The organism is Solibacillus sp. R5-41, from assembly GCF_002736105.1.
Classification (GTDB): domain Bacteria; phylum Bacillota; class Bacilli; order Bacillales_A; family Planococcaceae; genus Solibacillus.
Genome location: NZ_CP024123.1, coordinates 1912473 through 2027815, shown reverse-complemented (window position 1 = coordinate 2027815; position 115343 = coordinate 1912473). Strand labels below are relative to the sequence as shown.

The window sequence follows — 115343 nt, the reverse complement described above, 5'->3', positions numbered from 1 at the left end:
TATCTGAAATCGAAATAGGCAATCGTGCAAAGCGCGGTGTAGTGACGTTAAAAGAATTAAAGGCCAATCCGCATCGTATATTTGCCGTTTTAGTTGTCCACTTTAGCGATACGATTGTTTTAGAAACAGAAAAAGCCGTACAAGAAGCCATTCAAGTAACAAATCTGACACGAGCTGACCGCTATTCAAACGGTTCATTGCGTGTAGATCCAGTTTCAGACGGCAAGCTTGTACGAGCTTATATCGAAAAGAAAAAATAACTGCTTCAGCATTCATTCTTCACTTCAATACGTGGGGCATGAATATCGAAATTCAATGGGTTTCTAACCCAAGCTGAATCAAGTTCGAGCAAGCTTGAAAAAATTCTGGACACAATAACGCTGAGGCGATATTGATTTTAAAAAAAGGACATCACCATGCAACACGCATTCGGTGATGTCCTTTTATTTTCATTCAGTCGGCGTTTTGTCGCCAACTAAATGAAAATAAAGCCCCCTGCGGATGTCAAGAATTTTGAAACGAGTCAATATTAGGATGTTAACCTAAGATCGTCGCATCCATTCGACAACGGCTAACTGACCTGCACAATTCAAAATCCCGACGCCATTACACAGAAGCGTAATTGACCGCATGAAAAAACCGCTCTCCCTTCAACTGTGAAGGGGAGCGGTTCCTTTACTTAGTGTGATACGTCTTGTACAGAAATACCAGTTTGTGCTTTTACTTCTACTTCACGGTATTTCGCTTCGTCTTTCTCTTTAGAAAGTAACGTTCCGATGAAACCACCTAAGAAGCCAAGTGGTACAGAGATAATCGCTGGGTTTGTTAACATAATTAATGGCTCACCAACGAAAATGGCTTTACCTGCAACCGGATTCCAAACGTTTGGAGAAATCGCAACTAAAATTAATGCAGAGATTAATCCAGTTAACATTGCCATAACTGCACCATTTGTATTGAAACGTTTCCAGTAAATTGTGTAAATGATTACTGGTAAGTTAGCAGATGCTGCAATACAGAAGGCTAATGATACTAAGAATGCTACGTTTAACGTTTGTGCACCTAATGCTAATAAGATTGAAACAACCGAAATGATGATTGAACCGATACGAGCAGCCTTAACTGCTTCTTTTTCAGTAACTTTACCTTTTTTAATAATTTGACCGTAAATATCATGTGATAGGGCAGATGCACCTGAAAGTACAAGACCTGCTACTACCGCTAAAATTGTTGCGAATGCTACTGCACATACGAATGAGAATAAAATTTCTCCACCAAGTGCTTTTGCTAATAATGGAGCCGCCATGTTACCAGCTGGGTTAGCAGCCACAATTACATCTTTACCTACGAATGCCGCAGCACCGAAGCCTAAGAAAATTGTTAATACGTAGAATCCACCAACGATCCACGTAGCCCAAATAACAGAAGAACGAGCTGTTTGTGCATCCTTTACAGTGAAGAAGCGCATTAAAATATGTGGAAGACCGGCTGTACCAAGTACTAACGCGATTAACATTGAAATCGTATCAATACCATTTGTATAACGTAAACCTGGGTTTAAGTAAGCAGAACCATGCTCTGTTACCGTTGCCATTTCAGCAAACATTGTAATAATACTAAAGTTGAATTTCGCTAATACTAAGAAAGAAATAATGATTGTACCTAACATTAGTAGGACAGCTTTAATAATTTGTACCCAAGAAGTTGCTGTCATACCACCGAATAATACGTAAATTGTCATCATAACACCTACGATTAATACAGCAGCCCAATACTCGATACCTAATAATAATTGGATAAGACCACCCGCACCAACAAGTTGTGCGATCATGTAAAATAATACGATTGTAATTGTTGATAAAGCAGCTGTTCCACGAACTTTTGCTTTGTCAAAACGAGCTGTAATCATGTCCGCTAGTGTAAAGCGTCCTAAGTTACGTAATGGCTCAGCTACGATATAAAGTACCACTAAGTAAGCAACTAAATAGCCTAGAGAGAAGAAGAAGCCGTCAAATCCGAATAAAGCAATCGAACCGGCGATCCCTAAGAATGAAGCAGCTGATAAATAGTCCCCTGCGATTGCAAGTCCATTTTGCCAGCCAGTTAACCCGCCACCTGCTGTATAGAAGTCACTTGCACTTGAAGTACGTTTAGATGCCCACCAAGTAATGACTAATGTTAAACCTACAATAGCAACGAAGAAGAATATCGCCGTGAAGCTTAAATCGTTCATAATTAGCGACCTCCTTCATATTCTGCGATAATTGCTTTCGCATCTTTGTCAAAACGGTTTGCTTTTGCTACATAGAAGTGCGCTAAGCTCCACGTCATAATGAACAGTCCTGCAGCATAAACCCAAACCCAAGTAATTGCCCCGATAGCTGGTTGATGCAAAATCTTTGTGTACGACGATAGGACTGGTAACATCATATACGCTGTTAAGAAAATAGCTGTCAACGTCCAAAGGAAAGCATTTTTGCGTTTAGAAAGCGCTTTAAAAGATTCTTGTGAAGCAATTTTGTCATAATCAATTTTTCGTAGTTGATTTTTCCCCATAAACATTCCCCCAATTGTGATAAAATTTACTGCTCTATGTTTGTAAAATTCTATTTACAAGCATTTTACATTTTTATTCTATTTTAGCCGACACAAAATTGCAATACTTTTCTGACAAATTATATAAATAAATTTTCCAGAAAAATAAGTTTAAGAGAGAAAATAATAGAAATTTCAAGCGAAATTTTAATATTTTCCAATTCAACATTACGCAATAACGTTGAATTACCAACGTTTACAAATTGATTGACGAATGAAACAAGAGTTTTTTCGAGAAAATATTTGCCTTAAAAAAGAAATTGAATTTTTCTAAATTGTAATATTCAAAAAGTTATTTGTATATTAAAACTATCCTTATTTAAACATTACATAATCAATAATTTTGAGCTTTTTATGCAAGAATTCGAATAATTTTTCTATAAAAAACATAAAATTGCTTATTTAATTCCCACAAAAAAAAAGAAAAAATAGGGGAGTGAACCCTATCTTTTCCTGTCAATTTTTTAATGTGATACATCTTGTACAGCAACGCCTGTATGCGCTTTCACACGAATTTCTTTATAAATACGTTCTGCTTTCTCTTTTTCTACTTTATCGGCCGTTAATACCGAACCTAAATAACCTACCAAAAAGCTCAGTGGAATTGTAATAATGGCTGGAACCGATAAGTTTACCAGTGGTTCACCAACGAAAATGGCATTACCTGTTGTGCTCCAAACATTCGGTCCCATTGCACCTAACACTAGGCAAGATACAAGGCCTGTCACCATTGCAGCAACCGCACCGTTTGAGTTAAACTTCTTCCAATAGATTGTATATATAATAACCGGTAAGTTCGCAGATGCTCCGATACAGAACGCAAATGACACTAAAAACGATACATTTAAGTTTTGCGCGAATAAAGCCAATATAATAGAAATAACTGCAATTGAAATTGATCCAATACGCGCGGCTAATACTTGCTGCTTCTCTGTTAATTTACCATCATTTAAAATTTCTCCATAAATGTCATGTGAAATAGCAGAAGCACCTGTTAAAACTAATCCTGAAACAACTGCTAAAATTGTCGCAAAAGCAACCGCACAAATAAATGATAATAAAATATTGCCACCTAAAAACTCAGCTAAAAGTGGGGCAGCTGTATTTCCAGCAGCATTTTCTGCGATAATTGCATCAATGCCAACGAAATGCATTGCACCAAACCCTAAGAAAATTGTTAAAGAGAAGAAAATCGCCGTAATCCAAGTTGTCCATGAAATAGAAGAACGAGCTGTTTTTGCATCTTTAACTGTGAAGAAACGCATTAAAATATGTGGTAATCCTGAAGTACCTAATACTAAAGCCATCATCATTGATACCGAGTCAAGACTTGAACTATATTTCATCCCCGGCACTAAATATTCATTACCATATTCCTGACTAATTGTATTAAACATATTCATTAAATTGAAATCGAACTTTTGGAATACTAAAAACGCTAATAATGTCGTTCCGAATAATAGTAAACCAGCTTTAATGATTTGCACCCAAGAAGTTGCTGTCATTCCGCCAAATAATACGTAAGTTGTCATCATGACACCTACTATTAAAACGGCCATCCAATATTCGATTCCAAATAGAAGTTTAATTAACGCACCTGCACCAACAAGCTGTGCGATCATATATAAAATAACAATAATAATCGTTCCTGTTGCCGCAACCCCACGAATACGCTTTTCGTTGAAGCGAGCCGTTAACATATCCGCTAATGTGAATCGACCTAAGTTACGCATCGGCTCTGCAATCATATAAAGTAACACTAAGTTTGCTACTACATACCCAACAGAGAAGAAGAATCCATCAAAACCTGTTAAGGCAATCGCACCGGATACCCCTAAAAACGCGGCTGCTGATAAATAATCGCCCGCAATGGCAAATCCATTTTGCCAACCTTTTAATCCACCACCAGCTGTATAGAAGTCACTCGCTGAAGAAGTACGTTTTGCCGCTATATACGTTACGATTAAAGTTAAACCTACAATTCCAAGGAAAAATCCTGCTGATACTAAATTCATCGTGACACACCTGCCTTTTTATACTCTTCTAAAACTGCGGCTGCTTCTTTATCGAACTTTCCAGCCATTTTAACGTAAGTCATGCAAAGTGCAATCGTCATAATAAATAGAGCAAGAGAATAAACCCAAACCCATGTAATTGTGCCAATTGCTTGCTGTTGTAATACAGAAGTAAACGCTAATACAGGTAATAAAATGTAAAATGTCAAAAAAGTTGCAGTAATCCCAAACAATAACGTGTTCTTCTTCCTTACAAATGCATTAAAACTATCCATACGATCTATTACATCATAGTTAATAATATCGTTCTTTTTGGATTTTCTGTGTTTTTCATCCACCATGTAAATTTCCCCCTTAAGGATTATTATTCTGTTCTAAACGGAATATTACTCGAATATAACGTCAACAAACCATATTGTAATGGGGAATTCTCTATTATGCAATAATATTTTTTCAGAAAACTCAAAATCAATAGACTAATCAATACATAGAATTAACATGCATTTTTCAGAAAATTTATACGTAAATTTACTTTTTTTTGCTATTTAAATATTATTAAAAACAACCTTTTTCATTAGATTTCATTTTTTTCAAGTAAATCGAATACATAAAGCAGTATATATTATTTAGTCACTCTAAAATAATGAAAATGGTCCATTTTGGCGATGTAGGTCCTTTTGTTATATAACAAAAGGTAAAATGATATTTTTTTGCTACTAAACTTTAATAAATTTTTTATACTTTTACGAAGAATAGGGGATTTTTTTACGTTTCATTTTATTCTTGGTTAATAACGAAGCGGAATTAACAAGATAATTAAATATAAAAATGATAATAATTTGACCACATTCAAATAAAACCCCGAGATTTTAAAGACTTTAAATCAAAAACATACTAAAAAACCAGAGGGAACTTGTTCACACAACAACTTCAATTGGAATGCTATCCTCGCGCGGGTGAGGCAGGGAAGGGCTTTGCTGTCGTTGCAGATGAGGTACGTAAACTCGCAGACGTTTCCAATGTGGCGGCAACTGAAATCGAGCAGATCGTGGCCAATATTTTAGAAAGCACACGCGTCATTGAAGAAGATATTGTTCACAATGATCAATCAGTTGAGACTGGCAAAGAAAAAGTGGCCATTACACGCGAAACTTTCCTACAAATTGATACCGCAATTAATCATGTGCAGGAACAAACTTCAAACGTAACCCAGGCAATCCGAGTAATCGCTGATGATGTGAAAAAATTGGTTCATGAAATTAATGATATTAATGAAATTGCTGTTCATTCAAACGATCATATTCAAAGTGTCGCTGCCGCATCAGAAGAGCAAAATGCAGCAAGGGAAGAAGTCGCTGCAGCATCAACTCATTTATCACAAATGGCGATTGAATTACAGGAATCGATTCAGAGCTTTAGATACTAACGAAAAAACAGAGTGAAAGGGAAAAAATCACTCTGTTTTTTAGATTCAGTACTTTGTATAGAACAATAGCCTATGATATATTACTAAATATTGAATAGTAGTGAAGGTGGTGAAATTTTTGAACCCTCAATTTAAAAAAGGTGTGTTAAATTTATGTGTCCTCGCCTTGCTCGAACAAAAAGATATGTACGGGTATGAATTAGTTCAGGCGATTTCCAAGCAAATTGAAATTTCAGAAGGGTCAGTTTACCCATTATTGCGTCGTTTAACGAACGAAGGCTACTTTACGACTTACTTACAAGAATCAAACGAAGGTCCACCTCGTAAATATTATCAAATTACGAAACTAGGGAAGGAAGAGCTTGCAAAACTTCAAATCGAGTGGGTTCATTTCATCTCAGGCGTCAATAATTTAATCCAAGGAGTGAATTAAACAATGGAAAAGCGTTATTTAGAAATTCTTGAAAATAAATTAGCCCAACTGAATGAGCAGGAGCGACGTGATATCATCCGTGACTTCCAGGAATATTTTGAAAATGGACGTTCAGAAGGAAAAAGTACCGACGAAATCATTAAAGCACTAGGCTCAGCAGAACAGATTGCAGAAGAATTGTTAACTGCTTATTCTCCAGATGATTTCAATCAGCCTATTAAGATTAGCCATACATTAACGTCAACAGTTCCATACAATAAAATTAATATTAGAGCGACCAATGCGCGGATTATTTTAAAATCAGCACCGATTGATCAGGCTAAAATAGTAGTTAAAAATGATGATGAGTTATCAGATACTTCGATGAATATAGAAGGTGACACACTCATCATTAAAATTAAGCGTAAACAGACACAAAGACGAATTCTATTTTTTATTAATATCAGTTATGATTCAGAAGCGAAAGTGGTCATCTATGTTCCGGAGCAACAATATGAATTATTGAAAGTTGTGAATGATAATGGTTCCATTATTGCATCCAATTTACGAGTTAATGAAACCGATATTGAAACAGATAATGGACGCATCGAAATAAATGACATCAATGGTGACACATTTAAAGCAAGAACAGACAACGGCAAAATATTATTATCCAATGGTGAAATGGAATTTGTCGATGCCTATACAGATAATGGGCGCATCGTCATTGAAGAAATGAAAGCACAGCAATTCAAATTAAAAACTGATTTCGGACGGATTGAATTAATGGACGTACATGGTGCAATTAAAGCAAAGACAGATTACGGTTCAATCAAAGGGAAATTTACAAAAGTAGAAAACCCATTATCTTTAAAATCGGATTTTGGCAGCGTAACGCTTAGTACGAAAGAAAAAATTCAAAATGCAACGATTAAATGTAAATCAAATTCCGGTTCAGTGAAAATGTATAATCAATCGACAAAACATTATGTAGATGGAGCTGGCGAGTTATTCATTGGTTTAAAAACGGATTATGGGCGAATTGTTGTAGATACAAATTATGAAGAGTAGCTTGAACTTAAACGAGATCTGCGCGGTGCAAGTTTTAGACCAGTAATTGGTGAACATTATGAATTTGCAAAGCATTGTGACAGACCAATCGAAGAGGAATTCATTGAGATGCAAATACTGGCGGTTGGGCCGTATAATCGTGATAAAGGGTATGAAATGGCTAATAAGCGTCCTGAAGCATTTTCACAGAATTTGATTAGCAACATATAGATACCTAAAAACTTTGGAACAGTTTTAACCAAAGTTTTTTATTTTGTTGAAATTTAATCCCAACCCCTAAAATTTCTCGTTTCATCTCACTATTTCAAGTATACTTATCCAATGAGACGTAACTTCCTATAATATATATTATGACCGTGTCCCTAATTTGTATTTGTAGTAAGGGCACAAATGACTTCCCAAGCTTTCCATAAGTGTACATGGACAAGACTTTCTTGTCTTTTGTACAAATGTATATGGACTAGAAGTTCAAAATTTTAATGTATTTCAAGAAACATAGTAACAAAATTTACTGTGTTTCTTGAATTCGATTAAATATTCTGGTGTACAAAATAAGCTTCCATCAGGAATTGATTCAAAGGAAATATTAGCATGATAATCAAGATTAAATGTATTAATTAAGGTGTATTCCCTATGTTCCTCGCTATTGTAAACTTGCTGACAGTCGTTGCAGCGGTAAAACCATTAATTTTTACCTTTTTTCATGGGCTTTGTTTCAATTATATGTTTTAAAACTTCTTTAGTTAATTCATTCATAAATATAACCTCTCTTTCAAATAACGCATGAAAACAATCTGGTACTTCGCCTCAATTATACGGTGCTAAAATCCATGCCAACTGTTTAAATTTTGCTGAATATCATTCCTTAAGATGTTTCAATAGTTTTTTCACAACAAACTGTGCATCTGATCCAACTCCCCTTAATGTAGCCGAAGCAAAGGAACGCTGCCCTTCCAGCCCCACATAATAAAGCCCTGTAACCTTGCTAATTCCAGCTTTATGTACCGGCAAGCCTTCGTCATCTAATGCACCAATCGTCTGAAGATAAGGAAGTTTAGGTCTAAAACCTGTCGCAAAAATTACGGTATCCACGTGTTCTTTATCTCCGTTTGGCCAAATAACGCCACTTTCATAAAAGGATGTAAACATTGGTTGTTGATTTGGATTTCCTGCAGTTATTCGCTCTTTGAATCGATTTGAATCAATTACCGCATTTGAAATCGGAGCGGTTTTTCCGAATCGCCAATATGGAAAATTATCAAAACCAATTAGTTTGATCCAAAAATGTAAATCTAGTTTCCCAATCTGTTGTTTCACAAACTGAATCGATTGGCGTACAGCTAAAGTTGTTCGACTTACTTCAGACATTTCAACTGCAATTTGCACAGCAGAATTCCCACCACCTACAATGATTACTCTTTGGTTATGAAATGGTTGCGAATTTCGATATTGTGAAGAATGGAGTGTATTTCCCTGAAAATCCCCCATCCCTGCTATTTTTGGTATAAATGGACTGCTAAATGAGCCCGTAGCATTAATAATCGTTCTAGCCTTAAATAATTCTCCTGTATTCGTTCGAATCACAAATCCTTCTTCGTTTTTTTCAATCAAATCTACTCGTTGATTCATTAGAACCGGCAAATCAAATTTCAATTTATAGTCCTGTAGATATCGAATGACTTCATCTCGGTCTGGATACCTCTTTTGATCTCCAGGAAACTTCATACCTGGCATCGAGGAATAGCCTGCTGGAGAAAACAAATTAAGACTGTCATAATAACGTGGCCAAGACCCACCTATCTGATCACTAGCCTCCAAAATTAAAAAATGAAGTCCCTTCTTCTGTAAGTGATAACCCGAAGCAAGCCCAGCCTGCCCCCCTCCAATTACAATTGTATCTAGTATCTTTTTCATATTATTCTCCCTCGTATTTCACAAATTTGTTTTTCATTCTTTAATTGGTTAACAATAAAATGATACTTGCCATTACCCTTCTTCATAAATACGCTTTACAACAAACCTATATTGACTTATAATAATTCGAATTTAAATTGTTATCGTTTAATCCCCAATAAATTATTTAAATTGTAAACATAATAGTTGTATTATGCAAGTATATCTGTTTTACTTATAATTAGAGGTGATCAAATGGAAAACAAACGCGAGATTTTTCACATACTCACACGAAGGTTTGGCTTATTAAACAAAAATTGTTGCTCTATAGGCTCTTTTGAAATTTCTACAATCCAAAGCCATATTCTATATGAAATCGATAAGCAACACGCGCCTTCTATGCAACAAATTGCCGAAGCACTTGCAATGGATATTACAACGTTCAGTAGACAAATCCAAACACTCATTAAAATGGACTTAGTAAAAAAAACACCGTCTTCACAAGACAAACGCGTTTCCATTTTAAACTTAACAACACCAGGGAAATTTGTTGCGACAACAATCGAGGAATCAATGAATGCATACTTAGAGGAAGTCTTCTCTCATATGAATGATTCCGAAAAAGAAACAGTTCTTCGCTCAATCCAATTGTTAAACGTTGCAATGTCGAAGTCCACTGTATGTTGCACCCCAATTTTTTAAGCAGGAGCAATCTTGCTTTTCATTTTGATTATTACTTGCAAAATACAACTAAACTTATTTTATGGAGGATTTTTAAATGCAAATCAAATTAAATGTAATATCACAAACATCAAGCTGTTGTACACCGAGTCCAGAGCCTGCTCCTTCTTGCTGTGAGCCAACTGTACAATCGAATAAAGAAACGCCTTCTCAATTAAATAAGGCATATCCTGTTGCAATTCTAGGTGCTGGTCCTGTTGGTCTAGCTGCAGCTGCACATTTAGCCATTGCTGGTGAATCGTTCATCATCTTAGAAAAAGGCGCTGAAGTCGCTGAAAATATTAAGTCTTGGCAGCACGTTCGCCTATTTTCACCATGGCAGTATAATATCGATAAAGCTGCAAAACAACTTTTACTAGCAGCTGGATGGGTAATGCCACAAGAAGATCGATTACCAACAGGGCAAGAAATTCGCGAAGCTTACTTACAACCACTAGCGAATGTACCTGAAATCAAGCCATTCATTTCATTTAATACAACTGTGGTTGGCATAAGTAAAAAAAATCACGATAAAATGAAATCTGCTCGTCGTAATGAAGCACCATTTGTTATTTATACGGAACAAAATGGTGAATCAAAACGAATACTAGCAAGTGCCGTAATTGATGCGACTGGTACGTGGGCAAGTCCGAATCCTGTTCTCGCTGACAACGTATGGACATCTGCTGAACAAAAACTTGCTCATAAAATCTTTTATGGCATCCCAAATGTGGATTCATTAAAAGAGCGTTATACAGGCAAACGTATCGCTGTTGTTGGTGGCGGTCACTCTGCGATTAATACCATTTTAGAATTAGAAAAACTTGAAGATGTTGAAATTACATGGATTTTACGTAAAAAGCGTGTAGCAGATGCTTACGGTGGTGAAGAAAAAGATGCCCTTGCTGCTCGTGGCGAATTAGGAAGTCGCATTCATGCGTTAGTTGATGAAGGAAAAGTAAAAGTCTTTACCCCATTTTATATCGAGGAACTTTCACAAACATCTGCTGGTATCATCATTAAAGGCGAAAGTCCGGATGGTGAACATCAACTTCCTCCTGTTGATGAAATCATTGCCAATACAGGTAGTCGTCCTGATTTCTCGTTCTTAAAAGAAATCCGATTATCGATTGACGCTGCTATTGAGAGTGTCGAAGCATTAGCAACTTTAATTGATCCAAATGAACATAGCTGTGGAACCGTTCGTCCACACGGTGAGTTAGAATTACGTCATCCTGAAACCGGCTTCTACGTTGTTGGTATGAAGAGCTACGGCCGCGCCCCTACATTCTTAATGGCAACTGGTTATGAGCAAGTACGTTCCATTGTAGCGTATTTAACAGGCGACTTAGAGGCGGCTCTTAAAGTGGAATTAGACTTACCCGAAACAGGTGTATGTAGCTTAGATTTAAGTAACAATAATAACAAAACAAATTGCTGTTAAAGAAGTATCTGTAGCTTTTGAATAAAGTTCGATAAAAAGTAAGTTGAAAACGCTGATTTTATACAGAAAGAAACCAACTGTTTTGAAACAAATTTTGATCAAAACAGTTGGTTTTTTATTTATCTAGTTTGGTTTTTATAATAAAGATTGATTATTCCGAAATGCGAATATTCAACTAAAGCCCCCGTTAGTTAATAAAGAAGAGAGTTGCTTTTATTTGGCTTAATTAATTACTTTTTTGGTAAACCTATTTTAAAACCCAACATAGGCCATCGTTTATTGAACGGGTGGAATGACAAGCGTAACTAGCAAAATAAAGAAAATTAATCCGATGCCAAAGAAAACAACGGAAGCGAAAAACACAGGACCTCTTTTAAAAACAAAGTCTTCTCTTTTTTGAATGATTCCTGTCATGCCTGCGTTTCTTCCTGTAAAGAAATTCGAAAAAGACCCTCCTCCGCTTGTTAAAAAAACAAGCAATACGCTACATATTGCCCCGATAATTCCCATTACCTCAATAAATCGAACTGAGAATTTCTGTGCGACAAAATAGGTGATAACTGCTTCAATACATAGGGTTAAGAAAAAAAGTAAAACATTTTTTTTGTTCATGTTCTTCAACTCCCCTTACTTATATTTCTAATTATTAAATAAATTATCTTTTCAACACTTCTACATACTAAACTAATTTTACCATAAAAATACAATGATTCTTTTTCTTATTCAACTAAACTCCCTCTATAAACATTGAGATATCAACGGTTTCCATCACTTCGTGATTTAAGAAAAATATTTTTCTCCCCTCTGATAAACAGAGTCTTGAATTTATAGATTATATTACCAAGTAAAGCGTACGCTTCGCTAAAACTAATGGAAATCATTAGCTTTTTTATCCATTATTTTGATGCACAATGGATCTCTGCGATGCTTATGACGACGTACCCTCCCATGTCTCTTAGCGTCAACGCGCTTACATTCCTTCGTTCGGTCTATTCATAAGGCAGAGGCCTGCTAAGCTGCCCCGGGGACTCATAGTCTAAGTTTAGTGATATTGCCGGCTTCTCCGTATCATCCTTTTTGCTATAGCTCTTTGATCGAAATGCTTACGCTGCCTCTCCGAGAGAGTAGAGATCTTTCATCATAAGTTGCTCGTTAAAATACACTTTCTTTTTACAAATACCATGTAATATTTTCAGTAATTTACCACAGAGAACTACCATCGATTGCTTACCCCGTAAGGGATTCTGATTCCTTGTTGTGTAGTATTCGTGAAGTTGTTTGAATGCTAGGTTATGCCGAATCAAAGGAACAATCACTTTGAAAAGGATATGTCTAAGTCTCTTACGTCCACGTTTTGATATATGTTTTTGACCCTTATGTTGACCAGAAGAGTTTTCACGTAATGTTAGTCCCGCTAGTTTAATGAGTTGGCGTGGATTTTCGTAAAGTGAAAAACTCCCTACTTCGGAAAGTAGATCAACAATTGTCGCATCTCCTAAACCTGGTACTGACGCGAGTAGGTCATATTCCATCGTTGTCTTTGCCAATTCAGTTAATTGGTCATTCACTGCTTCGATTTCAGTTTCTAATAAGCGAAACTGACGTAGGAGTGTGGCGATTTCATGTTTGGCCATCTTTTGTCCTTCTGTCAGTCCTATAGAGTTTGAAGCTTTTTCAATGAGTAGCTTAGCTTTTGGTAGTTGTGGAGCTCTCATACCCCCTACCTGACGGTAGAAAAATACAAGTTCTTCCGCGGTTTTCCCTTGAATGTCCTGTGGCATTGGTGTTCTTTCTAATGCAGTAAGTGCCATTTTTCCGAAAGTAGGAAAGACTTGAGTGAATTCAGGAAAATATCGATCGAGCCAACGAATGATTCGATTTTTAATACTTGCTAGATCTTCCGTTAACTTTAATCTAAGAGTAGAACCAATCCGTAGTTCAGCTTCTACTTCTTTTAATATTCGTGGATAGCTAAAGCGTCCATCTTTCAATAACCGTGCGATGACTAATGCATCTTTTTTATCATTCTTAGTCGGCAAATTATCATCAAGTTCTTTCGAACGTTTGACGTGCATTGGATTCACCATGACAAGTGGGATTCCGTATTGATCTAAGAAATAGGCTAAGTTCATCCAGTAGTGGCCTGTAGGCTCAATCCCTATTATTACTTCAGTTTTCTTAGCTTCCTTCATCATTTGACGGATCTTTTCATACAAATTTTCGAAGCCTTCTTTCGATTGATGTACCGCAAAAGCTTTTTCTATTACTCGCCCGCGTTCATCGACAAAACATGCGTAATGAATACGCTTAGCAATATCCATGCCGACAACCAGTGTATTTTCAGTAACTTGATTAATTTTGTTATTCCATTTAGAATGCATAAAGGAGTCCTCCTTGTTTGATGATGGGTCAATGGTCGTTGACACTCATGCATCATACTAGAGGGCTCCTTTTCTTTCAAGACCTCGAACATCCTTCAAACAGGAATGCTGCCCCGTTAGTTTAAGTACATTTCTTCACAATCCCCATACATAAATTTCCAATAAAAAAACTCACCTCTAAAAATCTATAGAGGTGAGATGTTTTTAATCAAACTTTATTATAAATGATCAAACTTTTTTATAAAGCTACAGCCTCTCAATAAACAAGCGGATCTCCTTTAAAGAAAAACTCTTCCATAAACTGTTTTGTTTCTTCTACGGATAGTTCTCGGCTATTCATCGCAAGTTGTGCATAACTTAAGAAGTATTCAACAGTTAATGTACTAGAATAATGTAGTCGCATATTAGCAACTTGATTGCTCGTAGCCAAGTAAAACTAAGCCGGGCTGACCATTTTCTTCTTCAGCATGAATTGTTACATCTGTTAACTGCTGTGCAATTTGTGGATCTACAGCGATTTCAATCCCCTCAATCGTTTGCACTGTATCTTCTTCTTTCGCATGTGCTATTTCTGCAATTAAATTCATTCCGCAGCAACCGGCTACACCATAAAAACGTAATGTTGCACCCTCTGCTTGCGCTAATACTTGCTCGACAAATTGTTTACCTTCTGGACTCATCTTCACTTTTTGCTCTCTCCTTTTAATGCATGTAATCCGTTTCTACCCACTGGTGCTTCCTTAACCCAGCGAATCGAGACAAAACGATTATTGCTAATATTTTTTACGTTCTCTAACCATTTCCGTTCAGCTTGTTGTTTTTGAATCAGTGTAGGGCTTGTTAGTTTCAAATTGGCAAATGATTGATTGACAACCCACCAATTCACGTTTAATCCAGCACGTTCTAAGTCCTCTTGCAGACGTGTTGCCTCGTAAACCGGGGTTGCCTCTGGTAACGTCACAATTGCCACACTTGTATATTCATTATCACGTAAACGAGGCAATAAATTCGAAACCGCCACTGGCACTTCCCCTTCTGAGCGGGAAATTTCCTTATGATAGCTTTCGGTTGCATCCAGTAGCAGTAACGTATGCCCTGTTGGTGCTGTATCAATGATAATCACTTCATCTTGATGTGTTTCCACAAGGTTCGCAAACGCTCTAAAAACCGCAATTTCCTCTGTACAAGGAGAAGCTAAATCTTCTTTCACAAATGCTAATCCGTCTTCATTCATTATCTCACTAGCCTTAGCAAGCACTTCTTCTTTATAGTTCGAAATTTCAACTTTCGGATCAATCCGACTAACTGTGAGACCTGCAATTGTTTCCTGGCCAAATGTCCAATTTAAATGAGCTGCAGGGTCTGTCGTTGTTAAATGCACACGCATACCTTCTTCAGCTAATCGAAGGGCAATATACGAAGCAACCGTTGTTTTCCCTACGCCACCTTTACCCATCGTGAAAATAATTTTTGGCTTACGCTCCACGTAATCAGAAATCATATCTTCAAGGTCAGGGATTTTTAAAAAGGTAGTGCTTGATGAATCGGATGTAAGTCTTTCATCATTCATCCACGCTTTCATTCGTTCGATACTTGATAAAGAATACGGAACAAACGGTAAATAATAGTGGTCAAACACCTTTAGTTTTTCAGGCATATGCGCTAAAGCTAGATTTTGCCGTTCATAATAAGCCTGTTCAATTGGATCATCACTTTCCGACTGTAAGTACCCATTAATGATTAATTGCTGATTACGCAGCCCAATATCATATAATTCTTCTGATGCACGCTCTGCTTCCTTTAACGGATTTGCATCAGGTCGTGTCACGAGTATTAACGTTGTTTGTGTAGGATTTGTTAGCTGGGCAACCGCTTGTTTATACACTTCACGTTGTGGTTCAAGCCCTTTTAATGGACCAAGACAAGACGTACCAGTCGTATTTTCATCTAAAAATGTTGACCACGCTGACGGTAATTGAAGTAACCGCAGTGTATGCCCTGTTGGTGCTGTATCAAAAACAATCGTATCGAACTGCTTCGTATACACTTCATTCGTTAATAACATCGCAAATTCGTTGAAGGCAGCAATTTCTACCGTACATGCACCCGATAATTGCTCCTCCATATTTTGAATCACAACTTCCGGCAATTTGCCCCTATATGGACCAACCATTTGTTCCTTGTAACTTGCAGCTGCTTGCTCAGGATCTAGGTTTAGTGCATAAAGATTTTCTGTACCGTTTATTTTTGTCGGTTCATTGTTTAATTTTTGGTCGAAAATATCCTGTAAATTCGAAGCAGGGTCTGTGCTAATTAGAAGGACTTTCTTTCCTTCTGTTGCTAATGCAATCGAAAGACTACTTGCAGTCGATGTTTTACCGACACCACCTTTACCTGTAAAGAATAAAAATGGTGTTGTTGGAAAATGCTCACTTGTGAAACGTTCCATTACTCCTGCACTCCAAGAGATAGACGTACTTTCGGCTTTTTCACAAGCTCTTCTTCGCTTAGTCCTGACCACTCAGCAAACTGTGCAGTAGTTGGGTAACTTCCCTTTAAAACAAGCTCGCCACCGACGAATGTTGCAGGTAAACAGTCCATACCTTCTGTCATTAGCAAGTCATTCACTGCCTTATTTGCGACAAAAACATCTGGATTATTTGTTAAATTAAATCGTTCTGCTGTAATTTGCGTATTTTTTAAGTTATTTAATACGAAAGACATGCGCAGTAACTCCGGATCAATGGCTGGTCCACATACGCCTGTTGGACAGCACATCGCTTGTTCAAAAATTTCAATTTTCTTCATGACGGTCCCCCTCCGAACATCTATTTTTTTAGTTCTTCATTCACGAACTGCTCAATGCGTAATCCGATTGCATCACGCACTTCTTGGAAAACAGTCCATTTTTCTTCGTCTGTACCTTTAGCTTTTGCTGGGTCTTCAAAGCCCCAATGTTCACGACGAACCCCTGGAGGTGTCATCGGGCATTTATCTGCTGCATCGCCACAAAGCGTCACCACTAAAGTTGCTTTATTTAAAATTTCTTGGCTAATTAAATCCGATGTATGGTGTGAAATATCAATGTCTACTTCATTCATTACTTTGATGGCATTTGGGTTAACACCATGCGTTTCAATACCAGCTGAATATACTTCCCAATCTTCTGGTAATAATTTTTGCGCCCAACCATCAGCCATTTGTGAACGACATGAGTTTCCTGTACATAAGAAATAAAGTGTATTTTTTGTCATATAAATAAACTCCCTTAACTAAAAAATATTAATGTAATGTAAAGCCCAATTAACGTTAAGATTAAGATTGGCACCGTTAACACAATCCCTGTTTTAAAGTACGTTCCCCATGAGATTTTCACACCTTTTTGTGACAGTACATATAACCAAACAAGTGTTGCGAGTGACCCGATTGGTGTAATTTTCGGTCCTAGGTCCGAACCGATGACGTTCGCATAAATGAGTGCTTCACGTAATGTGCCATTTGTAGATGTTTCGGCAATCGCTAATGCGTTGACCATCACAGTTGGCATATTGTTCATAATCGATGAAAGAAAGGCTGCAATAAAGCCCATACCGACTGTAGCCACAAATAGTCCTTGCTCTGCTGTCCATTCAATGACACTTGCAAGCATTGGCGTTAACCCCGCATTGCCGAGTCCATATACGACGACATACATCCCAATCGAGAAGAACACGATGTTCCAAGGTGCGCCCTTCACTACCGCTTTTGTGTCAACGACCGCGCTTTGACGTGCCATTAATAAGAAGAAAATCGCTACTAGTCCTGCAACAATTGAGACAGGCACACCGATCAACTCACTTGAGAAATACCCAACAACTAAAATAGATAACACGAACCAAGACAACTTAAACATTTTCATGTCTTTAATCGCAAGACGAGGCACCTTTAGCATCGATTCATTGTACTCACGTGGAATCGATTTGTTGAAGTAAATGAGTAACACGGCAATTGTCGCCACGAGTGAGAATAAATTCGGAATGACCATGCGTGAAGCATATTCAACGAACCCAATGTCAAAAAAGTCCGCTGATACGATGTTTACTAAGTTACTCACTACAAACGGTAAACTCGTCGTATCGGCAATAAAACCACTTGCCATAATAAACGGAAAAATCATTTTTTCGCTAAATTGCAAATTACGTACCATCGCCAGGACAATTGGTGTTAAAATCAAGGCTGCCCCGTCATTGGCGAATAAGGCTGCAACACCCGCGCCAAGCAAGCTGACATAGACAAACATTTTAATACCGCTTCCCTTTGCAGCACGTGCCATATGTAATGCTGCCCATTCAAACAAACCAATTTCATCTAAAACAAGTGAAATTAAAATTATCGCAATAAACGATAACGTAGCATTCCACGTAATATCTATTACTGTACCGACATCTCCAAAATCAACAACACCTACTAAAAGTGCTATCACAGCTCCTGTCATTGCAGACCAGCCAATGTTAAGGCCCTTTGGCTGCCAAATAACAAAAATCAGTGTCACGATAAAAATGAGTGCCGCAATGAAAAACATATTCAATTATTAACCCTCCACACATACACAATCAATTTTACAACCACAAGTCCAATCTCCATCGATGGAAGCCAGTATGCTTTGCATTAACGTAGTTTGATTCTCATGAATACGATAATGCTTCCATGTTCCAACTTTACGCTCTGCAATGATGCCAGCCTCTTTTAACTTCCTTAAATGCTGACTAACCGCTGGCTGTGATATACCTAATACATTCGTAAAATCACAAACACATACCTCTCCTTTTTTTAAACAAGCAAGGATTTTCAATCGGTTCGCATCTGCGACAGCTTTTAATTGTTTCTCAATTAGTTCAATTTCCATTTTCACACCTCCATAATTATATAACGATATACTTATATTATGTGGTAGTGATGATTTTTGCAACCACTAATACGCAAAGTAATATTGTAAAGATGTCACATTATTTTCAAAATCAACTTCTTCTCCTTTGTTAAGATATAGTAACAACAAACTAAGTTTGTCACTCTTGTGAATAATTTTATGAATATTGGATAAATCTACATTAAACGATAATTAGCATTATTTATACGAATAATCCACTTTTGAACGATAAATTATAGGAAGCATCCGATAATTAGAAAGTTGTGACCAAGGTATATATATATTACGACCGTGTTCCTAATTTGTAATTGAAGTAAGGGCACAAATGACTTAGCAAGCTTCCCTAATGTACATGGACAAGGACTTGGAGTCATTATAAAAAATAAATGCTTAATACTCTTAACTTTAGGCAAAAGTAACAAGACTCGATGTCCTTGTCCTTTTACAGTATGGACAAGAATGTCCATACAACTAAAATTACTATTGAGGAGAGAATAAAAGAAATCAATAAATATAAAAAAGCATAAGCTTTTTACGCCTACGCTTTTTCAAAAATTAAGACATCGTTATTCTTTTACAAGCTATTTTTGCTGCTGGAACTCCAACACCAGCACCAAGTGCTGCATCTACTGATTCTCCCCAAGAACCACTGCTAGCCTTAATTTCTTTCCCTGCTGTCAAAACTCCCTCTGCTACAATTTTAACACAATCATAATAGTCTGGATTAGGATTACTTTCAAGATACTGTGCAGCTAAGTCGTCTGCTTTCTTTTGTATTGAAAGTCGACCTGGTTCAGCCAATGAACTAAAAACACTCTCAGCTTGCCCACCAAAATGTACTATTTCGTCGTTAATGTCTCGACCAGTACGATGTATTTCTCCCATTTCAGATGACATATTTAGTCCTCCCAATCCTTGAAATTTGAACTTTTTAAGTTCACAAATATTTTATCCAACTGAGATTGTTCTTATCCATCAACAACTATTTCTTATTGGTTTAAATAAAAAATTTAACATGTCAATTACTTTATGGCGATACAAGCTCATGGTGCTGCCCTTTCAGTTCGATTCTATAATGTCCAAACGTTTTTTTTCTTTCATCAGAACTTAGATCTCCAGAGCGTTGATAGCCAAATGTAGAGATACCGTTATCATTAATTTTCCAATCATAGACCTTACCTAATGTGTCAAAGCCGTAATAAAATCCAGGCTTACCTAAATAATCGGAAAACCATTGTCCATTGTTAAACGTTGCAGATTTTAAATTACTTGTTTCATGAGCATCAAGTATACCACGCTCATATCTCGTCAAATAATAGACATCGTTTAAATATGTTTTTACTGCCTTTATCGGTGCTTTTTCAATTGCTACCCTTGTAATCACTTCTCCATCCACACGGTATAATATAGATTCCCGCGTTGTGTTATAGGCATAATTCAAATAAAAATGGCCCATATCTGTATTAAACCAAATATCTCCAAGTCGAACCGAGTTTTTATCCTCAATCAATTCCTGATAAACAAAAGGCTCAAAATAATAGAAATCATTGCTAACTAATAAGTGACCGTTTTCTTTAATGATTGCCATAAAACGATCACTATAGACAATAGATTTCCCTTCGAATAGTAATTTAACGGCGCGGATAATATTAAAGTTTTCGATTGCTGAGGCGTTAATATCTCTAATTATAATCAAACTATATGGTTGAATTTCTGCTTTTTTTAAATAGACTACTTTTTTATTAAATGCCTCACCAATATCCCTTAAAGGAATATACGTTGTATTGTTGTAAATGCTTGCAGCCACATCCATTTCGCTTGATTTCTCATTTATAGAAATATTATTCTCCCCTATTTTCAGTGATATGGTTTTATTAGCGTGTTTAATAGTAATGACCTGATTTTTTGTATTATACTCTACCTTTGCACCAAATCCTTCAGAAATAAAACGAAGGGGTACTAATGTTCTGCCATCTTTAACAATCGGCTGAACGGCTGATACCTTCTGCCCATTAATAAATGCCATGGAACTTTCAGAAGAAAGAATCATACTATTTTTCAAGTCAAATTCTGTTACATCTTTATAAGAGTCATAAAGATTTTCTGCGTGTGCCGTGTAACCAAAAGCTAGGAACAATGTAAAAGTAAAAAATGTGAGAATAACTTTCACTTTCATTACTACACCTCTCAATAATGAATTTTTTTAAGATGCAAATATCCCAAAATTACCAATATATGTCTTATCCACAGTGTACACTTTTCCGTCAGAGGTTGCTACCTCCTAATGGCCATTCTTCTGTCGTTACTTTACTACCTGATGTAATGGTAACCAAATTTTCTTAGCGATTTTTATATTTCATTCCACAAGCCCTCACTTGATGATATTTAATATTCCATAGTTGTAGTGTTGGAGTTGTACCCTGTTGCTTGTAAAGCAGCCATGATTAGACGTCAAGGAGCACATGAAAGTAACTAGCGATTTCTTGATTGCATTAAGAAGCCCAATTTCTCAACGGTTGTACGTGAGAAATTGGGCTTTATGCAAATGCTCTATTGGGCACTCTAGCGTTACTGCAGGACGCGTTGTTCTTAGCTAGATCACCCTATTTTATGTAATGCTGCCCATTCAAACAAACCGATTTCATCTAAAACAAGTGAAATTAAAATAATCGCTATAAACGATAATGTCGCATTCCACGTAATATCAATAACTGTGCCGACATCTCCTAAATCAACAACACCTACAAATAACGCAATAACAGCACCTGCCATTGCAGACCAACCAATGTTCAGTCCCTTTGGCTGCCAAATTACAAAAATCAGTGTCACGATAAAAATAAGTGCCGCTAATAAAAACATATTCAATTTTTAACCCTCCACACATTCACTATCAATTTTACAGCCACATGTACACTCTTCATTAATGGAAGCAAGTACATTTTGCATTAACGTTGTTTGCTTTTCTTGGATCCGGTAATGCTTCTACGTGCCAACTTTACGCTCTGTAATAATCCCTGCTTCCTTTAATTTGCGTAAATGCTGACTCACTGCAGGTTGAGAAATACCAAGTATATCCGTGAAATTACAAACACATACCTCACCCTTCTTTAAACAAGCCAATATTTTTAATCGATTTGCATCCGCCACAGCCTTTAATTGTTTTTCGATTTATTCAATTTCCATTTCCACAACCTCCATCACTATATAACGATATACTTATATTATAACTAAGTAAAAATGGATGCAATCTCATTCTCATATTTTTCAACTAGCAAGCTCATTGTTTCTCCGCGTACATGTATTTTTCACAACTGTATCTGCCATCAAAACAGCTTTCCCTAATTCAAATAACGTAACTGTTGAACCGTACCTGTGTGATTGCTATCACCTTTACAATGGAAATAAATATTTTGACCTTCATGATAAGCATTCGCTATTTGATTAAATCGAATAAAATATAACAAGTTAGCACATAACTAATTTCAGTTATCTTTTTTATTTGTAAAACAATTCAATAATAGAGAAAATAAAGGAGGATTCTTGTAGTGGATATTTCAGAAAATGATAACCTATCGAAAGAAACGACAGCTCAATTTCTTTCTACATCTCTCCTGAAAAATATACAAACCATAAAAGATTCACTAGGTAATAGTAATGATATTATTATCCGTGAATTTATGATTGGAAAACCTATTGAGATACCAATAGCTATTATCTTTACGGATGGTCTTGCCGATAATACTTCGATTACAGATTTTATACTAGAAAATATTATTAAAAATTTTGAGATACAATCTGAAACAACCTTACAAGATATTGAATTGCGATTAAAAACTCAGTGTTTATCTGTGGGGAGTATAAAAGATATAGTTGATTTCCCATCATTGTTTAACGCAATTTTAAACGGGGATACCGTAATATTACTAGATGGTAGCTCAAAAGGCATCTCAACAAGTACAAAAAATGCCAAAGACAGAGCCATATCAGAGCCTGCAACCGAGTCTGTAATTAGAGGACCTAGAGAATCCTTTACGGAAACTTTAAGAACCAATACCGCCTTAATTAGACGTAAAATTAAAAGCCCCAACCTTTGGATAAAATCTAGAGTTATTGGTAAAGTTACGCAAACGGAAGTAGCTGTAATGTATATAAATGGCATAGCAAATGAAGAAATAATTCAGGAAGTACTTGATAGATTAGATCAAATAGACATTGATAGTATATTAGAGAGTGGTTATATTGAACAATTAATTCAAGATTCTAAGTTCAGCTTATTTCCTACTGTTTTTAATTCAGAACGCCCAGATGTAATTGCTGGAGACTTACTTGAAGGAAAAATAGCCATTTTAGTAGATGGTACACCATTTGTGTTAATTGTACCTGCATTATTCACGTCTTTTTTGCAATCTGCAGAAGATTATTCTCAAAATGCATTTGTCAGTTCGTTTATTCGTCTTATTAGATTTTTAGGAATTAGCCTTGCATTAGTTGCTCCTGCTCTCTATATTTCTCTAACGACTTTTCATCATGAAATGATTCCAACACCCTTACTCATTAGTATATACGCACAAAGAGAAGGTGTTCCATTCCCTGCATTTGTTGAGGCAATAATTATGGAAATTGCATTTGAAGTTTTAAGGGAAGCAGGTTTAAGGATGCCTAGGATGATTGGACCCGCAATCTCTATAGTAGGAACATTAATCATTGGTCAAGCAGCCGTCGAGGCAGGAATTGTTTCAGCAGCTATGGTTATTATTGTAGCTCTAACGGCAATAAGTAGTTTCCTTTTTCCAGCATACGGCCTATCTAATTCTATACGTATGTTACGCTTCCCTTTAATGGTCTTAGCAGCTATGTTTGGACTTTTTGGAATCTTTATAGGACTAATGTTACTAATTATTCATTTATGTAGTTTACGTTCATTTGGCGTCCCATACATGAGCCCGTTTGCACCTTTAATTCCTAAAGATCAAAAGGATGCATTAATAATACTCCCTCGTAGTTCATTACTTACTCGTCCTAGATTGATTAGTCAAACTAATAATGTGAGAGGTCGTAAAAATAAGTGAGAATTAAATGATAAATGAGGTAACTCAATGAAAAATAAACTATTCATTTTAACAATCATCTCTCTACTTTTAATTTTAAGTGGTTGTTGGAGTAAACGTGAATTAAATGAATTAGCTCTTGTTGCCGCGCTCGGTATTGATTATATAGATGGTGAATACGCCATTTCTGTACAAGTAATTAACCCAGGACAAGTTTCCTCCAATAAACCTGGAGAGGGACAAGCACCAGTGGTCACCTACCACGGTAAAGGAAAAACAGTATTTGAAGCGATTAGAAAATTATTAGCAGCTTCCCCGAGAAAATTGTATTTTGCACATATGCAAATGGTTATTTTCGGGGATGAATTGGCAAGTACTGGATTAAGGGATGCCGTTGATTTTCTAGCTAGAGATCAAGAGATACGGAACGATTATTCTGTCATCATATCTAAACAAGCCACTGCAAAAGATGTATTAAATGTACTAACGCCTATTGAAAAAGTTCCTGCCAATAAAATGTCAAATTCATTAAAAGGTGCGGAAGATGCATGGGGCTCAACATTGGAAGTTGATATTGATGATTTAATGTCAGCTTTAGGAGGAAAGAACCCCTCTTTTGTAATATCAGCCATTGAAGTTCATGGGGATAAAAACTTAGGAATAGACAAAACAAATGTAGAGAGAGTTGAAACTCCCGTACTTCTTAAATTTACTGGCCTCGCAATTTTTAAAGAGGATAAATTATTAGGTTATATTGATGAGTATGAAAGTAAAAGTTTTAATTATTTAAACGATAATATTAAATCAACAATTGAAATTATCTCTTGTCCTTCAGGTGGCGAGTTAACAACCGAAATTACTCAATCTAAAACGAAAACGAAAGGGATAATTAAGAACAGCCAGCCTACAATCAATATTAGCATTGATATTGTTCAAAATGTCGCCGAGGTCAAATGTGATATTGATTTATCAGAAATAAAAATGATGGATTGGATTAATAATCAAACTGAGAAGTACATTAAAAAAAATATTACTCACGTGCTGGAAATTCTCCAAGAAAATTATCAAGCAGATGTACTTGGTTTTGGTGAAGCGATTCGTCGTGCAGACCCGAAAGAATGGAAAAAAATTAGTGACAACTGGCAAACGATTTATCCTGAGGTAGAAGTAAATGTTAAGGTTAATGTCAATACACACGGGTTTGGGACTATTAAAAACACAAAATTAAAGGAGTAAATATTGAGATGTTAATCACCTTAGGCATATCAATAGTATCTATTGCTATTATTTTTTTCGAACTTCCAAAATTAAAAAAAGGCAGTACTAAACTAATTTGGACATTCTCTATTTTGTTAGTTATGGGGACGTCATTAAACATTGCTATAAATTTAAATGCCATTAATAGCAGCCCATTGGACCCAATTATGTATATTTTTCAACCAATCAGTGACTTTTTAAAAGATACATTGTTAAATAAAAATAATTCATAAGAGGAATATTATGGAAAAACAATTAATAAGCTCACGACAATTCACAATAATTGTTATTCTCTATACAGTTGGAACAGGAATATTAATTATTCCAGCAAGCTTAGCTCTAGAAGTACATCAAGATGCTTGGATTGTAGGAATAATAGGTACTCTACTTAGCTTACTTTTAATAAAGCTATATATCATTTTTTCAAATATATTGGCGACCCATTCTTTTGTAGAAGCAACTGAAAAAATTTTAGGTAGCTTTGTTGGAAAATTAGTTTCTCTAAGTTTTGTGCTGTTAACACTTTTATCATCAGGAGAGTTAATCTACTTTATTGGTTATTTCCTACAAACAGAGGTGATGCCCGAAACTCCGCCAGTAGTATTTTCTATACTTTTTATGATTATTATTCTTTATGCGGCCTATCAAGGTATAGAAGTTTTTGCTCGTACTTTAGAAATACTGTTTCCAGTTTTTTTGTTCATATTTATTATTTTTTTGTTCTCCGTTTCTCCACAAATTGATATTAAAAATGTGCAGCCGTTTTTTGATGTACCCATTCAACCATTCATATATAGTGTTTTACATTTCATGGGTTTGTTTTCATTTCCATTAATTGTTCTATTAATGATTTTTCCTTCTGCTATTAATAATCTTCAATCTGGTAGAAAGGGTTTTTACATTGGCACATTAATTGGTGGTTTAATTGTAACAGCCTTTATCGCTTTATCGATATTAGTATTGGGCGTAACCAATACATCTTTAAGAACTTTTCCAAGTTATACATTAGCACAAAGAATTTCGATTGGAGACTTTTTACAACGCATTGAAATTATTATGGCTTTTATGTGGATGGTCACAATATTTGTACGAGCTTTTATGTATTTTTACGCTTCTTTATTCGGTATAAGTCAAATTCTTAAAATAAAGGATCCTAGACCGTTAATATTACCACTTGGAATGCTAGCTGTGGCTCTTTCTCAAATTATTCATTCAAATATCATTCATTCCGATAAATACAACCAGGAGACTTGGCCACTAGCTATAGGTATTTTCTCTATTATTTTGCCATTAACATTGCTTTTAATCGCTAAATTAAGAAAAATCAAGACGAAACAAAGCTAATCAAAATAAAGCACTTCCCTATACGTCTATCGTATGTGGAAGTGCTTTCGTTTATTGTTTTAAAATACGCTTACATGCCCTATTTATTGTGCATAATCCCCTGTATAGTTGACAAGTGAACAAGAATGCACGCCTTCAATGCTGTTTAATCTATTCATAAAGCCTGTATTATCATCTACTAATCGAATTTCTACAGTCATTTCAATAAATCCATTGCGGATTGTTTTTGATTTTAACTTCGTATTTAATTTTTGCAATGTTTTACGAACATCTTCCATAGCATCCTCATTATGTTGGAGAATTAATAAATACGTTTCACCACGCACTTTTTTCTTCGATAACCAGGCTAATGTTGCACCGAATGCAAGCGAGCCCATAATTGCCAACGGATACATTTGCGCACCGATCGCAATTCCTGCAGCAATCGACCAAAACATGTACACGATATCTAATGGATCCTTCACAGCTGTACGGAAACGAACAATACTTAGTGCACCAACCATCCCTAGAGATAGGACGATATTTGTGCTGATTGTCATAATAATGAGCGTCGTAATCATCGTCATCAAAACGAATGATACATTATAGTTGTAGCTATAGACAACACCACGGAAACAACGCTTATACACCCAGTAAATAAACATCCCGATACCGAACGAGCAAAGTAAACCAAGAGTAATTTCTATATAAGAAAAACTAGCAAAAGAATCGAGCGCGAGTACACTTTTTTTAATGATATTTTGAAAATTTAATTGATCATTCATTATAAAACTCCTTTAATAGCTGCTTTGTGGAAAAATTGAATCCTGTCATTTATACTTTGAAATATTGAATCGTTCTTTCTCGACAAAGGACATATTTTGAAATGGCAGATCGAGTTAAACGCTCTGGCTGTAATAATTGTCGAATGACATCTGGTAAGAAATCATCATATTTTACTTCTAAAATAACTTGTTCTGGATAAAGAATTTCTTGATACACAATGTTTTTATCAAATAAGTCGATACCATTACTGCCTGCACGCAATTCTTTATCGAAAGTGATACGGATATTCCCTAGCTCATAAACATAGGCCTCACGCGTATAATCAACAATCACGCGAGGTTGAAACTGCCGGAACTCTAGGGCACGGTAAAAGTCCTGAATCAGCGCTTCTGTCCGCTCTTTTAAACAACCATATTCGCCGCGCAAAATAGCATCATAGTCCTCCCGAGTTAATGGCGCCGCCTCTTTATTAATATAATCACCGTATTTACTCTTTCTTTCTAATTTGATAATCGCATCATTCTCGTTATAAATACGAATTCGATATTTTTCTCGCCCAAAAATCCCATCATTTTTATCGTAAATACTGTGATCATGCATCCCATCAAAGTACAAACTACGAATATTATAGCCTTCTGGACTCGTTGCATGCTTATCTAGTGATAAAAAGCTAGAAACCTTTTTTCGGAGCGCAATCATTTCAAAATACGTAATATAATATTTTAGTTCGTGCCGAAAATTTTTATTTTCAATCGCCATTACTCCACCTCAAATCGTAAAACACCAAAATGATAAATGTTTGTTTCTTCATCGTCATACAGCTCGAAGGAACTTTGTGTATTTCCCTGTGAGTCTGTCACTGTGACTTTCCAATAATAAACACCATTTTCTAGTTTTGGTGTTCGATATTCATTCATACGTAAGCCCTTTTCTGAATAGAGCACTTGCTGCATTTCAGGATCTCGTGCAATCGCCACATCATAATAAAGATCGTCCCCTTGTAAATCAAATGATACTTCCCACCTAAAGACATGTTGATTGTCTTCTACTGGAATCTCTTGTGACATAAAGAATGGTTTTGGTTTTTCGAGATCCTCATAGTACCGTTCTAAAGAATTTTTAGGTGTATCAATAATACTTCCTAAAATTTGATCATAGTTTTTACCGACGATCGGTAAATATTGATTGTCTGGGAAGCGTTGGACATATGGTTTTACTAAAGGTACGTATAAATCCAATTGTTTTTTTACAGTTGCCTCATTAATATACGTTGCGTTTAATTCTTCTAATTTGGCTGTTAATTTATCTACGTTTTCTTGTACTCGGAAATAACGATTAAATAAACGATTTCCCCAGAAATTGCTTATACCTGCTTGATATTCCTTCAAGAAATCTTGGCTACGTCCTGCATCCCACCCATCATCATAATCCCAAGGTAAGATGAGCCATGTGTCTAAATTTAAAGGTGAATAGATGAAGAAGTTATTGGCATCTGTATCCATATTGTCCATTAAGATGTTAATAGCTGCCCACGTAAGGATGTTTTCTTCATCAAAATGACGTTCTATTACTTCGTCAATCGGTATACTGTAATTATTTACATCATCCAGCATCGTAATTAACTTATCATGCTCTTCCCGCCCTTTAATTTCTAAAACGGATTCAAATGCTTTTTTATCATATTTTTCATCTGTATGCGCGCGTATTTGATCTGGATATCGGTTAAATTCGAATAATGTTACTTTATACAGATAGCCATTTGGATCAAAAAGATGGTTACGTAAAAACTGTTTGTTTGGTTGTTCAATATGTGTATACAAACCATAATCCTCATAGCTCGTTGACCCAGCAGTTGTATCTTTCACATAAAGATGAACGAATTGTGTGCGTAAACTTGAAATATTCGGGATTGGTTCCATTAAATCGAAGCTTAATTTATTTAATAATCTACTTCCATCTGAAACATGTTTATTTAAATTAATTGTTCTCTGATCATTCCAAGTACCCGCGCTGTCCATCAATTTAATTTTGTATGATTTTTGTGGTTGTTTACGCGCTGAGTTTCCTCGGATGCTAATTTTACCATTAGCTTTTGTTTCATTTGCCCCAAACATGCCGGCTTTTGGCCCAGCACCATTTGTTTCACCTTCTGATACGATAATATCTAATTTTTCTTCGCTATATCGTTCTGAAATTCGATTTAACCCGTACCAATCAAGTTCAGGATTGTTTTCATTTGGTAAAACCGTTACATATAGTGTTTTGATTGAGTCATCTTGATCTCGTTCGTAAAGTCTTTTATCGTCAATTTGAATGCTGTTCGTCAAGGGTGCCGTTACCTGCCCTGGATCCTTTAACGTCTCATCCGTTTCTGTTTTTTCAACACAACCAGCTAAAGTTAATGTCAGTAATAAAAGTAATGTTAGTGCTGAAGAATTTTTTTTCAAAGTTTCACCCAATTTCATTTTAGATCCGATCGTCATTAAAGGCTGTGGACAGAAGGTATAGTAATCAATATTTTCTGCTATGTAAAGCAAGCGGAAAAATGTGAGACACAGCCCGATAAACGAAGCCATAAACATACCCATACCATGCAAGTTTAATCCCATTGTGATATATGTTAAAATAGCGTTCAAAACAATAAAGGTCGCACTGATTGCTAATATACCTTTTCGATCGTCGAAGTACATAAGAATATGAAGTAATAAAAACATCATTATAAAGAAAAAGTACGCAATACATAAAATAATAAATAAATCTAATTGTTCCATAGAGAATCCAATTTTCGGCAGAAATAAGATGCCGAGCGCGATTGATAATGTAGTAAAGAGCAATTGAATTTCTGCTAAAAAACCTGTTTTATGAACAATCACTTTTTGCATGCGCTGTTTAGCTTGCTGTATACTCTCATATGTTCCCCCATCAAGAATATTTTTATAGTAATTTAAAAACTTTTCATAAAAATCAGTTTCTATTATTACAACAAAGAATATTAGGGAGGGCAAAACTGATAAATACGCATAGAAAACGGATACATCATAGAGCGGCATAAGTAAAAACTGATCTGAAACTTGTGTGTTATTGTCTGCAAATAACCAATAAACAATATTGTGAATATACACACCAGAATAAATGAATACCCCTGTAATCATAGCTCCAGGATATGTTTTTAAAGTCCGCAAAAATTGAAAATAATCACGTTGTTCATTGCGTGGAAAAACATGTTCAAAATGGAAGGCCGACAAAATAATAATACTTGCAAAACCGATATTCATGCCAAGCAGTGCAATAACAACAGGATCCCATGACGTAAAATTAAACAACAGATAGCTCGTCACGACGGAAAGAATCATTGCAATTGCAAACCCTCTGAAGATGCGCTTATAATCCTTTAATGCAGATAAGAAAACATTTTGCATCCAAATGACAATAAGTTCAATAAAATAAATATACGCTACAATTTTATAGACAATATGCTCATTAACGCCCCATAAAAACAAGGCAGCAATAATGGCACCAATCGGTACAATTACAACTAAACTACCATAATATGCTGTAATAATTTGCTCGTATTTGCGTTCATATATTTTATCCGCGATGAATCTTGTTACGAGCATCGACAAACCAGAAGTAACGATGATCGAAAACACAAAGCTATAAGCGATTGTCGCTATAAATAATTCATTTTGTAGGAAGGAACTATTATTTTCACGCATCATTAATTGCTGGGCGAATACAAGTATTAAACAGAGAATCATAGGACCGACTGTCGTCATCGTTGAATAGCTATACGCCTTAATATTTTGAACTAGCCCCTGTTGTCTATACAACTTTCGTAGTTCAAAACCGATTCCAGCCATTTATATCACCGTCCCTAACTCTTTATAAATTTCTTTGTAACTCGTAATAAATGCTCGGCGTGTGTAATTACTAGCAACACGGTTAAAACCATTTCTCCCCATCTCGAGGCGTAGCGGTTCATCTAAACAGAGCTTCATTATGAAATTCGCCATCTCTTCATAGTGCATCACAGGTACGATAAATCCTGCTGGACCGAAAGAATCATTTGAGTCGCCTTCAATTAATTCTCGACAGCTCCCAACATTAGTTGAAATAAAAGGCTTACTACAAGCAAAGCCTTCTAAAATGGCTAAAGGTTGTCCTTCACTAATACTTGACAGTAAAAGAAAATCAAGGTTGCCTATATGCTCTTTAATATTGACCATTCCTGTAAATGTAATTTTTTGTATGTTTAGTAGTTCTACGAGATGCATACATTCCTCATAGTATTCCTCGTTTTCTTCAGCAGGTCCCATAATAAACAATTCAACATTTGATAATTGTTTTTCAACTAATGAAAAAGCTTGGATCATCATTTTAATATCCTTAATCGGAACAATTCGCACAATTGCACCAATACGTATTGTGTTGTCCTGGACCGTCCGAACAACTTGATTGTAATCATTAATATCAATTCCATTCGGTATGATTCGTATGCGCTCTGGTTCACAACCGAGTTCAATTTGAATCTCCTTATTCCGTCCGAATAAAGTAATAATTTCGTCTGCTAATGAATATATAGAATTAGATAATGTGTAAAAGTAATTAATCCATAGATCTTTGAAATAACCCTTAACCCAATTGGCTTTAATAATTTCTTCTTCCCGTTCTCGCGAATAGATACCATGTTCAGTTAAGATGAGTGGCTTATTGTAAATAACTTTCGCTAAGGCACCAACTACTCCAGCGTAGCCCGTGGAAACGGTATGATAAATATCAGCTTTTGGTAAATCATCGCGCATTAACATGAATAAAGGTAAAATCATCGAGCCTACTGTCCAAAATAGCTCTGTAAATGGGACATGCGTATACTTCGTTTTTGCTAAATGTTCTACTAATTCATAATAGTCCTTGCTCGATAAAAATTCCCCAACATTAGTAAAATTATCACTTCTAATAAGAAAAAATAATGCTTCCCAGTCCACATTATTAGAACCACTTACTAATGAAATTAAACTGTTTCTCTGAACATCATTTAAATGATAGCGTTTCCCCCACTTTGCTTCTTCACTTAAATGCGCGTCTAAAAAAAATTCGTGCACTTCAATTAAATTTGGGGGTAGTGTATATTTAAATTGCCCTTGCTGCTTACGGTCAGCAGCAATAGCATAAATGATGAATTCATGTTCTGGCATAGCATTCATCAAACTATGAATCCAGCTAGAAACGCCACCCGTTACATAAGGGTAAGAGCCTTCTGCGATTAAACAAATTCTCATATGCATTTACTCCTTTAATGTCACTTCAAATTGAGCTGCTAATGCCTTGATTAAATAAGTACCGTCGTCAATTTTAGTAACCTCACAATTTTCTAGCCTTCCAATTTTTTTATCAGTTCGTAAAATAAAATGTTGTTCATCCAAATAGTTTTCAATGTTCCCTTTAACGACATTATTACTTTTTTCTATTGTACTCGTCGTTTGCAAAGTAGAAGCAATGCCCATCGCAGCTTCCGATGCCTTCATTGCACGTAGCCAAGGATAGGTTTCGTGAACATCTTTCATAAATGCATCGAATTCTTTATACATTTCATTCCAACTACCTCCGGATCGGTCCGTACTAATAATATCATCCGGGTGAATAAAGTGAGAAAATACACCAATTCCCGTTAACGTATTGGCAATGGCCCAATCATCCGAATCATTGCGTACATAGCCGGAAGAAATACGCGGCATTTCAATAATACCGTCTTCTGCAACTTCGAACTCTTGAACGTAAGATCTATTGGTAAGATCCTCTAAATACAAGGAAGAAATGGTCGTTAATTCAGGCCAGCTATTTTTTAAAGCTTGGCGCCCTACTTCTGACAACACATTTGAAGGCGGAACATAGGTCGTTACTTTATAAGATGGGAAGGCTTGTTTAGTATAGCTTTGTAACTCGCGAATTGATTTCTCCATATCCTCGCTACTTGTCCATGCATTATAACCAAACGAAGAAGCAATATTTTGATCCATCGTAAGAGATTGGTGATTATATCCATGGAAGCCTATTTCCCCACCACTTTGAATCAATACTCGACCAAAGGAAATTAAATACACATACTCCTTGTCCTCTACATTATCGAATGGTGGTGTTACATTATCTAAATAAGACTCAATGATGGCACCGGTATATCGAATATCTTCATTTGCTGCTGATTTCAACATATTTGGCCACCAAACCGATTGATAGAAGGACGCAAGACTTTTCTTGTATTCTTTATAAATCAGATCATTTCGCTCTTTTGCTATAGGGGATGGGAAGTCATCTATGAAAAAGACTTTTGTATTAAATATAGGATAAACATAGTCTGGTTCCATTAAACTAACCGCGCCCGTAATCAATCCACGAGAAGATTTTTCAGATAATAAACCGCCGTTAAATACCATGAATGTCCCTTCTCCGTATTCCGCTTTCCATAGCAATGGATTTTTCGTTGTACTTTCCATAAAAATGGTCGCCTCACTAGTTAACGCAACCCCTAAACTGACATCATTTAATGATTCTTCTAAATATGTTTCCCCAGTTGTACCAATAAGAAGATTCGATACCATATGCAGACCATTTGTCATAACGAAATCATCAAAATCTAATATGCCCAATTTACGATACAAAATATCGAAATGTGCATCCATTTCGAGTACATTCATTAAAAAGAGCTGTCCGCCAGCTGATACATAGTTTTCAATATCCTCTACTGTCCCGAGATCCTTTAAATAAGGAGTACTTAACAAAATAGTAGGACAACGATCATAATCTACCTGACCTTTTGCTACATCGTAAGCCCGCGTGCTTTTTTGCATATATTCAAGGGCCTTTTCTGCATTATTTTTAATAGCGACGGATGTTTCATCATATACAATACAATACGATGGATTGTTCATATCACTCGTTTGCTCTTTATTCATATTAGCCGAAACTACTAATTCCTTCATTTCCAAAATGTCTTCATTATCTACCATTTTTAATACCATTTGAGTTCTTGTTATTTGCAAAATAATCCCACATAAAAAAAGCAATACGGCAATAAAGATAACCTTTTGATTAGTCCATAGCCATTTCATCTGTAATATTCACCCCAGTCGACCAATAGCGCACCGTTACCAACGCTTCATTTGTTAATGTAATGGGTGCATTTTTCAAATTATTTAATACGCTTCTAAATTTAGAAGCTGATTTTAGTTCACAATAGATTGCTAACAATTGTAAATATGGCTTTTCAGAAAGTGGATAGTGCTCTTTAAATAAAAGCGCCGTTTGCTCAGCAGCCTGTAGCTCGCCAAGTGTCAATTCCATATCTATTTTTTCGTTAAATAACGCTTCCGTTGCCTTATTATTTTCAATGATTGACTGTATGACTTGAATATAAGTCATACGATAATTTTTTGTGGATTGCTTATCCAAGAAACCACTTTGTAAGTATTCTCTGATTACTTGAACATATGTTAATGCCACATGCTGGTCCTGTGGGTTTTGACTAAATTCCACCGATAATTTTTGCAATAACAGTGATAGTTCGCGTTTTACTTCTATTACTGCAGTTACGGCATAGTGAGACGTTTCAGTATCATCATTCGTAACCGCTGTTTGTAAAATATCTAAATACTTCATAGCATCTTGTTTTAATAGGTCCAACATGACGCGACGACGAGTCGTAAAATCACTAATAATTAGAGCCTCTTCAATCGAAACAACCGCTAATTCACGATCTTTTTCGATGGTCAATTTTGAGGAACGTAACTCTATGGCGATATCATCGGTTTGGGCATTCATATATGCTTCGAATTGTTCGCCTTCATTTCTAAGAAGTTTTTTTGGCCAAAGACTCGGAATAAACCAACCAATAACCGGTAAAAAAAGGACAAGTGTACATCTAAATACCCAATCCTGCAAATTACCGAGTGAAAAGAACCATAACACAAAGGCGGAAATGACAATATAGAGGAAAATAATAAACATTATGGTCATATTGGTCATAAGAGCACCCCATCATGAACTTCAGTTTCAATTCCTACATTGTTAAAACGCTTTAAAATAAACGGAATATCTTCTTGTGTTGTATTTGAAAGTAAAATATAAAGTGTGTCTTCGAAATAACTGATATAATCCGTTTCCCTTAATAATTGGTTCGCTTTTTCCGCAACTTGCTGTGATACACTAGCATCAACTTGGATTTTTAATAGTGTAAATGGCATATTGTATTTTTCTTTAGCGAGTATTTTGCTACTCAATATTTCCTGGAATACATCTGGTTGTAAGATAATAGATTGACCAATATAACGACTCTCTTCAGTAAATTGAATATACTCAAAGGCGCGGCTTAATGACGTTTCGATTAATCCTGCAATAACCTTGAATAGGTTTTCATGATAGTTCGAAAAGCTAGAGAATGGTAAATTATCAATCATGAGCACCGCTTTAATTTTATTATCGTGGAAAATTGGTGCAGCCATTACCGGCACATTTGAAAGTAAATTTCGATTTGCAAAAATTGCATTAGTGCTAATAATTTGTTGGATATAATTCGTATCCGCTACTTTTAATGAGCTCATATGAGGTTTTCCATCTAACAAATTAGAACTTGCCACGAGTCGAAGGTACGTTTTGTCCACATTTAATAAATAAATAGAGACATTTTCACATCGCATAGTCTTTTGTACAACCTCTATCGTACGCGTAAAAATCTTTTCGGGTTCGACCTCATTCAGCTCTTTCGTAATTGAATAAATTTTTCCGAAGCTATCTTCGTTATTTAAGACGCGCAATTGCAGCTCATCTTTTACATCGCGCAGTTCTTCATGAATCATTTCTAAAAAGTCATAGCGCGTTTGAAGATCATTAAGCTTTTCTTGTTGTTCCGTTATTTTAATATTTTTCCGTTGTACAGAGTAACCAACAACTAAACCAATGAATAAAAAGATGGAGATTTGGAAAAAGAACGTCGTATCATACAGCAACGAAACGATTTCTCGACCTTGACGGAAGTAATCAATAAGCAACAAGCTAATGGATAAACAAACAGCAAAGAACGCTTGTTTATTACCATAAATCGCACCTACCGTAATAATATAGAAAATCCCAACCTCAAAAACTGAGAAAATAGGAATATCCACGCTCAAAACAAACGCACTTAAAATGAAGAATAATACGGCATTTTCCAAATATGGCTTGAGAATCTTATACCAATTAGGAACTACTTTCTTTTCTTTGACAACCACTTGTTCCGATGGTTTAAGAAATGTACCCCACTCATATGTTTTTTGAAGCCCTTCTTCAAGCGAATACATCGGGACCCAGTCCAAATCTTGAATGATGCGGGTATTATTTAAAATTGAGCGCTGTATATCACCCTCACGTGACGCCACTTGAGCCGTTTCAATAGCTCCATGGAAACTTTCATAATGGTGAATAAGATCAATTACACTTGCCTCTGTATTCGTTGACAAATTATAAATACCTGTAAGCGTACTTTGTGAGGCACGGTAAATCGCAAATGCTACATCTTCTACATAAATAAAATCCCTCGTTTGGTTGCCGTCCCCATGAATAGTGAGCTTGTTATTCGTTAATAGGTTATTCAAAAATATGGAAACGACACCTCCTTCACCTTCATGCGTTTGGCGTGGTCCATACACATTCGAAAAACGGAAACAAATGGACGACAATCCTTGACTTGCTGCCCAATTACTGCAATATTTTTCCCCTAAAAGCTTACTTATGCCATAAGGTGAAATCGGGTCTGTGTTCATGTCCTCTGTTATAGGGAGTTGTGACTGCTCACCATAAACCGCTGCCGAAGAAGCAAAGATGAATTTCTTTACCTTATATTCCGTCGCAAATTTTAGCATTTGAACGAGGCCAACTACATTGCTCTGTGCATCATAGGTTGGATTATGCATCGATGTCGCAACACTTGCTTGGGCAGCTAGGTGAACGACAATATCGAAGTCATAATCCGCAAATACATCACGACATTTTGGATCATCTATAGAAAGATGATAAAATTTATGTTTAAATGGAATATTTTCGGCTTTCCCCGTTACGAGGTTATCAATAATATGCACTTCGTAACCTTCCTTATAAAATCTGTCCGCTACATGTGAACCGATAAAACCATAGCCACCAGTTATTAATACCTTCATAAGAACCCTCTCTTTCTTACTTTTTACACATAGCCCGTGGATATACGGATTCATCTATGAAACGATTATCAGCAATTACTTTTTTCGAAATATTGACGTACTCTTTTGAGCCGCAAATAAAATAAAAATTGTTTGAAAATTCATTACCGCGCGTATGATGCTGAATCGTAATTTCCCTAAATCCTTCTTTAGAACGATCGTTAAACGAAAACAAATTATTTGTAATGGAGCTATTCTCAACGCCACCGTTATCATCACCCGAACCGCCTATGACCAAACCAGCCTTTGTATTCTTTGCAATAAAGTTATCTTTTATCGTAATATTTTTGGCGGAAAAGCCCTCTTGTTCACTTGATACCGAAATTCCGTAGTCACTTTTACCGACATAATTGTTTTTCACTACGACGTTTTGTGCGCCATCGACATATATACCTGCTGCGGATTTATCCCCTTCATAAGCAGGATTGTCACCAGAAGAAATATAGGAAACGATATTATTTGAAACAACACCATCTCGAGCATAATCCGTGCACCCATCACTTCTACAAGCACCGTAACGACCCGCTACATCAATACCAATATTATTGTTGCGTGAAACAATATTCCCGTCGATCGTGAAGTGTTCAACATTGCCACTTAACGTTAAGGATTCACTGCTACCTAACGTTAAATCATGCAAGCGATTTTTCGAAATTTTAATATTTTGAATCGGCTGAGTATTATCCCCATATACAAGAATTCCATGTGCGTTCCCATTGCTTGAGTAGTTGGCAATGTGATGAATGTCATTTTCTACTATTTCAATATTTTTATTACTTCCTCGTACTAAAATACCAGCAGGATAAGACTTTCGGGAATCAGCTTTCATATTACGTATTTCTAAGCCCTTAATTCGAATCCCTTTAGAGTTTATAATTTCAATACCTGCACGATTTGATGACGTAATTTCTATACCTTCTGCATCAATTATCGGTTTTTCATAGGGATAATTTTGGATTGTAATCCATTGGTCGTCTACTGCCTGTTTTTCTGAGATTACGACCATTTCTTTGTAAATACCGCCTCGAACATTGATAACATCACCCGACTCCACCTGATTTACAGCGTGTTGAATGGATTGCCAAGGTGAATCTATCGTACCTTCTGATTCGTCACTACCATTCGGTGCAACATAATAAGCGCCATGTGCAGTTTCTGTTGCTATAAAAAATAGCGGTATTGTAAATGTATAACAAAATAGAACAACTTTAACTAAATTTTCCATCAAATAAATGCACCCTTCTCACTGAAATAGGTAATTAGGATTACAAAAATAATAAACCCCCATAAAAAATCAATCGGAATCATTACCTTTTAATTACTCCCTATTTTATAATAGCATATTTTTTACATTAAAAATAGGTAATTTGGAATCACTATGTAACAATACCATAATATGGATATTGTTTTTTATTTATTTTTTATTTTGATTGTGAAAATTAATAGAATCTTAATTGTGAAGTTTTTCATTTGAAATACATACTCCGTCCTATATGAATCCCATTCATGAACTACCACTATATTCTGTGGCTTTCTTTCAAATATTTAATTATTTGATCAAAACAAACTGCTAATTTTGCTCTAGGTATCCTTTCAAACGAATACACCAGAAAAAAATAATCATGCTTTTCTTCCTATGTAATAAACAATTATTTAACAAGCGAGCATTTTTAACTTCCTCAAAACAAATTGTAAATAGGAAAGGTTAAAATTAGGTTAAAAAAGTAAAATAAATTACTTAATACTATTAAAAATAGGGTGAGTTTTCAATTTATTCTCAAATAATTGAGCATTTCACTTGAGTGAATCGCGATTAGAGTCCGATAAACGGAAACAAATAGTACTAAATTAATTGAACAATAATATAAATGGACAAAAATTCTTCATGTATATATATCACGTCCTATCTAGCATTTATAATGCGTTCAGAAAGTTATCAAACATGCATAGAACATATAAACAATTACATTTCATTACCCTACTCTTGGTCATTTCCCCCGCGGGTAATCAAAATAAAGCACTTCCTTATACGTCACTATTGTACAAGGAAGTGCTTTATTTTATTTTTTATGAACTGCCCTTACGTTCCTTTAACATGATAGAAAGTGCTAATCCAGAAATACTTAACAACGTCGCAATGATAAAGGCAATGCGAATCCCTATAAGCATTGCATCCGCTGAATAGTCATCTAAACAACTCATTGTACCCGACATCGCCGTTACAAGTAGTGCTGTGACGATTGCACCACCGACCGACCATACGTAATGTACTGTTAACAGAATGATTCCCGTTTCTAACGCCGTAAGCTCACGCACATTTTGTACATAAAACGTAAGTAAAATTTGTGTGCCAATCATGAGTGCGTACACTAACACAGATAACAGTGTTGATATTGTAAATAGTTTTGATTGGAACACACGGAATTCTAAAATCGGCGTTGGCATCTTGAATTGATGACGAATAAATACGAATAACGAAACGATACCAACCGCTAATGATATCAGGACATACCAAGATGTAAATCCAGCTGAACCTACCATACTAAATCCATATAATAAGCCTCCCCAGCCAAATGTTGAATAAATAATTGTAAGCATATCAAATTGTCTTTCTTGTCTCTTTGCAACATTTATCATAAATGCGAAAACAAGTAGCATAGCGACAAGCGCTACAGGCAATATTGTGTAAAATAAATGACGCCACGTAAAGTAAGTGAGCAACCAGCCAGCCAATGTTGGACCAACTGCTGGTGCGAAGCCGGTTACAAGACCTGCAATGCCCATTACAGAACCGCGTTTTTCTTTTGGATAAAGTGTTAAAATAATTGTTTGCATTAGGCATAATGATTCCTGCTCCAGCTGCTTGAATAACACGTGCTCCGAGTAAAACAGGATAGCTTGGTGCAAATGCCCCGATGATTGTACCAAGCGTAAACAAACTTAACGCAGCTAATAACAATACCCTATTTGAAAAGCGCCCAATCAAATACGCAGTAATAGGAATTAATATCCCGTTCGTCAATAAATAAATCGTGGTTAGCCATTGTGCGGCACTTGCTTTTTTTAAAATCAGCCATAATTGGAGGCATCGCAATCATGAGTAATGTTTGATTCAAAATCGAAACAAACGGTGCGGATAAAACAATTGCTACAATGATTGTCCTTTTTGAATTTGTAATAGTTTGTTCCATATAAATAATCCCTCACATGTACGTTAGTAATAACTAACATTTGAGTATAAATAAAATGATGTTACATTGTAACACCATAAAAAAAGAGTCAACATAATTGTTAATAAACATAGTTTGTTGATTTTTCAAAAAGTGATTCTCAAAAATTACCGTTGTTGCAAAAAAACCAAACAATGTTGTTAAAAAAATAATGGCCTGTGATTCTGATTGAAACGGTTTTAAAATACCCTTTTCAATCAATTGATCAAAATACGCTGCTAGCAATGATTGGAGCTGGTTCGTCTTGGCTTCAGTAATGAGACCTGATAGTTCAGGTAAATTCCCTCGCTATTGAATACTTATGAGGAAGATAACTTTATTTTTGTTCATATTCAGTAAATATTGATGCGCAATATCTGTTAAGTCTTTTTTCACATCAAATGTTAAGGACGATTTAAAATACTGTTCAAAGTAGGTAAAATATGATTGCTGCTGAATAAGCGCCTCCAAAATACCCATCTTTGTTTCGAAGTGACGGAATATAGTCATTTCACTGACACCTGCAAGCTCCGCTATTTCTTTTTACAGCTCTACCCGATAGCGCCAGCTTGCATTTTTCACTTCATCAAACTGAATGTATTTTACGCTTTCCTCAATGACATCATTTAAGTTCAATTGCTGTTGCTTGGCAAAGTCTTTCAAATGGGCAAGTAATTGTTCATCACATGTTGTCCTGAATTCTACGCGATCTTTTGGGCGATTTTTTTTATTATAGGAAATCGTTTCACCTTGCAAAAGATTTAGATATCCATTTTCTAGCAAATAACCAATATGTGTGTTATGTTCGGCTGCTAATTCCTTCAACTGTTCAATCAGTGCCGCGCTTATACGTGTTTTATAGCGTGTACGTGATTCATCTGTTGTTTGAACCAATTTATGATTGATGATTTTCCACATGTGATTCCCCACCTTTGCCTTCTATTATAATGAATTTGCTCAAATAAAAAAACTCTTTAAAAGTTTGAAAATTCATCTTTCACATATTGAAATGAAGGACTTCTTCTAAGGTAAGTTAAAATATTTTATTTCAAGACTTATACCTAGTCGAATTTTGTAAAACGTATATAATAACTAAAGGGGGTGTACGATGCTAAAAATAAAAAAAATTGAATTCATCAAAGTTCACTATGATGAATCACTTACTCAAAATTTCTTTTCCGTTGCGAATATTACATTTTCAAACTATAAACCCATCTCTGGTGCACTTCTCTATTGGCAAAAAAATACGTCCGATGCACCTTTTACAAAAGATGGTGATTATAAGTTTTTTTATGATATGGCAAAAGTACAATTTTTTGCATCCGTAAAATTTCCAAAGGATGTAAAGCTGACACGTGATCAGCGCCAAGAGCTAGCTTATATCTTATTAGAGGAACGTGGTGCAATTGGCTCTTACAGCTTTGTAACGAATCGATCAAAAAAAACATTTCCGATTCAACAAGCGTTTCAAAATATTAAATTTCCGGAACATTTCAACTTGCAAGACTTCAATTCTATCGAGCAGTTAAAACAGTTTCAAAATCAAGATGAAGCGCTCTTTGTAAATTTAGCGCAATATGACCGCGCGTTTATACATGCCTATATGCATTGGTGCCAAAATGCTGTTACAGAGCATCATAGTAAACTACAAAACTACTTTAGTTACTTACCGTTTTCTTATATTTGCTATGCCAACCCGTTTCTTTCAGAGCAATTTTTAATTGATTTCATCGAGCAAGTTGATTTCGATGCGCTGCAATATAATATACCAGTCCTAGCTCGTCTAACTGCGTCGTTTAAAGCCCATCTTGTTAAAACATTACAAATGCAGCAAAAAACAATAAACGAAGAATTTAAAGACCAATTAGAAGAATTCATTGAGAGTATTGTTTATTTATCCTCACATGATATCATCTATTTGCCTGAAGTAGACGAATTTCCAGAGATAGAACTGTTATTTTTCGAATATGATTGCGGTACTAATAAGTGGCCAGGTGGCGAGCATTTAGTAGAAGGTATTCCCTCTTTATATTGCCAACAATATGATCGTTATGGGGATAAAAAATTAACAAATAGCGAGATGGATAAAAAAATCGAGCACTATAATGCACTTCAACTGCAGCTTTTCAGTGCATCTGCTAATTTGCACTGGCTTAGTCGTTATCAAAATCAATTGGATTGGCATGCCATTTGCCAGTACAATGAAAATTTAACAGAAGCCTTTTTGACTGCCCATTTGGATAATGTCGAGTTTCAGTCACTTGGCTTAAACATTTATTGTATACTGGATGAATCGTTTTTATCGAAGCATATGGATAAATTCAATCACCAGCAGCCCGTTCCACTGATTATTTGTCATTTGACGGAGTCTTTTTACTTAAAACATAAAAATCAAATAAAAGTAGATTTAGATACTTTATACAAATATATGGATTGTATTGATTACGAAGAGTTTGAACGCCTAGAAACATATTTTTAGAGATTATTAAGAATCCATAAAAAAAATGCACCATTCCTCTCAACATTGGAATGGTGCATTTTTTTTGAGATTGTCACTAGTTGAGCTGGTGTCATTTCGTTTGCTCTGAAATTTTATGAACGACTGCAAGGGAGTTTGAAATATCTATTCCTTCTATATTAAAATCGTCCACGAAAGAGAAAAAAATCCCCCATTATAATTGGAAGATTTTTTACATTGTCTTATGAAGTTGCAAGCACATAGTTCCCTCGATTCTCCGTTGCGCGGCAATTATAGGCATCTAATTGTTCTTGCGATAAATTTAAAATATAGTAATGAAAGTTAATTGGCTCCAGACCAAAATTCTCACACGCTCGCTTATAATATTCATAGCCACTTCGATAATCGTTCATCTTATTCCACACCTGCTTGCTGCAGTGCTTGATTGTTGAATTCATTTAATTGCTTTGGTGATAATTGAATTACATAATAGCGAAAGTTAATTGGCTCTAGTCCAAACTGCTCGCATTTTTTCACGTATACTTCATAGCCTTGTCGATAAATTGTCATTTTAACCGCTCCCCTTTGTACTATAACAGATTTTATTTGTTGAATTAAATATAGTACAGATATAGTACAGTTGTCAACGATATTTTCAGAAATTTTATGATGTTTTCGTATTTTATCTGGAGTAATATCAATAACCCTTTCAAATTAAGAAAGGGTTGCCGCGCATCTAATATCAATTGTCCTGCATTACTGCTTTTACTTGTTGAGGTATCATTACAACTTCCGTTTTTAAATCTACGGGCTTGAACGATTTATCGATACAATCTTCCCAAAACATTAAATGCTCTTTATCAATCCAATGTTCAGATTTCTCTACCTCTTGACCGCCTTCTCCACGAACGGAATACCAATAGAGGTACTCATGTCCATTAAGTTGCTCTCGGAAAATCGTCTCAACATACATTTTTTCACCTTCAAGTGTAACAAGCACATCATCCATATGAATATTTAAAAACTTAATCCATTCATCCACACGCTTTGATTTTCCTGCTTTTACTTTATATCTCGTCAATTCAATTTCCACTGTAATCCTCCTCGCATCCAAAATAGTCGATTTAGTTTTCCTTCACCCAATAAAACGCGCAATCATCCGTACGTTCCATGAATCCATATTGAATTAAATAACGTCGAATCGTTACATAATCACTATATATAGGCTTTAAAATATCGTTTAATTCTTTTTCCAAATACTTTTTCCCAGCTTCAAAATTCGTCATAATTTGTTGCAATAAGATAATTTTACGCTTCTCTTTACTTGGAAACGTACTAATCGCCCCTTCTAAACCTTCTTTATAATACGTTTCTAGCACTTTTTTCTTTTCATCGGCTGTAATCGCAAAACGTTCATCCACTTGTTTTGCCCCCTTATGTATCGGTTCGTAATGTTCGATCTCATCAAATACTTGCATAATCGCCAGAAAAACTTTCGCCTGTTTCTCTTTTTCCTTCAATTTAAATCGATGCTGGCGAATGGTTGACACACTATTCGCGGAAGTATGTTGTACAATTTCTTTATCTGGCAACCCCTGTGCAAATAGCGTAAGTAATTCGATTTGAATATCCGATAAACCTGTATGCTTCTTATCGAGCTGAATAAGTGCATCAAACACCGAGCCATGCTCTTCTTTGTGATGCTGATAGATCATTTTTTGCGCCGTGAAAAAGCGTCCATCTACTGGATAAACTTCGAACTTATCATACTGTTTCTCACAAAATAAACAGCTATACACCTCGTCGGTTTCCACATATCCATTTACGAGTTGCTCAATAGATAATGTTTCAATATCCACAAACAAAACCTCCATTTGTTTATTATTTCATAAACAATATACCATTGTTTATTTTTAAGTAAACAAAAAAAGCAGATAATTTAGTATTATCTGCTTTTAAGGCACCACGATATTGGTCACAAAGGCGTTGGCACAGGATATGCCGTTAGTTAAAAAAGAAGTATTATGTATTTCGAATTACTACCTTACCCTCTTGATTTTTTTCATGATTCCATTCAACTTGAATTTCAAATGTGCCATCTTTAAAAAATAAAGGAAATCTTCTACGAATCGAATTTTGCATCGGTAGATTATATGCATCCTCGATATTTACCCAAACTGCTTTCCCTTCAGGAGCATCTTCAAGTAGTTCCCCTTCGAAATCCTTTGTAATATAATTAAATATCATATATCGATCCTTAGCGATTGGATTAACGTATTCATAAAGTCCTTTAAATATAAGGTTGCTAACTTCTAAACCCGTTTCTTCTCTTACTTCTCTTATAGCAGCTTCAATAATACTTTCCGGAAATTCTACTTTACCACCTGGTGGAATAAATCCTTTGAAATTGTCATGTTGTCTATCAAGAAGTAATACCTTATCTTCGTTTTGGATCATACATACAGTCCAGATTTTATAATTTATGGAACCACTCATAACTTCCCCCTGTTTCTTTTATATAAAAATTACCATTTACATGTATACTAATGCAAAAGCCTAGAACTATTTCACTGTAATTATATTTGGAAATTATTTTAGTTTACATAATCATTTTATGGATTTAACAGGGTTTATTCTCAGAACATCTTGTTTTTGCTCTTCTTAGCTATCTTTTTTTCTTCCAACATATAGTAAGTGGGAGGAAATTCCTAAAATAGAAGGATCATTTGCTTTTTCAATTAGTAATTCTATAATTTTCTCAAATTCCTTTTCGCCTTTATCTCTCCAGTAGCTCCAATTTTCAGCGTTTAATATTGCACCTACATTTGAACCTATTAATTCCAAAGTTTCAAACCCTTGCTCTTCCATAAATGGTTTTATTTCTTCAATATTAAAGTAATAAGCACCTGTAAATCGTCCTTCATCCTGATGATTAAAACAACCTGTTTCAGAAAAATGTTGGATGTTTTCGATATCATTATTTGGTTTCCAATTTTCAGGATGTAATAGGGACGTCAATATATGCCTGATTCTAGGCATGAACGCAACAAAAACGATTCCATCCTTCTTCGTCACCCTATATAACTCTTGTATTGCTTTTATTCGGTCGGTTTCCTTTTGCAAATGATACATAGGACCAAGCATTAATGAAGCATCGAACTGTGCATCTTTTATCACATGAAGTTCGGTAGCATCAGCAACAAAAAAACCACTAAAGTATGCTTCTAACTGAAGTTCCCGTGCTTTATTTTTAGCAATTTCAACAAGTTTTGGTGTTAAATCGGTCAATGTTACATGATAACCTTCAGTAGCGAGTTTCATAGAATACTTCCCTGGACCCGCACCATTATCTAGCACCGATCCAGATAAAGGCATATATTTTTTTATATAATGCCAATTTACTTGGAATTCAATAGGCTCTCTTTCAAGACGTCCCCATTCATCAAAATTATTATAGTAATTAATAATATTACTCATAAAATCACCTAATTTCTTTTAATTTTCTAAGTAATTCGACATTTAGGTATATAACTCCTTCTTCAAGAAACTTGCGCATTTAATCTTAGTTTACATAATCATTTTATGGTGTTAAACGGATTATTTTTCAGTACGTCTTGAATTTGCTCGTCTTCGATATGTGTGTAAATTTGCGTCGTCGCAACGCTTGAGTGTCCTAAAATATGTTGCAAACTTCGAATGTCCGCGCCAGCTTTATACATCATTGTCGCTGAAGTATGGCGTAGCTTATGAGGTGTTAATTTTTCTTTCTTAATCGACTGCGCATTGATTTTCTTCACCATTTTCGCAACTGTTTGGCGAGCAAAACGCGTCCCTTTCTGTGAAACGAATAAAGGCTCTGGACCCGTCCCCTTATATGTATGGCGCTCTTCTACATATCGATCTAACGCAGCAACACAAGCATCATTTATATAAACAGTGCGTTCCTTATTTCCCTTACCAATTACCGTCAACTGGCGCCCATGAATGGATTCGACATTTAGCGAACACAGCTCGGATACACGTATGCCCAGATTTAAGAAAAATACCATCATGCAGTAGTCCCGAGCGGAATAATACTGCTCATCTATTGCTTTTAAAAACGTTTGGGCCTCATCCATATTCAAATAAATGGGTTTTCTTCGACCAATTTTCGGTGATTCAAGCTCCTCAGCCGGATTTTCTTCAATGAGTCTTCGCTTGCCTTTCAAGTATTTAAAAAAGGCTTTCAATGTTGCCACCTTGCGCGCTCGTGCCGCCGCTGAATTTCCACGCTGCACCTCACAATATTCCATAAAGTAATACAAATCCTCCAAAGATAATTCCTTAATCCAGTCAGCAGTAACATCTGAAATATCAATCGTATGTATAAGATCCGGTGTCATGTCTTTCTCCACACTTTTTAAAAATCGAAAAAACAGTACGAGATCATATTCGTATTCTTTCCGAGTGCGTGGTGATTTTCCGGTAATCGTCGTTAAGTAAACTAAAAAATCTCTCAAAACTTTTGGCAAAGCCGTTTTTGTCAATTCCCTCACCTCTAGCACTATTATAGCATGAAATAAAGTTCCCAAATTCATATTTGGGAACTTTATTTGGATTTACAAGCATTATCCTTCACTTTTTGTAATAAAATGGATAAAAATTACGGATTCCAACCTCTAAACAGAACATATATTCTACCTTTGTAATTTCGCATTCAGACGAAGTGAAATTAACTTTTGTGGGTGTAGGTATAGGTCAAATCGTCTCAGAGCGATTTTTAAAAAGAGTGTTTTATGGATAAATTTGGGATTATTTTTACAATTTAGAGAAAAACTATTGTTTATCAAACCACCGTTTAATATGTAACATAAAAAGCCCTCTCAGATTAATAATTGAGCAGGCTTGATTCATCATGCTATGAGATTAGTGAATCTAATTTTAAAATTATGTTTATATCAATCAATTACACCTCGGCATAATTGCGTCAATTTTTTGAATTATGCTTGCCGAATTAATCATTTCAAAATCTGTGACAGCCACTGATGGAGGCTATATCTTTACTTTTCTCCATCAGCAACATCCTCTCGCCTCAATTCTTCACTTACTTTTGGTGCAAATACAGCTAACAATTCCCTTCATAAGGGTGGTTTTTTTTCAAAATGGTATTGAAACTGACAAGCGATTTGAATGAAATTGTGAACCTTTCCATGACAGGAGGTTTTCAACGTATCCTAACGTATCTACATTTGTTGGGCCAATAATACGCTGTAGAGCTACTAAGTCAAAATTATAGCTTTTGTTAGTTGTAATGATCGGATAAACAGCTCCTAAGGCTAGAACCCCGCCTTCTATCGGTTTTTTAAGTAGTCCATTGGCGTCGTAATACTCTGATAAGTAATCAGGTCCTTTGGTGCTAATGTCTATAATGAACAACCTATTAGGTGAGTGACTTTCAACACGAACCTTATAAAAATCGGCGTAATTTAATTGGAATTTGTATTCTTCATTATATTTATCAAAGTTAAACAGCTCAGTTAAATTGTTGTTTTTGAAGGAATAGATATAAAAGATGCCATATCCGCCACTCCCGCCCGTATCAATACTTACCATAATGTCTGGTATATGATTCTTATTAAAGTCGCCAAGAAACAACCTAGCATTATATCCCGCGTTGTTTTTAAAATGAACGATTGTACTTTTATTTGACCACCCATCACGAATCACCAGCGTAATGTTGTCGGCAAAGATACTTGGTGATCCATCGACATTACCATATAAATAGACGGTATCTAAAATACCGTCTCCGTTTACATCCCCTGTCTTCCAGTCCAACAATGTATGATTTCCGTTAAAATCGACCCCTCCTATTCAAATTCAATCGTTGTTCATTGCAATATATGCTAATAGTAGCTCTGTTAATTGCTCGTCGCGCAGATGCTTACCGTTTACACATGTAAAAAACGGCGCTATCCCATACAGGAAGCACCGCGATTTTCAATTATTAAGTTTTCCGAGACCAAATAACTACCGGTATTAAAAGTAAAGCTAGTAATCCACCAGCTAAAGCTAACACATCATAGCTTGAACTCGCTACGACCATTCCCGACAGTGCTCCACCAGATGCGCCTGCTAATGCGATTAACACATCCAATTTACCTTGCGTTTTTGCTCGTGTTGAAGGCTCTGTCGAATCGACTACTTGAGCTGTTCCACTAATTAAACCGAAGTTCCATCCGAGTCCAAGTAAGGATAGTGCAACAATTAGTAAAAGTAAGGAATCATTCGGTGCGAACGCCGCAAATAACCCCGCTAGTAACAATATAACGCCCGCAGCAATACTCATAGCTGTTCGACCTATTTTATCAACAAGAATCCCTGTGAATAAGGATGGTAAATACATCGCCGCGACATGGAAACCAATGACCAATCCTACATCAGCCATATCATAGCCATGGTGTTGCATATGAACCGGTGTCATCGTCATGACCGCTACCATTACAATTTGTGTAAGCACCATAACAGTCGCACCAACTGCTAACCCTTTTTTATTATTCACCTTTTGTACATCAATATTTGTAAACTGTCCATTTTGCTGTTGATACGTTGCGATTTTATTCGCTATATGTAGTGGATCTGGACGAAGCATAATAAATAATACAATACCCGCTAAAATAAAGGCTGCTGCCGATAAAATGAACGGACCAGCAAGTGAAGGGATACCAACGAATGTCGCAAAATCCCCCATTACGCCGACTAAATTCGGACCAGCAACTGCACCAAATGTCGTCATCATCATCGTCGTACTAATGGCCGTTGCTCTTTGTTTCGTATTAGCTAAATCTGTCCCTGCATAACGGGCTTGTAAATTCGTCGCCGTCCCCGCACCATAAAATAATAGCGAGACAAAAAGTAACAGCACACTATTCATCATTGCCGCGATGACTACACCAATCGCACCAAGACCACCTACGATAAATCCGGTCGAAAGTCCGATACGGCGCCCACGATTTTGTGACAGTTTCCCAACGAGAAAAGCCGCGCATGCTGAACCTAAAGTCAATAAAGCAACAGGTAGCCCAGCATAAGCATCCGTCCCAAGCATTTGTTGGGCTAATAATGCACCGACCGTAACACCCGCAGCGAGCCCTGCACCACCAAAAATTTGTGACAGACTAACAACGAAAAGCACACGTTTATAGAGCTTTTTTAACTTCTCTGGTGATTCAATGTACGTTTCAATAGAATCTTGCTCTTGTATTTTAGCAAACACTAAAAACACCTTCTTCCTTCCCATTGACTCGTTAACCGACCGCTATAAAATTTGTATAAAGATAATAGAGAATAATGGCAATGATCACCCATTTAAAAAGCTTGCCTAAAACCTTAAAAAACAACGGAATAATTACTATAGCGACAATCAACAATATTAGTAAATTCATTGACATCTCCTATGCTGAAATCGTAATGGTATTCCCTTCACGAGTGACATTCCAATTGGACGAGAGCATAAAGCGAATCGCTTCCTCTACTTCTGCGTTCACTTCTATGCCAGATACACTTGTTTCATGCTTAGTAAAACCATCCACAATGCCAAATCTCATGCGTAAAAGTCCTATTAACCCATTGATTGTTACGTACTTTACCGTATAACGCTCTGTGTAAGCGGCTTTAAACTCGGTCTCATCCGTAGTATATAGTTTTTGCAATAACGTAAAATCATAATCATAGTCTTTCGAAAAAATTTCCAAATCCCCATGCTGTAAATACCCGACTACTTCCTTATATGTATAAGGATGCACCTTTAATGTTTCGATAATATAAGCTTCCATTAATGAAATAGCCATTTGAATTTCCCCCTTTTACTTTTATTTAATTATTGTATCATATTGTGAATCTTCCATCATTATACACTCGCACTAATTAGTAGTTTACAATAAGCAAGATCATTCTTTTACTTGTTTTGTCATGCGCTGCTGTCGTTCTGTAAAAACACCTTTTCGTGCATAGCCAAATTGTTCATATAACTCAGTTAGTTTATTAAAATCGGCAAGCTCATTTTGCATGGCGCGGTATCGCAAATTGGTCGTAGTAACTTTAAAACTAACCTGTTGTGAAATCGTAAAAAAGATACGTTCAACCGTTTTGACCGTGATGGATTGCCCTTTTTTATTACCAAGTCCTAGCCAAACGACGGACACTTCACTAGCAATCGGCATCCATTTGAGCGTTTCTTCTTGATAATATAAAAGCTGCTTCATTAGCGCGTTGGAGAGCGGTAATTTCCGAGACTTTTTCGCCGCAATGACCGTCCATTGCTGGGAAGCTTCATGAAAATGTTTCCACTCCATTCGAACAACTTCCGCGGATTTAATCCCAAGTTCCGCAATGACTGCTACGATGGTCGCATTGCGTAATGCAAGCCACGCATCTTCATCTGTTTTTGCCTGCTCATACTTTTGAAACCATACGGCCAGCGCTTTTTTTGCTTGATGCTGTTCTAATGTTTTGATTACAGCCTGTTCTTTATTTAACGGCTGAAGGTATTTCGGCGAGTAATTTTTTATGACATCTCTTAGTTGTAAAAAGCTTAAAAAATGACGTGTTGACGCATATTTTCGATTGATTGAATTAACCGAATGATACTGCTTTGTAATCGTTTCCTCATACATTTGTAGCGCATCTTCAATGGTTGTTTGCACTGCAACAATTTCGGCAAATTGCTTTGCATCTAACGTATATTGTTTTACCGTGTAGGGAGACTTATTGACTGAACGTAAATATGCCTCAAATGCCTTTACGTATGGCATAATTTGCTCCATGGTCATTCCCCCTTTTTTTACTATTGTAACACGGAAAGCACCTACTTTCGAAAGAGTATCTACCTAAACATTCTGTATATTACGTCATTTTACTTGAAAGTTCTATATGCCATGTTAAACCATAGGAGATAGGCTATAATAGTCGCAATAAAGGTTTAGGAGGAAATAAGGTTATGCAAGTACGTACCACAAGGCTTGAGGCGGAAGACGCAAAAATCATTTATCAAGAAACGGCTGGATTAGCCATCATTACCATCCATCGTCCCCAATTAAAAAATGCATTAACGGCAAATATGTGGGATCAATTAGCGAAAATTGCCCTACGCACATTAGAAAATCCTAAAAATAAAGTATTACTTTTACGCGGTTCAGGAGAAAATTTTACAGCGGGCTCTGATATTAAAGAATTTAATTCTATTTCACTTGAAAAAGCCGAAGAAGCATTCATCCATATGGAGAAAACCATTTCTATTATCGAAAATTTACCGATTCCAGTCATTGGTGTTATTAATGGACCAGCAATGGGTGCGGGGCTTGAACTCGCGCTTGCTTGTGATATTCGCATTGGCTCTGAAAAAACAAAAATGGGCATTCCAGTTGGGAAATTAGGCATTACGTTAAATAATAAATTTGCGAAGCGCTTAGTTGATTTAGTCGGTCCATCTGCAACGAAAGATTTCGTCTTTACAGGCCGTATGTACAAAGCCGAAGAAGCGTTTAAAGCGGGTATGCTCAACTATTTAGTCGCAGAAAAGGATTTAAATCGTTTCGCAATCCGCATGGGTAAGCTGGTAGCAGGTATGTCACCGGATTCCTTATTGGCGGTAAAACGCTCTGTGAAGGAATGTGTCGATTCAACACCTGCGCTTTGGGAAGGTTCCACACCATTCGTCTCTCCAACTGATTTCACAGAAGGTGTTCGCGCATTCGTGGAAAAACGCCAGCCGCTATTCTCACGGAAATTATAAAAATGCCAATCAGATATTTACGAATTAAATCAAGAGCAAACTACCATCATTCAGTTTGGAGTTTGCTCTTGTTTCGAATTCCATTCTTTTATCATTTCATAATCATTTAATTTTAGCGCATCCCCTGCTCTAATACCTTTTATTCCTTCTATTATTCTTTGTACAATCAATCTCTTTCACAACATCCTTATTTTCATACTTCCAACGAATTCCGCCAAAACTTCAACTATTAGCTTACCTAATGGTATGGTAATAGGTAATGAGAATAATGCACACATGAAACCCCAAAGAATCTGCCCGAAAAGATTTGCACCTTCGAAGCCATGAGAAATGACCTCGCTAATAGCCATACCAACAGTTCCACTAAACATTGCCATAGCAATGACGCTTATTGCAGTGATTTCCCACATTTGTTGGTTGCTTCGATTTGGATGGTTGTAAAGATATAAGCCCAACACGCCAAACCCAATAGCGAAAGCAGGTGCGAATATTATGTACATCCAAATATCTTCTCTGAAATTCATTACGCCTCCCGCAAAAAACCTAGATAAAAAAAGAAGAGCAGAAGATACAATACCCGAAAGAATTAATCCAAAAAACATGCTTTGTGAAAAAACGCGTTCTTTTTTCATAAGTTTCACCTCCAACGGACTATACATATGAAACACCGCCATCACAACGTTCACTTATGATGAATTTGTTTGTGAGTTGTTAATAATAAAATCATTTGAGATTATTGAATATACTGAGAGATATACTACTAATAATTCAGTATTCCCTACTAGTAAATGGAATGTGCACGATGTCCTTCGTTATCTGTGAAGGGTTATGAAAAATTAAGATTGAGTGAATAAGAATAAACTGGTCTTTCTTATCACAGATATTTTTTATAAATAAAACACTCATAGTAAATCCATCATCAGTTGAAATGATGGTGGACTTACTACATCCCCCGCCCTTAATGCGATTTTTTCGACTCGGTATTCGATAATGTAATATGAATATCCTCTGGCTCCACCTGAAAATGAAATAAAAAGCTTTGCGCAATTTCTCGTTGCAATTGCTTTAAGATGTCAGGCACATAATAATTGACCGGTGCTAAAGTGGATACATCCATTCGCATCGTTGGAACAGATGCTATAGAGAAATGTAAATGATTCAGACGAGTCACATACGGATTATTTGCTACGACATGCTTGATAATATCCGTATAAACCGCATGGGAAATCGTTATTGTTTGATGATGAAAATCCGGCCGCACAATCGTCGTTTCCCCTAACTTTTCTCGATTCGGTGAAAATATTTCTTTCCCTTTTTGCACGAGCCGTTTGAAGAAATTTTGTTCCACTTGCTTATACGGAACTGGCATGACATGTTTTCCCTGGATTTCACGAACAAAGCGTGCCATTTGAATTTCCTTCGTTGAACGGACATCCTCTACATAAAAATAGTGCTGAATATCACCGAGTTCCAAGCGTTTAGCGATTCTCTTCGTCATCTTATCAGAAGTTCCGATAATGAGGATGGATTGGATTTGCACATTGCGTAGTGCTTGAATCACCTCGGCTTGATGCCACTCCTCATCAAAAATGGCGCGGCGAACAGCTGTAACAACATGTTTTTCGAATTTTGCAGAAGTACCTGCCACTTTTTCACCATTCACAATTAATAAACCATCATCAATAATGGCTTGAATTTGATGATCATGTGCAAATTGCAGTGCACTCGTACTTTTTCCCGTTCCACTTGGACCACTTAAAGAATAAATATCCATCATTTTCTCCTTTTTATCAATTATAATTCGGTAAATTTATGCGACGACTGCTGATTAAAGTTACAATAATTCTGATTTCTGATTTACTTTCCATTATAAGCGATGAGTATGCTAAAATGGGGCTTACATTTTAAAAGTTAACGAGGAGTGATACATATGAAGATCCAACCGTCCAACAAAATGACTTTATTTGCACCCGCCATTTTTGGAGACTTAAAAAATCACGCAATTCTACAGCAACAAAAGGGTATGGAACTAATCGATTTAAGCTTAGGTAGCCCCGATATTGCACCATCAGAAAAATTACGCCATAAAATGTCAGAATTGTCTGCCCTTTCTTCTTCTTATGGTTATACTTTAACAGGTATTCAAATGTTTAACGAAGCCGTATGTCGCTATTATGAACGAATCAACCATGTGAAGCTCCATCCAGCTACTGAAGTTGTCCAAACAATAGGGTCACAAGAAGGGTTAGTACACTTACCTGTCGCATTTTGCGATCCAGGTGATATCGTCTTAACAACAAATCCTGCTTATGTTGCCTATGATGCTGGTATTCATTTAGCCGGTGCGGAGCCGTACTATATGCCATTAACGAAAGAAAACAATTATTTACCTGATTTACAAGCCGTGCCTGAAGAAATCGCTCAAAAAGCAAAACTACTTATTTTAAATTTACCTGGGAATCCCGTTCCTGCAATGCCTACCATCCAATATTTCGAGGAAGTTGTTGCATTTGCTAAAAAGTATAACATCATTGTGTTGCATGACGCAGCCTATTCAGAGTTTTACTTTAAAGGAGATGCACCTATTAGCTTTTTAGCGACACCTGGTGCAATGGAAGTAGGACTTGAAATAAACTCGCTTTCCAAAAGTTTTAGCTTAGCTGGAACGCGGATTGCCTATATTGTTGGAAATGCTGAAATGATCACCATTATGAAGCAATTAAAATCAAATTTAGACTTTGGTATTTTCGAGCCGATCCAACAAGTGGCAGCCCTTGCGTTAGATAATTCGGAAGAAGTAACTGCTAATCTCCGTAAAACCTTTTCCGACCGCCACAAAACATTAATGGAAGGCTTAACATCCATTGGCTGGGAAGTCGCTCCAAGTGATGGCGGCATGTTCGTTTGGGCAAAATATCCGAGCAACTTAAACAGTGTTGATTTTGCCTTTAAAGCCATTGAAAAAACAGGTGTTATCATGGTACCTGGTACAGCTTTTGGTACAGCAGGAGAGGGATTTGTGCGACTAGCTTTAGTTCAGCCTGTAGAACAACTTCAAAAAGCGGTGAATCGGTTAAAAACATTAACAGATTAAGCGTTCTATTGAAAAAACGACAATTGATTTCGATATCAATTGTCGTTTTTTTATTAAAATCAATTTGCTTTTTTCTCATACAAATTCGCTTCGTCTGTTTGGAATTCGTTATAACGTTTTTTAAATAATCGATATGCATGTGTAATCAAAACTTTTAATAAGGCATATCCTGGAAGTCCTAAAATAACCCCTGGTACACCGAATAACGAACCTGCTGTTAACAAAACAAATATAATCGTAATTGGATGGATACTTAACGATTTACCCATAATTTGAGGTGAAATAAACTTTCCTTCAATTAACTGAACGATTGTCCAAACAACAGCTAATTTGACAATCATGTATCCCGGATTCACAATTGCAATAATTGCTGCTGGTGTAGCCGCAATTGCAGGCCCTAAGTACGGAACAACACTCGTAATCATCGCCAGGAACCCTAAAAGTAGTGCGTATTCAAGACCAATAATTTGGAAGCCAATGGTCATCATCACACCGATACAAAAGGACACTAAAATTTGACCTTGAATATACGAGCTAATTTGCTTGTCCATATCATGGAAAACTTCGCCGATCCCGTCACGCATACGTGGAGGGAAAATCTTCAAAATAAATTTCGGCAACTTTTCGCCTTCGTATAATAAATAAAACGTAATAAATGGCACGATTACAAGTGATAACAAAATCCCCGTAACGGCGGAAAGAAATCCCGTAATCCCTGATGCAACACCGCTCGCAATATTGGCCATTGTATCTTTTACAGTAATAACAAGGTCATCTTGGAAATCCGTTAAAAATTCATCATAGTTAAAGTTAACGGTTTGGAAATATTCATTAATGCGAGAATTATTTAAAAATGACACAACGCTCTCGGCAGCAGACATAAAGTAAACTGGGAATTCCTGTACTAAACTCGTGAATTGGTCACGTAAAAACGGAAATACGAGTAGCGCAAGTAATGTGATAAAGCCAGCTACTAAAATATATAAAATGAGTATGCCTAATGCGCGCGGCACCTTCCATCGAACAAGTAATTTCAAAGGTGGGCGTAATAAATAATATAAAATAACGCCTAATACACCTGGTAAGATAATGACTTTAAACAGGACTTGAAGCGGTACAAAAATAAAAGAGATTTTATCGTAAACAAAGATGATGACACCTAATAACAGCGTAATCAATAGGAAAAATAATAAATTTTTCCCACCTAAAAATCGGATGAAGCTTGTGGAGAAAAACGTCGATTTTTCTTGTGATGGACGCTTATTTTCATTTCTCTCATAGTCGTTTCCCAAAATACCACCCCAACATATTACCAAATTTTCATATTTCCTTTATCTTATCATGGATTTTGTAGAAAGGTACTATGCTCACTCCTGCAATTGTAAAAAATCATGAAGCAATTGTTTATTTTTTTCGACATCAATTTCGAGTACGGATCCCGCATGACGATAATTCGCAAATTTATACATCCCCTCTGCTGGAATCGTCATTTTTTCAATAGCTAATTCGCCGTTCCCTGCTATTGCTTTAAAAATCGTCGACAATTGATCAGTGCTCGTTAAATCGGTTGTAATATATCCTTGCGCTGCCCCGACAAGTTTCGGGAAATTTTTCACATTCGTTGGAGAAAGCATTTCGTCTTTTAATGCTTCAATCACTTTTTGTTGACGATTTACACGACCAAAATCGCCTTCTGCATCCGAACGAAATCGTGCATAACCTAATAATTCCTTACCATTTAACTGTTGTAGCCCTTTTTTAAGCTCAACATCAATCTCGCCGCCCATATTTTTTTCGACATCCATTTCAATTCCGTTTGGCGCCAAAATATCAATTAATGTTTCAAAACTTTTAAAATCAATTAAGGCATAGTGATGAACTGGGAGGTCAAACATTTCATTTAATGTCGCCTTGAGTAAAGGTACGCCCCCTAAATAATAGGCGGTATTGAGCTTATATGATTGGTATCCAGGTATATCCGCATAAATATCACGCATAAATGAAACGAGCTTCATATCATTCGTGTCATGATTCCACGCTAGCAACATCATTGTATCTGAACGAGATTTTTCTGTCCCCCGTGCATCTACGCCAATAATGAGATACGTTTCAACGCGCTCCTTAAATTCGTCTGGTTGAAAGTCCTCCACAGGTATTTTCGTATCACTGGCCATTTCTAAACCACTTTTATATTGCGCATACACATAAATACTAGTAGCTATAACAGCTAATAGGAGTATGGTAATAATGAAACGACCTTTACGAAGCTTTTTCTTTTTTTGGTTGCGCGTTTGGCGCGTATTTTCTTCCATTTCATAACACCCCTTTTTAGGTAAATCAATAGAACTTAATAAAAAATATCTTAATTCTTTTTTTATTATACCATTCACCTATTTATTACAATTGTATACTAAGTAAAGGAAATTTGATTGAATTTTCTTTCCATGTTAGAATTCAACATATTTATATACTTATTAAATATGAAAAAAGGATACATAATTGGAGGGGTATGAAATGGAAAAAGCAACATTTGCGGGAGGCTGTTTTTGGTGTATGGTCAAGCCGTTTGATCAATGGGAAGGAATTCAAAAAGTGACAAGTGGTTATATGGGTGGCCATCTTGAAAATCCTACATATGAAGACGTTAAGCGCGGTGATTCTGGTCATGTGGAGGTTGTTGAAATAATTTTTGACGAAGAAAAGTTTAGCTACGAGCAATTACTTGAAATTTACTGGATGCAAATTGACCCAACAGATGCAGGTGGTCAATTCCAAGACCGCGGCGAATCGTATAAAACGGGCATTTACACACATAACGAAAAACAAGAAAAGATGGCGCAGCAATCGAAAGCACAACTCGCATCAAGTGGCCGTTTTAAAAAGCCGATTGTTACGGAAATTACAGTAGCTAAAACGTTTTGGCCAGCAGAAGCATATCACCAAGACTATTATAAAAAAGAAGAAGCTCATTATAAAGAAGATCGAGCAAAGTCGGGCCGTGATGAATTTATTACGGACCACTGGAAATAAGTAAACTTTTCTAACGTTGCACTAATTTAAAGTTTGGTAATATGCATTCTGAATAGGTAAATTATGTAACATCACTGTGTTATACTCTAAATTCAGATAAAAAAAACTTTAGATTATTTTCGGAGGAGACGTTATGAAAAGTAGGTACATGAAAAAATATTTCAACGTGATTTATGAGCAGCGAGAAGAATTTGCTAATGAGCTAAAAAATTATAATAATAAAGAATGGGAACGTCCACTTGAAGACAAGTGGTCTTTTGGAGAAACATATTACCATTTATACTTAATGGTTAGACTATTTAGACAGTTAAACAAACCGTTTTTACCGATTGCTATGCCCATTGCTACAATAAGAAGAGGAAAGTCATACAAATTTCATAGTGAAGATATATACACTGAATATAAAGAAAAACACAACAAACCTATGAAAGCACCATTTGTTATCGTGCCTCCAAAAGATATTAAAGAGAAAATTTCATTTAAATGGTTAGTTAACGAGCTAGATATTGAAACTAGGTATTTAGAAAAAATGCTTTCTAATATTAACGATAACGTAGCTGGACATATACGTTACCCGGATCCAATAGCTCATTATCCAAATTTAATACAATGTATTGATTTACTAGGTATACATGAAAAACAGCATTTTTTATTGTGCAAAAAATATTATGGAATACATAATAATTGACTTGTAAAATCAGTACTTCATTTGAAATTCACCTTTTTTTATCCGGGGATTGAACCCCGGATAAATTTAGTCCATGGCTAAAAAATAAACGCGCACGAACGTCCCGATGCTACATCGACGTTCGTGCGCTTTTATTTATCCTCTATTCATACGCTTTAATCGCGTCAACAAATGTTTTTCCGTATTTCTCTAACTTACTTTCGCCAACACCGCTTACTTCTAAAAATTGTGTGCTCGTTTTCGGACGACGTACACACATATCCTTTAGTGATTTATCTGAAAAGACAACGAATGGTGGCACCTTTTCTTGATCGGCAATTTCCTTACGAATTTTTCGTAACACTTCAAATAGCGGATCATTTTCCTCAAAGACCGTTTTAATTGGCAACATTGCCTTGCGCAGCACCTGTTGCTTACCCATTAACACCGTTTTCCCCTCATCGGAAATATACAAGATTGGAAATTGCCCATTACTCACTTGAATGAGCTTTTCAGCGATTAAAAACTCAATAAAGCTGGCAATTTCCTTAGCATTCATATGTCGTAAAATTCCATACGTCGGCAACTTTTCAAAGCTAAACTCTAATACCTTTTTACTTCGAGAGCCTGCCAATACAGAGGCTGTTATTTGCTTACCAAATTTTTGTCCCATGCGCACGATACAGGACAAAACTTTTTGTGCATCCTCAGTGACATCCTGCTTTGGGCGTTCATCCAAGCAATTCGCACAACGACCACAGTCCGAATGACTTTGCTCATCATCAAAATAGTCTACAATATAGCGCTGTGAGCATTGCTCTGTATGACAATAGTCAATCATTTTATGCAGCTTAGTGAGCTCCATTGGAATTCTCGATCGATCCTGTGCTTGGTCTATTAAAAAACGCTGTGTTTGCTCATCCGCTGACGCATACAGTAAAATACATTCACTCGGTAGCCCGTCACGTCCTGCCCGCCCCGCTTCCTGATAATAGCTTTCGATATTGCGCGGCATATTGTAATGAAGGACAAAGCGCACATTCGTCTTATTAATCCCCATTCCAAAAGCGTTTGTCGCAATCATAATTTGCACTTCATCATTTAAGAAGCGGTTTTGCTCATATGTTCGGTCCTCTTCAGCCATCCCACCATGATATTTAGCGACCTTCACCCCAGCTCTTGCCAGCAGCTCATAGACCGCCTCGACTGATTTACGTGTTGAGGCATAAATAATTCCTGCTTCATTCGCGTTATTTTTAATGAAACTTTTAATAAATGATTCTTTATTTTCGCCAAGCAATACCGAAAACTTTAAATTATCGCGTTCGAAGCCGGTAATAAATGTGCTCTGCTGTTCAATGCTTAATAATTCACGAATATCTTGGCCAACTTCCTTTGTAGCTGTTGCAGTTAACGCAAGGATTGTCGGCTTATTTTCCCACAAAGTAAGTAGTTTTTGAATTGTTCGGTAGCTCGGACGGAAATCATGTCCCCATTGCGAAATACAATGTGCCTCGTCAATCGCAAGGATTGGCACTTGAATTTGAGCAAGTTCCTGGCAAAATCGTTCATTTTCTAAACGCTCTGGCGCTATGTATAACAGCTTAATTTGCCCACTTCTCACGCGGTACATCACATTTTGTACTTCCTCAAAGCTTAATGAGCTATTAATAAACGCCGCCTCAATTCCACTGGACACAAGCATATCCACCTGGTCTTTCATCAGTGAAATAAGTGGTGAAATAACGATTGTAGTCCCATCCAAACAAAGTGCTGGAATTTGATAACAAAGTGATTTCCCGCCACCTGTTGGCATAATCACCAGCGTGTCATTGCGATTTAAAACATTTTCGATCACATTGGATTGTCCTGGACGAAATGCATCATAGCCAAAATACGTTTTCAATTGTTGCAATGCAAGATTTAACATAATACCTCCAGTAAAAAACATAGTACTTTTTATTATACTATGTTTTTCAATAGGATACGAACTAATTTAGTTTACATAACATGATTATGTAAACTAAATGTTTATTTATGCTTTTTTAGCTATAGAAACATTGTTTGAACATATGCACTTGCTTGCCCTAAGCATTGTTCATCTATACCCGTTTCAATGCCCATTTGATGCAGCATCGAAACCACTTTTTCTGTTGCGACATTGCCTGTTGCTCCTGGTGAAAATGGACAACCTCCTAAACCGCCGATCGACGTATCAAATTTTTCAATCCCAGCTTGCATGGCAGCTAAAATATTTGCTAGGGCTAATCCATTTGTATCATGAAAATGCCCGACGAAAACAGTCTGTGGAAAATCTTCTGTTAATTTCTTAAAACGCTCATAAACAATTTTTGGATTGGCTTGCCCATTTGTATCACCTATCGAAATTTCATCTACCCCATGCTGGACAAAATAACGTACAACTTTTTCAACCTGTTCATACGCAATCGCCCCTTCATACGGGCAGCTAAAGCACATGGACACATAACCTCGAATAAATAATTTCTCCTCTTTTGCCCGAGCAAACATTTCCGCGCATTCAACTAAAGATTCATCAATCGTTCGTCGAATATTTTTTTGATTGAACGTTTCCGAGGCACCTACAAAAACTGCAATTTGTGTCACGTTATTTTGAATGGCCAGTTCAAGTGCTTTTTGATTTGGTGTTAATGTTAGAAAAGACAGTCCTTGTCCTAAACTAAAACGCGCCATTTCCGCTGCATCCGCCATTTGTGGTACTGCCTTTGGATGAACAAATGAAGCTGTTTCAATTCGTTTTACCCCTGTTGTTGCTAATAGTTTTACAAGTATTTGTTTTTTTTCTGTCGCTACAAAAGTCGGTTCATTTTGTAGCCCGTCACGTGGACCGACTTCGATGAGTTCAATTTGCTTTGGAAAATACATTGTTTCTCTCCTTAGATGAATGAGTAAATTTTTTTAAAAATAATGTTCGCTTTACTTGTTTATTACACACTTATTTGGTAAATCCCTTTTTTCTTGATGGCTAAAAAGGTTTTAATTTTTTACTAAATAGTGTCGTATAATATGCAATCCAATTATTCAATATATTATATAGCCGATTCATTTTCATTTATAATTAGGATCCAATTATAAAATCCCTACGTTTTATAGCGAAATTTCAGCTGAATATCATTTACATATCCGAAAATAGGAAAAAATGGGACGCGTGTTGTGAAATATATCTTCGGACGTAGACTTACTCGTTTCGCTTTGTGGTTACAAGGAAATAAAATCGCTGCACAAACCCACCATCCTGCACCATTGGGTTTGAACTGCAAACTAGAGAGAAACCTTATGGCATTATTTTGAATTATGATTGGTTAGAGTCGGAACAAAATTATAAAAAAACTGCTATTTATAACTCCACATATTTATTTGCTTTAGTTCAAAATGTAGACTGGATAACATTTATTTTCGGTAACCAGCAATACAAAATAACAAAAGAAGATTTGCAAAATTGGTATGGAGAAGATTTTAGCGGGTTGCAAAGTGAAGATGAATTAAAAACATTCATACAAAAACAGTTGGATGATGCAGATAAAGTAAACTTATTATTCAGTTAAAAATAAAGAAATAAAAACAGGACTTTTAAGTATGACCGATACTTAAAAGTCCTGTTTTCCTGGCCTATTCTACGAAAAAACCGTTTTACTCATAATCCCATACATATTGATCCTGTTTTCCACCCGTACATCCTATTATTTGAACCTTTTTTTGTGCGTCATTTGCGACAAGCTCCTCACAATAGAAAGGCTCTTTTGTCCCCTCTTCCCCTTCAATATTTACACTTATTTTTTTATCTTGATGCTTCAAATAAAATACCGTTTGATCCGAGGGGGATTTTAATTTAATCGCGGGTAAATGCTTCTGTAAAAACAGGTGCAAAGCCGGTCGCTGTTCTTCAATGGCCTCTTTTTGCAGCGTAATAACAGGTGTTTTTTCGTCCTCTATTTTCGATTTTTCTATTAAATTCGTACCGATCACTTGAAATTGCTGTTGCTGCTTAATAATCGTAAGGCGCACTTCATTTTTTTCTTCATCAATCCCATTGACGAAATAATAAACCCCTTCTTTCTTAGCCTCTTTTACTTTAAATTTTTTAATCGGCTTCTTTACATATTCTAGGTTTATTAAAACATCATCTGACGCAACAAAAGGTTCTAGACTCGTTAAATTATGTGCTTCAATTCCAGCATTCAATTGTGTAATGAATGTCATCGCAAAATTTTTCAACTGATCTGGATTATAGGTGAATATATTTTTATCGTATAAATTTGTAATCGAATTTTTTGAACTTTCGATTTCTGCTGTTTGCAGCTGGGCATTTTTCTTAAAACGCTCTTGCCATTTTATTGGTTTATCCATTGTTTCTTTTAATAAAATTTCAATTATATCTTTTGGAGCTTGAATAGGTTCACCATCCGCTGCAACCGTTGTAAAATACTGCATTTCATTCGTATCAGCATTTATTCCTCCAACAACTGGCGTATCTACTAGCTTCATCACATTGAAATCATGGCTATTTCGCATATGAATGATGGCCATATTGTGCTGCACATCGATTCCTTGCACCTCTCCAAAAAGCATCAACTCCTCATGAATAAGCACATTCGGATGATTGGATACGTTACTTGCATTCGTTAAAATCCACTTACTTCGTTCCTCCTCAGCAATGACAAAACCCGTTGTTACCCCATTTAGTGTGTAAATTTCCACTTGTGAATTATAAGTTGGGGGTGTTTCCTTTTCCTTACTCGGAAGTATCTGTGCAACCGATTTATTTTCTTCTGGCTCTGAGCAGGCCGATAGTAAGACCATTACGCAAAGCAATAGTAATTTTTTCATTTCATTTTCCTTTACAATAAAAGTATTATGTAAACTAAATCTCATTTAATAAGTAAACATAAATCCACTACATTAACTTGCTTCAGAAGAAGCAAGTTAATATCTCTGGCGAATGTCGCAGATTTTTAGATGAGTTTTACGAGCGTGTTCAAAATAAAAATCTGGACAAAAGCTAGCCGAGGCGTAATTGATTTATACTTACTTCTTCACTTTTTGCATGATAAAAATCGTAATGGACATCACAGTAAACAGCAGAACGATGTCGATTTTTATCATCAAATGATTTCCTATCACGTCGAAAATGACACCAATAATGGAATATTGGCACTCATCATAAAGCCTCCCGAAAAAACTATCGAGCTCCAATCAGGAGTAGAAATTTAATACAATCGTAGTTCCCCTTCCTGATTTGCTATATGCGAATATTTCCCCACCATGGGCTATTGTTAGCTGTTTAGCTATGCTCATACCTAAACCTGAACCACTTGTATTTTCCTCTGAGTTAGTTCCTCGATAGTATCGTTCAAATAACTTATCTAAAGTTGATTGATCCATCCCATTACCACTATCATTTATACGAACTGTGAAGAGATTATCGCTTTCTTTTTGAACAATAATATCAATTTTCGTTCTGGGTGGATTATGCTTAATAGCATTAGAAATCATATTATCAATTATACGGGTAAACCATTTCATATCGAGTAGGTACAATATCGGCTCTTCAGAAGCATAAAAAGAAATATCGTAAGTCGTAAATTGAGGATCATTAATAAAATGTATAACGGCCCTTCGAATGATTTCGTTCACTTCTTGGATTTGTCGATTCATGGGTAATGCATTGTTTTTCAGGCGATACGTTAAACTTAAATCATCAATTAAGTCAGACATAAATGTTGATTTCTCTCGTATTGTTTTTCCTATACGTTGAAATTCTTCTTGTGACCAATTGTAAGGTGCTGATTCAAGGACATGTGCATAGCCATTTATAGAAGATAACGGTGTTTTTAGATCATGAGAGACACCAACAATCCATTCTTCGCGAGTTTGTTCAATTTGTTTACGAAGCGTTTCGTTTTGCTCTAGTTTCTGTTTTAAATCATTCAGAGAATTATTAATTTCTCTAAATAAATGATAGGAACGCTTCATTTTTCCACGACGATTTAGTGTAATACCATTTTTGTTAGCATCTTGTTCGTGATATTTACCATCCGCCAACGTTTGTATTAAACTAACAATATAAAGAAATGGTTGCCCAAATCGTTTGCCATACCAAAATGCTGTGGCTACTATGAATAAAATAAGGGCTACTCCATATATAAGAAGTGCTTTCCCAATATAGTATGATGTCTTATCACCATCTTCTGCCATCATCACAGCTCCTGACGCAAACTCAACAACCCATGTCTGCTGTTTCTCAGCATCATAATATACATATTGACCACCATTATTTCTAAGATTATCAGCCTCATCACCGAGTAAATCATCAAGAATGAGTGTCTCCTTAGGCTTTTTTACTTTACCAAACTTTTGGATTACTTCCCCACTTGATGAATAAATTTGTAATGCTCCATTTGCTTCTTTCAATAGCTGTTCTCCTCGCTGAGAAAATTGATAGCCATCCCATTCTAATGCTAGTTTTTCTGCAAGCTGTCTCGCATCATGTTTTTGACCAACTAAAACAAAATAAGTATGTCCACTTTTCTCCTCCTGACTAATAGTGAGCTCGTAAGGAAAAGGAATGCTTTGCTGCCAAAAAGCTACCAATTGGCCAGGTGTATATTGCGAAGGAACATCCGATGGAAGTTTGGAAGATGCCAACACTTTCCCGTGTGTATCTACTATTTGTAACCATTCTCCCCTTTTTTCTAACTCAGAAATTTTGTTTGAATCTAATAACACCTTGCCATTCTCTATCGAAAATGTTTGCCTTAGTGTACTATTGCTGCTACTCGATAATTGCTGTAATTCGGGTTCACTTTCTAATTGCATACCAACATACACTAAAAAAAAAATTGTGCCAATTGCTAAAGCCACCAATACAAAAACAATTTGCGAGATAAAAGTAAAGGTAAGTCGACGACTAATTCGGTTCATTACATAACCTCTTTTTGGATTAATTTATATCCAAGTCCTCTTATAGTTAACAAAAACTGAGGGGTCTTTGGGTCTTTTTCAATCCTCTCCCGAATACGGCCAATGTGGACTGTAACCGTATTATCATCACCAAAGCTATGATCACCCCAGACAGCTTCATATAACTGACTTTTTGTAAATATTTGATTTGGATGCTTACAAAAAAATAACAGTAATTGATACACTTGAGCTGGACAGGAAACTACATGTCCCGCAACTGTTAATTCCCCTGCGCGCTCATTAACTTGAAATCGTCCAAAATCATAAACAAATGAATTTAAAAATATGTTCTGTGTTCTTTCATCGTCATATAATTTAACACGGCGTAGTTGTGCTTTCATTCTCGCTACTACTTCTAATGGGTTAAAAGGTTTTGTAATGTAATCATCACCTCCCATTGCAAAGCCCGTTAATTTTTCGAGATCTGAATTTTTAGCTGTTATAAATAAAATCGGGGCATCTGTCGTCTCTCTAATAAATGGGCATATGTCAAAGCCACTCTTATCTGGCAGCATAACATCCAAAAGAATCATGTCGTATCGTTTCCTTTCGCATGCCATTAACGCTTCTTGTGCAGTACTTGCACTATCAATTTGTCTAAAACCTTCTTTATTTAATACCATCTGTAACATATCCAGAATGGCTGGTTCATCATCAACCAGTAAAATGGTAACTTCATGTAAATTCATACTAAATCTGTCCTTTCCCGTCTATCATGGAATTAATTTTAACATGTTATTATGTCGAATGAATAACATCGATATTTTTGTCCCAACTACATTGAAAATAAACAGAACATAAACGACTTTAATAATAGTTTATTTAAACGTAATGTCCCGTTTCGGCTTACGTTAAACCCACCATATATACTCTAAAAGAAGTTTAAAAAAATTTACTACTACGGAGGAACAACTATGGTTGCTATTTGGAAAAAGGAGTTTATTCAATCATTTCGCAGTGTCTTTTCACTCATTACGATTGGAATTTTTATTGCCGTTTCATATTACCTATCTGATTTTGTCTCAAAAAGCAGTCTCATTACTGGTATTGAATTTGCAGAAACTGGATACGTAAGTGGACTGGTATTTCTAATATATATAATGGGCTTTTTATTTATCTTTTCTTTATTTCACGACACAATTAATCGAGAAACGGAAAGCAGGACAATTCGATTCCTGGTAACAAAAACATCTAGACCATCTATTATTTTAGGCAAGTTATTAGGGATTTTTTCATTCTGGTTTGTTTGCTTACTAGCATCATTTAGTATCATCGCATTCTTTTCGCACCAGTTCTATTTCAAAACGTTCGGTAGCTTATTTGTTATGCTAGCGTACATTGTGGCTTTATGTGTGCTAATGTCTTGTCTCATTCCTAAGAGATCGATGTCTATGTTTGCAGGATTACTGATAAGTATTGCAATTCCTACTTTCGGTTTATGGAGCCTTTTCTCAGAAAAATTATGGTTAAAAGTCATAAAATTTATTACTCCATATCATTACATGATCGAAGGTGGGACATGGGGATGGCTTATTGTTCTGCTGTTTGCAGCAATTATGGTAGTTTTTTCGATACTCAGTCTTCATAGGAGGGATTTATAATGTCTGTTATTGAAACAATGGATTTAAAAAAATCCTATCACAAAAATTTAGTTGTACGTGGCATTAATCTACAAGTACAAGAAGGAGAAATCTTTGGCTTTTTAGGCAGAAATGGTGCAGGAAAAACAACTTTCATCAATATGCTTACAGGGATTGTTCTTCCAACTAGTGGGCAATTTCGAATATTAGGTGTAGCAAATAATCAACTCGATCGTGTCAAACACAAAGTAGGTGTTCTTCCAGACTACACAGAATTTTATGCAAACGATACAGCTCTTGAGCATCTTCAATTTTTTGCAAGCATACAAAAACACAAAGTTACACGACAACAATGTATGGATCTATTAGAGCAGGTTGGATTAAAGGACGCTATTCATGTCCAAACAAAAAAATTCTCTTTTGGAATGAAAAAAAAGCTAGGAGTAGCACAAGCTGTCATTGGAAATCCGGATTTAATTTTCCTTGATGAACCTACTTCTGGAATGGACCCAGAATCTGCCTTAGAGATGCAAAAATTCATTCGTACATTAGCAAGTCAAAATAAGACTATTTTTATGACATCTCATAATCTAAATGAAGTTGAAAAGCTATGCAACCGTATTGCTATTATGAAAAAAGGTATCATTTCAGGTTTAGGAACCATCGAACAATTGCAACAGCAATTTCAAACAACTATTGAAACAACTATCAAGTTAATACCAAAAAATGATACCTTGTATCGTCATGCACGCGACGAAATCGAAGCTTGGACTACAGTAAAATACTGGGATAATCAACATTTTACCGCTGAGATACGAGATGAATCGGATATTGCTAGAATCGTACATTCCTTCTGTAAGGTTGATACGGATATACTTGATATTCAAACTAATCGTCCTTCCCTAGAAGATATATTTATGAATGATTAAGGTCGAATAAACAATATGGCCGTCTAATAAGTCTCAATAATAAAACAGGTGTAGAAAACGAGTAGTTTTTCTACACCTCAATATAAAGTAATGCCACACAAAAAAACGAATCTATTAGCCTTTTGTTTGAATTCTTACTTTTCATTATATCCCCTCCAATTATTCCCCATTAGCTATTTTACTTGCTAAATACAAATTGAAGAATCATTAAACGTAGTTTGAAACTTTCGATTTGGCCATGGCAAAATGTAATATAGAATGGATCTAGATTACTTCGTTTACTCAGCAAGCTTGTCACCTCTTCACCAACATTTGGAAATATGGTACACTTTATCAAACGATTTATTATTCTGTCATTTAGTTAACAGTGCAGGTTCATTAAACAAGGGATTATTTATATTAATTGTAAAACTTATTACTTAATATTTTTTTCTGAAAGGAGTACATATAATGAGACAAATAATCGCGCTTGGTGGTGGAGGGTTTTCAATGGAACCAGATAATCCATTGTTAGATTTATATATATTGAAACAAGTTAAGAAATCTAAGCCTCAAATTTGCTTTATCCCTACTGCAAGCGGAGATTCTGATAATTACATATCAAAGTTTTATAATTTTTTTAATCAACTAAATTGTACTCCATCTCATCTTTCATTATTTAATCCTCCAACCAGGGATCTTGAAAGTTTTATTTTAGAGAAAGACATTATTTATGTAGGTGGTGGAAATACTAAAAATCTTTTAGCATTGTGGAAAGAATGGGGTTTAGATGATATTTTAAGAAAAGCCTGGAATCAAGGTGTTATTTTAGCTGGGTTGAGTGCAGGCTCCATTTGTTGGTTTGAAGAAGGCGTTACTGATTCATTTGGAGATGGACTTGAACCAATACAATGTCTAGGTTTCCTAAAAGGAAGTAATTGTCCGCATTACGATAGTGAGCTAGAGAGAAAACCTGCATATCACAATCTGATTGAATCAAAAAAAATACAATCAGGGATTGCGACAGATGATGGGGTTGCTATTCATTACAAGGAACACGAAATTAGTAAAATAGTTAGCTCAAGGCCTAATGCTAAGGCGTATAGCGTTTCTTTCGAACAGGAAGTTATAGAGTCAGAACTTCAAACAGTATTTTTAGGTTCTTATTAATCTATCTGTGTTTTTGTTTAAAAAAATAGGACTGGCGTGTATGATGTATTTTCATATAGGCAAGTCCTTTTATTTTTCTTCTTCAATCAGCTCCATACTTCAATTTAAACCATCAAAGTAAATGGTTTCTCTGCTCAACTTACATACCTCACCAATATTAACAAAGTAATAATCAGGGAAAATTTATTACATTTACATACTTATTAACTTTCCTTTTATATGATTTCATCTTTATACTTAATTTTACTCACCCTATGTGGTATAATTAAAAGCATTGTGTAAAAAGATTTTATTCATTAACAAACCACAAAATAATAATCAAAATCTCAAGGAGGTACTTGCATGATTCAAGTATCAGGTGTAGGTCTTCGCTATGGCGACCGTAAATTATTTGACGATGTAAATATTAAATTCACACCAGGAAACTGTTACGGCCTAATCGGTGCAAACGGTGCTGGTAAATCAACATTTATTAAAATTTTATCTGGTGATATCGAGGCGCAAGAAGGTCACGTATCAATGGGTAAAGATGAGCGTTTATCTGTCCTAAAACAAAACCACTTCGAATACGATGAGTTTAACGTATTAGATACAGTTGTTATGGGTAACAAACGTTTATGGGAAGTAAAAGCAGAAAAAGACGCTATCTATGCGAAAGAGGAATTTTCTGATGAAGATGGTATGCGTGCTGCTGAGCTTGAAGGCGAATTCGCAGACTTAAACGGTTGGGAAGCAGAATCTGAAGCCGCAACATTACTTGGCGGTTTAGGTATTGGCGATGAGCTACATTACATGATGATGGCTGACCTTGAAGGTTCGGACAAAGTGAAAGTATTACTTGCACAAGCATTATTCGGCAAACCAGACGTTTTACTTCTAGATGAGCCTACCAACCACTTAGACATTAAAGCAATTAAATGGTTGGAAGAATTCTTAATGAACTTCGAAAACACAGTAATCGTTGTTTCACATGACCGTCACTTCTTAAACAAAGTATGTACTCATATCGCTGACTTAGACTTCGGGAAAATCCAAGTTTATGTGGGTAACTATGATTTCTGGTATGAATCTTCACAGCTTGCACAAAAAATGGCTGCGGATCAAAACAAGAAAAAAGAAGAGAAAATTAAAGAGTTGCAAGCATTCGTTGCCCGTTTCTCTGCGAACGCTTCTAAATCAAGCCAAGCAACTTCTCGTAAAAAAATGTTGGATAAAATCGAGTTAGATGACATCAAGCCATCAAGCCGTAAATATCCATTCATCAACTTCCAAATTGGTCGTGAAATCGGGAATGATGTGTTAACAGTAGATGGTTTAACAGCTTCTCATGAGGGACAAAATGTATTCAAAGACATTCGCTTCAACATGAACAAAGAGGACAAAATCATTTTATTAGGTAGCCCTATTGCGAAATCTGCGTTAATGGACATTTTAATGGAACGCAAAGAAGCAGATGCGGGTACATTCAAATGGGGTGTTACGACATCTCAAAGCTATTTCGAAATGGATCATGACCAATATTTCGGCGGCGCTGAAAGATCACTAGTTGAATGGTTACGTCCTTACTCACCAGAAGACGAAACAGAAAGCTTCTTACGTGGCTTCCTAGGTCGTATGTTATTCTCTGGTGAAGAAGTTAAAAAATCTCCTGGCGTTCTTTCTGGGGGAGAAAAAGTACGTTGTATGTTATCGAAAATGATGTTAAACAATGCCAACGTATTATTACTAGATGAACCAACAAACCACTTAGACCTTGAGTCAATTCAAGCGCTAAATGAAGGTTTAATCCGCTTCAAAGGTGCTATGTTATTCACATCTCATGACCACCAATTCATCCAAACAATTGCAAATCGCGTAATTGAAATCCGTGAAGACGGTTCAATCCTTGATAAGCAATTAACGTATGATGAATTCCTTGAGTGGAAAGATAAAGAAAAGATTAAATAATCCGTACAACTTGCAAAGTGTTGATTTATTAACGTTTTGAATAGTGACGAACCTTTAATTTTACCATATCCCCCAGTTCTCCCCTACTTATTTGGGAAGAATTTGGGGGATTTTTTATTTGGAAAAAACTTTTAATGACATCTTAACAATAGAATCTATACCTGGACATGCCCTTTCAACGTAATTTTATTGTAAAATTTATACATTTATGTTATATGTATTATTTGTGTATATAAATTTACACACTATCAAACTCACTATTATCATAAGGAGATGTATTTATGAAAAAGCTAGCAATGACATTTATTACAAGCGCTCTACTTATTGGAGGTACTCTTGCTGCCCCTATCTCAACAGAGGCAGCTGCAAAAAAATATGCAAATTGCACAGACTTAAACAAAGATTATAAAGGTGGCATTGCAAAAGACAATAAAGTTACAAATAAAGGCGGCAAAACAAAATTTGCACCAACTGTTTCAGCTGAATTATACAAAGTAAACGCATCTAAAGATCGTGATAAAGATGGGATTGCTTGTGAAAAGTAGAAAACCGAATATATATTGAATTTTGCTTTTTCTTCGGACAAACTACCAAACCTTATCCACTTACTCTCACTAATCTCTCACAGTTTATGGTTCAACTTTCTCAATTCGTGGAATATTACCTATACATCCGCTCATATATTATAAATTACGGGGAATTGAAACTTGAAAGTGAGTGATTGGTGATGAGAAAAAGATATTATTTTTTACTCGTTTTACTTTTAACAGGTTGCACGCAAACTGAAAATCTTTCAACTAATAATGAACATGCAAAAATGAATACGGGTACGGATACCGCATTTACGTCTATGGATGTTGCCTCAGAATATAGTAGTTCGTTTGAAGATGCGATTCAAATGCAATTATTTATGTATGAAGATCTATCCATCGTTAAGTTTGAAGGCTATGGGAACGAATATGCCAGCTATCAGGTGAAAACAAACTGGCTATCAAAAAATTTAGTGCGACAAGTCGTGGACAACGGTGGCTCCATCATGACGCGCTATTATCGTATAGGTGAGCATGGTATTACTTTAATAAAAGAAGTTGAAAGTGAAAATACGCCATTAACCGCTGAACAATTGAAAGGCCTCCCATCTATTTCAACATTAATCGGTACGCCATTAGAAGTTGGTCAGAAATTTGATAATTGGACAATTGAAAAAATGAACATGCCCTATGAAACACCGTATAAAGCTTTTGAGCACGTCATTGTCACGATGAAAAAAGAAGATAATCAAACAACGCGAAACTTTTTTGTAGCAGGAATTGGCTTAGTAGCCACTGAATTCGAAATTTTGAATGAGGATGGAACAACGGATATTATTTCATCTAAACTTTCAGCCATTGAATTTCAATAAAAAAAGGTTGTGCTGTAAGTAATCCCCTTACAGTACAACCTTTTTTTTCGTAAAGCTCAGTCCTTATTGATAAAACGGCACAACTTTATAGCCATCTTTCTCTAAGTGGTAGCGAATATTTTTGTCCACTAAGAAGTGACCTGCCCCTACTACTAAGAAATAAGTTCCCTCATCCTCTTCTAAAACTGTTGCAATTTTTTGGGCCATGTCTTCATCGCGCTTACCAAATAGCATCGCATTAAACTCTGATTGATCGCCTGTCGTTGCGTTAAAGCTTTTTGCAAAGCGTTCCGCATCGCCTGTTTTCCAGCTCGTAAACCATTCTTTCAATAATGCATTGCTTTCACCCATTTTTTCTTTAGAAGGATTTATTAGACCATCCAGCACATCCGATAAAGTCTGCTCCTGTGCTTCTGCTGATATTGAATCAAACATATTAACTTGCGCTTGCATGCCTTCAAGTTCGTAAATCGGTTTTTGTTGTAGCATCGCACTTAATAAAAACTGCATATCAATTCCATGCATCGCCATTTCTTGAGATGATAATCCAAATGTATCATCCTCCGTCAAAAGTGCTAATGAATTTGAAATTAACCATGGTTTTTGATACTTAAGTTCGTCCATTGGTATCTCAAATTCCTGCGCCACTTTTTCTAGTTTCTGATACGTTTCTTCACTTATAGCATCTTGAATCGTTTTCCCATCTGTAAACATTGCTTTTTCAGAATAATATTCTGCGCCTTTAGGATCCAACAGATTCGCTTCTACAAAAAGTCCTTGAGACTCATTAAATGCATCTGTTAATCGAGGATGCATTGGGTACAAATCAGGAACACCTACATGAATTGAACCTAATAAATAAATTTTCGTATCCTCATCTTCCACAATCCACGCAAGACCTTTTGCACCTTTTTCATATTGTGCATACGTATTTTTAATTAAACGACTGGCAAATAAAGCCGCTTGTTGTGTTGTCGCTTTTTGATCGAGCATTAAGCCCTTTTCTCCACCTTGTAATACTTGGAGCGCTTGTAAATAAGCGACTGGGTCATTGCTCGCATTGACATCATATTGCGCACTAATATTATATAAGCGATTAATAATATCTCCACGTGTAGTATTCCCTTTTACAACAGCAGGCTTAAACTTTTTGTTTTTCGGTAAATTTAATTCTGCAATCTTTTTTTCCGTTAATGTGAGTAAGCTATTTAAGCGCTCCTCTGTAATCGTCGAGCGAAACCCGTCATAATACCATTCCATTGGGAAAATTCCATACTTTTCCCCTTCATGGAGTGTTTCAACAGCCCATGGACTTATGTCTGGCACAGCTTGCTCTGCTTGAATTGCTGGTACTACGGAAGTAAAGATTAACGTAGTCCCTAATGCTGTGGCTAACACATGTTTCTTCATTTTTCTCATCTTATTTGCCCCCAAAAATCATAAATATTTTTAATATCTCTTACATCGGTTATTATACTATTAACGATACAAATAATTCCAGTTGATATGCAATATTTATGTATTTTTAGTAGATTTTACGAAATATTGGTTAATATTCATTTAAAATGCTATTACAAAAAAAGAAAAAGCGATACGATGAATGATTTTGCATTCATCGTATCGCAATAAAATCGAATGATTTCTTTTGAAAGAAGTTAAATTTTAGTTAAGTTCGCTGCTTGTGGACCACGGTTGCCGTCCACAACTTCGAATTCTACTTTTTGACCTTCGTCTAGTGTTTTAAAGCCGTCACCTTGAATAGATGAGAAGTGTACGAATACGTCGTTTTCTCCTTCTACTTCGATGAAACCAAAACCTTTTTCTGAGTTAAACCATTTTACTGTACCTTGTTTCATTAGAAAAAACCTCCAAAAATTAAAAGTAAACAATTAAAAAAGTCTTTCAAATCAATTACGCCTCGGCTAACTTTTGTCCAGATTTTTTTCAAGATTGCTTGAAAACTCCTCTAAAAATCTGTGTCATCCGCCGGGGGCTTTAACTTGATTCAGCCGGGGATTGAACCCCCAATGATATAAAGGCATATTCGGCATTCATTACCCACTTATAGAAGTAGAGAACTTCTGCTGAAGCAAGTTAAAAATTCACATATTATAAAAAGTACCGAAAACTAGCATCGATCACCTTTATAATATGTGAATCCATTGTTTCGAGTAGAGCGATTTAATTGTTAAGCTTAGTATACGAATCCTCACAATATATGTCAATCCTAATCGTCAAAATAATGGAAATATTTACTCGACTCTGTTTATTTGGAAATGGCCTCCGGTGAATGAATAATAATTCCATGATAAATTTGTGCATCTTCATCACACGCCTCGCAAAATTCACTTTCATCTTCTGACCAAAAGGCGAAGTAGCGGTCATGCTTACACGCTTCATTTTCATACTTTTCACGAAAATTACTGATGAGTTCGGTAAAGCTATGTTTAAATTGTTGCTCACATTCAAATATATGTGTTGAAACAATATGCTCTTCCCACCCATCAAATTGCCACCATGGCTCATAATCCGCTTTTATATAAATAATTTTATACATATTCATTTCCTTTCCAATTCCCTATCATTTTAAACTTTTCGCATAGTTATGTCTATTATTGCTAACTTCCCTATGATAAACTATGGAAAAATGCATAATTTATGGGGGAACTATTTCATGTTTTCTAAATTTAAACCGAAAGCAGAATTACAAGATCTTTTCGAAAGAGGGACTGATATTAATGCATCCGCGCGCTTTTTACAAACACTGACTTTCAATAATTTCAAACAGCGTGACCAAGAGAATCTTGTGAAAATATATGAGCGTATTCAAACATTAACACCTACAATGAATGTCATTTTTAATACATATCTAAAAGAAATAGCCCCTAATGGACAAAATCCTATTTCAGAAGCACAAATTGAACGGTATTTAAAGCAATTCTTTTTATGTGAGCGCAATGATGATTATGCAGATCAGTCCCTTCATTTTTTCAATTTATTACGTGAAAATCATTTTGAGCCAGGTAAACTTATTGTCGTATTTAACCAATTCTCATTCTATGTCACAACATTAATTTTACATCATTTTGCATTAAAGCCACATGTCGCTTTCAATTATATGAAATCTTTATCTGCGGCTGTAAATATTGACCAGGAATTATTAGTAGAAGTAATGACAGAGCGTTTAATTGAAAATGTCATTGAAGAACTTTCTACTTTAACCGATGCGAATGCCAATATTATGTATATGAAAGATTTAATCCAAAGCTTAGATACACAATCCGATGATATTGCAAGCTCTACGGCAGCTTCTCAGGAACTCGCGGCTTCTATCGCTGAAATTGCTCGTTCTTCATCTGCTATTGCAGAAAAAACAAACGAATCGGTTGAAAATGCGGTGAAAGGAAAGCAATCCATTGAACATGCATTAACTGAAATCTTTACAACAGAAGAAACTTTCACAGAAATCGTTCATAGTTTTAAGGAACTACAAAAGCATGTGAATGACATTGAAAGTGTTGTTACATTAATCAATCAAATTGCCGATCAAACGAATTTACTTGCGTTAAATGCATCAATTGAGGCGGCACGTGCTGGTGAGCATGGAAAAGGATTTGCCGTTGTCGCACAGGAAGTTCGAAAATTAGCAGAAAATACAGTATCAGCTCTTGGCGAAGTTTCAACTAATGTTCAATCGTTAAAAAGCTATTCAAATAATGTCGCTTCCTCGATTACAGAAACAACGACGATCATTCGTGAAGCAACAGACGAAGCAAAGGAATCATTACCTTTATTAAATTCCATCGTTGATATTATCGAAAGTATTAATACAGATGTGACAATAACGGCTGCCGCATCAGAGGAACAAGCGGCATCTATTGATGAAATTTCTGTACGAATGGTTCAAATTTCAAACTTACAAGAAGATATACGTGCATTTGGGAATGATACATCACGAGATATTCATAAACTAGGCTTGGAAATTACACGCTTTAGAAATGAAATCACAGCGAATAATAATGTTCAACTTTCAAGTATTTCTTTACTTCAGCTATCAAAAGCGGATCATATCTTATGGAAATGGCGTGTGTACAATATGTTCCTTGGTTTAGAAAAGTTATCACCAAATGACGTATCCTCTCACTTCGATTGCCGTCTAGGGAAATGGTATACATCCGATAAGACGATTGCTCGATTTAGCAAGCATGATTCTTATAAACAATTGGACCGTTATCATATGCAAGTGCATAGTTCTGCAAAATCGGCCGTTGAGCAATTTAACGCTGGGAATACAATGAATGCAGAAACACACTTACTTGAAATTGAGGCAGCATCACGAAAAGTAATTAGCTATATAAATGACTTAATCGAGGTTATTAATAAAGAACGCATTATGCAATAATCGTGGGAAGCAAAACAATTAAACGTTTTGCTTTTCTTTTTAAGTAGGTCGCTTATACAAAAAAAGGAGACGAACGATGAAGGTACACGCAATCATTTGCATCTACACACCAATCCAGGTCCCCTACCACTATGTTCATACAAAGGCTTTAGAGCTGTCGTTAAAAGGCACAATTAACGTAAATAGCGAACAGTGGCTCATTCAAGTAGAAGGCAAAAGAGCGGCAATCAATGAATTCGTTAAAATTATGTTAGACAGCGCGGAATTTTCGGAAATTAAAATTGCAGTCAATCAAACATTGAAGCATTTTAAATCACTAACCATTAATATCGTATAAAATTCAATTCATTTTACTTTCTACTAACTCGAAAAAAATGTAGTATAAGGGTAGGCAAAATGAAACTTATTTGACGCACAAACGTAGAAATAGTATCGAGTAAAGGAGGTACGAATAATGCTTGGTCCTATCAATTATTTAACACGCCATTTCATTAATGTACTAGCAGGTTCTACAGCATTCATCGTATCGGTAGTAAACATTTCAGGAATTGCTATGATTTTGTCACTACCGCTTGCAATGGGTGCCTATTATTTATCCAATAAAATCACATTCGCCGTGCAAAATGCGAATCAGCGCAAGAAAATTGGTCTATCCAAATCGGAATATCAATTAATCGACGCGCAGCTTAAACAAGCGAAGGCTCATACACAATCTTTAACACAACAAATTGTTCGTGTAAGATCCATTCGTTCTTTTAAACAAATTAATGAAATGTCGAAACTATCAAAACGTATTATCAATATTGTTCAGACAAATCCACAAAAATTTTATGCCGTAGAGGATTTCTTCTATGCCCATCTTCCGTCTGCTGTTCAATTATCTGATAAATATACATTGTTAACGAAAGAACAAGTGACTGGTAATGAGATTCATTTAGCGCTAGAAGATACACGAAAAACGTTAAAAGATCTCCACGTTACAATGGAAGAAGATTTAAAAAATGCGTTAGCTTCGGATATTGAAAATTTAAAAATAGAGCTTGATTTCGCAAAAATGTCCAATGAAAAACGCAAAGAACGATTAAAAGTCGGCGGTGAGTAAATCATGGGAACAGAAATAAACCCTTTCGATGCTTTCACATCTAGTGGAAGTGTCGATATTCAAGCATCACGAGAACAATTTGCGGTGAATGTTGCCAACAATGCAACAACACCGCTTTTTACGTCGCTTAGTACAATTTCCAAACAACGGGCTGTACATTTAGCAGCAGATTTACCAATCCATCAATATGAACAAATTCTAGTATTCGGTTTACCGGCACAAGAAGCACTAAAAAAATTCACCTCACAAATGCTTAATTATATCCAGCGAAAAGATGTTTCGAGAGTTGGTGAAGTGCTGTCTGATTTGATGCAACATCTAGAAGAAATCGATCCTGATGCATTAGTGGAAGAGGAAAAAGGATTTTTTGCCCGCATTTTTAATCGTCCTAAACAGTCGATTCAAGAAATTATGACCCATTACAACAAGCTAAGTAAACGGATTGATCGACTCAGCATCCAATTATCACATACGCAAAATGGGTTATTGGCGGACTATCAGTTTTTAAATGAGTTATATGCTGTCAATGAAGAATATTTCCAAGAAGTTAATGTTTTTATTGCTTCACTAGAAATAAAAAAACAGCATCTTCAAGAAGTTATTTTGCCTACGATTCAGCAAGCTTTGTTGGAAAATACGGATCCCTTTAAACAAAATGAATTGAACGACCTGCAAATGCAAATTGAGTGGCTTGATCGACGGATGTATGATTTAGAAATATCACGTGAGGTAGCAATCCAATACGCACCGCAAATTCGATTAATTCAACAAACGAACCAGCTACTAATTGAGAAAATTCAAAGTTCGATTATGAATACTATCCCGCTTTGGCAATCACAAATTGCGATGCTCCTTAGCATGAATAACCAAAGACGTGCCATGCAGTCTCAACAGCGCTTAATGGATGCATCAGAGGAGCTTTTACGTAAAAACGGGAAAATGCTCGAGTCAACATCTAAGAGTAGCAAACGACTTGCTGTGAATCATGAGGATATAGATCGTTTCAAGCAAACACAATTAAGATTGCTACAAGATATAGAAGATACGTTGCGCGTGCAAGTGACGAGCAATGAAAAGCGTCATGAAATCGAACATATTATTATTGAGCAAAAATAAAAAACAGCTCGTCTTCGTGAAGTGAAAATACTTCAAGAAGATGAGCTGTTTTTCTAATTTCATTAAGTAGGCTATTAAGCGAAATACTCTTTGTAGTAGCCACCAATTTGGCCTGTATTGTCGATAACAAAAATGAACTCTTCCGTTTCATTTTTCACTTCGTATTCTTTTCCAACTGTTAAAACATTTGAAACTAAATACTTAGCTGCGTTTGTGTGCACACATTTCACGGTACGAATCGTTGGCGCATCTTTCCATTTTAAATGTAACATTTGTTTACCTCACTTTTAAATAACTTGTATAATATCTATTTTATACGATTTTCCCCTAAGATGATAGTACCTATACAAAGGAACCCAAATTTTCTCCAGTATGAACGGACTTTATACCTTTCAAGGTATACCTACCCGTGAAAGCTAACAATCTTCGGGTGTTGAGACCACCCTACTGAATAAAGCTACACATTATGCAAATGCTCGTTTGAATGTCCCTTATGAACATGTTACACTATTATTAAGAGGTGGCCTTCATGACATTTGGTAGTGTTCCAATGTGGTTTTTTGCAATCGCTATTGCTTTTGCTATTATATTTTTTATCGTTTCTGAGTGGAACTCTAGAAAATAAGCTTGCAACATTTTGCAAGCTCTTTTTTTATGTCTAGAAGGAACAAGCGTGCTGAATATTATTTTAATGTGCGTTTTAAAAACTCTTTCGTTCGGTCATTTTTAGGGTTTACTAATACCTCACTTGGGTGGCCCTCTTCTACGATCACCCCTTTGTCCATAAAAACAATGCGGTCTGAAACTTCTTTCGCAAATTCCATTTCATGCGTCACAATAAGCATTGTATTTCCTTGGCTTGCTAGCATACGCATGACTTTTAATACTTCTCCCACCATTTCTGGGTCTAATGCCGACGTCGGCTCATCAAAGAGCATGACATCTGGATCCATCGCAAGTGCACGAGCAATCGCAACACGCTGCTTTTGCCCCCCTGATAATTGACGTGGCTTTGCGTTTTTATACGCACTCATCCCGACTAGCTCTAGGTATTTCAACGCATTTGCTTCTGCTTGTTCTTTTGAGCGCTTTAATACCTTTTGTTGGCCGACAACACAGTTACCAAGCACATTTAAATTATTAAATAAGTTGAATGATTGGAATACCATTCCAAGATGGGTGCGGTATTTTTCAATGTTATGATTTTCCGCTAATATCGTTTTATTATTATAAATAATTTCACCAGCTGTTGGCATTTCAAGTAAGTTAATACAACGGAGTAGCGTTGATTTACCCGATCCTGAAGAACCGATTAGCGTGACAACTTCTCCTTTGTTCACTTGGAAATTGACATCTTTTAAAACTTCATGATCACCGAATTTTTTATTTAAATGTTGAATCTCAATCACTGCTGTCATTGTATTATTCACCTTCCTTTTCTAATTTGTTTCCCGTAATTAACTCCACTTTAAAGGATTCTGGCCCGTCCATTTTCTTTTCAAATTGTAATAAGAAGCGCGTCACTGTGAAGGTCATTATAAAGTACAGTACAGACGCAATGAAGAAGGCTTCAATATATTTATAATTACTTCCTGCTACAGAGTTGGCTGTAAAGAATAGCTCCACTACTGAAATAACGCTCAGCACGGATGAATCTTTAATATTCATAACAAGTTGGTTCCCTGTTGCTGGTAAAATATTGCGTGCGACTTGAGGTAATACAACATGGATCATTGTTTGTAAATGATTCATACCAATGGCTTGCGCTGCTTCAAATTGACCTTTATCAACTGATACAATCCCACCACGCACGTATTCCGACATATACGCACCAGTATTTAAACTAATTACAATGCTTGCTGCTAAAAAACGATCGATATCAATTCCTAAATAGAATAAACCATAAAAGACAACCATTGCCTGTACCATCATTGGTGTTCCTCGGAATATTTCAACATAGGCTGTTAAAATGAAATTAACGAGTTTTAGTAAATACGTTTTTGCTGATTTTTTACGTTGTGGAATCGTATGCATAATTCCAATGAAAAAACCAATAAGGACACCGAAAATTGTCCCGATAACTGCTAGGATGAGCGCTGTATATGCACCACGTAAAAATACTTCCCAGTTAGTTATGAACAACGTCCAAACTGAATCTAAAAATGCCATTTTGCTCTCCTCCAATATCTTTGATGTCATTACTCATACATATATATCCTCCGGCGGATGTCACAGATTTTGAAGGGATTTAAAATTAGGATGTTAGCCTAACATCGTCGCATCCATGCGACAACGGCTAACTGACCTGCATCGTGCAGGCCTAAGCACAATTCAAAATCTGGACGCAATTACGCCAATGTGTAATTGATGTAAATGTATTACACGGAAAGCAGCTTTCTAATAAAAAATATTACTAATCGAAAAAGGTTGCCTTCCGTTTGCCGGCAAGACAACCTTTCTATTCGCAACCTCTTATTGTGCTGCTGGTTGATTTGCAATGGCGTCTTCCATTAATTTTTGACGCTCTTCTTCTGGAATTTCAGCTAAAACTTTGTTGATTTGTTCCGCTAAATTTGAACCCTTTTTTAATCCTACTGCAACGGCAGTTGTTGAAGGATCCGCTTCGAAGTTTGGTTCTGGTACGATGTATTTAATGTTTTTCATTGCTAGTTCAGCAGAAATCCCTTCTGGACGCTCTGAAACGTATGCATCAATCGCACCTGAAGTTAATTGAACACGCATTGCACCGAAGTCTGTAGCTGCTACTTCTTTCTTCACACCGTCCATTTGGTCGATAACATCATAATGTGTTGTTGCTTGTTGCCCTGTCACTTTTGCACCTGCAAAGTCATTAATTGATTTTGCACTTGCATAAGGTCCATCTGCTTTCACAACGATAACATAATCACTTGTATAGTAGTTTTCAGTAAAATCAATTGATTCTTTTCGTTTATCTGTTGGTGACATTCCCGCAATAACTAAATCGATCGCACCTGATTGTAATGATGGGACTAAGCCATCCCAGTCAGTTTTTACAATTTGTAATTCCATATTCAAACCTTCAGCAATACGTTTTGCGAATTCAACATCGTATCCTGCTGCAAATTCCTTTGAACCTGAAATGGCTACCGCGCCAAATGAATCATTGCTTTGTGACCAGTTAAATGGTGCATAGCCTGCTTCCATTCCAACTTTTAACACCTTTTTTGATGTAGATCCCTCTGATTCAGTAGTTCCTTCTTCCTTGTCTGATCCACACGCTGCTAATACAAGCATCATCGCCATTAATGTTAAAACTAATACTAAATTCTTTTTCATATTCATTCTCTCCTATTTACTTATTTTTGAGCTATTTTACTAACAGGAAAACCTACTTCAATCAAAGAAGATTAAGATAATGTTTTTAACCATAAAAAAACGACCTAAAAGAAGATTTTAGGTCGCTAAATAAAAAATAGCTCAAATCCCCTACAATCCCATATTGAGATAGCTCAACTCGATTACCGCGAGGATAACCGAGACAGTCCTGCAATTATTCACTGCAGACCCAGCATAAAAAGATAGAGCTCTTCTTAAACTTCGGCGGTAGATCCTTCTTTTTCATCTCGATGCATGCTCTAAGCTCCATGAAAAACTAATAAATACCGCGCCTCTACCCCACAAGAATGTGAGGTTATTATTAAATTATTTAATGAATGAATAAATAATACTATAAATCTATATTTTCTGTCAACATGCATTTTTCAGATATTTGCACGGACAAAAAAACGAGCACATACCTCATATAGAGGTGCGCTCGCTTTTTTTAATAAATAATTAAGAATTTAATAATAAATCTTCTGGATTTTCGATCATTTCCTTAACTGTTTTTAAGAAACCAACAGAATCTTTCCCATCGATAATACGGTGGTCATAAGATAATGCCACGTACATCATTGGACGGATTTGAACTTCACCGTTAATCGCTACTGGACGGTTTACGATTGAGTGCATGCCTAAAATACCAGCTTGTGTACCGTTCATGATTGGTGTAGACATTAATGAACCGAATACACCACCGTTAGTGATTGTAAACGAACCACCAGCCATGTCGTTTAAGCCTAATTTTTTGTCGCGTGCTTTACCAGCTAATTCAGCAATATTTCTTTCGATCTCTGCGAAGTTCTTGCTGTTTGCATCACGTACTACAGGTACGACTAAACCTTCTTCTGTAGATACGGCAACACCGATATCAAAGAAGTTGTTTAAGTGAATTTCGTCACCGCTAATTTGTGCGTTAACGTAAGGATATTTTTTAAGTGCTGCAACAACAGCTTTCGTAAAGAACGACATGAAACCTAATTTGATGTCATTATTTTTTACGAATTGCTCTTGTTTACGTTTACGTAATGCCATGATGTTTGTCATGTCGATTTCGTTAAATGTTGTTAACATTGCAGTTGATTGTTTAACTTCTAATAAACGTTTTGCAATTGTTTGACGACGACGAGACATTTTCTCAACCGTTACACGATCAGAATCGCCTGCTGGAGTGAATACCATTGGGCCATTTGCTGCTACTGCTGCAACTGCCGCTTGAGCTACTGGTGCTGTACCATGAGCTGCAACGTCTTGTACGCGAACACGGCCTTGTGGATCTACTGGAGAAATTGCCGCTAAGTCAATTCCTTTTTCACGAGCTAATTTACGTGCTGCTGGAGATGCAATCACACGATCAGTAGACTCTTCCACGATTGGAGCCGGAGCTGCTGGTGCTGCAACTGGAGCAGCTGGAGCCGCTTGTGCTGGTGCCGCTTCTTGAACTGGTGCTACAGGTGCAGGTGCTGCGCCTTCACCAGCTTCAACTACTGCGATTACTTGACCTACAAGAACTGTATCGCCTTCTGGAGCTAAAATTTGAGTTAATACACCCGCTTCTTCAGAAATGATTTCAGCGTTTACTTTATCTGTTTCTAATTCTACGATGAATTCGCCTTTTTCTACGCGATCTCCAACTTTTTTCACCCACTGAGCAATTGTACCTTCAGTAATTGATTCTGCTAATTCAGGGACTTTAATTTCAGCCACTTTAATATCCTCCTTTAATTACACTATACAAATTTGTATAGGTAGGCTACTTGCTATACAAGCAGCCTTTTTAAATTCATGATTCGATTATTTTTCTAATGCTTCTGTAATTAATTTAGTTTGAGCAGCTTTATGAGAATCGCCGTCTCCTTCAGAAGTCGAGCTCATTGCAGGACGTCCTACATAGCTAACTTTTTTACCATCAGCCATATCGTAAAGTGTTTCAAGTACATACATCCAAGAACCTTGGTTTTTCGGCTCTTCTTGTACCCAAACGATTTCTTTCACATTCGGGAAGCGTGCAATAATATCCGCCACTTGTTGTTTCGGGAATGGATAAATTTGCTCAACACGTACGATGTGTAAGTGGTCGAAACCTTCGCCATCTTTCACACGTTCAGCTAAGTCAATCATCACTTTACCCGTACCAAGTACTACTTTTTCTACTGCTGCTACGTTTTTGCCTAAGCCTTCTTGCTCAATCACTTCTTGGAAGCGACCAGTTGCAAGTTGTTCCGCACTAGCTGCTGCTAATGGGTGACGTAATAAAGATTTAGGAGAAACGACTACTAATGGACGTACACCTTCTGTGCCTAAAAGACCAGCTTGGCGACGTAATAAGTGATAGTAGTTGCCTGCATTTGAACAGTTTGCTACGAACCAGTTGTTTTCAGCTGATAATTGTAAGAAACGTTCCATACGACTAGATGAGTGCTCAGGACCTTGACCTTCATAACCATGTGGTAAAAGGATAACAAAGCCTGATTTTTGACCCCATTTAGCGCGTGCACTTGAAATGAAGTTATCGAACATTACTTGTGCCATGTTTGCGAAGTCACCGAATTGTGCTTCCCAAATCGATAATACATTCTCATTTTCTAAGTTATACCCATATTCATAGCCAACTACACCAGCTTCAGTAAGTGGTGAGTTGCAAACTGTGAATGACGCTTTCACGCCATCTATGTGGTGTAATGGCGTATATTCATTACCATTATTTTTGTCATGAAGAACTAAGTGACGTTGAGAGAACGTACCGCGTTGTGCATCTTGACCTGTAAAACGAACTGGTGTAGCGTCTTGCGTAATTGTCGCATAAGCTAATGTTTCCGCATGACCCCAATCGATTTTATTCGTTGCAAATGCTTCACGACGTTTTTCTAAAATTTTACCTAGTTTGTTTTGTGGTTGGAATCCACCTTCAAACACTAATAAATCTTCATTTACTTTGTTTAAACGATCAAAATCAACTGTTGTGTCGACTTCTGGGAATTCTACCTTTAATTCTTCTGGCATTTCGATTGCAATATGCTCATCTTTTTCTGCCATTGATTTCACGTGATCGTACGCTGCTTGCATTTCTGCGTAAATCGTTGTATCAAGCTCTTTCACTTGTTCAGCTGTTACAACGTTTGTAGCCGCTAACTCAGCACCATATAGCGCACGAATAGGTTCATGTTTTGCAACTAACTTATACGTTTCTGGGTTTGTTACTGTCGGATCATCCGTTTCGTTGTGACCATAACGGCGGTAACCAATTAAGTCAATTACGATGTCTTTTCCGAATTTCGCACGGTATTCCGCGATGAAACGACCTACTTGTGCAACCGTCTCTGGGCTATCTGCATTCACATGGATAACTGGAATATCATAACCTTTTGCAGGATCTGATGAATAAACAGATGAACGTGAATCATATAATTCCGTTGTGAAACCAATCATGTTGTTCGAAATAATGTGAACCGTACCGCCCGTAGAGAAGCCTTCTGTTTGAGAGAAGTTAAAGCCTTCTGTTACGATACCTTGACCAGCAAACGCCGCGTCACCATGAAGTAAAATACCTACTGCTTTTGACGCGTCATGCTTAGCCGTACCTGGAGCAGTTGTATCGTCCTGAACAGCACGAGCCGCACCTAATACAACTGGGTTCCCTACTTCTAAGTGTGATGGATTGTAAGCAAGTTTAACGTTCATGCCAGTTGCGCGCATATACGATGCACCCATGTGATATTTTACGTCGCCCGTCCAACCTTTTGTAATTTCAAGTTTGCCGTCTTCAGGCATAAATAATTCGTTTGAAACGTGAGCAAAGTCAGAGAACATCATGTCATATGGTTTGTTTAAAATATGTGTTAATACATTTAAACGGCCACGGTGAGCCATACCAATACGCGCGTTTTTCACGCCGTTGTTTTCTGAGCCTTTTAAAATTTCATCTAATAAAATAATTTGTGTATCTAAACCTTCACCAGAGAAACGTTTTTGACCAACAAATGTTTTATGGATAAATTTCTCAAAGTTTTCAACGCGTGTTAATCGCTCTAAAACTGCTTTTTTCTCATCTGATGATAAAGCATTTTTGAATACGCCTGATTCAATTTTAGATTGTATCCACTCACGCTCCACATCATTTTGTAAATGTGAATATTCTACGCCTACTTTATCTGTATAAATGGCTTTTAAATAAGCAATCGCATCTTTCCCGTTCGCGATACCCGCTGGAACATTTTTGAAAAATACTGTTGCTGGTATAGCCACTAAATCTGCATCAGTTAAATTGAATACGCTTTCTTTAATTCGATTAGTCTCTAAAGTACGATTTTTTAATGGATATAAATCCGCAGCTAAATGACCATATTCACGAATTGCTGCTGCTAATTTTACTGCAGCTAAAACTTTCGTGTAATCACCAGTGCCTGTTGTGTCCCCTGTAACAACAGTTGCACCATCAGAAAATACAGGTGCACCATATGCTTGGAATAATTCTACTAATTGTAGTTCTACCTCTTCAGGAGATTGCAAGTATAGGTCATACTGTTCCATCACATAACCTAAGTTAGGACCAGAAAACGCTGACCAAACGGAACCTGCAGGTAATACATTGTTCGACATGAAAATAACCTCCAAATTTTGCCTATTGGTTGTTCCAATAATTAACCAAAATAAATCAAATAACATTTTACCATTCTTCTATTCATTTTATTCAATCGCGATAAGAAATATAGAAGAACATTTTTTCCATCTCAATCTTACTACTCTTCACAGAAAATACAACTCTTTTTAGCAAATTAAGCATATTTTTTCGTGAACTATTGAAATTTAAATTAGAAACGCTAGAAATCGTCTACTTTAAAGGGAATTTAAGTATAAATGAGGTCCCATTATTTACAGAACTTTTTACATCGATCTCGATTCGGTATTTTTCAGCGAGCATTTTTGAGATACTTAATCCTAAACCCGTCCCACCGATGTGATTTGAGCGTGCTTCATCGACTCGGTAAAAACGATCAAAAATAAAAGGCAAATGCTTTTCTGAAATACCTATCCCATTATCTCGTATTGTGACCATAATAGCTAGCTCAGTATAATGAATAGATAGTTGTATTTTTTGCTCCTTATCATTATACCGAATGCCATTACTCATAATATTTCTAAAAATTTGACCTGCTGCTTGTTCTGTAATAGAAGCAAGTTTTTTCTGTCCTATAACATCACGTTTAAATTGTACATACGGATACAGTAGCAGTAATTCCTGTTCCACATTTTCCAACACAAGTTCCACATCAGTAACCGCGTTTTCATCTACTTCTTCTCTTCTTGCTAAATGTAATAATTCCTCGATCATTTTTTTCATACGCACAATTTCTTCAAGTGATGTATCCAATGCCTCGGCTAAAACTTCAGGATCATCCTTCCCCCACCTTTTAATTAATGAAAGATGTCCTTCGATTACTTGAATCGGCGTACGCAGTTCATGGGACGCATCCGCGACAAACTGCTGCTGTTTCGTAAACGATATTTCAAGTTCATTCATCATCGACCGATACATCGTTAACAAATCGCCAATTTCATCATCTGCCTTATAATTAAATTGGGGCTGCGCTGTAAATCCCCTTTTTCGCACATGAATCATCGCATCCCGTAACTGGACAATTGGCTTAATTAAAATGTTGGCCAAATAATAACTAATTGAAACAGAAAATAAGAGTGCCCCCAGTCCAACTATGACAATTGTCGTCAAAATATAATTTAACATAGAGTGGAATGTTGTTAATGGATGAATCAATTGCATAATCCCTTGAAATGGACCAATCTGAACGATTTTATGAACAACAAATGCGTCAGTCCCCTCGACCTCTTGCTGTTTTATAATGGAAGAAAAATAGTCCTCGGTCATTTGTGGTAAGGCAACTGCAGGCATTACATCATTAATCCGAATAATTTCAACACCATCATAATTAAAAATTCGAACTGTCTGCTCTTGATTTAAAATGGCTTTCATAAGGGCGGTATTATTTTGTAATTGCTGTATTGTAACAGCACTACCCTGCGACTCAAAAAAGCTTGTAATGTCGTCTACTGTACGCATCGCATTTTTTTCTTCGTTATGCAAAAGCCATGTTTGGAGGGCAATAAATAAAACGATTGAAATAATGGCATAGCTTATAAAAATAGTGGCCCCTACTGTTAATGTCCATTTCGCTTTCAAAGATAAATTTAAGATCATTTGTTGGAGCTTTTTCATCCTCTCACCACATATCCTACGCCTCGCACAGTTTCAATATAGGGCGCCTCCGTTGTTTGCAGTTTCGAACGAAGATGTCGGATATAAACATCCACTACATTTGTTTCCACTTCATTATCAAACCCCCAAACCGCTTCTAAAATAAGCTCCCTCGTACAAACTCGGTTTAAATTTTCCACTAAAAGTTTAAGTAAATCATATTCTGTCCGAGTTAATTCAAGCTTATGCCCTTCAAAAATTACCTCATACGCCTCTGTATCGATAATTAACGCACGGACTTGTAGCTGTTCACTCAATTTCACTTGCCCAACGCGTCTCAAAATGGACCGAACTCTAGCAAGTAATTCTTCAATGGCAAATGGTTTCACAATATAATCATCCGCACCTGCATCTAACCCTGCGACGCGGTCCATCACTGCATCTCGTGCAGTCAACAATAGAATTGGTACGTCACTTTGCTTGCGAACTCTACGACACACTTCAATGCCGTTCAGCTCTGGCAACATTACATCTAATAAAATACAATCAAATGGTTCAGTTGTGGCCAATTCCAGCCCCGCTCTGCCATCATATGCGAGCGTCACTTCAAATTGCTCATGCTTTAATTCTAGCTCTAGAAATCGTGCAATATTTTTTTCATCTTCTACTACGAGTATTTTTTGCTTCATCTCATTACCTCACTACATCGTTAATTTGTGACTTAGTCCATTTATTTTAACATGAGTACTGTTTTGGTAACATGGATTTACTTCTTACATCAATTACGCCTCGGCATAATTGCGTCAAGAGCGAATTCTTTTCACTACTTATTAAGGTGAGAGATGTCTGCTGATGAAAGAAAAAAGGCTTGTGCACATAATAATGTACTACAAGCCTTTCTATATAAAGTTTATGAGGTCGATTGTTTTTCTCAAATCTAAGCATTCGAAATGATATCACAAATTTCATAATTATTTTTACGCACTTGTTTAGCTTTATATAAAGCGCGATCGGCTAAATCAACTAACTCATCTAAACTGTCTCCATGCTCTGGATACCATGAAATGCCAATAGAAGATGTTGGAGAAAATTTATGATTTCGAACTTCAAAACCAATTTTTAATGTTTCACGAATATTATTAATATATTTTTCTAATTCCCTTATTCGGATATTTTCATTGCGAGATAATTCTGTAACGACGATTAAAAATTCATCGCCACCTAAGCGTACAACTAAGTCCTCACTTTTGACACTGCGGACGAGGGCTTGGCCAAATTCCCTTAAAAACTCATCCCCGATATCATGGCCAAAATCATCATTCACTTGTTTGAAATTGTCTCCATCAATATAAAAAAAGGCAACCGAATTAAAATTGGCATTCGCTTTCTCTAAAATAGGGAAAAATTCTTTATTTAATAAACGGCGGTTTGGCAATTGCGTCAGACTGTCATGATAGGCCATAAACCTAAGCTTGTTTTCTAATTCTTTCCGTTCAGTAATTTCACGAGAAACCATAATAATTTCTGAAATTTCATTTTGAGAAAAATCAATCGTAATCGTATAGTTCCCTTCCGTCCAAATTTTTTCCGATTTTTTTGATTGGAGCAGTAATTCCATTTTATTTTCTACATTATTATTAGGGTACGTTTGCGAAATAATATTACGCCATTTTTTTAAACTCTCCTCACCCAACAGCTGTTCGTAAGGCTTGCCAATGAGTTCATTTTCTAAGTAACCTAATTTTCGAATATAGGAAGGAGAAGCATATTTAATTTTACCAGCTTGATCCGTCACAACGATAAAATCATTCGTATTTTCTGTAATTGCTCGGAAAGTTTGTTCAACTTGATAAAGCTCGGACATCAATTTCTTTTTTGCAGAAATATTAAATTGAATCGTTAAAAATTGATGGATTTGCCCAAACTCATTTAACATAGGGATAATAGTGGAATCTACCCAATACGTATCGCCATTTTTCTTGCGATTACATACTTCATTCCGCCAAACCCCGCCAGTGTTCACAGTCGTCCATAAATCTTTAAAATAATCATCCGAGTGAATACCAGAATTGAAAATAGAATGCGGTTTACCAAACAGTTCTTCACGCGTATACCCGGTATTTTGAATTACCCGATCATTCACGTCCACTATTCTACCCTCTGTATCTGCAAAAATAACATCTGCAGCAGAATTAATAGCCTCTTTAAATGTTTCAAACCCATGCGATGTCGTTTTTAACTCTTCTCCCTGTTTAATGAATTGTGTAATTTCTTGCAAAATAACGAATACGGCAATGACTTTATCATTACTTGTTAACGATGAAAAAGTCGCCGTAAAACATCTTCGGACTTTATCTTTATCTATAAAATAGAGCATTTTGGACGTAATATTGGCACCGTTTTGAGCTTGTTTTAAATATTTTTTTAATAAGGGCGCACTTTTTTCATCAATAAACGGTAAATCGAAGAAATTTTTCTTGTGTACCTCGTCTAATTGAATATTAAAATCCTCAACAAATTTCGGATTCGCTTCAAGCAATTGTAAATCTGTCGAGATTAAAACAGTGGATAAAAACGATTTAAAAAAGACGGAGCGCATAAATAAATATTTGTCTTCCATATCACGATTAAAAGGAACTTCTTTTGTTGTCGCAAGGACAAACTGTTTATCTCCCCTCGTAATAGGAACAGCAGAAGTATTTTGCTTTCGAATCTCAGATTTAGTATATGTAAAATCTTCAAAATCAACCTGTTCATGCTTTTCAAATGACAGATTGTAATAATGAAGTATATTTTTGGATAAATGAGGAGGTGTTGACTGACAAACCGTTTTTCCAATTGGATTCTTTTCTATCAGTTTTAGCGCAGCATTATTTAAATAGATATACTTGTAATCGTCTTCTATTTTTTCCATGTAAAATACCGCATCGCGACTATTTTCAAATAGGATATTTAATTGTTCAAATGTATAGTCAATACTAGCCACTTTTATCCCTCCTAACTCCGTACTTCAACCCACCGAATTACCTAATTTTAATTCACCTATATTATTCCATTTTACATATTGTACTGTTTCACCGAACATTTCACAACATAAAATCCGAATTTTTCCATCTAAAATTTTTATAATGTAAAAACCCATTATCGTAACATCACAAATAAAGATAAGTTACATAAAAATATATACAGCACTTTGTTTAATGCATCCCGCATTTTATATGAAAACTTTCTTTTCTATACCGATGTCGTTTTATAATAATAAGTGTTGTAAGGTTCATTATTGTAACACATACTTTAATAAAGCCTACACCACGTTCATACGTTGGCACAAATATTTTGCACTCGGAAACATGTCGGTAAAATTTGGTTATTATACCACACAAGAAATAAATTTACTCTTATTTATAGATGTTGAAAATTTTTCATAATGTACCGTATTTCCAATGTATTTTTTGCCAACAATAACTATTAAAGAACCCATTCTAACTCTTGTTCATATAATGATTCGTATAAATAAAAAGTATTTCCTAATCCTCCAAATTTCGTAGTATTATGATTATTCTGAATAAAATATCGATTTCAAGGAAATAATTGTTTTTTCGAGAAATCCACTTGCTAAGAGAGATTATTTTATTATAAAATAACAGTATTAACCTTATTTCGATATTGTTTTTCTAAGCCAAGTATAGATTGCAACAACGGAAGCTAAAACCATAGTTTAACGTCTATTTCTTTTAGATTGGATCAAGTTCGAAATGACTACTGCCTTGTGATTAGAAAGACACCACTCCGGTCAAACAGATATAAGTGACTGCTATGCCTAAAGTGGATTTTCCAATATGAGTATTTCCTTATCTATTAAAAAGGTTTTTCTATTTCAGAAAAATTTGTGTTTCTAACACTTTCAACAGGCTCTACCATTTTCCTTAAAAGGAGGCGTTTCACATGTTAAAACAAAGAGAACTATACGAGACTGCAGAATTATATGAACTAATAAAACATCCTACTGTATTTCCTTATGTTCGACAAAAAGCAACTTCCGCTGAAGAATATCTATTTATGACTAAACAATTAATGGAAGAAGAAATTAACGGAAAAGCCATTTCTAGAACGATTATTGATGAGTGGGGTATTCCGATTGGCACAATTAGTATTTTTGATATTCAAGATGACGCTGGATTTTTAGGTACATGGATTGGTCAGCCTTACCAAGGATTAGGCTATAATCAGAAAGCGAAATTAGCCTTTTTAAACGAACTCTTTTTTGAGTATGACTTCAACACGGTTTTTTTGCGAATTCGCAATGAAAATGAACGCTCAAAAGCTGCCGCATTAAAATTACCTTATGTCGTAGATGCGGAACAATCGAATCCAGTCCTTTTCGAACAGATTAATCTAGGTGAAACAAAATTTCATCTATTTAAAATACCAAAAGATTTATTCTATATCACAACTGCGCATACGCTTAATGATGAAGAAGAGCAAGCTATGTGAAATCCCAAGCCACCTATTTTCAATATAGGTGGTTTTTAAAGGTGAATTTCCCCCCTATATTTTATAAACGCAAAAATGGCATTCAGACGAAAAAGTCAAAATGCCATTTTTTACGTTATTAAGAATTCAGCATTGATTAGATCTCATACTGTGTAATTAACGACACCATTTCTGCTGGCGTTTTTGGATGTTCTACATCAAGCATTTGATCCTGTATTTCATCGGCATGTGCTTCTAAGTTTTTGATGGCACGTAAAAATGATGATTTTGATATAGATTCTTCATCCAAAACTTCCGCAAATCCTTGTTTTTTAAATAACCGCGCATTTAAAATTTGATCCCCTCTACTTTTTGCAGCAGATAATGGAATTAACAACATCGGTTTATGGAGAGCTAAAAACTCGAAAATAGAATTTGATCCTGCTCTTGATACGATATAATCGGAAGCATAAAGTAAGTCCGGTAATTCTGTTGTCACATAGTCAAATTGTTTATACCCTGCTCGTGACGTCAAACCATCATCCAAATTCCCTTTCCCGCATAGGTGGATAATTTGATAATCTTCTAATAATTCATCAAGATTTTCACGTAGCGCATCGTTAATGACGACAGAACCTAAACTCCCCCCCATCACTAACAACACTTTTTTCTCTTCTGTGAAACCACAATAAGACAAGCCTCGCGCTTTATCACCATCAAATAATTGCTGACGGATAATGGACCCTGTACACGTCGCTTTGTCATTTGGTAGATGCTTCATCGTCTCTTTAAAAACGGTAAAAATATGTGAAGCAAACGGCAAAGCTAATTTATTGGCTAATCCAGGCGTTACATCGGATTCATGTACTACAACCGGCACATTCGCAAGTTTAGCTGCCATCACAACCGGGACAGAAACGAATCCACCCTTAGAAAAAATAATAGAAGGCTTTATTTTTTTTATGATCGTAAATGCTTGCACAACCCCCGCTAATACACGGAATGGGTCGCTAAAGTTTTTCATTGAAAAGTAGCGGCGTAATTTTCCACTAGAAATGCTATGGTAAGGTAACTTGGGAAACGCATTCCCAATTAATTCTTTTTCGATGCCATCATGTGAGCCAATATAGTGAACGTTATAACCCGCTTCAAAAAGCGATGGAATAATCGCTTCATTTAAAGATACGTGACCAGCCGTTCCCCCACCTGTTAATATTATTGTTTTTTCTTTCATACGTTTACTCCTAACACAGTCAATTCTCTTGTATAATTTTATGCAACGTTTTGTAAATCCATGCCATTTCTTCTTTTTAATTAAGTATATAAGTTGAACTAGAGAAATCCTCCTGCTACTTTAAACTTTCTAATATAGATTCTAAAAAAGTGTGTACTTGATATGCTTGCATTGGTACATAAGGCGCAAAGACAATATTAGCATAAATCTGTAAGACTCATCTGTATGCTTTTGCAACAAGGCGACGGATTCTTATTTAGATTTTCATTTCAATATTAAGCAGTTTTCATATGTTCAATATATATAGTTGGATTCTTCTCAATAATCCACGGTTGATTTTATTTGCTGGTTGGAAGCTTTGCTCAGTAGCCATAGTTGCCTCCCCCTTCATTTCAATCAACTTGCTCTGGAATCAAAAAGTTATCAAGCGAGTTTGAATTAGCAAGATTCATAAACACTCGTCTATTCCAACATTGTAGCACAATTATAACGTTCAAAAAAATCCCTACGCAAGAAAAATCGACAATATCTCGTAACTTGTAAGCACATACTGTCATTATGTAGCTTGAATTTCGATAAATAGTTTGCATATCTCTAGGCTATTTGCCCCTTTAAAACCAAACACAACCCACTTCTAATTCGAAGTAGGTTGTCGTATGTTTGCTTATTTTTTTATAAATTGTTGTGTCCAAATATTGCCTTCTTTTACATAGCCCACACCAATATGCGTATAGTCACCATTTAAAATATTGGCACGGTGACCTGCTGAATTCATCCATGCTTCTACTACTTTTTCTGCAGTTTGTTGACCTTTAGCAATATTCTCACCTGCAGATTTGTATGAAATACCTAGCTTTTTCATTTGATCAAATGGACTTCCCCATGTCGGAGATGTGTGTGAAAAATAGTTTTTAATTTTCATATCCTGTGATTTTTCACGCGCTGACGCCATTAATGGGCGATCGATTTGAAGTGCCTTTAATCCTTGTTTCGAACGTTCGACATTTGTTAATTCAACAACTTTTGCTTCGATTGTATCAATCGTTGATGAACCCTGTTCTTGCTTATCATCTTCTGGTTCACCTGGTTTTACAACTGGTTTGTCTTCTGGTTTTTCAATTGGTTTTTCTACTGGCTTTTCAATCGGTTTCTCCACTGGTTTTTCTACTGGCTTTTCAATAGGCTTCTCCACTGGTTTTTCTATTGGCTTTTCAATAGGCTTCTCCACTGGTTTTTCTACTGGCTTTTCAACCGGCTTCTCCACTGGTTTTTCTACTGGCTTTTCAACCGGCTTCTCCACTGGTTTTTCTACTGGCTTTTCAACCGGCTTCTCCACTGGTTTTTCTACTGGCTTTTCAACCGGCTTCTCTACTGGCTTCCAATTTGGTTTCTCACCCGGTTTTACAATTTGACCCCAATTTACTATTGGGAACGGTATTTTCAAACCGTAGCAAGAAAATGTATTCTTTGACGAATCTTCTGAGCCCATCATTTCTTTATATTTTAATTGCACCATTTCATATGGATTGTATTTTGCTAATTGATAGTTGTATCCTCGCTTCGGAATCTCTGGGGATTTCTGAGTAGCCCCCTCTGCATTGGCAACTGGTGCTTGCGTTGCTAAAAGTATTACTGCACAAAATGTCATTACTTGTTTTTTCATTTCGTACGCCTCCTTTCATGCTCCTATCGTAAAATACAATTTGAAAAAAAAAAGGCCTATAAATTGGTAATGACGCCATCTACCAATCTATAAGCCTTTTTTATAGTATTTCCTTATTCATTTTCACTATAAAATTTCCCAATGTAAGAGATTATTACATTTCAAAAGGGGTTGACGGATTATTTGCCCTCTCCAATAACGTGTAAATTTTCAATATTCTCCCCGATAATCACTAATTTTGCTGGCATCTTTATGAATTCTGGCAGCCATTGCACCATTCCGTATGCATATTGAAATAGCATTGGGTTTTTCACCCCGTCGATCGGCACATACCCTTTCATCCGGTAAACCGTGTCTGGCAGCGTTCGTACCCAGTCCTCAAACTGTTCCTGTGTAAAGCTAACCTGGAATTCAATAAGTCGAGAGCCCAAATTAAAACTTTTCCCAATGCGCGCGGAAACAATTTCATCTTTCGAAATACGTGCTGTTGATTGCATCTTTTGTAATAATTGAAGTGGCACTCGTCCATTTGTCGTTTGTAAAATAAACGCATTCGGATTTAACCCTTGCAGTTCCAGTACGACTTGACCTTGCTCAGATTCAGTTAGTAAATCCATTTTATTCGCTAATAATAAATGGGCATGGCGAATTTGTTCCATAAATAATGAACGGATTTGAGGTGTTAAACTGGCGCGATCTAGCCATAATTTACTATCAGCAACGGTAATAATTCCTTTAATATTCAGCTGCTCAGCAAATATCGGCGAGTACACAGCATCTAACGCCTCTACTGGATGCGCTGCGCCGGTTGTTTCAATAATGAGTACATCAAATTCCTGATCGTGGAGTAATGACTGTATTTGTGCTTCTGTCTTCTCAGAACCAGTACAACAAATACATCCTTCAAGCATTTCTTTTAAGGGCACATCTTCCTCAACGGCTTGGGAGTCAAAAGGCAATTTACCGAGTTCATTCATAATGACAGCAGGTTTTAACCCCTTTTCCTTTAGCTGTCGAATAACGTCCGTTAACATCGACGTTTTGCCACTTCCTAAAAATCCACTAAATAAATATACGTCCTTCATCCAATCACTTCCTATAACAATAGGCTGGCTACAAGATGTAATGAAACATCTCGTACCAGCCCATTTATTTTTTAATCGATTTAGTTACTAGATGTGCCTTCTTCAGCTGTTACACCTAATAATTCTTTTGCTTTTACAATTTGCGGATCATCTGTTTTTAATTTTTGACCAATCGCATCAAGTAATGCGTAAGTTGTTTCTCCAGTTAACACACCATTTACTTCTAATGTATTTGCTTCTTGGAATTGTTTTAATGCTTGTTCTGTTTCTTTATCAAAGATATTATCCACAGTACCTGGAGAATAGCCTAGTACTTCTAACATACGTTCTGCAGAAGTAATGACCGCATTTTCTGAACCCACTTGATATTGTTGCTTCGGATCAATATAAGATAATGAAGCATAATCAGGGTACTTCACTTCGACATCCGGTTTAACGCCTTTTTCATTAATCCAGTTACCTTTTGGAGTTAACCATTTACCTGTCGTAAATTTCAGATTGGCACCGTCTTCTAAATAAAGGACTTCTTGCATTGTCCCTTTACCGAATGATTTTAATCCGACAACTTTTGCACCTGCAGATTCACTTAATGCCGCTGCTAAAATTTCAGAAGCAGAAGCACTACCTTCATCTATTAATACTGTAACTGGTAATTTATATTTTTTACGATTATCTGCAAATACCGTTTGTGGCGCGATATCACGTTCTTGAATTTGAACGATTGCCTTGCCTTCTTCTACAAACATATTGGAAATGTCGATTGCTGCATTTAAATAGCCACCTGGATTTTGACGGACATCCAGCACAATACCGAGCATCCCTTGCTTTTCATATTCCTTTAGCAGCTTTTCTAACTCCTCAGCTGTATCTTCACTAAATGAAGTAATTTGAATATGCGCAATTTTATCCTCGTCCATCTCACCATATACCGTTTCCACTGGAATATCATCTCGAGTTAATTCAACTTCCATTGGCTCCGCATCACCACGTTGAACTTTTAGTGTAACACTCGTCCCTTTTTCGCCTCGAATTAAAAGGACTGCTTCAGTCGCACTCAACCCTTTAACACTTTTCCCGTCAACCGAGAGAATCATATCTTTTGGTTGAAGTCCTGCTTTTTCAGCTGGCGTATTTTTAATCGGTGATACAATCATAATGTATCCATTACGTTCTTGAATTTCAGCGCCAATTCCCTGGAAGCTAGAAGATAAGCTTTCATTAAATGATTTTGCCTCTTCTTGATTCATATAATCCGAATAAGGATCACCAAGCGCATCAAACATTCCGTTAATTGCACCATATAGAACTTTCTCCTGATCAATTTCAACGTAATATTTTGAATTTAATTTATCATACGCTTCATAAAACTTTTTGAATTCTGCTCGTTCTACTGGAACTTTTACTTCAACAACCTTTTTTTCTCCAAATGTTAAGGCAAAAATTGTTAGCCCAGCAGTGACCAAAATTGTTAGGAACATAATCATAATGAACGCAAATGGTTTTAATCGTAAAAATTTCCCTGCAGGCTTTACGATTTGTTCTTGTTGTTCATTTTGTTCGTTTTGTCCCCCATCTTTCTTTTGTTCATCCATTAAATTTCACCACTCTCATAATTCACTGACTGTCGTCACACTATACCCATAATAGCAGTTTCCTCCCAGTTAGAAAAGAACAGACGCTATTTTTTTTATTAGGTTGCTTCATTAATAGAGAAAAGGGGTGATATTTAGCTAATCGGTTAATTATCACTACTTTTCTCCTACAATATATACATTTCCAAATTGCATGACAAATTTGTTTGATTTTCATGACATTTGTAAATTTCCTTCATTTAATATCGAATACGTTTCATCGACAAAGGTTTCTTTTTTACATGCTATACCTGCTTCAATTCGGTCATATCGAAAAGCTCTGATAATGGATTTTAACCTAGAAAAATTATTCTTTTCAAGCTCAGTTAATGGACGAATATGCGTATATGCCTTCATATATAATGCAAACCGTTCTTCCGGTGTAAGACTCCCATCATATGCCACATGCCAGCTATGATAAACACCGACAGCAATACACTCATTTAACAGTACTTCATTTCCAGCCAAATTGAAATCAAGTAGTGTAAGGCCTTCCTGCGTTTTAATAAAATTATAATAGCAGCAATCCCCTTGTACAGCAGACTGTGGTAAGTTCGACCAAACGGAATTCAATTGATTGCGATGTTTCATATAAAGTTCTTCTATTAAATAGAATTTTGGATGCGCATAAAACGCATCTCGAAACGCCCAAAAGCTTCTTTCATTTTCATCATAGTCACCTAAAAGTTCTGTCGCATTACCACCAAACATACTCCATGACGTCTCTTGTTGAAATGGTGAACATATGGAGAGTGAAAATTGATGCTGCCTCGCCAAAAATCGTCCGAGTATTTCAATGATTCCATCATTAACTTTCGTTAATTCTTCACCAATTATCGCTTTCTCCATCGTAATTAAATACGGATTATAAACAATTGTAAACATTTTTTCGTCTGATTTAAGATATTTCGTGACCAGTATTCCGTTTTCAAGTAACTTCTGTGCAAATTGACAGCATGCTTCTGTATAGGATCGCTCCGTTTGTTCGCCCTTTATGTAATAATCCTCACCTGTTATAGATGTAACTTTTATTAGTAACCTTTCACCCTGTCGGAAATACTTAAATGAACCAGGCTGTATCCCAAAGGCTTTACAAACGTACTCAATCATAAGTACCTCCGCTGTTCTGTTAACAGATTTCCGTATTTAGTATATAAATGCCACTCAACTAAAAATTATAACCAACTTAAGTTAAGGTTTTTTTTCCTATTCCCCTGAACGTTACCGAATTTTTTTACATACATAAATCATCTCATAGCTATCATTCGTTACAGGTGTTTCTTTCCAATCCTTGTATAAATGAAGAATTTCAAAACCTTGAGCGTTTAAAAGTCTTTCCATTTCTTTTGGAAATACGTATCGTAAACGAATGTTAGTGCTTTTTTCGTCTATTAAATTGCCATCCTGGTTTTTATATTTCCTTATTGTCGTATAATGTTGAATTTGGTCTAAAGAATCGTATTCACTAATCGTAAAAACATCCACTGTATGCTGCGTTTCACGATCAGTGTACGTTTTCCAATATTCTTCTGTAGGTGGTTGTAGCAATTCCTCCACACTTGGGAATCTAGTGCCAAAAATAAAAACCCCGCCCATTTCTAAATGATTATTTACAGAAGACAGCAACTCATCCTGTGCTTCGTTAGTAAGGAAGTGCTGAAACGAATTACCGACTGAATAGATTAAATTACTTTTGGCATTTAAATTTAACTTCGTACAATCTTGCTCGATCCACTCTATTTGCAAATCAAGCTGACCTGATTTTTTTCGGGCTTCATCTAACATCCCTTTATGTATATCAACCCCGATAAGCCTATGTCCATTTTCCGCTAACGGAATCGTAACTCTCCCCGTCCCACAAGCTAAATCGATTATGAATCCTTGCTTTTTGAATGCCCATTTTAATAGGAAAGGAATTTCGGGCATATACGTTTCATTTTCTTGATCATATAATATAGGATCTTCGTATTCTTCAAAATTGTTTAATGTCATTTTGTTCTCCTTCTATTAAAATAAGGTGTTTTCGTATAGATTGTGGCTTACTTGAACATACAATTCAAATATCAAAGTGTTTATAAGGGGAAATTACTGGATTCATATTTGTTGCTTCCAGAAAGTTTCTTAATTTCATTCCAGGCTTTTATCGCTTCTTCACGACTTTTGCATTGATTTTTCTGGTCTGCAAAAAAGTCACGAATGAATTGATTGTATTCAAATTGAGGTCCAATTTTTTTCTTGTATGATGGGTCTTTCTGTCGTTCTTCTTCCTCATACCAAGCATTTACAACATCACGATAAGTCTTTCCTACATTGTTTTTAAAGTAGTTTTGGATATAGGTGGAAAAATGGAATTTCGGAATAACTGCCTTAAAAAACACTCTTACATCTTGACTACAACGATGGTTTTCCGTAATGAAGGTATCAAGACTTAAATCTACTTGTGATTCTATCTTCTTATTGACTCTTGATTTTCTGATAGGCTTTTTTATCTCACCTGTCTGAAGAAATATTTCAATTCTATCAGATAATTCTATTTTCGATCCAGTAGCACTAAGTCCATTTTCTCTACAAAATGACTGCAATTCTTCCTTTAACCAATAGAAATCTTTAAAACTTTCGACACTAATATCTTTTGTTAGATTTGGTCTCAAATTAAGCTGCACCTCCATATATACTTATATCGATTATAGAACATTTGTTCCTAATAATCAAAAATAAATACAATCATGAGCGAAAATGCTTTAAATTATTCTGAAACAATGCATTAAATAAATAGCATCGCCATATTCAAATTCAGTGATACTATCATTCGGACTCTATACAGTGTAACATTTTCTACTCGACGGGATTCTTTATAACAATATATCTATTTCCAAAGTTTTGTCAATTAATATCTAATTATTGGAATTCATATAAAATAGCATTATATCTTTGTTCGGTCACTTCGAAAACTAACCTTCATTGTGAAGTCAGGTCATGAAATTTGTTGTAACCTTCATCATGATTAAAAGTCTAATTATTAGAATGAAATAATAGCAACTATATTGGGGGTGTGTAAATTTTGAATTTTAAAACTTTTCTACCTTTCACAGTAGGAATAAGTATTTTATTCGGTTTATTTTTCCCATATAATGCAATGGCAACAAGTTGGGTATACCCTTTTGTCGTTTGGGATGATTCTATTTATGTGATTAGCGAGGAAGCGGTCACTAATATTGACAAACAAATTGGAAAAGTGACGTCATATTCAGATATGGAGTCATATGGTGGTAATTTTTCAAATGTCTATCCAAAAGGAACGAAATATTTTTCTATCAAGGGTATTGATACAGTGGTTGCCATCGCTATTCAAGATAAGAACGGGAAATTTATTAAAGCAATTAGAGAAGGTGAATACACGTACAAAAAGGAATTCACCCAATATATTTATCAAGGATTAGGGATTTTTGCGATTTTGCTTGTCGGATTTTTCATTTTTTCTCACATTCGAAAAAAAGGTTAATGAATCCGAGGTGAGCAGGTTGGCGAATACTAATATCGAAACCTCTATTTCCATCGCCTTTTCTTCCCCTTGATGCTAGTACTTGTATAAAATTTAACACTTAGTACACTAACTAAATAATCATCATCTTCTCAATCTATGAATATGAAAATACGAAAAAGCACTTGTCGCCTGTTATAGGCAATCAAGTGCTTTAAGTTCATATATTTTCTATCTTTATTCATTCTACCTCTATTTTCTCAACTAATAGTAAAATAGATACTAAAATTAATCTATTGAGTATATTTTCTTCTACTCTCATGAGTAGCTAAATCTGCATAACGTGTCGTAATTGGTAATCGGCTATTTTTTTCTACAAAATGTAGAGTTATTTTTATTGAAGTCTCCAAATCAATCCAGTTACCGCATGAAATAAAAATGGGCTTTACATCCTTTCTCGTTCTCATCACCGCCCCATAAACATCTCCATCAACCTCTATATAAGTAAAATCACCCATTTCATTTTTAGGCATTTGGAAATCCGTATCTTTTATCTTCAAATAACTTTTTGCAACACCTATCGTAGGCTTATTTAAATAAAATGAAGCATGGGTTGCGATTCCCATATTCCTATAATGAAGATAGCCATTCCCATCAAACATATAAAGATCCGGTTTACATTGCAGCTTTTTCGCTGCTTCCATTACCACAGGAAGTTCCCGAAAAGCCAGATATCCTGAAATATATGGCACATCTATTTGTCCCCAATATTCTACTTCTTCTATGATTTGTTTTGTAATATAATCTATTACGACAATACAACAAACCCCATAATCTACTTTTCCCTCTGTCCAATATGCAATATCAATTCCAGCTACCATATGAATATCTGCTAACTCAAAATTATTTTTTAATGAAATCTTAGATATCCATTTTTCTTGTTCTCTTTTAAACAGTTCTTCGTTTTTCATTATTCACCCAATTTTTTAACCTAAGTTAGGTCAGATTCCATTGATTCTTTCTTTTCTTCTAGTACATTGCCCTGTAAATCATATTTTTTAAAGCTCACTAATCTACCTAAAACTCTATATTCAACTAATTTTAAAACGCCATTTTCATAAAACTCTTTTTGTTTACCTTCTAAAGTATTTTTGTCCAAATGTTTAATTTTTTTTACTTGTCCATTCGGATAAAATTGAACCATTTCCCCATCTTTAATCCCACTCTTAACCATATAATAGCTGGCTAAATTACCATTTTCATAACAGTCATAGATTATACCAGTAAAAAGATGTTCATTATTATCTTGATCATATTCCACTATAAAGGAATCATAATCATCCCCGCCATATCCAAAATTTTCTCCAAATATCATACCATTTTTCATAACGTATTCTCTACTTAATATTTTTCCTCCCAAATTTTGACACCTCCGATATTACTTCAAATCCATCTAATAAATACGAACAATGTGGACAACATTTGAACATAACCCCACCAGGCTTATTCTTATTAATTCCTTATTCCTGTTCTTATTACATTTACAGTAAAATCTTCTATTCGATCACTTGGATTCATCTTCAGCTCTTCATTTACAGCTAAAACTTCAGCATGTGAGCCTGCACCTTTACTGCGCTGACTATAAGAATCAAATACTTCTTTTGGCATATTATCAAGTCGATTACGAAGTAACGGAACTAGCTCTGGAACTGTACCATACTGATGAAGTTGAAAAACTTCAAAGAGGAAAATATGCAGATCACTTGGATAAACTATATGATAAGTATGGTAAGGTATATATAAAAAAACTGGGGAATATTATCATGCGATAAATACTATCGATGGTAACCCTTATATTATAAAAACGAGCCCACTAAAGAAATAGTAGCAGTCGGATTTTCCAACTGCCACCATTTTATCATTCATTCAATTTAACTTACTTCACATCTTGAAGGATAACTTCATACATAACTCTAACATCTACATTAATTGGTACCAAAGCATAATAATTCTGATCATTATCTAATATAAATTGAACCAATTTCGTTTCTGTATTCCAATAATTTTTTATATTTGAATCGTAATCTTCCAAATCTTCTTTATAATCCAATTGCAATATGCAGCCTTTTTCAACCATCGCAAAAACAATTAAACTTCCTAAAAGATTTTTCCCCTCATTTTCTTCTTCATAATCCTTTAATAAGAACCAAATTTGCCCTAACCCAATCGTTTTTTTGTATTTTTCATAAAAACTACGATTATCCAGCTCGTTATAATCTTGTATCAATTCATTAACAAATGCGTGCCATCTTGGTGGAATCACCTTTTCCAATGCAGGATTCTTTTCAATTCCTTCTATTATGTAAAGCTCCTCAATCCCTTGTTCATTGTCGTAGTCACTTAGGGAAATTGGCTTTAATTTCATTGAATGCTTATAATGTGCCAAGTCATATGGATAATGATTGTTATTTACTAGGCTTGTATCATCCAGCTCAAGAATCTTTGCCAGTGCAGCCGTTTCAAAGCTCCAATATCCTACATATCCAGGCTCTTTATGTGAATTCTTCCAATCATAATCATAATGACCTTTAAACCATTCTTTCTCCATATACGTTTGTAACCTTTTAGATGCTTCTTTCTTATCCGTTTGCGCAAGATCTATAATTTCCCTTGTTTTTGCGTACGGATTTTCTTTATCATACTCATTGGTGATTTTCGTATATCCGATATCACTAGCACATAATAAAAAATCAATTACTGCATCATTTATTTCCTTTTTCTCAACTACCTTACTTAATCTTTCGATATTCTTTTTATCTGTTTCTAGTAAGATGCCTAAGGAAATTGTCCACAGTATATTAATATAACCTGCTTCTTTTTTTCCTGTCTGCTCTAAATTATCTATGGCATTATGATAATCTTCTTCGATTGTACTAATGTCATCCCCTAAAGAATATTTTGCACTAGTATCATCTATCTGATGAATAAAACTTGAAAGATAGGTACTTTCAATAATACTATTATTATCTTTAGAATATCTTTGTATTCCATTTTTCGTATCTTCTTCCAAACCTTTAATTTCTTCTCTATTTTCTTCAATAAACCTTTGATGATACTCAATTCCTTTTCTACATTTTTCTTCTTTACATAGATGATCTCTCATTATATGATATTCCTCCCTCTAAATTAAGGCCATTCTCCTATTATGTCACCATCCGAATCTAGCCTAAATGTTTTTGCATTTCCACTACTATCAACCTTTGATAGTACTCTTTCTACTTGATCTTTATTTAATGCTCTCTTGATTATTCCCGCTAATTATTCATCTCCATTAACAACTTTTAATATCCGGCTTTTTTTAGATTTCGTACCTTTCAACCAATTATCTGACATTTGCGGTCCATCGTTAGGCGTCTTACTTAATTGTGAACTGCCAAACTTAGCTTCATCAATAGCATATTTGATATTGGAATCTGGATTTTTATTTTCATATAATCGACTGTATTTGGCGGAGGTTTAGTCAAAGGAGCTGTACGTGGTGGTAAAGTGTTTCTTTATAACCGCCTTCTTTAAAGGCATTGTAAGTGATGGCAACTTTCCGCGCCACTTTTGTCATAACCTTTTTCGTGTCTTTAACAGCTGCTTTTACATTCTGACTGGCTTTTTTGACAGCTTTCTTCGTCTTTTGAGCGGCTTTCTTCGTTGCAAGTACACCCTTCTTCGCCACTTGCTTAACCTGTTTGACTATTTTGCTTTTGGACAGATTGTTCGCGGTCTTGCGAGCTTTTGTATACACTTTGCCGAGCTTTTCCTTCGCCTTCGCAAAAATGACCAGATTACGTCCTAATACAATCAGTCATCTTTGTTCAGACAATACGGACAGGGTTTATCTGTCAACGATAGAAACAGTATGCAAAGTGTTACTTGTTAATATTGTGATTATTTAAAGAAAGTAAAGTATTATTTAGGGTATAAAATTTATTATTGATTGTACGTACTGTAAAATCCTTAAAATGTCCTATAGATTTCATATGAGTTATCTTACTTATCAAAGTAAAAAGGGATTTATTCGACACCCCATTATCCAAAATTATTAGAACCTTAGAGAATGTCTTATTTTCTCTAAGGTTCTAATAATTACGCTTGTGTTAAAGAAGTAATATAATAATTATCTAACGAAACGGTTTTTAAAAACTCCAATGCTTCTTTAGTTACAACTAACTCGCCTTTGGATGATAAACAGAAATGATGCCCTGACCAATTTGTGAAATGCTCTCCTTCTACCTCAATTTTACCAAGTGGAATAAATCTGCTAAATGGAGGGATTTCTTTATTTGGATACATTTCTTTAAATACATCAGATGTTGTAATTAAACATGGTTCTAATTTGTAATCTTTAATATCACTTTTCTGTAATTCTGTTTCTAGTAAACTTGACACTATGAAAGCTGGTGTTGACTCTAAAAGGTCATCTCCAAGCCATCCTTCAAACTCATAGTGTAAAAATTTCACCTTTTCTGATATCCTCTTTTACAATATCCTCTTCAGTTCTGTAAACAGTCTGTTCACCATGACCACCAGCAACTTCTGGTTCAATAAAAAATAGTTTCATTTGTTACATCCTTTCTATAAACTTCTCACCCCTTAATTGGTGGATTAAAATTCTCACCATATTTCTTATCTAACTCAATCATATAATTTTTAACTTCCTATTTTGTAGTCTTATAATAAAAAGCACTTGTTACTTTTAATCGAAAATCAAGTGCTTTAAGTTTATATGTTTATAGGTAGCAGTAATAAGTTAACCTCTCGCGGATAAGAAAATAAACCATATCCTTTTGATGAAATAATTTCGTTTACCTCTCTAATCTTGTCGGGTAAGAACTCATATTCAAATTCACCAAGCTGCTCAAGTTCTTCTTGTGAGGCAAGTTCAATACCATGGTTGAATTCGTAATCTAAGATGTAATTCACTATCTCATAGTCCTCTTCCCCCTTATAATCAAGATAGAGGAACCTCTTAGTTGACATCCCATATTCTAATATCCATTCATGAAAGTCTATTTTTTTGTCTAAGTCATCTAGAGCATTCTCCAAATGATCCGTCTTGTCAAAAATGATAGATACGATTTCTTGAAATTGCATTTTGTTTCCCTCCCATAAAAGGCTATTTTAGTTTTGAAAAAGTTCGCCATATCGATTCGGAATATAATCCGGATAATTCTTCCGATAAAAACCATCTATAAGTTTTAAGAGAGGATCCCATTCTGGGTATGGTTCGGGATCACTAATTATCATTTTTGCTTCAGGTGTATTCATTAAGAAATCATCAAATTCTTCTGGAATAGGTAATCTGCGTTTTTTCCTTACGAAAAGTAAAAATAAAATTTCATAGGGGTAAAATCCGTATCCAAAGTCCCCAAATTCAATAGACTCTCCTAGCTCTGAGGCTAAAATCGAATGAAACACAGACATTTTATCAATTAAAGTTTTGATTTCATCTAGCTGAGGTGTTTCCCAGTGTTTTAATACTTCAGTATAAACGTTTAATTCTTCCGGTATTAAGCCATATTCTAAATCCATTTTTTTAAATTGTTCTTTCACAGCTTTATGAAGATTTTGATTTGTTCCAAAAATGGTTTTATTCCGGAACTGCAAATAAAGCTCTAATAAAAACCACGTATGTTTGTTCAAATCATTTGCATTCATCCAACGGCTATCAAAATGATCTACAATAAAATTAAATAATATATCCTCTTCCTTTTCCCATCCAAACATTGTGAAATGAATCAAGGTCATAATTGCGTCTCTAAAAGTGTATTCGACAAACATTTTAGGATATCTACTTTTATAAAGACTTTGTGCCATGCACTGATGGAAAATAACCATCATAATTTTTTTTAATTCATCTGATTTTTTCTCATGATTTACAAGTACATCTCTCTTCCATTTAGAAAAATTATGTGATTCTATTGAACCTAATCTTATTAAAAGAATATGATCCTTTTCAACATCATTCAATTCTACTATATGTGTAATTTTACTCTGGCTATTTAAATACCTTTTTTCTACATCCTCAAACTTTATTCCATCAACAAAATTTTTACAATATCGTTTATATGATAACTGCAGTTTTTTGGGATTTAACAATATATTCACCTCAATTAATCAAGTTGTTTATTCCAATCCTTTACTTTTAATTCCTCTACACCAAATCCTGTTTTCGTAATTTTGATATCTGTTTCTACCCTAATAAAATTAAATTCCAATCTAGGATTTTCTTCTTTTAATTCATCGAATTTCTCTCTAAAATCGGAGTATCTTGAGTCTTTACTATTAAGCATTTTCGAGAAGTAATCCTCACCACCCAGCTTTTGTTTATCAGAATAGGTAAAATTCGCAGAGTCTGAAGCTTTTGATTCAATCATTGTGGATTTGGCCGCTTTTTTCGCTGTTGATTTGACAGCTTTCTTTGCTACATTCGCGACACTTGGGATACTGCCGAGGAAACTAACTGCCTTGCCTAAAAATCCTTTGCCTTTCCCTTTCTTCGCCATTAAGCACCACCTCCTGCAAGGGAATCATACCTATCATATGTATACCTTGTTCGAAGTCATCATCATCGTCTCCTGTGGATGGCGAAATGAGAATGGGTAAATTTGGACATCATAAGGCGAGTTGAGGTCTATTCTTGACCATTACTTTCGATTTTGACTATCCTGAAATAAAGTAATTTATTGATAATTATGGTGAAATTTACCGAATATTAATTGCACCTTCCATATAAAGGGTTTTCGAGAGGTATTACTATTCTATTATTAACAAATGGTTTATTCAACACTGCGTAACGTCTAAACTATAAAAATGAGCTTGAATATAATTTCAAGTTCATCAATAATAGGTTATTTTTATTACCCTTTCTATTTTTCTTAAACGCCCTTATACATTTTGGTGGAATCATCATCTATCAGGTGATCCGCACTCTTAGATATAATACCAAGCCCCTAAAAAAATAGCGGCAGTCAGATTACCCAGCTACCACCATGTTTTCATTCATTTAATTTACATCTTGAAGGGGAACTTCATAAATAGCGCTAATATCCACCTCATTTGGTACCAAAGCATAATAATTCTGATCATTATCTAATATAAATTGAACCAATTTCGTTTCTGTATTCCAATAATTTTTTATATTTGAATCGTAATCTTCCAAATCATCTTTATAATCCAATTGCAATATGCTGCCTTTTTCAACCATTGAAAAAACAATTAAACTTCCTAAAAGATTTTTCCCCTCATTTTCTTCTTCATAATCCTTTAATAAGAACCAAATTTGCCCTAACCCAATCGTTTTTTTGTATTTTTCATAAAAACTACGATTATCCAGCTCGTTATAATCTTGTATCAATTCATTAACGAATGCGTGCCATCTTGGTGGAATCACCTTTTCCAATGCAGGATTCCTTTCAATTCCTTCTATGATGTCAAGCTCCTCTATCTCTTGTTCATTGTCGTAGTCACTTAGGGAAATTGGCTTGAATTTCATTGAATTCTTGTAATGCGCCAAGTCATATGGATAATGATTGTTATTTACTAGGCTTGTATCATCCAGCTCAAGAATCTTTGCCAGTGCAGCCGTTTCAAAGCTCCAATATCCTACATATCCAGGTTCTTTATGTGCATTCTTCCATTCGTAATCATAATGACCTTTAAACCATTCTTTCTCCATATACGTTTGTAATCTTTTAGATGCTTCTTTCTTATCGGTTTGCGCAAGATCTATAATTTCCCTTGTTTTTGCATATGGATTTTCTTTATAATATTCATTGATGATTTTTGTATATCCGATGTCACTAGCACATAGTAAAAAATCAATTACTGCATCATTTATTTCCTTTTTCTCAACTACCTTACTTAATCTTTCTATATTCTTTTTATCTGTTTCTAGTAAAATACCTAGGGAAATTGTCCAATTCATAAATATATATCCAACTTTCCCAGTCCCTGTCTTCTCTAAATCATCTATGGCATTATGATAATCTTCTTCGATTGTACTAATGTCATCCCCTAAAGAATACTTTGCTCTAATATTCTCCATCTCATATTTAAATGTCCTTAAATAACTTGCTTCTATAATACTTTTATTATCTTTAGGGTACCGTTGAATACCATTTCTTTCATCTTCTTCTAAGCCTTTGATATCCTCTTTATTTTCTTCAATAAAATCTTTATTATATTCTATCCCTTCCCTACATTCTCCTTCTATACACAGACGATCCCTCATAATATTTAATTCCTCCTTGCCAATTAAGGCCATTCTCCTATTATTTCACCCTTTGTATTTAACCTAAATGTTTTTACATTCCCATTACTATCTAACATATTTAATATTGGAATCTGGATTTTTATTTTCATATAATCCGTCAATCCCTTTTACTATTTTATCATTTATGCTTGATGGTGCACCCCTACCTATTGGTTTTAAGTCATACCCAGCTTCTTTTAAACTTTTATTGTTTAATAGGTTATCAAATGATTGTATTTCTCCAAAATTCCCCTTTTGTTTATTTGTAGCTGTTTTCGCATCAAAGTCAGCCACATTAGTTTTTTTACTACCATTACCCGTACCCTTATTCTCTATCTGCTTTTTAGCCAGTTCGGTATTTTTTGTTGTATTCTTGCTGCCAGCGACGATGCCAGATGCAAATTTACCGCCACGTACAGCTCCTTTAACTAAACCTCCGCCAAATACAGCCGCAAATCCTACGCCTCGTTCCCAATTTTCTAGCTTGCGATTTGTAAACATTTCTTTTCCGGTGGCAATCTCAATTCCCGCTTTTATATTGCCGATTACCGGAACAAAGTCCAAAACTGCCGAGGCAACTCCCTTATATCCTCCTTCTTTAAAGGAAGTATAGGTGTAAGCAATTTTGCCTCCCACTTTTTTCATAACCTTTTTCGTGTCTTTAACAGCTGCTTTTACCTTCTGACTGGCTTTTTTGACAGCTTTCTTCGTCTTCTGAGCGGCTTTTGTGACAGCTTTCTTCGTCTTTTGAGCGGCTTTTTTCGTTGCCAGTACACTCTTCTTCGCCACTTTCTTAACCTGTTTAACTATTTTGCTTTTGGACAGATTGTTCGCGGTTTTACGAGCTTTTGTATAAACTTTGCCTAGCTTTTTCTTCGCCTTCTTTGCCTTCTTTTTGACTTTCTTTTTGGCTGAACTTGCTGCTTTTTTGGCTTTTTTCGTTGTGGTCTTGACCGCCTTTTTTGCTACATTCGCGACGCTTGGGATACTGCCAAGGAAACTAGCTGCCTTATCTAAAAATCCCTTGTCCTTCCCTTTCTTCGCCATTAAGCCCCTCTGCGAAAGGTATCATGCCCATAACGTCGAGGTCTTGTTCGAAGTCATCATTATCGTCTCCAGTGGATGGCGAGATAGAAACAGACTCCTTAATGGTGCGTCCATTCCCACTATTCTGACAGCTCATTTTACAGTTGTGGAAAATTTCCAATAACAAAAAAAGATCAATCATGATAGTGTCTGACCACAATTAACCTGTTTGGTATAACGAAATAGCCCTATTTAGAATATAAAATTCAAGCATCGAGATACTTACAATTGAATTAGTGACATCTTTATGCAGGAGTTACATGTATTATTGATCGAATATTAGATTCACTCAACATTGGGTAACCATAGTAGCAGTCTACTTCTCCCAATACACCCTAATTTCCTCAAACGAAGTCTCACTTTCACTCAAACCTTCAATACTTTCAGTTCCAATTAGTTTGATCTCACTTTTTTTCAAAGTGATTTCCCCATTAGGATTATTTATTTTCTTCACATAAACGGACTTTAACAATTCTACTTGTTCAGAAGTCATCTCATAATAATCTTGCCAAGCTTCAATTGCAACGTCACTATCCATAAGCTGTTTCTCTAATAAATACCCACCACATTGGACTATTTTAACAATATTATCAATTGAAGTAATAGTATCATTATCACCCCAAATTGCTGTCGTGATAGATGGCGAGATTGTGCCATTTTCATCCTCTTCAAGGAGATATTCTAAGGTTTCATTCTTAGCCAACTCAATGACATCCTTTGGTGCACCCGTAAAAAAATCTATTGCTGTAGGAATATCAGTTCTGAGGAAATTGTCATCTCGAAATGCCCCAACAAAATAATTATCTTTGAAAGTAATAGTTCCTCTCCCTCCCGAATCATCGACAATACTATAGTTATCATCGTCCCATGAATGTTCATATGATAATTCTGGATAGTGAGCAACCATAATTGCATGCGCTACCGATGCGAGTATACAACCACTCCATATGTTGTTTTTATTTAATTGACTATTTAATGTCATAGGTTTCATTTTTTTCTCCTCTTTTGTTTAGGTTAGTAGTGTTAGCTTGCTTAATTTATCAAGTCTCTGGGGGTAACTTATTTGATTTTTCTCTGTTTTCTTTTCGAGATAATACTTGAGCATTACTATAACTGTTAGTACCACCTTTATCGCTAGGAATAACATGATCGATTTTCCATTCTCGTGGACAAATACTATTATAAAAATACCTTTACCGAGTTACATTTCAAAGCCAATTACAATCCATTCATCTACATAACTCCAAAAACTGATATTATATTTAGGCTTTAATTTTGCAGACCAAAAGGTAGCTTTGTTATTAGTACAATTTGTAAAATCTATAGCTACGTAGCTCCCCATACCATTAGTGAAAAAGCCAAATGATGAATCTAAGTTAATTTTTATAGGTTCTTCTAAATCATCAATAATACTCCATTCAATATCCTCGTCCCCAAGATATGTTACTGATTCAAGTGGAACTAAGCCCATTGATTCACTAGCATAGTAATAAAAACCGTCGTGAACATTTTTATAAAAACTTTTAATTGAAGTCGGTATTTTATCCCAAGAATCTTCTAATTCTATGTTTTTTTGTCCCTTTTGGGGATTACGCCCTTCGTAATATAATATGTCTCCTTTGGAATTTTTTATAGTGTATAAAACAGAATAATCGCCTACTACATCCATAATTTCAATATTTATAAGATGTTCATTTAGATAAGAAATCGTGTTCCTTAATTCAATACCTACATTTTTTCTCCATATGTTCAGAAGCAAATCAATTCTCTCTTTAATATCATCATTATAAAAGAGTTTTCTCCATTCAATTGGTATTTCATCATCATTCAATCTACTAATTTCATCGATTGTTAATATTCGAACATTTTCATTGTACTTTTTTAAGTAAGTAAGTTTTTGATTCATTTACTAATCATCTCCCTTTAATTGATATAAATATCGTACTGGAGGTGCTTGATTTTATATGCGTTATTTGATTACGGACTTACGATAGATCATTTTAAGCTCCCTTGCCTTAGTGAAAACCTTAACAATCTTTTCCTTTGCCTTTTTTAAGGTATATAAATTACGAAAAAGCACTTGTCTCCTGTTATAGGCACTCAAGTGCTTTGTGTTCATTATCTTAGCTGATTAACATCATCATGATTCAAAACCAATTACTATCCATTCATCAACTATATCCCAAAAGTTAATATTATATCTCGGTTCTTCATCAGTCCACCACAAAACTGCATTTTCATTATCACAATCATTAAAATCTATTGCTACATAACCACCCATACCACTTTTAAAGAAACCAAATGTCGTTTTTAAATCTATTTGTAAAGGCTCTTCTAATTCCTCAATAATACCCCACTCATCATCATCAAAAAAGGTTACATTTTCTATAGGAACTAGCCCCATAGACTTACTCGCATAAAAATAGAAACCATTATGAATATTTTGATAGAAATTCCGTAA

General features: G+C 35.7%; 110 protein-coding genes, 6 pseudogenes and 1 riboswitch (2 of these 117 cut by a window edge). Of the genes and pseudogenes, 29 read left to right on the top strand and 87 right to left on the bottom strand.

Annotated elements, in window-relative coordinates:
- A protein-coding gene (parC, locus tag CSE16_RS09725; protein ID WP_099423716.1) for a DNA topoisomerase IV subunit A crosses the window boundary here: on the top strand, positions 1 to 260 show its end. Its footprint begins 2170 nt before the window's first position; the window shows 260 of its 2430 coding nt (coding positions 2171-2430); its start codon lies beyond the left edge, outside the window; its stop codon occupies positions 258 to 260.
- A 419-nt stretch (positions 261 to 679) separates the two neighbouring features.
- On the opposite strand, the gene CSE16_RS09720 is transcribed toward parC, so the two are convergent.
- From CSE16_RS09720 to CSE16_RS09705, 4 genes are all read right to left on the bottom strand, one after another.
- Entirely contained in the window at positions 680 to 2233 is a 1554-nt protein-coding gene (locus CSE16_RS09720; protein ID WP_099423715.1) for a solute symporter family protein, read from the bottom strand.
- Between the two features lie 2 nt (positions 2234 to 2235).
- The gene (locus CSE16_RS09715) at positions 2236 to 2556 is read right to left on the bottom strand and encodes a DUF485 domain-containing protein (RefSeq protein WP_099423714.1); all 321 of its coding nucleotides are present in this window, start codon (positions 2554 to 2556) and stop codon (positions 2236 to 2238) included.
- A gap of 503 nt (positions 2557 to 3059) precedes the next feature.
- A complete protein-coding gene (locus CSE16_RS09710; RefSeq protein WP_099423713.1) occupies positions 3060 to 4610 on the bottom strand; it encodes a solute symporter family protein in 1551 nt (516 codons plus the stop codon).
- Positions 4607 to 4951, bottom strand: coding sequence for a DUF485 domain-containing protein (locus tag CSE16_RS09705; protein WP_099423712.1), 345 nt, complete (start codon positions 4949 to 4951; stop codon positions 4607 to 4609). Before CSE16_RS09705 ends, CSE16_RS09710 begins: the two co-directional genes overlap by 4 nt.
- A gap of 572 nt (positions 4952 to 5523) precedes the next feature.
- On the opposite strand from CSE16_RS09705, the gene CSE16_RS09700 reads away from it, so the two are divergent.
- The 3 genes from CSE16_RS09700 (at position 5524) to CSE16_RS09690 (ending at position 7519) form a co-directional block, all read left to right on the top strand.
- Positions 5524 to 6036 (top strand): methyl-accepting chemotaxis protein, encoded by a 513-nt coding sequence (locus CSE16_RS09700; RefSeq protein WP_099423711.1) that lies wholly within the window; start codon positions 5524 to 5526, stop codon positions 6034 to 6036.
- Between the two features lie 118 nt (positions 6037 to 6154).
- On the top strand, positions 6155 to 6469 hold the full coding sequence (locus tag CSE16_RS09695; RefSeq protein WP_099423710.1) for a PadR family transcriptional regulator: 315 nt from the start codon (positions 6155 to 6157) through the stop codon (positions 6467 to 6469).
- 3 nt (positions 6470 to 6472) lie between these two features.
- Positions 6473 to 7519, top strand: a complete 1047-nt coding sequence (locus CSE16_RS09690; protein WP_099423709.1) for a DUF4097 family beta strand repeat-containing protein — start codon at positions 6473 to 6475, stop codon at positions 7517 to 7519.
- An 858-nt stretch (positions 7520 to 8377) separates the two neighbouring features.
- Here CSE16_RS09690 and CSE16_RS09685 read toward each other — a convergent pair.
- Positions 8378 to 9433, bottom strand: a complete 1056-nt coding sequence (locus CSE16_RS09685) for a flavin-containing monooxygenase (RefSeq protein ID WP_099423708.1) — start codon at positions 9431 to 9433, stop codon at positions 8378 to 8380.
- A 234-nt stretch (positions 9434 to 9667) separates the two neighbouring features.
- On the opposite strand from CSE16_RS09685, the gene CSE16_RS09680 reads away from it, so the two are divergent.
- Both CSE16_RS09680 and CSE16_RS09675 read left to right on the top strand, forming a co-directional pair.
- A complete protein-coding gene (locus tag CSE16_RS09680; protein WP_099423707.1) occupies positions 9668 to 10114 on the top strand; it encodes a MarR family winged helix-turn-helix transcriptional regulator in 447 nt (148 codons plus the stop codon).
- Positions 10115 to 10190: 76 nt separating this feature from the next.
- Positions 10191 to 11576, top strand: a complete 1386-nt coding sequence (locus CSE16_RS09675; RefSeq protein WP_099423706.1) for an NAD(P)-binding domain-containing protein — start codon at positions 10191 to 10193, stop codon at positions 11574 to 11576.
- A gap of 276 nt (positions 11577 to 11852) precedes the next feature.
- Here the strand turns inward: CSE16_RS09675 and CSE16_RS09670 are convergent, their stop codons facing one another.
- The 13 genes and pseudogenes from CSE16_RS09670 to CSE16_RS22210 all read right to left on the bottom strand — a co-directional run bounded on the left by CSE16_RS09670 (position 11853) and on the right by CSE16_RS22210 (position 22031).
- Positions 11853 to 12188, bottom strand: coding sequence for a hypothetical protein (locus tag CSE16_RS09670; protein WP_099423705.1), 336 nt, complete (start codon positions 12186 to 12188; stop codon positions 11853 to 11855).
- A gap of 491 nt (positions 12189 to 12679) precedes the next feature.
- Positions 12680 to 13957 (bottom strand): IS110 family RNA-guided transposase, encoded by a 1278-nt coding sequence (locus tag CSE16_RS09665; protein WP_099423704.1) that lies wholly within the window; start codon positions 13955 to 13957, stop codon positions 12680 to 12682.
- A 256-nt stretch (positions 13958 to 14213) separates the two neighbouring features.
- Entirely contained in the window at positions 14214 to 14360 is a 147-nt protein-coding gene (locus tag CSE16_RS21335) for a hypothetical protein (RefSeq protein ID WP_157764780.1), read from the bottom strand.
- 1 nt (position 14361) lies between these two features.
- The gene (locus CSE16_RS09660) at positions 14362 to 14637 is read right to left on the bottom strand and encodes an iron-sulfur cluster assembly accessory protein (protein WP_253896256.1); all 276 of its coding nucleotides are present in this window, start codon (positions 14635 to 14637) and stop codon (positions 14362 to 14364) included.
- Positions 14638 to 14639: 2 nt separating this feature from the next.
- Entirely contained in the window at positions 14640 to 16406 is a 1767-nt protein-coding gene (gene arsA / locus CSE16_RS09655) for an arsenical pump-driving ATPase (protein ID WP_099423702.1), read from the bottom strand.
- The gene (gene arsD, locus CSE16_RS09650) at positions 16406 to 16765 is read right to left on the bottom strand and encodes an arsenite efflux transporter metallochaperone ArsD (protein ID WP_099423701.1); all 360 of its coding nucleotides are present in this window, start codon (positions 16763 to 16765) and stop codon (positions 16406 to 16408) included. The genes arsA and arsD overlap by 1 nt, the downstream gene beginning before the upstream one ends.
- 20 nt (positions 16766 to 16785) lie before the next feature.
- The gene (gene arsC, locus CSE16_RS09645) at positions 16786 to 17211 is read right to left on the bottom strand and encodes an arsenate reductase (thioredoxin) (RefSeq protein WP_099423700.1); all 426 of its coding nucleotides are present in this window, start codon (positions 17209 to 17211) and stop codon (positions 16786 to 16788) included.
- Between the two features lie 14 nt (positions 17212 to 17225).
- Entirely contained in the window at positions 17226 to 18518 is a 1293-nt protein-coding gene (locus tag CSE16_RS09640; protein WP_172954429.1) for an arsenic transporter, read from the bottom strand.
- 9 nt (positions 18519 to 18527) lie between these two features.
- Positions 18528 to 18842, bottom strand: coding sequence for an ArsR/SmtB family transcription factor (locus CSE16_RS09635; protein WP_099423698.1), 315 nt, complete (start codon positions 18840 to 18842; stop codon positions 18528 to 18530).
- A gap of 576 nt (positions 18843 to 19418) precedes the next feature.
- Positions 19419 to 19760, bottom strand: coding sequence for a hypothetical protein (locus CSE16_RS09630; protein ID WP_099423697.1), 342 nt, complete (start codon positions 19758 to 19760; stop codon positions 19419 to 19421).
- A gap of 130 nt (positions 19761 to 19890) precedes the next feature.
- Positions 19891 to 21039 (bottom strand): copper amine oxidase N-terminal domain-containing protein, encoded by a 1149-nt coding sequence (locus CSE16_RS09625; RefSeq protein ID WP_099423696.1) that lies wholly within the window; start codon positions 21037 to 21039, stop codon positions 19891 to 19893.
- Between the two features lie 434 nt (positions 21040 to 21473).
- Positions 21474 to 21722: pseudogene (locus tag CSE16_RS09620) on the bottom strand (ArsB/NhaD family transporter); the annotation flags it as partial.
- 9 nt (positions 21723 to 21731) lie between these two features.
- A pseudogene (locus CSE16_RS22210) lies at positions 21732 to 22031 on the bottom strand (ArsR/SmtB family transcription factor).
- 377 nt (positions 22032 to 22408) lie between these two features.
- On the opposite strand from CSE16_RS22210, the gene CSE16_RS09610 reads away from it, so the two are divergent.
- From CSE16_RS09610 to CSE16_RS09595, 4 genes are read left to right on the top strand one after another with little or no spacing between them, the layout of a single operon-like run.
- Positions 22409 to 23932, top strand: a complete 1524-nt coding sequence (locus CSE16_RS09610; protein ID WP_099423695.1) for a spore germination protein — start codon at positions 22409 to 22411, stop codon at positions 23930 to 23932.
- A 27-nt stretch (positions 23933 to 23959) separates the two neighbouring features.
- A complete protein-coding gene (locus CSE16_RS09605) occupies positions 23960 to 25147 on the top strand; it encodes a Ger(x)C family spore germination protein (RefSeq protein WP_099423694.1) in 1188 nt (395 codons plus the stop codon).
- An 8-nt stretch (positions 25148 to 25155) separates the two neighbouring features.
- Positions 25156 to 25401: a hypothetical protein gene (locus CSE16_RS09600; protein WP_099423693.1), complete on the top strand. Its 246-nt coding sequence runs from the start codon at positions 25156 to 25158 to the stop codon at positions 25399 to 25401.
- Between the two features lie 10 nt (positions 25402 to 25411).
- Positions 25412 to 26512, top strand: a complete 1101-nt coding sequence (locus CSE16_RS09595; RefSeq protein ID WP_099423692.1) for a GerAB/ArcD/ProY family transporter — start codon at positions 25412 to 25414, stop codon at positions 26510 to 26512.
- Positions 26513 to 26595: 83 nt separating this feature from the next.
- Here CSE16_RS09595 and CSE16_RS09590 read toward each other — a convergent pair whose 3' ends face one another.
- The 12 genes and pseudogenes from CSE16_RS09590 to CSE16_RS09535 all read right to left on the bottom strand — a co-directional run bounded on the left by CSE16_RS09590 (position 26596) and on the right by CSE16_RS09535 (position 41627).
- Positions 26596 to 27276 (bottom strand): DUF4956 domain-containing protein, encoded by a 681-nt coding sequence (locus tag CSE16_RS09590; protein WP_099423691.1) that lies wholly within the window; start codon positions 27274 to 27276, stop codon positions 26596 to 26598.
- A gap of 49 nt (positions 27277 to 27325) precedes the next feature.
- Positions 27326 to 28036 (bottom strand): polyphosphate polymerase domain-containing protein, encoded by a 711-nt coding sequence (locus CSE16_RS09585; protein WP_099423690.1) that lies wholly within the window; start codon positions 28034 to 28036, stop codon positions 27326 to 27328.
- Positions 28036 to 31137 carry an exopolysaccharide Pel transporter PelG gene (pelG, locus tag CSE16_RS09580; protein WP_099423689.1) on the bottom strand — a complete coding sequence of 1034 codons (3102 nt, stop codon included), beginning with the start codon at positions 31135 to 31137 and terminating at the stop codon, positions 28036 to 28038. The genes CSE16_RS09585 and pelG overlap by 1 nt, the downstream gene beginning before the upstream one ends.
- Complete coding sequence (pelF, locus tag CSE16_RS09575; RefSeq protein WP_099423688.1) at positions 31138 to 32556, bottom strand: GT4 family glycosyltransferase PelF; 1419 nt, start codon at positions 32554 to 32556, stop codon at positions 31138 to 31140.
- A gap of 6 nt (positions 32557 to 32562) precedes the next feature.
- Entirely contained in the window at positions 32563 to 34383 is a 1821-nt protein-coding gene (locus CSE16_RS09570; RefSeq protein ID WP_099423687.1) for a DUF2194 domain-containing protein, read from the bottom strand.
- The gene (locus CSE16_RS09565) at positions 34364 to 35296 is read right to left on the bottom strand and encodes a hypothetical protein (RefSeq protein ID WP_099423686.1); all 933 of its coding nucleotides are present in this window, start codon (positions 35294 to 35296) and stop codon (positions 34364 to 34366) included. Before CSE16_RS09565 ends, CSE16_RS09570 begins: the two co-directional genes overlap by 20 nt.
- Positions 35293 to 37461, bottom strand: a complete 2169-nt coding sequence (locus CSE16_RS09560) for an NAD-dependent epimerase/dehydratase family protein (RefSeq protein WP_172954373.1) — start codon at positions 37459 to 37461, stop codon at positions 35293 to 35295. Before CSE16_RS09560 ends, CSE16_RS09565 begins: the two co-directional genes overlap by 4 nt.
- 16 nt (positions 37462 to 37477) lie before the next feature.
- Positions 37478 to 38725 carry a right-handed parallel beta-helix repeat-containing protein gene (locus CSE16_RS09555; protein WP_099423684.1) on the bottom strand — a complete coding sequence of 416 codons (1248 nt, stop codon included), beginning with the start codon at positions 38723 to 38725 and terminating at the stop codon, positions 37478 to 37480.
- 842 nt (positions 38726 to 39567) lie between these two features.
- Positions 39568 to 40522, bottom strand: a pseudogene (locus CSE16_RS09550) (MFS transporter).
- On the bottom strand, positions 40464 to 40691 hold the full coding sequence (locus tag CSE16_RS21860; RefSeq protein ID WP_253896225.1) for a hypothetical protein: 228 nt from the start codon (positions 40689 to 40691) through the stop codon (positions 40464 to 40466). The pseudogene CSE16_RS09550 and the gene CSE16_RS21860 overlap by 59 nt, the downstream one beginning before the upstream one ends.
- A 327-nt stretch (positions 40692 to 41018) precedes the next feature.
- A complete protein-coding gene (locus tag CSE16_RS09540) occupies positions 41019 to 41246 on the bottom strand; it encodes a TetR/AcrR family transcriptional regulator (protein ID WP_256376323.1) in 228 nt (75 codons plus the stop codon).
- 6 nt (positions 41247 to 41252) lie between these two features.
- Entirely contained in the window at positions 41253 to 41627 is a 375-nt protein-coding gene (locus CSE16_RS09535) for an rRNA methyltransferase (protein WP_099423681.1), read from the bottom strand.
- Positions 41628 to 41817: 190 nt separating this feature from the next.
- On the opposite strand from CSE16_RS09535, the gene CSE16_RS09530 reads away from it, so the two are divergent.
- Positions 41818 to 43188 carry a nucleoside-diphosphate sugar epimerase gene (locus tag CSE16_RS09530; protein ID WP_099423680.1) on the top strand — a complete coding sequence of 457 codons (1371 nt, stop codon included), beginning with the start codon at positions 41818 to 41820 and terminating at the stop codon, positions 43186 to 43188.
- 221 nt (positions 43189 to 43409) lie between these two features.
- Here CSE16_RS09530 and CSE16_RS09525 read toward each other — a convergent pair whose 3' ends face one another.
- From CSE16_RS09525 to CSE16_RS09475, 11 genes are all read right to left on the bottom strand, one after another.
- The gene (locus tag CSE16_RS09525; protein WP_099423679.1) at positions 43410 to 43580 is read right to left on the bottom strand and encodes a transcriptional regulator; all 171 of its coding nucleotides are present in this window, start codon (positions 43578 to 43580) and stop codon (positions 43410 to 43412) included.
- A gap of 1 nt (position 43581) precedes the next feature.
- Positions 43582 to 43737 carry a transcriptional regulator gene (locus CSE16_RS09520; RefSeq protein WP_099423678.1) on the bottom strand — a complete coding sequence of 52 codons (156 nt, stop codon included), beginning with the start codon at positions 43735 to 43737 and terminating at the stop codon, positions 43582 to 43584.
- Between the two features lie 172 nt (positions 43738 to 43909).
- Positions 43910 to 44260 carry a DUF6176 family protein gene (locus tag CSE16_RS09515; protein ID WP_099423677.1) on the bottom strand — a complete coding sequence of 117 codons (351 nt, stop codon included), beginning with the start codon at positions 44258 to 44260 and terminating at the stop codon, positions 43910 to 43912.
- A 31-nt stretch (positions 44261 to 44291) separates the two neighbouring features.
- A complete protein-coding gene (locus tag CSE16_RS09510; protein ID WP_099423676.1) occupies positions 44292 to 45026 on the bottom strand; it encodes a DUF2087 domain-containing protein in 735 nt (244 codons plus the stop codon).
- A 163-nt stretch (positions 45027 to 45189) separates the two neighbouring features.
- Complete coding sequence (locus tag CSE16_RS09505) at positions 45190 to 45663, bottom strand: 8-oxo-dGTP diphosphatase (RefSeq protein ID WP_099423675.1); 474 nt, start codon at positions 45661 to 45663, stop codon at positions 45190 to 45192.
- A gap of 165 nt (positions 45664 to 45828) precedes the next feature.
- On the bottom strand, positions 45829 to 46644 hold the full coding sequence (locus CSE16_RS09500) for a class I SAM-dependent methyltransferase (protein WP_099423674.1): 816 nt from the start codon (positions 46642 to 46644) through the stop codon (positions 45829 to 45831).
- Between the two features lie 98 nt (positions 46645 to 46742).
- Complete coding sequence (locus CSE16_RS09495; RefSeq protein ID WP_253896224.1) at positions 46743 to 47693, bottom strand: tyrosine recombinase XerC; 951 nt, start codon at positions 47691 to 47693, stop codon at positions 46743 to 46745.
- 610 nt (positions 47694 to 48303) lie between these two features.
- Positions 48304 to 48981, bottom strand: a complete 678-nt coding sequence (locus tag CSE16_RS09490) for a VCBS repeat-containing protein (protein WP_253896223.1) — start codon at positions 48979 to 48981, stop codon at positions 48304 to 48306.
- A 169-nt stretch (positions 48982 to 49150) separates the two neighbouring features.
- The gene (locus CSE16_RS09485; RefSeq protein WP_253896222.1) at positions 49151 to 50419 is read right to left on the bottom strand and encodes an MFS transporter; all 1269 of its coding nucleotides are present in this window, start codon (positions 50417 to 50419) and stop codon (positions 49151 to 49153) included.
- Between the two features lie 178 nt (positions 50420 to 50597).
- Positions 50598 to 50993 carry a hypothetical protein gene (locus tag CSE16_RS09480; RefSeq protein WP_099423670.1) on the bottom strand — a complete coding sequence of 132 codons (396 nt, stop codon included), beginning with the start codon at positions 50991 to 50993 and terminating at the stop codon, positions 50598 to 50600.
- 99 nt (positions 50994 to 51092) lie between these two features.
- Entirely contained in the window at positions 51093 to 51968 is an 876-nt protein-coding gene (locus tag CSE16_RS09475) for a tyrosine-type recombinase/integrase (protein ID WP_099423669.1), read from the bottom strand.
- Positions 51969 to 52141: 173 nt separating this feature from the next.
- On the opposite strand from CSE16_RS09475, the gene CSE16_RS09470 reads away from it, so the two are divergent.
- Entirely contained in the window at positions 52142 to 52936 is a 795-nt protein-coding gene (locus tag CSE16_RS09470) for an enoyl-CoA hydratase/isomerase family protein (RefSeq protein ID WP_099423668.1), read from the top strand.
- A gap of 176 nt (positions 52937 to 53112) precedes the next feature.
- Here the strand turns inward: CSE16_RS09470 and CSE16_RS09465 are convergent, their stop codons facing one another.
- Both CSE16_RS09465 and CSE16_RS09460 read right to left on the bottom strand, forming a co-directional pair.
- Positions 53113 to 53568: a hypothetical protein gene (locus tag CSE16_RS09465; RefSeq protein WP_099423667.1), complete on the bottom strand. Its 456-nt coding sequence runs from the start codon at positions 53566 to 53568 to the stop codon at positions 53113 to 53115.
- Positions 53569 to 53894: 326 nt separating this feature from the next.
- Positions 53895 to 54710 (bottom strand): ATP-binding cassette domain-containing protein, encoded by an 816-nt coding sequence (locus CSE16_RS09460; protein ID WP_099423666.1) that lies wholly within the window; start codon positions 54708 to 54710, stop codon positions 53895 to 53897.
- Positions 54711 to 54866: 156 nt separating this feature from the next.
- Here CSE16_RS09460 and CSE16_RS09455 point away from each other — a divergent pair, with 156 nt between their 5' ends.
- On the top strand, positions 54867 to 56030 hold the full coding sequence (locus tag CSE16_RS09455) for an aminotransferase class I/II-fold pyridoxal phosphate-dependent enzyme (protein ID WP_099423665.1): 1164 nt from the start codon (positions 54867 to 54869) through the stop codon (positions 56028 to 56030).
- A 59-nt stretch (positions 56031 to 56089) separates the two neighbouring features.
- Here the strand turns inward: CSE16_RS09455 and CSE16_RS09450 are convergent, their stop codons facing one another.
- Together CSE16_RS09450 and CSE16_RS09445 are read right to left on the bottom strand one after the other, a co-directional pair.
- Entirely contained in the window at positions 56090 to 57322 is a 1233-nt protein-coding gene (locus tag CSE16_RS09450; RefSeq protein WP_099423664.1) for an AI-2E family transporter, read from the bottom strand.
- Between the two features lie 75 nt (positions 57323 to 57397).
- Positions 57398 to 58342 (bottom strand): LCP family protein, encoded by a 945-nt coding sequence (locus CSE16_RS09445; protein WP_099423663.1) that lies wholly within the window; start codon positions 58340 to 58342, stop codon positions 57398 to 57400.
- 202 nt (positions 58343 to 58544) lie between these two features.
- Here CSE16_RS09445 and msrA point away from each other — a divergent pair, with 202 nt between their 5' ends.
- Both msrA and CSE16_RS09435 read left to right on the top strand, forming a co-directional pair.
- Positions 58545 to 59060, top strand: coding sequence for a peptide-methionine (S)-S-oxide reductase MsrA (msrA, locus tag CSE16_RS09440; RefSeq protein ID WP_099423662.1), 516 nt, complete (start codon positions 58545 to 58547; stop codon positions 59058 to 59060).
- A gap of 133 nt (positions 59061 to 59193) precedes the next feature.
- Positions 59194 to 59748, top strand: a complete 555-nt coding sequence (locus tag CSE16_RS09435) for a DinB family protein (protein WP_253896221.1) — start codon at positions 59194 to 59196, stop codon at positions 59746 to 59748.
- Between the two features lie 142 nt (positions 59749 to 59890).
- On the opposite strand, the gene recQ is transcribed toward CSE16_RS09435, so the two are convergent.
- Entirely contained in the window at positions 59891 to 61657 is a 1767-nt protein-coding gene (recQ, locus tag CSE16_RS09430; RefSeq protein ID WP_099423661.1) for a DNA helicase RecQ, read from the bottom strand.
- A 119-nt stretch (positions 61658 to 61776) separates the two neighbouring features.
- Positions 61777 to 62631, bottom strand: a complete 855-nt coding sequence (locus CSE16_RS09425) for a hydroxymethylglutaryl-CoA lyase (protein WP_099423660.1) — start codon at positions 62629 to 62631, stop codon at positions 61777 to 61779.
- Positions 62632 to 63008: 377 nt separating this feature from the next.
- Here CSE16_RS09425 and CSE16_RS09420 point away from each other — a divergent pair, with 377 nt between their 5' ends.
- Positions 63009 to 63311 (top strand): DUF4825 domain-containing protein, encoded by a 303-nt coding sequence (locus CSE16_RS09420; RefSeq protein WP_099423659.1) that lies wholly within the window; start codon positions 63009 to 63011, stop codon positions 63309 to 63311.
- Positions 63312 to 63396: 85 nt separating this feature from the next.
- Here CSE16_RS09420 and CSE16_RS09415 read toward each other — a convergent pair whose 3' ends face one another.
- From CSE16_RS09415 to CSE16_RS09400, 4 genes are all read right to left on the bottom strand, one after another.
- Positions 63397 to 64593 (bottom strand): hypothetical protein, encoded by a 1197-nt coding sequence (locus CSE16_RS09415; RefSeq protein WP_099423658.1) that lies wholly within the window; start codon positions 64591 to 64593, stop codon positions 63397 to 63399.
- A gap of 172 nt (positions 64594 to 64765) precedes the next feature.
- Complete coding sequence (locus CSE16_RS21330) at positions 64766 to 64921, bottom strand: hypothetical protein (protein WP_157764779.1); 156 nt, start codon at positions 64919 to 64921, stop codon at positions 64766 to 64768.
- Positions 64922 to 64959: 38 nt separating this feature from the next.
- Complete coding sequence (locus CSE16_RS09405) at positions 64960 to 66687, bottom strand: sensor histidine kinase (RefSeq protein WP_099423656.1); 1728 nt, start codon at positions 66685 to 66687, stop codon at positions 64960 to 64962.
- Positions 66687 to 67415, bottom strand: coding sequence for a response regulator transcription factor (locus CSE16_RS09400; protein ID WP_099423655.1), 729 nt, complete (start codon positions 67413 to 67415; stop codon positions 66687 to 66689). The genes CSE16_RS09405 and CSE16_RS09400 overlap by 1 nt, the downstream gene beginning before the upstream one ends.
- Before the next feature lie 225 nt (positions 67416 to 67640).
- On the opposite strand from CSE16_RS09400, the gene CSE16_RS09395 reads away from it, so the two are divergent.
- From CSE16_RS09395 to CSE16_RS09370, 6 genes are all read left to right on the top strand, one after another.
- A complete protein-coding gene (locus tag CSE16_RS09395; protein WP_099423654.1) occupies positions 67641 to 68327 on the top strand; it encodes an ABC transporter permease in 687 nt (228 codons plus the stop codon).
- A complete protein-coding gene (locus CSE16_RS09390) occupies positions 68327 to 69235 on the top strand; it encodes an ABC transporter ATP-binding protein (protein ID WP_099423653.1) in 909 nt (302 codons plus the stop codon). The genes CSE16_RS09395 and CSE16_RS09390 overlap by 1 nt, the downstream gene beginning before the upstream one ends.
- 450 nt (positions 69236 to 69685) lie before the next feature.
- Entirely contained in the window at positions 69686 to 70384 is a 699-nt protein-coding gene (locus CSE16_RS09385) for a Type 1 glutamine amidotransferase-like domain-containing protein (RefSeq protein ID WP_099423652.1), read from the top strand.
- A gap of 342 nt (positions 70385 to 70726) precedes the next feature.
- The gene (locus tag CSE16_RS09380) at positions 70727 to 72331 is read left to right on the top strand and encodes an ABC-F family ATP-binding cassette domain-containing protein (RefSeq protein WP_099423651.1); all 1605 of its coding nucleotides are present in this window, start codon (positions 70727 to 70729) and stop codon (positions 72329 to 72331) included.
- Between the two features lie 281 nt (positions 72332 to 72612).
- Positions 72613 to 72876 carry an excalibur calcium-binding domain-containing protein gene (locus tag CSE16_RS09375; protein WP_099423650.1) on the top strand — a complete coding sequence of 88 codons (264 nt, stop codon included), beginning with the start codon at positions 72613 to 72615 and terminating at the stop codon, positions 72874 to 72876.
- 182 nt (positions 72877 to 73058) lie between these two features.
- A complete protein-coding gene (locus CSE16_RS09370) occupies positions 73059 to 73733 on the top strand; it encodes a hypothetical protein (protein ID WP_099423649.1) in 675 nt (224 codons plus the stop codon).
- Positions 73734 to 73796: 63 nt separating this feature from the next.
- Here CSE16_RS09370 and CSE16_RS09365 read toward each other — a convergent pair whose 3' ends face one another.
- From CSE16_RS09365 to CSE16_RS09355, 3 genes are all read right to left on the bottom strand, one after another.
- Complete coding sequence (locus tag CSE16_RS09365; protein WP_099423648.1) at positions 73797 to 75152, bottom strand: TraB/GumN family protein; 1356 nt, start codon at positions 75150 to 75152, stop codon at positions 73797 to 73799.
- Positions 75153 to 75388: 236 nt separating this feature from the next.
- On the bottom strand, positions 75389 to 75589 hold the full coding sequence (locus CSE16_RS09360; protein ID WP_099423647.1) for a cold-shock protein: 201 nt from the start codon (positions 75587 to 75589) through the stop codon (positions 75389 to 75391).
- Between the two features lie 410 nt (positions 75590 to 75999).
- Positions 76000 to 76290: a DUF1033 family protein gene (locus CSE16_RS09355; protein ID WP_099423646.1), complete on the bottom strand. Its 291-nt coding sequence runs from the start codon at positions 76288 to 76290 to the stop codon at positions 76000 to 76002.
- Positions 76291 to 76407: 117 nt separating this feature from the next.
- Between CSE16_RS09355 and CSE16_RS09350 the strand changes: the two genes are divergently transcribed.
- The 4 genes from CSE16_RS09350 (at position 76408) to CSE16_RS09335 (ending at position 80353) form a co-directional block, all read left to right on the top strand.
- Positions 76408 to 78135: a globin-coupled sensor protein gene (locus CSE16_RS09350; protein WP_099423645.1), complete on the top strand. Its 1728-nt coding sequence runs from the start codon at positions 76408 to 76410 to the stop codon at positions 78133 to 78135.
- A gap of 76 nt (positions 78136 to 78211) precedes the next feature.
- Entirely contained in the window at positions 78212 to 78472 is a 261-nt protein-coding gene (locus CSE16_RS09345) for a hypothetical protein (RefSeq protein ID WP_099423644.1), read from the top strand.
- 117 nt (positions 78473 to 78589) lie between these two features.
- Complete coding sequence (locus tag CSE16_RS09340; protein WP_099423643.1) at positions 78590 to 79237, top strand: 5-bromo-4-chloroindolyl phosphate hydrolysis family protein; 648 nt, start codon at positions 78590 to 78592, stop codon at positions 79235 to 79237.
- Positions 79238 to 79240: 3 nt separating this feature from the next.
- Positions 79241 to 80353 carry a toxic anion resistance protein gene (locus CSE16_RS09335; RefSeq protein WP_099423642.1) on the top strand — a complete coding sequence of 371 codons (1113 nt, stop codon included), beginning with the start codon at positions 79241 to 79243 and terminating at the stop codon, positions 80351 to 80353.
- A 74-nt stretch (positions 80354 to 80427) separates the two neighbouring features.
- On the opposite strand, the gene CSE16_RS09330 is transcribed toward CSE16_RS09335, so the two are convergent.
- From CSE16_RS09330 to CSE16_RS09290, 10 genes and pseudogenes are all read right to left on the bottom strand, one after another.
- Complete coding sequence (locus tag CSE16_RS09330) at positions 80428 to 80625, bottom strand: DUF6501 family protein (RefSeq protein WP_057985235.1); 198 nt, start codon at positions 80623 to 80625, stop codon at positions 80428 to 80430.
- Positions 80626 to 81036: 411 nt separating this feature from the next.
- Entirely contained in the window at positions 81037 to 81771 is a 735-nt protein-coding gene (locus CSE16_RS09325) for an amino acid ABC transporter ATP-binding protein (protein ID WP_099423641.1), read from the bottom strand.
- 4 nt (positions 81772 to 81775) lie between these two features.
- Positions 81776 to 82522 (bottom strand): amino acid ABC transporter permease, encoded by a 747-nt coding sequence (locus CSE16_RS09320; RefSeq protein WP_099423640.1) that lies wholly within the window; start codon positions 82520 to 82522, stop codon positions 81776 to 81778.
- 303 nt (positions 82523 to 82825) lie between these two features.
- Positions 82826 to 83671 (bottom strand): transporter substrate-binding domain-containing protein, encoded by an 846-nt coding sequence (locus CSE16_RS09315; RefSeq protein WP_099423639.1) that lies wholly within the window; start codon positions 83669 to 83671, stop codon positions 82826 to 82828.
- 161 nt (positions 83672 to 83832) lie between these two features.
- A riboswitch (Lysine riboswitch) is annotated at positions 83833 to 84016 on the bottom strand.
- Between the two features lie 153 nt (positions 84017 to 84169).
- A complete protein-coding gene (gene odhB, locus CSE16_RS09310) occupies positions 84170 to 85420 on the bottom strand; it encodes a 2-oxoglutarate dehydrogenase complex dihydrolipoyllysine-residue succinyltransferase (protein ID WP_099423638.1) in 1251 nt (416 codons plus the stop codon).
- A gap of 87 nt (positions 85421 to 85507) precedes the next feature.
- The gene (locus CSE16_RS09305; protein ID WP_099423637.1) at positions 85508 to 88312 is read right to left on the bottom strand and encodes a 2-oxoglutarate dehydrogenase E1 component; all 2805 of its coding nucleotides are present in this window, start codon (positions 88310 to 88312) and stop codon (positions 85508 to 85510) included.
- Positions 88313 to 88544: 232 nt separating this feature from the next.
- Positions 88545 to 89045 (bottom strand): sensor histidine kinase, encoded by a 501-nt coding sequence (locus CSE16_RS22205; protein WP_371514647.1) that lies wholly within the window; start codon positions 89043 to 89045, stop codon positions 88545 to 88547.
- Between the two features lie 21 nt (positions 89046 to 89066).
- Positions 89067 to 89927 (bottom strand): annotated as a pseudogene (locus CSE16_RS22200) (histidine kinase dimerization/phospho-acceptor domain-containing protein); the annotation flags it as partial.
- 14 nt (positions 89928 to 89941) lie between these two features.
- Entirely contained in the window at positions 89942 to 90613 is a 672-nt protein-coding gene (locus CSE16_RS09295) for a response regulator transcription factor (RefSeq protein ID WP_099423635.1), read from the bottom strand.
- A gap of 248 nt (positions 90614 to 90861) precedes the next feature.
- Entirely contained in the window at positions 90862 to 92910 is a 2049-nt protein-coding gene (locus CSE16_RS09290; protein ID WP_099423634.1) for a diguanylate cyclase domain-containing protein, read from the bottom strand.
- Positions 92911 to 93869: 959 nt separating this feature from the next.
- Here CSE16_RS09290 and CSE16_RS09285 point away from each other — a divergent pair.
- The gene (locus CSE16_RS09285; protein WP_099423633.1) at positions 93870 to 94418 is read left to right on the top strand and encodes a GNAT family N-acetyltransferase; all 549 of its coding nucleotides are present in this window, start codon (positions 93870 to 93872) and stop codon (positions 94416 to 94418) included.
- Positions 94419 to 94554: 136 nt separating this feature from the next.
- On the opposite strand, the gene CSE16_RS09280 is transcribed toward CSE16_RS09285, so the two are convergent.
- The 7 genes from CSE16_RS09280 to CSE16_RS09245 form a co-directional block, all read right to left on the bottom strand.
- Positions 94555 to 95631: an undecaprenyldiphospho-muramoylpentapeptide beta-N-acetylglucosaminyltransferase gene (locus CSE16_RS09280; protein ID WP_099423632.1), complete on the bottom strand. Its 1077-nt coding sequence runs from the start codon at positions 95629 to 95631 to the stop codon at positions 94555 to 94557.
- 664 nt (positions 95632 to 96295) lie between these two features.
- On the bottom strand, positions 96296 to 97294 hold the full coding sequence (locus tag CSE16_RS21855) for a CAP domain-containing protein (RefSeq protein ID WP_253896219.1): 999 nt from the start codon (positions 97292 to 97294) through the stop codon (positions 96296 to 96298).
- A 179-nt stretch (positions 97295 to 97473) separates the two neighbouring features.
- Positions 97474 to 98379 carry a CobW family GTP-binding protein gene (locus tag CSE16_RS09265; protein ID WP_099423630.1) on the bottom strand — a complete coding sequence of 302 codons (906 nt, stop codon included), beginning with the start codon at positions 98377 to 98379 and terminating at the stop codon, positions 97474 to 97476.
- A gap of 80 nt (positions 98380 to 98459) precedes the next feature.
- Positions 98460 to 99971 carry a lmo1851 family serine protease gene (locus tag CSE16_RS09260; RefSeq protein ID WP_099423629.1) on the bottom strand — a complete coding sequence of 504 codons (1512 nt, stop codon included), beginning with the start codon at positions 99969 to 99971 and terminating at the stop codon, positions 98460 to 98462.
- A gap of 213 nt (positions 99972 to 100184) precedes the next feature.
- Positions 100185 to 101120 carry a protein kinase family protein gene (locus tag CSE16_RS09255; protein ID WP_099423628.1) on the bottom strand — a complete coding sequence of 312 codons (936 nt, stop codon included), beginning with the start codon at positions 101118 to 101120 and terminating at the stop codon, positions 100185 to 100187.
- Positions 101121 to 101231: 111 nt separating this feature from the next.
- On the bottom strand, positions 101232 to 102002 hold the full coding sequence (locus CSE16_RS09250; protein WP_099423627.1) for a class I SAM-dependent DNA methyltransferase: 771 nt from the start codon (positions 102000 to 102002) through the stop codon (positions 101232 to 101234).
- Between the two features lie 80 nt (positions 102003 to 102082).
- Positions 102083 to 102661, bottom strand: a complete 579-nt coding sequence (locus tag CSE16_RS09245; RefSeq protein ID WP_099423626.1) for a DUF6434 domain-containing protein — start codon at positions 102659 to 102661, stop codon at positions 102083 to 102085.
- Between the two features lie 410 nt (positions 102662 to 103071).
- Here CSE16_RS09245 and CSE16_RS09240 point away from each other — a divergent pair, with 410 nt between their 5' ends.
- Positions 103072 to 103512, top strand: a complete 441-nt coding sequence (locus CSE16_RS09240) for a hypothetical protein (protein ID WP_099423625.1) — start codon at positions 103072 to 103074, stop codon at positions 103510 to 103512.
- 272 nt (positions 103513 to 103784) lie between these two features.
- Here the strand turns inward: CSE16_RS09240 and CSE16_RS09235 are convergent, their stop codons facing one another.
- The 5 genes from CSE16_RS09235 to CSE16_RS09215 all read right to left on the bottom strand — a co-directional run bounded on the left by CSE16_RS09235 (position 103785) and on the right by CSE16_RS09215 (position 107218).
- Positions 103785 to 104462, bottom strand: coding sequence for an endonuclease V (locus CSE16_RS09235; protein WP_099423624.1), 678 nt, complete (start codon positions 104460 to 104462; stop codon positions 103785 to 103787).
- A gap of 20 nt (positions 104463 to 104482) precedes the next feature.
- The gene (locus CSE16_RS09230; protein ID WP_099423623.1) at positions 104483 to 104911 is read right to left on the bottom strand and encodes a toxin-antitoxin system YwqK family antitoxin; all 429 of its coding nucleotides are present in this window, start codon (positions 104909 to 104911) and stop codon (positions 104483 to 104485) included.
- Positions 104912 to 105003: 92 nt separating this feature from the next.
- The gene (locus tag CSE16_RS21320) at positions 105004 to 105159 is read right to left on the bottom strand and encodes a hypothetical protein (protein ID WP_157764886.1); all 156 of its coding nucleotides are present in this window, start codon (positions 105157 to 105159) and stop codon (positions 105004 to 105006) included.
- 268 nt (positions 105160 to 105427) lie between these two features.
- A complete protein-coding gene (locus CSE16_RS09225; RefSeq protein WP_099423622.1) occupies positions 105428 to 106654 on the bottom strand; it encodes a PoNi-like cognate immunity protein in 1227 nt (408 codons plus the stop codon).
- Positions 106655 to 107011: 357 nt separating this feature from the next.
- Positions 107012 to 107218, bottom strand: coding sequence for a hypothetical protein (locus CSE16_RS09215; RefSeq protein ID WP_157764778.1), 207 nt, complete (start codon positions 107216 to 107218; stop codon positions 107012 to 107014).
- Positions 107219 to 107318: 100 nt separating this feature from the next.
- On the opposite strand from CSE16_RS09215, the gene CSE16_RS22045 reads away from it, so the two are divergent.
- Entirely contained in the window at positions 107319 to 107438 is a 120-nt protein-coding gene (locus CSE16_RS22045; RefSeq protein WP_157764884.1) for a helix-turn-helix domain-containing protein, read from the top strand.
- 190 nt (positions 107439 to 107628) lie between these two features.
- On the opposite strand, the gene CSE16_RS09205 is transcribed toward CSE16_RS22045, so the two are convergent.
- The 11 genes and pseudogenes from CSE16_RS09205 to CSE16_RS09160 form a co-directional block, all read right to left on the bottom strand.
- Positions 107629 to 108003, bottom strand: coding sequence for a hypothetical protein (locus CSE16_RS09205; protein WP_253896218.1), 375 nt, complete (start codon positions 108001 to 108003; stop codon positions 107629 to 107631).
- Positions 108004 to 108264: 261 nt separating this feature from the next.
- On the bottom strand, positions 108265 to 108636 hold the full coding sequence (locus tag CSE16_RS09200; protein ID WP_253896217.1) for a hypothetical protein: 372 nt from the start codon (positions 108634 to 108636) through the stop codon (positions 108265 to 108267).
- 27 nt (positions 108637 to 108663) lie between these two features.
- On the bottom strand, positions 108664 to 109641 hold the full coding sequence (locus CSE16_RS09195) for a hypothetical protein (RefSeq protein ID WP_099423620.1): 978 nt from the start codon (positions 109639 to 109641) through the stop codon (positions 108664 to 108666).
- A gap of 14 nt (positions 109642 to 109655) precedes the next feature.
- A complete protein-coding gene (locus CSE16_RS21550) occupies positions 109656 to 110048 on the bottom strand; it encodes a hypothetical protein (RefSeq protein WP_172954371.1) in 393 nt (130 codons plus the stop codon).
- Positions 110049 to 110548: 500 nt separating this feature from the next.
- Positions 110549 to 111775 (bottom strand): PoNi-like cognate immunity protein, encoded by a 1227-nt coding sequence (locus tag CSE16_RS09185; protein ID WP_099423619.1) that lies wholly within the window; start codon positions 111773 to 111775, stop codon positions 110549 to 110551.
- A 93-nt stretch (positions 111776 to 111868) separates the two neighbouring features.
- A pseudogene (locus CSE16_RS22195) lies at positions 111869 to 112102 on the bottom strand (hypothetical protein); the annotation flags it as partial.
- 108 nt (positions 112103 to 112210) lie between these two features.
- Positions 112211 to 112441 (bottom strand): annotated as a pseudogene (locus tag CSE16_RS22190) (pre-toxin TG domain-containing protein); the annotation flags it as partial.
- A gap of 757 nt (positions 112442 to 113198) precedes the next feature.
- Positions 113199 to 113873 carry a hypothetical protein gene (locus CSE16_RS09175; RefSeq protein WP_099423617.1) on the bottom strand — a complete coding sequence of 225 codons (675 nt, stop codon included), beginning with the start codon at positions 113871 to 113873 and terminating at the stop codon, positions 113199 to 113201.
- 49 nt (positions 113874 to 113922) lie between these two features.
- Complete coding sequence (locus CSE16_RS22185; protein ID WP_371514645.1) at positions 113923 to 114036, bottom strand: HNH endonuclease signature motif containing protein; 114 nt, start codon at positions 114034 to 114036, stop codon at positions 113923 to 113925.
- 47 nt (positions 114037 to 114083) lie between these two features.
- Positions 114084 to 114788, bottom strand: a complete 705-nt coding sequence (locus tag CSE16_RS09165) for an SMI1/KNR4 family protein (protein ID WP_099423616.1) — start codon at positions 114786 to 114788, stop codon at positions 114084 to 114086.
- Positions 114789 to 115022: 234 nt separating this feature from the next.
- A protein-coding gene (locus CSE16_RS09160) for an SMI1/KNR4 family protein (protein WP_099423615.1) crosses the window boundary here: on the bottom strand, positions 115023 to 115343 show its end. It continues 378 nt past the right edge of the window; the window shows 321 of its 699 coding nt (coding positions 379-699); its start codon lies beyond the right edge, outside the window — the gene reads right to left on this strand; it ends in the stop codon at positions 115023 to 115025.

Excerpts from the sequence above, each read along its gene's own strand:
- CSE16_RS09250 (WP_099423627.1), bottom strand. The coding sequence starts at position 102,002 with ATGACATTAAACAATTTTGAAGAATACGAAGATCCTATATTATATGAT.
- arsC (WP_099423700.1), bottom strand. The coding sequence starts at position 17,211 with ATGACAAAAAATACACTTTATTTCTTATGTACAGGAAACTCATGTCGT.
- CSE16_RS09680 (WP_099423707.1), top strand. The coding sequence starts at position 9,668 with ATGGAAAACAAACGCGAGATTTTTCACATACTCACACGAAGGTTTGGC.
- CSE16_RS09635 (WP_099423698.1), bottom strand. The coding sequence starts at position 18,842 with ATGGAAATTGAACTAATTGAGAAACAATTAAAAGCTGTCGCAGATGCG.
- CSE16_RS09660 (WP_253896256.1), bottom strand. The coding sequence starts at position 14,637 with ATGAGTCCAGAAGGTAAACAATTTGTCGAGCAAGTATTAGCGCAAGCA.
- CSE16_RS09225 (WP_099423622.1), bottom strand. The coding sequence starts at position 106,654 with ATGAGAGATCATCTATGTAAAGAAGAAAAATGTAGAAAAGGAATTGAG.
- msrA (WP_099423662.1), top strand. The coding sequence starts at position 58,545 with ATGGAAAAAGCAACATTTGCGGGAGGCTGTTTTTGGTGTATGGTCAAG.
- pelG (WP_099423689.1), bottom strand. The coding sequence starts at position 31,137 with ATGGCTGGAATCGGTTTTGAACTACGAAAGTTGTATAGACAACAGGGG.
- CSE16_RS09385 (WP_099423652.1), top strand. The coding sequence starts at position 69,686 with ATGAGACAAATAATCGCGCTTGGTGGTGGAGGGTTTTCAATGGAACCA.
- CSE16_RS09295 (WP_099423635.1), bottom strand. The coding sequence starts at position 90,613 with ATGAAGCAAAAAATACTCGTAGTAGAAGATGAAAAAAATATTGCACGA.
- CSE16_RS09570 (WP_099423687.1), bottom strand. The coding sequence starts at position 34,383 with ATGAAATGGCTATGGACTAATCAAAAGGTTATCTTTATTGCCGTATTG.
- CSE16_RS09535 (WP_099423681.1), bottom strand. The coding sequence starts at position 41,627 with ATGTGGAAAATCATCAATCATAAATTGGTTCAAACAACAGATGAATCA.
- CSE16_RS09715 (WP_099423714.1), bottom strand. The coding sequence starts at position 2,556 with ATGGGGAAAAATCAACTACGAAAAATTGATTATGACAAAATTGCTTCA.
- CSE16_RS09175 (WP_099423617.1), bottom strand. The coding sequence starts at position 113,873 with ATGAAACCTATGACATTAAATAGTCAATTAAATAAAAACAACATATGG.
- CSE16_RS09320 (WP_099423640.1), bottom strand. The coding sequence starts at position 82,522 with ATGGCATTTTTAGATTCAGTTTGGACGTTGTTCATAACTAACTGGGAA.
- CSE16_RS21320 (WP_157764886.1), bottom strand. The coding sequence starts at position 105,159 with ATGCCAAAAGAAGTATTTGATTCTTATAGTCAGCGCAGTAAAGGTGCA.
- CSE16_RS09390 (WP_099423653.1), top strand. The coding sequence starts at position 68,327 with ATGTCTGTTATTGAAACAATGGATTTAAAAAAATCCTATCACAAAAAT.
- CSE16_RS09720 (WP_099423715.1), bottom strand. The coding sequence starts at position 2,233 with ATGAACGATTTAAGCTTCACGGCGATATTCTTCTTCGTTGCTATTGTA.
- CSE16_RS09365 (WP_099423648.1), bottom strand. The coding sequence starts at position 75,152 with ATGAGAAAAATGAAGAAACATGTGTTAGCCACAGCATTAGGGACTACG.
- CSE16_RS22205 (WP_371514647.1), bottom strand. The coding sequence starts at position 89,045 with ATGATCGAGGAATTATTACATTTAGCAAGAAGAGAAGAAGTAGATGAA.
- CSE16_RS09555 (WP_099423684.1), bottom strand. The coding sequence starts at position 38,725 with ATGGAAAATTTAGTTAAAGTTGTTCTATTTTGTTATACATTTACAATA.
- CSE16_RS09165 (WP_099423616.1), bottom strand. The coding sequence starts at position 114,788 with ATGAATCAAAAACTTACTTACTTAAAAAAGTACAATGAAAATGTTCGA.
- CSE16_RS21335 (WP_157764780.1), bottom strand. The coding sequence starts at position 14,360 with ATGCGACTACATTATTCTAGTACATTAACTGTTGAATACTTCTTAAGT.
- CSE16_RS09260 (WP_099423629.1), bottom strand. The coding sequence starts at position 99,971 with ATGGATGAACAAAAGAAAGATGGGGGACAAAACGAACAAAATGAACAA.
- CSE16_RS09380 (WP_099423651.1), top strand. The coding sequence starts at position 70,727 with ATGATTCAAGTATCAGGTGTAGGTCTTCGCTATGGCGACCGTAAATTA.
- arsD (WP_099423701.1), bottom strand. The coding sequence starts at position 16,765 with ATGAAGAAAATTGAAATTTTTGAACAAGCGATGTGCTGTCCAACAGGC.
- CSE16_RS09590 (WP_099423691.1), bottom strand. The coding sequence starts at position 27,276 with ATGAATGATCAATTAAATTTTCAAAATATCATTAAAAAAAGTGTACTC.
- CSE16_RS09265 (WP_099423630.1), bottom strand. The coding sequence starts at position 98,379 with ATGAAGGACGTATATTTATTTAGTGGATTTTTAGGAAGTGGCAAAACG.
- CSE16_RS09470 (WP_099423668.1), top strand. The coding sequence starts at position 52,142 with ATGCAAGTACGTACCACAAGGCTTGAGGCGGAAGACGCAAAAATCATT.
- CSE16_RS09625 (WP_099423696.1), bottom strand. The coding sequence starts at position 21,039 with ATGAAAGTGAAAGTTATTCTCACATTTTTTACTTTTACATTGTTCCTA.
- CSE16_RS09605 (WP_099423694.1), top strand. The coding sequence starts at position 23,960 with ATGAAAAATAAACTATTCATTTTAACAATCATCTCTCTACTTTTAATT.
- CSE16_RS09435 (WP_253896221.1), top strand. The coding sequence starts at position 59,194 with ATGAAAAGTAGGTACATGAAAAAATATTTCAACGTGATTTATGAGCAG.
- CSE16_RS09475 (WP_099423669.1), bottom strand. The coding sequence starts at position 51,968 with ATGGAGCAAATTATGCCATACGTAAAGGCATTTGAGGCATATTTACGT.
- CSE16_RS21550 (WP_172954371.1), bottom strand. The coding sequence starts at position 110,048 with ATGGCGAAGAAAGGGAAAGGCAAAGGATTTTTAGGCAAGGCAGTTAGT.
- CSE16_RS09200 (WP_253896217.1), bottom strand. The coding sequence starts at position 108,636 with ATGCAATTTCAAGAAATCGTATCTATCATTTTTGACAAGACGGATCAT.
- CSE16_RS09400 (WP_099423655.1), bottom strand. The coding sequence starts at position 67,415 with ATGAATTTACATGAAGTTACCATTTTACTGGTTGATGATGAACCAGCC.
- CSE16_RS09480 (WP_099423670.1), bottom strand. The coding sequence starts at position 50,993 with ATGGCTATTTCATTAATGGAAGCTTATATTATCGAAACATTAAAGGTG.
- CSE16_RS09425 (WP_099423660.1), bottom strand. The coding sequence starts at position 62,631 with ATGTATTTTCCAAAGCAAATTGAACTCATCGAAGTCGGTCCACGTGAC.
- CSE16_RS09340 (WP_099423643.1), top strand. The coding sequence starts at position 78,590 with ATGCTTGGTCCTATCAATTATTTAACACGCCATTTCATTAATGTACTA.
- CSE16_RS09455 (WP_099423665.1), top strand. The coding sequence starts at position 54,867 with ATGAAGATCCAACCGTCCAACAAAATGACTTTATTTGCACCCGCCATT.
- CSE16_RS09460 (WP_099423666.1), bottom strand. The coding sequence starts at position 54,710 with ATGGATATTTATTCTTTAAGTGGTCCAAGTGGAACGGGAAAAAGTACG.
- CSE16_RS09465 (WP_099423667.1), bottom strand. The coding sequence starts at position 53,568 with ATGAAAAAAGAACGCGTTTTTTCACAAAGCATGTTTTTTGGATTAATT.
- CSE16_RS09285 (WP_099423633.1), top strand. The coding sequence starts at position 93,870 with ATGTTAAAACAAAGAGAACTATACGAGACTGCAGAATTATATGAACTA.
- CSE16_RS09395 (WP_099423654.1), top strand. The coding sequence starts at position 67,641 with ATGGTTGCTATTTGGAAAAAGGAGTTTATTCAATCATTTCGCAGTGTC.
- CSE16_RS09335 (WP_099423642.1), top strand. The coding sequence starts at position 79,241 with ATGGGAACAGAAATAAACCCTTTCGATGCTTTCACATCTAGTGGAAGT.
- CSE16_RS09705 (WP_099423712.1), bottom strand. The coding sequence starts at position 4,951 with ATGGTGGATGAAAAACACAGAAAATCCAAAAAGAACGATATTATTAAC.
- CSE16_RS09500 (WP_099423674.1), bottom strand. The coding sequence starts at position 46,644 with ATGAGTAATATTATTAATTACTATAATAATTTTGATGAATGGGGACGT.
- CSE16_RS22045 (WP_157764884.1), top strand. The coding sequence starts at position 107,319 with ATGACCAGATTACGTCCTAATACAATCAGTCATCTTTGTTCAGACAAT.
- arsA (WP_099423702.1), bottom strand. The coding sequence starts at position 16,406 with ATGGAACGTTTCACAAGTGAGCATTTTCCAACAACACCATTTTTATTC.
- CSE16_RS09685 (WP_099423708.1), bottom strand. The coding sequence starts at position 9,433 with ATGAAAAAGATACTAGATACAATTGTAATTGGAGGGGGGCAGGCTGGG.
- CSE16_RS09585 (WP_099423690.1), bottom strand. The coding sequence starts at position 28,036 with ATGGCGATTGAAAATAAAAATTTTCGGCACGAACTAAAATATTATATT.
- CSE16_RS09280 (WP_099423632.1), bottom strand. The coding sequence starts at position 95,631 with ATGAAAGAAAAAACAATAATATTAACAGGTGGGGGAACGGCTGGTCAC.
- CSE16_RS09690 (WP_099423709.1), top strand. The coding sequence starts at position 6,473 with ATGGAAAAGCGTTATTTAGAAATTCTTGAAAATAAATTAGCCCAACTG.
- CSE16_RS09675 (WP_099423706.1), top strand. The coding sequence starts at position 10,191 with ATGCAAATCAAATTAAATGTAATATCACAAACATCAAGCTGTTGTACA.
- CSE16_RS09595 (WP_099423692.1), top strand. The coding sequence starts at position 25,412 with ATGGAAAAACAATTAATAAGCTCACGACAATTCACAATAATTGTTATT.
- CSE16_RS09630 (WP_099423697.1), bottom strand. The coding sequence starts at position 19,760 with ATGTCATCTGAAATGGGAGAAATACATCGTACTGGTCGAGACATTAAC.
- CSE16_RS09360 (WP_099423647.1), bottom strand. The coding sequence starts at position 75,589 with ATGAAACAAGGTACAGTAAAATGGTTTAACTCAGAAAAAGGTTTTGGT.
- CSE16_RS09315 (WP_099423639.1), bottom strand. The coding sequence starts at position 83,671 with ATGAAAAAGAATTTAGTATTAGTTTTAACATTAATGGCGATGATGCTT.
- CSE16_RS09355 (WP_099423646.1), bottom strand. The coding sequence starts at position 76,290 with ATGTATAAAATTATTTATATAAAAGCGGATTATGAGCCATGGTGGCAA.
- CSE16_RS21855 (WP_253896219.1), bottom strand. The coding sequence starts at position 97,294 with ATGAAAAAACAAGTAATGACATTTTGTGCAGTAATACTTTTAGCAACG.
- CSE16_RS09445 (WP_099423663.1), bottom strand. The coding sequence starts at position 58,342 with ATGGAAGAAAATACGCGCCAAACGCGCAACCAAAAAAAGAAAAAGCTT.
- CSE16_RS09560 (WP_172954373.1), bottom strand. The coding sequence starts at position 37,461 with ATGAAGGTATTAATAACTGGTGGCTATGGTTTTATCGGTTCACATGTA.
- CSE16_RS09185 (WP_099423619.1), bottom strand. The coding sequence starts at position 111,775 with ATGAGGGATCGTCTGTGTATAGAAGGAGAATGTAGGGAAGGGATAGAA.
- recQ (WP_099423661.1), bottom strand. The coding sequence starts at position 61,657 with ATGTTAAATCTTGCATTGCAACAATTGAAAACGTATTTTGGCTATGAT.
- CSE16_RS09370 (WP_099423649.1), top strand. The coding sequence starts at position 73,059 with ATGAGAAAAAGATATTATTTTTTACTCGTTTTACTTTTAACAGGTTGC.
- CSE16_RS21860 (WP_253896225.1), bottom strand. The coding sequence starts at position 40,691 with ATGGAACAAACTATTACAAATTCAAAAAGGACAATCATTGTAGCAATT.
- CSE16_RS09525 (WP_099423679.1), bottom strand. The coding sequence starts at position 43,580 with ATGAACGATTATCGAAGTGGCTATGAATATTATAAGCGAGCGTGTGAG.
- CSE16_RS09640 (WP_172954429.1), bottom strand. The coding sequence starts at position 18,518 with ATGTTTTTCATTGCGGCACTCATTTTTATCGTGACACTGATTTTTGTT.
- CSE16_RS09415 (WP_099423658.1), bottom strand. The coding sequence starts at position 64,593 with ATGAAAAAATTACTATTGCTTTGCGTAATGGTCTTACTATCGGCCTGC.
- CSE16_RS09325 (WP_099423641.1), bottom strand. The coding sequence starts at position 81,771 with ATGACAGCAGTGATTGAGATTCAACATTTAAATAAAAAATTCGGTGAT.
- CSE16_RS09345 (WP_099423644.1), top strand. The coding sequence starts at position 78,212 with ATGAAGGTACACGCAATCATTTGCATCTACACACCAATCCAGGTCCCC.
- CSE16_RS09255 (WP_099423628.1), bottom strand. The coding sequence starts at position 101,120 with ATGATTGAGTACGTTTGTAAAGCCTTTGGGATACAGCCTGGTTCATTT.
- CSE16_RS09330 (WP_057985235.1), bottom strand. The coding sequence starts at position 80,625 with ATGTTACATTTAAAATGGAAAGATGCGCCAACGATTCGTACCGTGAAA.
- CSE16_RS09305 (WP_099423637.1), bottom strand. The coding sequence starts at position 88,312 with ATGTCGAACAATGTATTACCTGCAGGTTCCGTTTGGTCAGCGTTTTCT.
- CSE16_RS09600 (WP_099423693.1), top strand. The coding sequence starts at position 25,156 with ATGTTAATCACCTTAGGCATATCAATAGTATCTATTGCTATTATTTTT.
- CSE16_RS09710 (WP_099423713.1), bottom strand. The coding sequence starts at position 4,610 with ATGAATTTAGTATCAGCAGGATTTTTCCTTGGAATTGTAGGTTTAACT.
- CSE16_RS09665 (WP_099423704.1), bottom strand. The coding sequence starts at position 13,957 with ATGCATTCTAAATGGAATAACAAAATTAATCAAGTTACTGAAAATACA.
- CSE16_RS09235 (WP_099423624.1), bottom strand. The coding sequence starts at position 104,462 with ATGAAAAACGAAGAACTGTTTAAAAGAGAACAAGAAAAATGGATATCT.
- CSE16_RS09505 (WP_099423675.1), bottom strand. The coding sequence starts at position 45,663 with ATGAGTGGTTCCATAAATTATAAAATCTGGACTGTATGTATGATCCAA.
- CSE16_RS09350 (WP_099423645.1), top strand. The coding sequence starts at position 76,408 with ATGTTTTCTAAATTTAAACCGAAAGCAGAATTACAAGATCTTTTCGAA.
- CSE16_RS09405 (WP_099423656.1), bottom strand. The coding sequence starts at position 66,687 with ATGAACCGAATTAGTCGTCGACTTACCTTTACTTTTATCTCGCAAATT.
- CSE16_RS09375 (WP_099423650.1), top strand. The coding sequence starts at position 72,613 with ATGAAAAAGCTAGCAATGACATTTATTACAAGCGCTCTACTTATTGGA.
- CSE16_RS09670 (WP_099423705.1), bottom strand. The coding sequence starts at position 12,188 with ATGAACAAAAAAAATGTTTTACTTTTTTTCTTAACCCTATGTATTGAA.
- CSE16_RS09520 (WP_099423678.1), bottom strand. The coding sequence starts at position 43,737 with ATGACAATTTATCGACAAGGCTATGAAGTATACGTGAAAAAATGCGAG.
- CSE16_RS09565 (WP_099423686.1), bottom strand. The coding sequence starts at position 35,296 with ATGACCAATATGACCATAATGTTTATTATTTTCCTCTATATTGTCATT.
- CSE16_RS09530 (WP_099423680.1), top strand. The coding sequence starts at position 41,818 with ATGCTAAAAATAAAAAAAATTGAATTCATCAAAGTTCACTATGATGAA.
- pelF (WP_099423688.1), bottom strand. The coding sequence starts at position 32,556 with ATGAGAATTTGTTTAATCGCAGAAGGCTCTTACCCTTATGTAACGGGT.